The sequence below is a fragment of the Hyphomonadaceae bacterium BL14 genome, from assembly GCA_027627705.1.
Lineage (GTDB): Bacteria > Pseudomonadota > Alphaproteobacteria > Caulobacterales > Maricaulaceae > Oceanicaulis.
The window spans coordinates 510,860-623,595 of sequence record CP091242.1; the positions used below are offsets into that span (position 1 = coordinate 510,860).

Below are 112,736 nucleotides of genomic sequence, written 5' to 3' on the forward strand. Positions count from 1 at the left end.
CCGATCTTGATCAGTTTGCGGTCGAACCCGGCCAGGCGCTGCTGCCGGACTTTTTCGTGCCCGATCAACCGCCTGCGCCGCCGGGTGTAGAGATTATGGACGTGCAGCTAGGGCACTAAACCGGCCCACCCCAAAAACGCCGCTTGCATTTTCTGTAAAACGCGCATCATAGGCGTTGGAGCGTCGCACTCTGCGGCCCGGTCGCATGACCCGCCGCCACTCTGCCGGCACCCGTCGACGCGGGTCGCCTTCAGGCGTTCTCACATGTTGCTCATCGACACTTATGTCGGCCCGAGCGCGATCGAAGGAGTCGGCGTGTTCGCCGCTGAATTCGTGCGCGCCGGTCAGCCGATCTATCGCTTTGAACCCGGTTTCGACCGGCTCATCTCCCCGTCCGATCTCGCGGCCATGCCCGAGCCGATTCGCCGGTTCGTGGACCGCTATACCTATCCTCATCCTGCTGATGCGTCGCTGCTGGTGCTGGATGCCGATAACGGGCGGCACATGAATCACTCCAATGAGCCCAACACCAATTTTGCCGATGCGGTGTACGGCTACGCCATCCGCGATATCGCGGCGGGCGAGGAGATCACCTGCAACTACGCCGAATTTGAACCTGCCTTCGTGATCCTGCCCTCCATGGTGGCCGCCCATTCCGGCGCGCAGCACATGGCGGCAGCGGAGTAGACGGGCCTGACGCATGAGGCGGCGACCCGATGGATCGCCGCCTCACGCGACTTGGCTTTTGATCAAAGCCTCGAAGGCCTCAGGCCGGGTCTGCCGGGGGCGGGGGCGCGCCCGTGGCGTCCGCGGCCAGCCCGCTGAGATCGCCCGCTTTCAGGCCCAGCTCGGACATCAATGCGTCGACCAGCGGCGCCTGGCTGCGATAGCGCAGCGCGGCGTTCACCGCCTGATCGGCGATCCCCCCCGAGGACGCGGCCTCGGCGCGCGCTGCGCCGTTGCCGCCGCCAGCTCCGGACAACCCGTCCACATGCAGGATTTTGATGTCGGAGATGTGCTCCATCGGCTTGACCGACTGGGCGATGATCTCGGGCAGTTGGCGGATCAGCTCCAGGCGGACCTGCATGGCGATCTGTTCGGGCGCCAGGAGATTGGCCGCCTCGTTCATGGCCTTCTGGCCAGCGGCTTCGACCTTGTAGACGGCTTCGAGCGCCTCGGCGCGCAGGCGCTCGGCCTGCGCCTGGCCCTCGGCGGCGATACGCGCCTTTTGAGCCTCTGCTTCCGCGGCGATGCGGATCGCCTCGGCGCGGTCAGCGGCGGCGGATTTTTCCGCTTCGGCTGACACCATGATGGCGATGGCGTCTTTCTCGGCGGCCTTGCGCGCCTCAATCAGCTGGATCTGCTTTTCGCGTTCGGCGATCTCGGTTTCGCGCGCCGTGGTGACTTCCTCGAAGGCGCGCGCGGCGATGGCGCGCGCTTCGTCGGCGCGGGCGTCGGCTTCGGACTTCTCGCGGGACTTCTCGGCGACGGCGATATCGCGCAACTGTTCGGCCAGGGCGATCTGCTTGGCCTTCTCCACCTCGGCGGCTTCGACCGATTGCGCCTTGGCAATTTCGCGCTCCTGGACCTGACGAGCCTTTTCGATCTCGCGCTCAGCCACCGCCTGATCGGATCGGATGCCAGCCTCGCGCACCTGCTGGCTGGCGAGGATTTTGGCTTCCTCGGCTTCACGCTCGCGCTCGGCGCGCTGGCGTGCGACCTCGGCGGCCTGCTCGGCGGAGCGGATCTGCACCTCGCGCTCCTGCTCCAGGCGCGCATATTCCTCATCGCGGGAGATTTGCAGGCGCTGCTGGCGCGCATCGAGATTCTTGCGCGCGATCAGAACCTCGGTTTCCTGCTCGATATCGTTGCGCTTCTTGCGGCGCTCCTCGATTTCCTGGGTGAGCTTGGTCAGACCTTCGGCGTCGAACGCGTTGTCGGGATTGAAGAATTCGCGATTCGTCTGGTCGAGGCCAGTGAGCGACACCGATTCCAGCTCAAGACCGTTTTTAAGGATGTCTTCCGACACCGCCGCCTGCACCTTCTGAACGAAGTTCACGCGCTGCTCGTGCAACTCCTCCATGGCCATTTCGGCGGCCACGGCGCGCAGGGCGTCCACGAACTTGCCCTCGACCAGTTCTTTGAGATCGGTGGGCGCCATGGTGCGCTTGCCCAGCGTCTGGGCGGCGTTGGCGATGGATTCCACTGTCGGCTGGACGCGGACATAGAACTCGGCCTGAACATCCACGCGCATGCGATCGTGCGTGATCAGCGCCTGCTCGTTGGCGCGGCGCACTTCCAGGCGCAGCGTGTTCATGTTCACCGGAATGATCTCGTGCAGCACCGGGAAGACCAGTGCGCCACCGTTCATGATCACCTTCTGGCCGCCAAAGCCGGTGCGCACAAAGCTCACCTCCTTGGAGGACCGGCGGTAGAGGCGGGCGAAAATCAGGCCGATGGCGATCAGGGCGGCGAAAATCGCGCCCGCAGTGATGAGGATATCCAGAGAAGACAGGAACATGGCGGTCTCCGTGGCGGACGTGTTGAACGGGGCGCCGGCGGGCGCCGGGGCGTCGGTTGTGCGGAAGGGGGCCGGGTCAGGCAGGGTCATGGTCGGTCAGCATGGGGTTTGGATTGTCGATGGCGCGAAACCGGCTGCCGGCCTGGCGCACCAGCAGCACGGCGGACCCGGAGGCCAGCACCGCGCCAGGCTCGTCAGGTTCCACCAGCACGTAATGGGTCTGTCCGAAGCTGTCGGTCATCTTGGCTTCCGCCGCCAGGCCTTCGCGGGCATCACCGCGCGTGATGACGGCGATGCGCCCGACGAATGAGGCGCTGCTGACGGCTTCGGTCTGCTCCTTGGGCAGGATTCGCGACAGGACCAGTCCGCTGGCCCGGGTCGCCGGGATCGCGGCGGCCAGCGCGGGAACCGCCGCCAGAGCAGAGGGCAGAGCGAAGCCGAAGAGCGCGCCGGACAGACCCTGCACCGCGAAGCCCGTCAGGCCGAACACGGTCAGGAAGGCGATCAGCAAGACCAGGATCGGCACCTTGCCCACGCATAGCCAGCCCAGCACCGCTGACAACGGTCCGGCTCCGGGCGCGTCAGGCATGGACGGCGCGTCCGCGTCCAGCGGCGAGCCGGCGCCGCTGAGTCCTGCGTCCACCTCCAGGTCAGGCAGCATGCTGTCGAGCACGCCGGACGGTGCGACGCCAAACATCGCTCCCACGATCTCGGCCGCCGCGATCGCCAGCATGACGATCAGCGCGACCGCAAACGGGGCGGTGGCCGGATCAAAAAAGCTGGCGACCATCGCCCTATTCCGGCTTGGAGGCTTTGAGCGCAGCCAGGCGTTCGCGGATACGGTTGCTGCGGGAGATTTTTTCCAGCTCGGCGAGCTTGGCGGCGGTGTCGCGGTCGGCCTTTACCGAGCCGGAAATGCCGGTCTGTCCGTGCAGCACGCGATTGAAGGCGCTCTCGGCCTTGTCGGCGCGCGCGTCCGCGCCGCCGGAACGTCCCGCGCCTGCGCCGGCTGCGGCGCCCGGTGCGGCTGTGTCGGCGCGCGAGGACAGGAAGGCGTCGAGGTCAGCCATCATTTCGCGCCGCCGGCCCTGCAGGGCGGTGATATAGCCCTCCAGTTCGGCTTCGCGCTCGGAGGCCTCCTCCAGCGCGGTCTCCAGCACTGGGATCTGGGCTTCCAGGTCCAGCTGGCGGCCGATGGCGGCTTCGGCCAGATCATCGCGGCCCTCGGTCACGGCGGTTTCCAGCTGCTCGGCCAGCGCCTCGTGCTTGGAGGCGGTCTCCATCAGGCGCTTGTTGGCGTGATGGCGGTTGGCGGCGGCCAGACCCAGCTCGGCGCGCACATCGTCAATGGCGCGCTCGACCTCGCGGATCGCCTCGCGCATCACCGTTTCCGGCGCCGCGTTCTCGATGGTGTCGACGATGGAATTCACGCTGCCGGACACGAGGCGTGTGACGCGTGAAACAAGACCCTCAGACATGGCAATCTCCCTCAATTGAAGTTGTGCTTGATCTTCACCAGATCGGCAAGTTCCGCCACTGCGGCGAGGCGCAATTTCAGCGCGTTGGCGTCGTGGCAGCGCGGTTCGGACAACAGGCCGATGCGCACGAGATCTTCAAACAGCGAGAACGCATGCTCCAGCATGCGCGCCTCGAAATCCTCCAGCGCGGCGCCGCTCTCGCCCGCCTGGGGCCCGGCCAGGGCCAGCGCCGCCAGCTCGGGCAGGCGGTCATAGAGCTTTTCCAAAGCCTCTGAACGCACCGGCGACTCGCGCTCGGCGTCACGCAAGCGGCGGCGGGCCGGGCGCATCAGATCGCTGAGCATTTCCGACGCCTCGCCCGCATCGCGCGGACCGGCGCGCAAGCGGCGCTCGGACGCGAGCAGGGCGCGCATCTTTTCCGATGGCGTATGCGCCTCGCCGATATCAAGCCGGGCGAGAAATTCTGCATCTTCATCGCTGATGCGGACCGACAGGGGCACGGTTTTCGAGGCCATGACACGCTCCTTTCGCGATGATTATGCACAAATGTATGCGTTTGCATACAGAAATTTTCAAAGCCGTGCCGCTGGCATTCCCCGACCGTAGCGCGATAGGCTCACGCTCATGAAAACACACGTTCTGTATTGCCCCGCCAGCGATGACCACCACCCGCCTGCCGGTCATCCCGAACATGCCGGCCGGCTCGACGCTGTGCGCGCCGGCGCCGCGCAGACCGGCTTGCCAATAATCGAACATCACGCGTCAGCGCCGCGTGACGCGCTGGAGCGTGTGCATGTGCCCACCCTTATCGATCATGTCTTCGCTGCGTCTCCGGGCGAGGGCGAGACAGCGCTGGATGCCGATACCTGGATGAGTGCCGGCTCGCTCAACGCTGCGCTGGCGGCGGCGGGCGCAGGAATCGCCGGGGTGGATGCGGTGATGGCGGGTGCGGCCGAGGCCGTGTTTGTCGCGGCGCGTCCGCCCGGTCACCATGCCGAGCCGGACCGGGCCATGGGCTTCTGCCTGTTCAACACCATCGCCGTCGCCGCAGCCCACGCGCTGGCGCATCACGGGCTGTCGCGCGTCGCCGTGGTCGATATCGATGTGCACCACGGCAACGGCACGCAGGCCTGGGCTGAAACCGAGCCCGCCTGCCTGTTCGCCTCCATCCATCAGGGCTGGATCTATCCCGGTACCGGCGCGGCGCATGAGACCGGGCGTCACGGCAATATCATCAATGTGCCGATGACTGCCGGAACGCGGGGCCCCGCCTGGAGGGCGGCGGTGGAGACGGAAATCCTGCCCCGGATCGAAGCTTTCGCGCCGGACTTTCTGCTGGTTTCGGCAGGCTTTGATGCGCACCGCGATGATCCGCTGGCAGGGCTGGCGCTGGTGGAGGATGACTTTGCCTGGGCGGGTGCCGCGCTGGCGCAGGCGGCGCGGGCGCAGGCTCATTCGCGGCTTGTATGCGTGCTTGAGGGCGGATACGACTGCGCCGCGCTGGAGCGCTCCACCGGAGCCTTCCTGCGCGCGTTGCAGTCGGCGTGAGGCCCTGTGCAGCGTTCCGCCGCATCATCCAGCCGTGAATGAACATCATGACCTTACCCAGCGCCACGCCTGGCCAGATCATTATTGCCCGTCACGGCGAACCGGACCTGAACCGGTATGAGAGGGTCGACTGGCGCGGCTATGAGCGCTGGTGGGCGGCTTACGACCTGGCCGGGCTGAAGCCGGGCCAGACCCCGCCGGAGGCGCTGTGCGCCCAGGCGCGCGAGGCCCGCACCGTGTTCGCCTCCACCCTGCCGCGCGCCATAGAGACAGCGCGGGCCTGTGCGGGCGAGCGCGAGGTGGTGATCGATCCGGTGTTCGTCGAGGCGGCGCTGCCGCCGCCGCCCTGGCCGGGCCGGTTCAGGGCGCGCACCTGGGGTGTCTATGCGCGCTGCGCCTGGTGGCTGGGGTGCGCGCGCGGACGCGAGACGCGCCAGCAGGCCGAAAAGCGCGCCTGTCAGGCCGCGGCACAGCTTGTGGAGGCGGCGAATCACGGGCCCGTAGCGCTGTTCGCCCATGGCTGGTTCAATCGCATGCTGCGCCCGTCGCTGCACGCGCAAGGCTGGCACTGCGTGGTGGATGGCGGCGATGACTACTGGTCCTGGCGCCGGTATGAGCGCCGGTAAGCGTGGTGCTTGTGCGCCGGACTGCCGTGCCCTTGCGGGAATGAAGGGTTGATTGCGCGCACGGTTCCGTCTTCTCTGGAGCAGCCCGATCCCCTCACGGAGCCAGACATGAGTGCGCCTGCCGACATCTCCGCCATGAGCTTTGAAGCCGCCCTGGCCGAACTGGAGACGATTGTCCAAAAGCTCGAAGGCGGTGAGGTGGAGCTGGAGAAGTCCATCGCCCTCTATCAGCGCGGTGCGGCGCTCAAGGCCCATTGCGAGGCGCGCCTGAAAGACGCCCAGCTCAAAGTCGACAAGATCGTTATCGGCGCTGACGGCAAGCCGGACGCAGAGCCGGCGGGGCTGGACGGATGACGGTGCCGGACGCGCCGCCGCTGCCCGCGATTGCGCCGGAAGATTTTTTCCGCGCCGATGTGCGCCTGGGCGAGATTCTCACCGCTGACCCTTTCCCTGAAGCGCGCAAGCCCGCCTGGAAGCTGACCATTGATTTTGGTCCCGGCGTCGGGGTGAAGAAAAGCTCGGCCCAGATCACCGAGCATTATGCGCGCGAAGACCTGCCGGGGCGGCGCGTGCTGGCGGTGGTCAATTTCCCGCCGCGCCAGATCGGCCCGGTGCGCTCTGAAGTGCTGGTGCTGGGCGTGCACGATGCGCAGGGGCGCGTCTGCCTGCTCGGTGCCGATGGTGATGCGCCGCTGGGGGCGCGGGTGTCATGAAGGGGCGGGCGCTGTCAGAGTTTTCAACGGCGCTGGGTGAAGCCGCTGACCGCGTGACGGTGGCGCTTGACGCTTTGCTGCCGAGGCCCGACGGGCCGGAAAAGCGCCTGATCTCGGCCATGCGCTATTCGGCGCTGGGGCCGGGCAAGCGCATGCGGCCCTTCCTGCTGATCGAGTGCGGGCGCCTCGTCGGGGCCGACGAACGCGCGCTGCTGCGCGCGGCCTGTGCGGTGGAGTGCATCCATGCCTATTCGCTGGTGCATGACGACCTGCCGGCCATGGACAATGATGATCTGCGCCGCGGACGTCCAACCTTGCACATCGCCTATGACGATGCGACCGCGATCCTGGCGGGAGACGCGCTGCAAACCCAGGCATTCGCCATCCTGGCGGATCCGGAAACCCATCCCGATGCGGCGCTGCGCTGCGATCTGATCGCGCGCCTGGCCCAGGCGGCCGGTGCGCGCGGCATGGCGGGCGGGCAGATGATCGACATGGCCATCGAGGCGGGCGAGGAGGCCGAGATCGGCGTCATCACCCGCTGTCAGCGCATGAAGACCGGTGCCCTAATTGCGTTCTGCGCCGAAGCCGGACCGGTGCTGGCGCGCTCCGACCGTGAGACGCGTACAGCGCTGGAAGGTTACGCTCACGATCTGGGGCTCTGCTACCAGATCGTCGATGACTTGCTGGATGCAGAGGGCGATGAGTCCCTGACCGGCAAGCGCACGCGCAAGGATGAGGGTCAGGGCAAGGCCACCTTCGTGTCGATCCTGGGCGTGGACGGCGCGCGCGAGCGTGCGCGCCATCTGGCCGCGCAAGCCAAGGAGCATCTGGCCGATTATGGCGAAGATGCAAAATTACTGATACAAACCGTTGATTATGTGCTGGATCGCCAGTCCTGACAGTTGATGGCCGGTTCTGCCGGCTGCAGGAGACCGTATGCCCCACACGCCTCATCTCGACCAGATCCGCGTTCCCAGCGACCTCAAAAACCGTGATCTGACCTTCCTGACGGCTGTGGCGGAGGAGTTGCGCGCCGAGACCATTGACACGGTGTCTGTCACCGGTGGCCATCTGGGGGCCGGGCTGGGCGTGGTTGAGCTGACCCTGGCGCTGCACCATGTATTTGATACACCCGACGACATTCTGGTCTGGGATGTGGGCCACCAGTGCTACCCGCACAAAATCCTCACCGGCCGGCGCGACCGCATCCGCACGCTGCGCCAGGGCGGGGGGCTGTCAGGCTTCACCAAGCGCTCCGAAAGCGTCTACGACCCGTTCGGTGCGGCCCATGCCGCCACCTCCATTTCCGCAGCGCTTGGCTTTGCCGTCGCGCGCGACCTGAAAGGCGAGCATGACCGCAAGGTGGTCGCCGTGATCGGCGACGGCTCGATGTCCGCGGGCATGGCTTACGAGGCCATGAACAATGCCGGCGCGCTGAAGAAGAACATGATCGTCATCATCAATGACAACGACATGTCCATCGCCCCGCCCGTGGGTGCGATGAGCCATTATTTCGCCCGTCAGGTCTCGTCCAAGAGCTATCGCGACCTGCGCAAGATCGGCAAGGGAATCGCCAAGACGTTGGGCGTCGAGACCCAGGCGCGTAAGGCCGAGGAATATCTGCGCGGCATGGCCATGGGTGGAACGCTCTTTGAAGAGCTGGGCTTTCGCTATATCGGGCCCATTGACGGCCATGATCTCGAGCAGCTCATCGCGGTGCTGCGCAATGTGCGCGACGCCGACGAGGGGCCGGTGCTGATCCATGCCGTGACCCAGAAGGGCAAGGGCTACGCCCCCGCCGAACTGGCCGACGACAAGTATCACGGCGTGTCGCGCTTCAACGTGGTCACCGGAGAGCAGCAAAAGGCCAAGGCGGGACCGCCGGGCTTCACCGCCGTGTTTGCCGACGCGCTGATCGGCCTGGGCGAACAGGATGAACGCATCTGCGCCGTCACCGCCGCCATGCCGGCGGGAACCGGCGTCGACAAATTCGCCGCCCGCTTCCCGGATCGCGCGTTTGATGTGGGCATCGCTGAACAGCATGCGGTGACGTTTGCGGCGGGTCTGGCGGCGGAGGGGCTGAAGCCCTTTGCGGCGCTGTATTCCACCTTCCTGCAGCGTGGCTATGACCAGGTGGTCCATGACGTGGCCATCCAGTCCCTGCCGGTGCGCTTTGCCATCGACCGGGCGGGACTGGTGGGCGCGGACGGACAGACCCATGCCGGATCGTTCGATATCGGCTTCATGGGCTCGCTGCCCGGCATGGTGCTGATGGCCGCCGCGGACGAGGCGGAACTGGCGCGCATGGTCGCCACCTGCGCCGCGATTGATGATGGCCCCAGCGCGGTGCGTTATCCACGCGGCGAGGGCACAGGCGTCGAGATTCCATCCGTCCTGGAGCCGCTGGAAATCGGCAAGGGCCGCATTGTGCGCGAGGGCTCAAGCGTCGCTGTGCTGTCGCTGGGCACCCGGCTGGGCGAAGTGCTCAAAGCCGCCGATGAACTGGCCGCGCATGGCCTGTCGCCGACGGTGGCGGACGCCCGCTTCGCCAAGCCGCTGGACGAGGATATGATCCTGCGTCTGGCGCGCGAGCACGAAGTGCTGGTTACCATCGAGGAGGGCTCACGCGGCGGCTTCGGTGCCTTTGTGCTGCATATGCTGGCGGAAAAGGGCGCGCTGGATCGTGGGCTGAAAATCCGCACCATGACCCTGCCGGACGTGTTCCTGGATCACGACAGCCCGTACGCCATGTATGACGCGGCACGCCTGAATGCCCGCCACATCACCGCCACCGTGCTCGACGCGCTTGGCCGCGAGGAAGATGCTGCGCGCGCGCTGGCGTGAGGGGGTGTTACCCCTGACCCAGCGCCAGCAGCGTTCTGGCGAACGCTGTGATCGCGCGCGGCGTGGTGGATTCCTGATTGGAATGATAGTTGAACGTCGGGATCTGCAAGGTCGCGCCGGTGCAGCGCCCCGAAGACAGGGCGACGATACGCCCGAGCTCGGTCAGGCCCAGTGATTTGAGCGGCTGGCCCCGGCGCGCGCGGGCGTCGTTTTCGCGCTCGATAAAGCTGTCCTTGAAGATGATCGGTGCGCTCACCGTGTTGGCCGCGCGCTCCACACGCTGGACGGTGTCGGAGTGGAAGGCGGCGGTCGCGTCGCGCCGGCGCAGGATCACGGCACCGGCCAGCGCTGCCGCACTGTCGTCAAACGGCGTGGTGTCGAGCACCACAATGTCCTGGCGCTCCTGACCGGCATTGACCAGCCAGCTGAGAGCATGAGCCGCCGAGCGGCCGATCTCTTCCTCGGCGGTGAAGATGATGGTGCCGGCGAGCCCGAACTCGGCCGCCACGCGCAGGGCTGCCGCCGAGACCGGATTGTCCAGCTGACCTGAAATCAGCCCCGCTTCCAGCGGCCCGAGCGTGCGCGCAAACGCAATGGGTGTGCCCGGTGCCAGCGCAATCATCCCCTCCAGTGCCAGCACCAGCCGCCCGGCACCATCCACGCTGGCGGAGGTTATGCGTCCATAGGCGATGCGCCCGCCGGTCTTGCGGTCATAGGCGAACACGGTTTCCCCGGCATAGCGCTTGGAGACGGACTCGGCGAAGTTGGTGGTGACGGTGTTGGCTTCGCCGTATTTCTCGTTCTTCACCGCGTGGGCGGCGTAGACCGCCGCGCCGTCCTCGGCCGTGATCGCACCATGGCGGTCGATATGGGCGAGGTAGACCGGGCCGTCGCCCAGCTGCGCAATGCACAGATTGCGCGGCCGGCTGACCGCAGCGCCCAGCGCCGTGAAATCGCGCGCAAGATGGTCGAGGAAGGGCGTCTCGTGGCCGACCACGGACGGGAAATCGAGATACTCGCTGGTCTTGGCGAGGACGCGGGCGAAGACCTCGCTATCGGACGGCTGGGCGCGCATCTTACAGCTTCTCGACGAACACCGATCCGGCGGAATAGCCGGCACCGAACGAACAGATGACGCCTTTGTCGCCCGCGCTGAGATCGTCGCTGTTGAGGTGGAAGGCGATGATGGAGCCCGCCGAGGAGGTATTGGCATAGGTGTCCAGAATGGTCGGCGCATCCTCGCCGCCGGCCTCACGGCCGAACACCTTGCGCGCGATCATGAGATTCATGTTGATATTGGCCTGGTGCAGCCAGATCCGGCGCATCTGGTCAGGGGCGAGGCCCAGCTCTTCCATGTGCTCGCGGATCATGTCCGACACCATGGGCACGACTTCTTTGAACACCTTGCGGCCTTCCTGGACGAACAGCTTGTCGTCCTTGGGCGCGCCGTTGGTGCGCGCGCCATTATCGCCGTCGGCGCGCTCGGTCCGATTCAGGAAGCCGAAATTATTGCGGATATTGTTGGAGAATTTGGTGCGCAGGCGCGTGCCCAGAATGCGCCAGCCACCTTCGCCCAGATCTTCCCGCTCCAGAAGGATTGCCGTGGCCACATCCCCGAAAATGAAATGGCTGTCGCGGTCGCGCCAGTTGAGGTGGCCTGAACATATCTCCGGGTTGACCACCAGGATGGCGCGGGCATGGCCCTGCGCGATCATGTCGGCGGCGGCCTGCATGGCAAAGGTTGCCGAGGAGCAGGCCACGTTCATGTCGAACCCGAAGCCCTCCTCAATGCCCAGCGCGTCCTGGATCTCGATGGCCACGGCCGGATAGGCGCGCTGCAAGTTGGAGGCGCCGACAATCACCCCGTCTACATCGCCCGGGCTTCGCCTGGCTCGCTTCAGCGCGTCGCGGCAGGCGTTGAGGCCGATCTCGGCCAGGATGGCCAGCTGGTCATTGCCGCGCGCCGGGATGCGTGGTGCCATCCGCTTGATATCCAGCACGCCCGCCTTGTCCACGACATAGCGCGACTTGATGCCGGACGCCTTCTCGACGAATTCGGCAGAGGAGGGGCTCAGCGCCTCGATCTCCCCGCGGGCGATCTCGTCTGCGTGAGCGTCATTATAGGTGCTCACATAGGCGTTGAAGCTGGCCACCAGCTCATCATTGGAAATGGACTCCGCGGGCGTCCAGAGGCCCGTGGACCGGATAACAGCGGCGCTCATGAAAGGCTCCAGCTTGATGACTGAGTCTGTTTGATCACGCGCCAACTTAGCGACCATCGCCGCACGCGCCAACCATACGTACAGAGAGCGTTGATCAGGCCAGCAGCCGCGCCACTTCGGCATGGCGCGGACAGCTGACCAGATGGTCGTTGACCATGCCCACCGCCTGCATGAAGGCGTAGACGATGACCGGCCCGCAGAATTTGAACCCGGCCTGCTTCAGCGCCTTGGCCATGGCCTGGCTGGTCCCGGTCTGGGCGGGCACCTCGCTCATGGCGGTATGGCGGTTCTGGACGGGAACGCCGTCCACGAAATCCCACAGGAAGGTGGAGAAGCCGGGGCCTGCCTCCTGGATGGCGATCCAGGCCCGCGCATTGCCGATAGCCGCCTCGATCTTGGCGCGCGAGCGGATGATCCCGGCATCATCCAGCAGCCGGTTGATGTCTGCCTCGCCGTAGCGCGCGATGATGCAGGGATCGAACCCGTCGAAGGCCGCGCGCATGGTCTCGCGCTTGCGCAATATTGTGATCCAGGCGAGCCCGGCCTGGAATCCGTCCAGCACCAGCTTTTCGAACAAGGCGCGGTCATCGCGCTCGGGCACACCCCACTCGGTGTCGTGATAGGAGATGTAAAGCGGATCATGGCCCGGCCAGGGGCATCGCTCAGTCATGCTGGCCATCCTTCGTGCGCACAGGCCGCACGCTAGCGGCGCTTGGCCCGGGCCGCCACCTGATTCGTGCGCCGGGGCAGGGGGCTTGATTGACAGGCGCGCGCGCCTGGCCCATAAGCCCCGATCCCTCAGTGGCCGGCCCTGCCGGACCGCTCGGATCAACACGCACGGACGACGCGAGAACCGCCGTTTCCATTGCGCAGCAAAGAGGGAGCTGCGCCGGGCCGCGTCACAAAAAGAGAGACCTATGTCAAAGCGTCATTCGCAGAAATACAAGATCGACCGCCGTATGGGCGAAAACATCTGGGGCCGCGCCAAGTCCCCGGTGAACAACCGCGCCTACGGCCCCGGCCAGCACGGCCAGCGCCGCGCCGGCAAGCTGTCCGATTTCGGCCTTCAGCTGCGCGCCAAGCAGAAGCTGAAGGGCTATTACGGCAACATCACCGAAAAGCAGTTCGCCAAGATCTATACCGAGGCGATGCGCCGCAAGGGCAACACGGCAGAGAACCTGATCGGCCTGCTGGAAAGCCGTCTGGACGCGATCGTCTATCGCGCCAAGTTCGTGCCGACCGTGTTCGCCGCCCGCCAGTTCGTCAATCACGGCCACGTGAAGGTGAACGGTCAGCGCGTGAACATTGCCTCTTACCAGTGCAAGCCGGGCGACGTCATCGAAGTGCGCGAGAAGTCGCGCAACATGGCCCTGGTGCTCGAAGCGCTGGGCAGCGCCGAGCGCGACGTGCCCGAGTATATCGAGCTTGAAGGCAAGGGCATGAAGGCGACTTACGCCCGCATCCCCGATTTCAACGAGGTGCCGTACCCGGTGAAGATGGAGCCCAACCTCGTGGTCGAATTCTACTCCTCCTAACGTCTCCGGCGCGGCTTCACCCGCGCCTGCAAATTCGATCAGGACCCGCCGGCGCACGCCGGCGGGTCTTTTTCTTGCGCCCTTCGCGCTGTCGTCGGGCTTCACGGTCGGGTAAGCTGGACTTCCGCTGCCGACAGGAGACGCGCCATGATCCGCCTGAAGACCGCCTGCGCCGGTGCCTTCGTCCTGATCCTGACGGCATGCCAGACAGTGCCCCATGCCCCGCCCGGATACAGCGCCGAACCGGTCTATGACTGGCGGCTGGACCGGGGAGGCGATCTGGTTGTGCGCGTGGCGTCCAATGGCTGCACAACGCGCGACAGCTTTGCCGCTGATGTCTACGGCGCCGGGGGGCAGGGCTGGAATTTCGACGTCACGCTGACGCGCATCCATGCCGATAATTGCCGCGCGCTGCTGCCACAGGGCGTCGAGCTGGTCTGGACGCGTGACGATCTGGGGCTCCCGCAGGGTGCAGGCGTGCGCGTTACCAATCCGCGCTCGGCACCGCCGTCCAGCTAGCCTTGGCGGAGACTTTTCCTTAACGCGCCGCGCCGATAGTGCCCTGATGCATCCTGACGTCACGGACCTGTGCGCATGGCTGAAGACTTCCGAGCTGTTACTGAACCGGCCGCACCGCCGCCGCCCGCACCATCGGGCCGGGCGCGCACGCTGTTGACCCGGCGTCTGGCCGATATTGTCTGCCTGCCGTCCAGCCGCGTCCCGCCGCAGGAGCGCTGGATGGTGGCCGACGTGCTGGAAACCATGCTGGCGACCGCCGATACAGATTTGCGCGCCAAGGTGGCTGCGCGTCTGGCCGATCAGGCCGAGGCACCGGCCGGCCTCGTGCGCCGGCTGGCGCTGGATGAGTTCGAGATCGCCGAGCCCTTGCTGGCGCGCGCCCGGGCACTGACCGATTTCGACATGATGGAAATTGCCCGCAAGGCCGGGCGCCAGCACCGTCTGGCGCTGGCCCGGCGTGAGCGCGTGTCCGAAGTTGTTGCCGCGGCCCTGTGTGCGAGTGGTGACGTGGACGTCATCTCGGCAATCCTGCGCAATGCCGGTGCGCATCTGGCGCTGGAGACCGTGGAATTTCTGGTGCGCGAAGCGGCCGACAACGAGTCGCTGGCGCTTTTGCTCATCAAGCGTGCCGAGCTGCGCCCGGCGCAGGCGCTGACCCTGTTCTGGGCGTGTGGCCATGATCAGCGGCGCATGATTCTCGATCGCTTTGCGGCCTCGCGCGCCATTCTGCAAGAGGCCGCCAGCGACGTGTTCCCGCTGGCTGCGCGCCAGGAGGAGCGCGATCCGGCTGTGGACGCCGCGCTCGTTTACATTGACCGGCGCCAGCGTGACCGCCGCGCCGCCGAGCTGTCTCCCTGGCAGTCGCTGGAAGGCCTGATCGAGCATGCCGCGCGCGACGGGCTGAGGCTGGAAGCCCGCGCCGAGATCGCCGCCCTGTCGGCCATCGGCCAGCACCTGTCCAATCGCATGCTGGATGATTTCGGCGGAGAGCCGCTGGCGGTGCTGGCCAAGGCCACGGGCCTGTCACGCGAGCATCTGGTGATGTTGATCGAGCTGGGCGGGCGCACCGATGCGCCGCTGCGTATCCAGCAGGCTGTGCGCGTGTTCGACACGCTCTCGGTGGACAAGGCGCAGACAGTTTTGCGTTACTGGAACTGGGTGATCGGACGCACCGGCACCAGCTGACACGGGAATCGCTTGTCAGCGGCATATCGTCCGGTTAACGACGCGCCCCATGACCGATGCAATTGTCCTGGCCCTGGCCAATCTTAGTTCGCCCGCGGTGCTGTTCTTCGCACTGGGGATTTTCGCCGGCATTGCCCGGTCCGACCTCACCATCCCCCAGGCCATCGCCAAGGGGCTGGCGCTCTATCTGATGCTGGCCATCGGGTTCAAGGGCGGGGCTGCGGTGGCCGAAGTGGGCCTGTCTGTGGACCTCGCCCTCGCGGCCCTGGCCGGGGTGGTGCTGAGTTTCTCCCTGCCGCTGGTCGCGTTTGCGCTTTTGCGCGCCTTCACCAGGGTGGACCGGGCCACGGCTGCGGCCAGTGCGGCGCACTATGGCTCGATCTCGGTCGTGACCTTTGTGGCGGGCTCGGAGTTTCTCACCCTGTCGGGCCTGGTCTGGTCGGGCCACATGGTGGCAGTGCTGGCCATCATGGAGACACCGGCGATCCTGACGGGGCTGTGGCTGGCTGGGCGCGCCTCGCGCGGGCCGGATCCGGAAGCACGACCGGAATTGCTGAGAGAGGTGCTGCTGAATGGATCGGTGGTGCTGCTTATTGGTGCCTTTCTGATCGGATGGGTCTCGGGACCGGCAGGCATGGCGCGCCTCGACCTGTTCGTGAACGGGTTGTTCCAGGGGCTGCTGTGCCTGTTTCTGCTGGACATGGGCCTTGTTGCCTCGCGCCGACTGGGCGGTGCGAAAAAGCTTGGCGTGACCGGGATTGCCTTCGGAGTAGTCATGCCGCTCATCGGTGCCGCGGCGGCCCTTCCGGTGGCGTGGCTGATCGGCATGAGCCCGGGCGACGCCGCGGCGCTGATGATCCTGTCAGGCTCCGCCAGCTATATCGCCGTGCCCGCCGCCATGCGCATCGCCCTGCCGGAGGCGGACCCGTCCGTGTATCTCACCTTGTCGCTGGCGATCACCTTCCCGTTCAATCTGACCATCGGCATACCGCTCTATGCCAGTGTGGCGCGCGCAGTTCTGGGAGGCTGACATGGCCCGACCGATCCGAAAGAAAGTCATCGCCATCGTGGAGGCCGCGCATCTGCGCCGGCTGGTGGAGCTGATCCGCAGCTGCGGTGTGTCGGGCTTCACAATCATTGACGGGCGCGAAGGCTCGGGCATTGCGGGAGACTGGAGCCGCGACGGGGTCTTCGAAGCCGTTGAAATGAAGATCGTCCATGCGGTCACCACCGCAGAGATCGCCGAGCGCGTGTTCGACAAGGCAGCGGTGTTCTTCGAGCGCTATCCAGGGATCATTTACGGCTATGATGTGGAAGTGGTGCGCGGCGAGCGGTTCTGACCCCCGCCGTGGACCGGCGAAAACGCGCCATATGAAGAAACTCGCTGCAAGCGCACCGGTTTCGCTGGAAATCACCCTGCGCCTTGCCTAGAACCCGTGCCAATCCGTTCGCCGATCTCAGCTGTCACCTTTCCAGGGAGGACCGGGCTTTGACCCGCAAATGGCTCTATGGCGTGACCCTGACCATCGTGCTCGCCGCGATGTGGGCGCTGCTGTCCGGATACGGGCTGAAGCAGCCCATCCTGTCGCTGGCGGTCTTCTCCATTGCCGTGACGGTCTTCATGACCGTGCGCATGGGCCTGCTGGATGGTGAGTCCACGCCGTATCTGCGGGTGCGGTATTACAGCTATTGGGGCTGGCTGGCAGGCGAGATCGTATCTGCCAACATCGCTGTTTTGCGCATCGTCCTGTCGCCGGTGATCGACATCAAGCCTGTGGTGACGCGGACACCTGTGACGCTGCGTGATGATGTGGCGCGCGCGACGCTGGCCAACTCCTACACCCTGACCCCGGGCACGGTGACCATGGAGATCCAGGAGAACGGGTTCATCTTGCATGCGCTCGACGAATCGTTCGCCAGCCAGGAAGGCTTCCGCGCGTTCGAGCGCCGGGTGAAGGCCGCCACCGGGGAGACCGGCTGATGAACTTTACCGGCTTTGTCGACATTGTCGTTGCGCTGATGCTCGTCGCCGCTATGGCGCTCATGCTGGTGCGCCTGTTCATCGGTCCGACACTCTATGACCGCGTGCTGGCGGTGAATGCGTTCGGCACCAAGATCGTTCTGTTCCTGGCCGTGTTCTCGCTGGCGGTCGGGCAGGCTGACAGCATCGACATTGCGCTGCTCTATGCCCTGATCAATTTCGTGGCGACCATCGCGATCCTGAAATTCTTCAGCTACCGCTCGCTGGATGTGGCGCTGTTCGATTCAGAACCGCGTGCGGCGCGCAAGGACGGGGAGGGCGAGTGATGATGGACTGGATGTTCTGGCTTGGCGTCGCTCAGGCCCTGGCCTCAGCCGCTTTCATGCTGACCGGTGCCGGCCTTGTCCTGGCAGGTGCCATCGGCGTGATCCGCCTGCCTGATTTCTACACACGCATGCATGCTGCGGGCGTCACCGATACGCTGGGTGCGGAGCTGGTCATCATGGGGCTGATCATCCAGTCGGGCTTTACGCTGGTGAGCGTGAAGCTGGCGATCCTCGGGCTGATTGTCTTCCTGACCAGTCCGACATCGACCCATGCCGTGGCCAATGCTGCCTACCGCTCGGGCCTCAAGCCGCTGCTGCGCCGCTGGCGCTCTGATGAGACGCGGGAGGAGGCGCAATGAACGGCGCGGAGATCACCCAGCTCTTCGACTATCTGTTCATGGTCATGCTGCTGTTCATCGGCCTGGCCGTGATCCGTCTGCAGAACCTGTTCGCCGTCGTCATGCTGACCGGCGTGTACTCGCTGATCGCTGCCGCCTGGTTCGTGTCGCTCAGCGCGGCGGACGTGGCGATCACGGAAGCGGCGGTGGGCGCAGGCATTTCCACCGTATTGCTGCTGGCGGCCATGCTGCTCACTTCGGGCGAGGCCAAACCGACCACGGCCTTCCGCCACTGGGCCGCGCTGGTGGTGATGACGGCCGCGGGTGCGGCTGTGTTCTATGCACTGGGCGATCTGCCGGTCTATGGCGCAGCCGACAGCCCAGCCAATACCGGCGTGGGCATGGAGTACATCGCGCGCACACCCGAAGAGATCAATATTCCCAACGTGGTCACGGCCGTGCTGGCCAGCTATCGCGGCTTTGACACCATGGGCGAGGTGTTTGTGGTCTTCGCCGCTGGCGTGGGTGTGGCGCTTCTGCTGAACCTGTCCGGACGCGGCAAGCGCGGGGAGGACAATTGATGAACCCGTATGTCGTCCTCCGGGTTGTTTCCAAGCTGCTGATTCCGCTGATTTTTCTGTTCGGATTCTACGTCCATTTCCATGGCGAGTACTCGCCCGGCGGCGGGTTTTCGGCCGGCGTGGTGCTCGGCGTGGGCGTGATCCTGTATGCGCTGATCTTCGGCATGGACGCCGCGCGCAAGGCGGTGCCGCCCTGGTGGGCGCGGATCGGCATGGCGCTGGGCGCGCTGATTTTCGCCGGTGTGGGGTTTGTGTCGCTGTTTATGGGCGGCAATTTTCTCAATTACACCGTGCTTGACCCCAACCAGACCTATTTGGGCCAGCATATCGGCATCGTGGCGGTGGAGTTTGGCGTGCTGACCAGCGTCACCGCGGTGATCATCGCGATTTTCTACGCGTTCGCCGGGCGTGAACGCAGCGACGATACGGCGGAGGACTGACGCGATGCTCGAGATCCTAGGCGATCGCTTCACCTTTGCGGTGATCCTAGTGCTGATGATGGTCGGCCTGTACGCCGTCATCGCCACCGGCAATCTGGTCAAGCGCATGGTGGGCTTATCGATTTTCCAGACATCGGTGTTTCTGCTTTACATCGCTACCGCCAAGGTCACCGGCGGCGGCCCCGCGATATTCGACTATTCCGATCTGGCTGCGGGCACGATCCCGCCGGACGCGGTCTATGCCAACCCGCTGCCCCACGTGCTGATCCTGACCGCAATCGTGGTCGGTGTGGCGACACTGGCCATGGGGCTGGCGCTGGTGGTGCGCATCCGCGAGGTCTACGGCACCATCGAGGACGATGAATTGTCCGAGATTGACCACGATGACGAGCTGAAGAGAGGCGTGTAGGGGCGATGGAGCCGCAGTTTCTCCCGGCCGCAATCGCGGCCCATGCGCCAGCCTTGCTGGTCATGATCCCGCTGATCCTGTCGGCACCGGCCGCCATGATCACCAGCGGACGCGTTGCATGGGGCATGACGGTGCTGGGCATCGGATCGGCCCTGGTGCTGGCGCTGGAGATTTTCCTGGCGACGCGTGCCGAGGGAGCTGTCCTGTCCTACGCGATGGGTGGCTGGGAGCCACCTCTGGGCATTGAGTTCCGGATTGACGCGCTCAACGCCGCGCTTCTGCTGCTGCTGGGCTCGACCGGTCTGCTCACCGTGCTGTTTGCCGGTCCCAGCGTGGCCGATGAGATATCGCGCCAGAAGCGCTCGCTGTTCTATTCGGCCTTCCTGATCTGCTTTGCCGGCCTGTCCGGCGTGGCGAGCACGGGTGACGCATTCAACCTGTTCGTCTTCCTCGAAATCTCCTCCATCGCCACATACGCCATCATCGCCATGGGATGGAGCAAGGACCGCCAGGCGCTCACCGCCTCGTTCAACTATCTGGTGATGGGCACGATCGGCGCGACATTCTTCGTGATCGGTGTCGGCTTCATCTACATGACAACCGGCACGCTCAACATGGCCGATATGGGCCGGGCCATCGCCGACCTGAACGGCAATCGCGCGGTGGAGGTTGGCTTCGCCTTCATCCTGGTCGGGATCGGACTGAAAGCTGCGCTCTTCCCGCTGCACCAGTGGCTGCCGAACGCCTACGCCTATGCCCCCAATTTCGTGACCACATTCCTGGCCACCACCGCCACCAAAGTGGCGTTCTACGTCATCATCCGCTTCAGCTACGACGTGTTCTCAATCGGCACGGGTTTTGTCACCAACGCCATGATCTGGGTGATCACGCCGCTGGCCATTGCCGGCATGCTGGTGGCCTCTACTCAGGCTCTGTTCCAGAACAATGTCCGCCGGCTGTTTGCCTACTCATCCGTAGCGCAGGTGGGCTACATGATGCTGGGTCTGGGCATGGCGACCTCGCTGGGCCTGTCGGCGGGCATGCTCCATCTGATCAATCACGCCATGATGAAGGGCGCTCTGTTCATGGCGCTGGGCGCGTTCGCGCTGTCCTACGGCATCCGGCGGATCGAGGATTTCAAGGGGCTTGGCCAGGTGATGCCGGTGACGTCGGCGGCCTTTACCATCGGTGCCCTGTCGCTGGTGGGTGTGCCGTTTACCGTGGGCTTCATCTCCAAATTCTACCTGATCCAGGCCGCGCTGGACGCGGGCTGGTGGTGGGCGGTGGCCGCCATCCTGATCTCCTCGGTGATCGCGGTGTTCTACGTCTACCGGATCCTGGTGGCGATATGGGTGACGCCGCTCGACGAAGCGCGCAAGACCTCGCCCAAGCGGGTGCCGCTGGCCATCGCTGTCCCGCTGGCCGTGCTGGCCGGGGCCAATCTGGTGTTCGGCGTCTGGGCCGAGCCGATTGTGGACATGGCGCGCGCCGCCGCTGATGCAGCCATTGCAGCGGGGGTGAACCCGTGAGCTGGACCCCCGAACTTGCCCTGGCGCTGGCCCTGATCCTGCCGCTGGTGGGCGGCGCAGGCGTGCTGTTGCTGGGCCGCTGGCCGAACCTGCGCGAAGCCGCGACTCTGGTCACTGCCGTCGCGCTGGCGATTGTCGTGGCGTATCTGGTGGAGGCTGCGGGCGGGCGCCCGGAGCTGACCCTGTTTGAGATCGCGCCGGGCCTGTCCCTCAAATTCACGCTGGAGCCGCTGGGCGCGGTGTTCGCCATGGTGGCCAGCGGGCTGTGGATCGTGAACTCGCTTTACTCCATCGGCTATATGCGCGGGAACAAGGAGAAGGACCAGACGCGGTTTTATTTCTGCTTCACGATCTCCATCGCCGCGGCCATGGGCATTGCCCTGTCGGGCAATCTGATCACGATGTTCTTCTTTTACGAGGCGCTGAGCCTGGCGACCTATCCGCTGGTGGCGCACAAGGGCGACGCCAAGGCGCGCAAGGGTGCCTCGATCTATCTGGGCATCTTGCTGGCGACGTCCATCGGACTGTTCCTGCCGGCGATCTTCGCCACCTATGCCCTGACCGGCACGACCGATTTCACCGCTGGCGGGATCATGGGCGGTGTCGGGCCGGTGGCCGGTTCAATCATTCTGGTGCTGTTTGCCTTCGGGATCGGCAAGGCGGCCCTGATGCCGACCCATCCCTGGCTGCCCAATGCCATGGTGGCACCCACACCGGTGTCGGCGCTGCTGCATGCCGTGGCGGTGGTGAAGGCGGGCGTGTTCTCGATCCTGAAAGTGTCGATCTATATTCTCGGCCCGCAATACATCGAGACTTTACCCGCCGCGAACGTCCTGGCCTGGATCGCGGGCGCGTCCATCGTGATCGCGTCGGTGATGGCGATGACGAAGGATAATCTCAAAGCCCGGCTGGCCTATTCCACAGTCAGCCAGCTGTCCTACGTGACGCTCGGTGCGATGCTGGCCAGCCCGCTGGCTCTTCTGGGGGCGGCCCTCCAGATCATCATGCACGCCTATGGCAAGATCACGCTCTTCATGGCCGCCGGTGCGATCTATACCGGCACCAAGAAGACCGACATTTCCCAGCTCAACGGCCTGGGACGGCTGATGCCCGTGACGTTTGCGGTATTCCTGATCGGCGCGCTGTCGATCATCGGCATGCCGCCCTTTGGCGGGGTCTGGCCCAAAATCTTCCTGATGGAGGGCGCGGCGGGTGCCGGCCAGCCCTGGCTGATCGCCGTGCTGATCGCCTCGACCCTGCTCAATATCGGCTATCTCCTGCCCATCGCGATCCGCGGCTTCCTGAAGCCCGCGCCCGAGACCAGTCCGATGAAGCCCGGTCTGCCGCCCGCCCTGGTCTGGGTGGCGCCGCTGATCACCGCTATCGGAACCGTGGTTCTGTTCTTCGCCATCGGGCCGCTGATCGACTATCTGACGCCGGTCTTCATGACGGAGATGACGCCATGAACGCGCCGAAGACCAAAACCGCCAGCCGGCTGCCGCGCCTGTCGGGCGGCGTGGTTGGCCTGACCATCGTGCTGGCGCTCGGCGCGGCGAACCTGATCGGCTTCGGTCTTGAATTTCTCCTGACCGAGGACGGCTTTGCCAAATACCGCACCGTGACCGGGCCCTATGAGCTGGTGCTGATCCCGGCCACGCTGGCGGCAATCCTGGCCGGCTGGGGCATGCGCTGGCTGTTCGGGCACCGGGGCGACTATTACGAGCATGCTGCAGGTGATGTGAGCGGGGAGGGGCGTGATGATTGATCTGTTCGGCGCGCTCCACGGGGTAAACCCGGCCCTGTTCCTGATCCTGGGTGGTGTGCTGGCGCTGGCCCTGCCGTGGTCCCATGCGCGCAAGGTGGTGATGATCGCCGCGCCGCTGCTGGGCCTGGCGGCGTGGTTCGCCACGCGCGAGCCCGGCGTCTACGCGGTCATCGAGCTCGGGCCGATGACGCTGGAGACGTTCCGCTATGACGGGTTGTCGCGCATCTGGGCGCTGGTCTTCCTGTTGGCCGCCTTCCTCAACGGGATTTATGCCCTGCATGAGCGCAGCCGGATCTCTGACGGCTCGGCGCTGATCTATGCCGGCGCAGCGGTGGGCGCGGTGTTTGCCGGCGATCTCCTGACCCTGTTTGTATTCTGGGAGCTGACGGCGCTGTTCTCCGCGCCGCTGATATTCGCCGCCGGCACGCCGGAATCCCAGCGCGCGGGTCTGCGCTATCTGGCGATCCAGGTTCTGTCAGGCGTGCTCTTGCTGGGCGGTGCCGCGCTTTGGGCCAGCCAGACCGGATCCTGGACGTTTGATGCCATCGGCATGGAAGATCCGGCCGGGCTGGTCTTGCTGATCGCGTTCGGCATCAAGGCGGCCTTCCCGCTCATGCATATGTGGATGCAGGACGCGTACCCCAAGGCGACGGGCGTGGGCGCTGTGGTGCTGTCGGCCTTCACCACGAAGCTGGCGATCTATGCGTTGGCGCGTGGCTTTGCCGGAACCGAGATCCTCATCACGATCGGCGCCATCATGGCCGTCTTCCCGATCCTGTTCGTGATTGTGGAGAATGATCTGCGGCGCACGCTGGCCTATGCGCTCAACAACCAGCTGGGCTTCATGGTCGTGGGCGTGGGGGTGGGCACGCCGCTGGGCCTGAACGCCGCTGCGGCTAACGCATTTGTGGGCGTGTTCTACATGGCTTTGATGTTCATGGTGATCGGGGCCGTGATGCACCGCACCGGCACGGCCAAGGTCAGCGAGCTGGGCGGGCTGTTCCGATCGATGCCGGTCACCGGCGTGCTGTCCATCATCGGCGCGCTCGCTCTGGTCGGTGCGCCGCTCTTCTCGGGCTTCGTGACCAAGACGCTCGTCCTGTCAGCCGTGTCCTATCACGGCGATGTGCTGGTCTATGGACTGCTGGTTTTTGCAGCCGCCGGCGTGATGGAGCTCAGCGCGCTGAAAGTCCCGTTCTTTGCGTTCTTCGGTCAGGATCGTGGCTACCGCGTCAAGGAAGCGCCGCTCAACATGCTCCTGGCCATGGGACTGGCGGCGTTCCTGTGTGTTTATCTCGGTACGCACTGGCAGGCGCTTTACGGCCTGTTGCCCTTTGCCATCGATTACGAGCCCTACACCGCAGACAATGCCATCGGACAGGTGCAGATCCTGCTGGCGGGCGCATTCGCCTTTGCCGTGATGGTGTGGCTCAACCTGTTCCCGCTGCGCGGCGACCGCACCATTCTCGATGTGGACTGGTTTTATCGCCGGGTGGGCGACGGTGTCGTGCGCTGGGGCGGCGCGGTGGGCGTGCTGCTGGCGGGTGCCAGCGAGCGCGGGCTCGGCGGCGTGATCCGCCGGTGGACAAACCGGCTTTTCAACGTGTTCAGCCCGGCCGGTTCGCTGTCGCGGATATTCCCGTCCGGGCTGATGGCGATCTGGACAGGCGTGCTCCTTGCAGCTGTCCTAGTCGTCGCGTACTTCTCCCCGTTGTAGTCTCATATCTTCATGCGGGAAATATAAGCGATTCAAGAGAGTCGCCGCCCCGGCATAGGAAAGTTATCCGCGATTCTGTCCGCTCTCCGTATAGTGATCCGAAACCGGAACGCTTGAGGGCGGAGGAAACCATGCAGTCCCAAATCCGAGCGCTCGATCTCGCCCGGGCGCGCTTGGCCCAGCAGGCGGTGTCCTACACGTTCGACATCCCCGTCGAGGAGATCACAAGAGCGACGCGCGGCTCGGCCCGGGCTGCGCTCGGCCGCCAGATCGCCATCTATCTCACCCATGTCGCGTTTGAATTGAGCCTGGCACGCACCGCCGAGGCGTTCGCCCGCGACCGTTCCACAGCCGCCCATGCCTGCCACCGCATTGAGGACCGGCGCGATGATCCGGTGTTTGACCAGTGCCTCGATGAGCTTGAGGCCTGCCTGCGCAGCCTGCCCGGACCTGGACGTGCGACACACGAACTGGCTGCATGAGCGCGGCCAGCTGGCTCAGGCGCCTGGATGCGCCGGGCCGGGTGCTGGCCCCCTTGCCGGGGGGCAAGCGCGGCTATGGCGTGTTTTCAGGCGCAGACCGAAGACGCCGTCCTCTCGCGATCGCGGCACCGGGAGAGGTGCGCAACGCTGAGGCCGATGGCACGCTGGAGGCCGGAGCGCACGGGCTGGTGCTGAGCGCCGCCGGATTGGATCGTGTGAAGCGCGAATATGCCGACGGTGATTTCGCGGCCCAGCATCGGCGCATGGGCGTGCGCAGTGTGATGGGGCCTGAAGGCCGGATGCAGACCGTGCAGGCTGATCTCGACGCGTCCTCACCGCTGGCGCGCTATGTCCGTGCGCGTGGTGATCAGCCAGCGCTCATCGGGCCCCTGCATCTCGCCGCTGCCGCGATCCTGCGTCAGGATTATGAGCGCTCGGCCCTGATGACACGTGTAACCATGGACTGGAGCGGACAGCCCGGCTCCAAGGTCCGCCGCGCGCCGCGCGACCGGTGCGAGGCCCCGCCGGGGCGGCTGGCTGCCCAGGCGCGCGTGCTCGACGCCTTGGCCGCCGTTGGGCCGGGGTTGGACCGGTTGCTGGTAGCACTGGTTCTGAGAGAGATGCCCATGGGCGCGGCCGAGCGGGATCTCGGCTGGCCATTACGCAGCGGTGCGCCGGCCCTTCGGCTGGCGCTGGACCGGTTGGCCGTCCACTACCGCCTGACAGCGCCGGCAGCGCCCGCTAACCCTTTTTCGGCGGCTGGGGCCGGGTGAACAGCAAGGTGTCTGCCTTGGGGTCATGGCTCTGAAATCGGTAGCCGTCGACATTGAACGTCGTGAGGGCGTCCGGGTCCTCGATCCGGTTTTCGATGATCCAGCGCGCCATCATGCCTCGCGCTTTCTTGGCGAAGACCATCAGGGCGCGCAGCTGACCGTCCTGTTCCTCCTTGAAGTCGGCGCTGATCACCCGCGCACCCAGCGCCTTGAGCCGGGCGGCCTTGGCGTATTCCTGGGAGGCGAGATTGACGACCACGGGCGCAGGCGCGTCCTTGAGATCGCGTTTGAGCGATTTGGCGATGTCATCGCCCCAGAAATCATAAAGACTGGCCCCCGACCGCGTCTTCAACCGCGTCCCCATCTCCAGCCGGTACGGGTGAATGGCGTCCAGCGGGCGCAGCAACCCGTAAAGGCCCGACAGGATGCGCAACCGGTCCTGGGCCCAGTCGAGATCCTCCGCATCCAGAGAGCGCGCGTCGAGACCGCGATAGACCTCTCCAGCGAAGGCAAAGGCGGCAGGCTGACCGCCGGGTGCATCGGGATCAAACGCTTGAAAGCGCTCGCGATTGAGATGGGCGAGATCATCGGACAAATGCATCAGCGACTTCAGGTCGCTCTGGCTCAGCGCGCGTGTGGTGCGCGCGAGCACACGGGTGCGCCCGATCAGCTCAGGCTGCGTCACGCGGGGCGCAGCGGCGGGCGTGAAGTCGAGTTGCTTGGCGGGCGAAAGCAGAATCAGCATCAGGCGTCCTCGTCAGGCTTCGTCCCTGAAATAAGGTCTGGAGCGCCCGGGTCAAATAGCGCGGCGTTAGCCCAGCAGCACCCGCGGATTCATGATCGCGTGGGGGTCGAGCACGCCCTTGATGGCGCGCATCACGCTGGCCTCTGCCGGCTTTCGCTGCAGAAACTCGGCCTGTTTGATCGTACCGATGCCGTGTTCGGCCGAGATCGACCCGTGATGGTGGTCTACCAGATCATAAAGCCGGGCAGTCACGGGGGCTGCGCGGGTCAGGAATTCATCACCGCCGCCGGGGCTGCGGCGGGCGATATTGAAGTGCACATTGCCGTCACCGACATGGCCGAACGCAATTACCAGTACGTCCTCCAGCGCGGCTTCGGCCAGCGCCGTGGCCTCTTCCATGAACGCCGCCATGCGCGACACCGGCACAGAGACATCATGCTTGGCCGCCTTACCGTGGGCCTTCTCGCCCTCGGGAATGGATTCGCGCAGCCGCCAGAACTCCGCCGCCTGGGCTTCGGACTGGGCAATCACGGCGTCAGAGACCAGGCCGCGTTCAAACGCAGTCTCCAGCGCGTGCTCCATAAGGATGGCCGCCCGGTCCGGCTCGCCGCTGGTCACCTCGATGAGTACGCACCAGTCCGGCTCGCCAGTCAGCGGGTGGCGCGCGCCGGGCACGTGGGCGACCACCAGATCCAGCCCGATGCGCGGCATCAGCTCGAAGGCGCACACCGCGCCGCCCGTGGCGTCTTTTGCCAGCGAGAGCAGGTCTACCGCCCCGGCCGGGCCGGCCACGGCGGCGATGGCCACAGACGTGGAGGCCGGGCGGGCGAACAGCTTCAACGTCGCGGCGGTGACCACGCCGAGCGTGCCTTCGGCGCCAATGAACAACTGTTTGAGATCATAGCCGGTATTATCCTTGCGCAGACCCGCCAGGTCCGACAGGACCTGGCCGCCTGGCAGCACGGCTTCCAGGCCGAGCACCAGATCGCGCATCATGCCGTAGCGCAGCACATGCACCCCCCCGGCATTGGTGGAGATGAGCCCGCCAATCATGGCAGAGCCCTGTGCGCCCAGCGATAGCGGGAAGAGCCGCCCGGCCTCGCGCGCGGCACCCTGAACAGTTTCCAGATTGGCACCGGCCTCACAGGTTAGCGAGTCATTGGCCGGATCAACCGCGCGCACGGCGTTCATGCGCTTCATGGAGATCACCACCTCACCCTGAGGCGTGGAGCCACCGACCAGTCCGGTATTGCCACCCTGGGGGAGCACCGCGATCCGGCGCTCCTGGCAGATGTTCAGAATGCGCACTACTTCAGCTGTGCTGGAAGGCTTGAGAAGGAGCGGTGCCGAGCCCTGAAAGCGGCCGCGCCAATCGCGCGCGTGGGGCGCGATCTCGTCCGGATCACGGCTCCAGCTGGCTGGTGGCAGGGCGGATGTGAGGGCGTCGAGCGGGTCAGTGGTCATGGGCCGTATTCATGCAGATCGCGCGCGCGCTGAACAGGGTGTGCGTCAGGCCAGGGCGTATTGGCTGTCGAGCGCAGGCGCGCCGTCGCACCGCACAAGGCCTTGTTCGAACAGATGGATCAGATGTGCCAGCACCGAATGGGCCGCCGCCGGGTGGAGGCGCTTGTCCACATGGGCGTACATCGCTGCCACCAGCTCGCGGATATGGCGCGGCCCGCTGCTGAGATGCTCAAGTATCTGGCGCTCGCGCGCCCTGCGATGACCGATATAGGCCGACAGGAAGGATCGCGGCCTGTCGATCGCCGGCCCATGGGTCGGGCGGATCAGATCAAAGCCCGCGTCGCGCACCCGCTCCAGGGCCGCCAGATAGTCGCCCATATGGCCGTCAGGCGGGCTGATCACCGAGGTGGACCATCCCATGACATGGTCGCCGGAAAACAGCGTGTTCTCTTCAGCCAGCGCAAAACAGACATGATTGGATGTGTGTCCCGGCGTATGCAGCGCCGTGACAGTCCAGCCCGGTCCGGTGAAGACATCGCCGTCGGCGATCTCGTGGTCTGGGCGGAACCCGGAATCGTCACCGGCCTCCAGGCGCACTTCGGTCCCGGGAGTGTCCGCCTGCCGCGGGCTGATCGCATGGACGTGGCAGCGATGCTTGCGCGCCAGCGGGTGGGCGAGGGGAGAGTGGTCCATGTGATGGTGCGTGACCAGCACATGGGTAACGCGTTCACCGGCCAGCGCGGCGTCAAGGGCCGCTTCGTGCTCGGGCAGGCGTGGGCCGGGGTCGATCACTGCCACGTCACCGTGGCCGATGATGAAGACGCCGGTGCCGGTATAGGTGAAGGGGCCCGGATTGCGCGCCACAATCCGCCGCACGAGCGGGGAAAGCTTTTCTGCTGTGGCGTAGGCGGCGTCAGGCTGGTGAACAAAATCAATCATGCGGCTCGGCTCGCTTCGAGAAGGGTTTCGCAATGACGGCGCAAATGAACGGCGATATGCCGAGTCGCTGACAGCTTGGCGTCCAGTGTCAGTGATACGGGCGGCCCCATGTCGGTCTTGTTGGCATCCACGATCCAGATCTCGCCCGAGGTCCGGTCTCTGAGCACGTCCAGCCCACCCCAGTCGAGCCGCAAGGCGGTGCAGAACGCAGCGATCCGCGCCCGTTCATCGGCGCTGAATACCGCTTCAGGTGTGGTCAGGCGCACTTCGGCATTGTGGTTCTCGAACCGGCGCGCCGCGGGCCGGCGCTTCACGAACACTGCCGCGATCTGGCCGCCCACCGTCGCGCAGCGCAGGTCCTCAACCATGCCGTCCGGTGCCACGGTGTCGATCAGGCGCTGGTAGCATCGCCCGGGCATGCGCGCTGCGGGACCGGTTTTCACCTGGCCGTCATGGGCGGCGTTGGTTTCGGATTTGTCCACGTAAGACCCGGCATGAGTTTGCGGATCAATGGCCAGAGTGCGGCCAAACACAGACTCGAACATGCGCGCCACATGGGATTTCGAGATGTCCGTGCAATCGAGATTGATACCCGGTCCGGTCCACCCGTGAGGGCGCTCGCCGTGGGTCGCATCCTCGAAATGAAACAGAATGTCCGCCTCGTGCCGGCTGGGTGACGGGCGCAGCCCGGACAGGCGCACAGCCGGCCAGATCAGGAACCATGGCCGCGGCACATGCGGCGCAAAGGCAATGCGCGGTCCATCCCGCACCACTTGTTGCTCCAGGACTTTGAGGGCCAGAAAGTACGGGGTCCATTGGGCGAAATCGCCCAGCACAGCGTGGGAGAGCGGTACGCGCACGCCGGTGGCGCGCACCCGCAAGGCCGCGCCTTCAATCGCGAAGTCGTGCCACCAGGCGCGCGCGTGCATGGATGAGCCTCCCGGGTCCAGCTGCGCACCTTAGGTGCTGCGCAATCGCGCGCAACTCAAGTCGTTGTGAGCCGCCCGCTGGCCTGCCGCTTGCTTGCAGACGGGCTGGATGGCTGTCTCGGAGGCGAACATGGCCGAATGGATCAAGACGGGGGTGATCTGGTTAAGCGCCCGGCTGCGCATGGCATCGCTGGCTCTGCTGGCGGTGATCGCCCTGCGTGCCGTGGCGTCGGGCCTTGCGCCGGACGCAGCACCGCCGCCCGCTTCAGCGCCCATTCAGGCGCACAATGACAGCGCGTCCCAACTGCTGACTGCAGGCGATTCAAGCAGTTGAACCGAAAGTTGCTTGACTGCGCCGCACTGCGGGCTCCCCTTGATCAGGCAGGACGCAACGCTCACAAACTCATGGCCTTTCCACTCAACCATCGAATTTGCACCGCATGATCGGATACATCGCCCGCCGCCTGCTTGTCGCCGTGCCCACGGTGCTGGTCGTCATCACGGTGGCGTTCTTCATGATGCGTATTGCGCCGGGCGGTCCGTTCGATCTCGAACAGCCGATGCCCGAGCAGATCCGTCAGAACATCCTGGCGGCCTATGGCATGGATCAGCCGGTGTGGAAGCAGTACGTGGATTACCTGGCGGGCCTGGCGCGCGGTGATCTGGGCCCGTCCCTGAAATTCCGTGACAAGGACGTGGCCGACATCATCGCCGAGGGCTTTCCGGTTTCTGCCACGATCGGTCTGTTATCCATCGCGCTGGCCCTGATGGTGGGGTCGGTGCTCGGCTCCATCGCAGCTCTCAGGCAGAATTCGGTCGCCGATTTTGGCGTCGTGGGATTTGCGACCATCGGCATTGTGATCCCGCCCTTTGTCGTGGGCCCGGTGTTGTCCCTAGTGGTCGGAATCTATCTGGGCTGGCTACCATCGGGCGGGCTTGATCCACGCTTTGGCATGACCATTGACCGCCTCATACTCCCGGTGGCGACGCTCGCCCTGCCACAGATCGCCATTATTTCGCGCCTCATGCGCGCGTCGATGATCGAGGTGATCCGGTCCAACTATATCCGCACCGCCCGCGCCAAAGGCCTGTCAGGGCCCGCCGTGATCGTTCGCCACGCGATGCGCAGTGCGATTTTGCCGCTGGTCAGCTATATCGGCCCCGCGGCGGCGGCGCTTTTGACGGGCTCGATCGTTATCGAGCAGGTGTTTTCCCTGCCGGGGATCGGACGTCAGTTCGTTTTCGCCGCGCTGCAGCGTGACTACACCGTCGTGATGGGCGTTGTGATCCTTTATGCGAGCCTCATCATCATGCTGAATCTGGTCGCGGACCTGCTCTATGCAGCGCTCAATCCGAAAGTGAAGTACGACTGATGGTGTTCACCTCCACCCCATCGGAAAAGACCGAACTGCTTGAAAAAAGCGCCGTGCAGGGCCGCTCGCTCTGGGACGATGCCCTGGCGCGCCTGTTGCGCAACAAGGCCGCCGTGGCGAGCATGATCCTGCTGGCGGTGCTGGTGCTGCTGGCCTTTCTGGGTCCGTTCCTCTGGGTCCATGAGAGCGGCGAGATTTATCGCGACCGCGTCCAGATACCGCCCACCTGGGAGAACTGGCACATCTTCGGCACGGACGCCCAGGGGCGCGACATGTTCGCGCGCACGCTGGTGGGCTTGCGAATGTCCCTGCTGGTCGGTGTGGTGGCGACGGCGGTGTCACTGGTGATTGGCGTGATCTGGGGCGCAACGGCGGGCTTTCTGGGCGGGCGCGTGGACCAGATCATGATGCGCATCGTGGACGTGCTGTATGCGCTGCCCTTCATCTTCTTCGTGATCATTCTGATGGTGGTGTTCGGGCGGAACATCATCCTGATCTTCGTCGCCATCGGCGCGGTGGAGTGGCTGACCATGGCGCGTATTGTGCGCGGTCAGACCATATCGCTGCGTTCCATGGAGTTCGTGGAGGCCGCCCAGGCGGCGGGCGTCAGCCAGACCGCCATTATCCGCCGCCATATTGTCCCGAACGTGCTCGGGCCGGTCGTGGTCTATGTCACGCTGACCATTCCGGTGGTGATCCTGGCCGAGAGCTTCCTGAGCTTTCTGGGCCTGGGCGTGCAGGAGCCGCTGACCTCGCTGGGCAATCTGATCGCCAACGGCGCGCGCGACATGGAAATCGCCAACTGGACGCTGTTTTTCCCGGCCGCCACGATGATGCTGACGCTGTTCTGCTTCAACTTCATTGGGGACGGCCTGAGGGACGCCATCGATCCGAAGGACCGCTAGCGTCCGGCAGGGCGGATACGTCCGGTTGACCTTGTCGATCCGGCGGACGGGCCGTAGGGCTATTCCAGCCTGCGGACCCGCATGGCGCGGCCTTCGCCATTTATGCGCAGGAAGAAGCCACCCGCGCCAGCGCGCCGGATTTCAGCGTTCAGCACCTCGCCGCGGCGCACACGCGGAACATTGACACTCATCGTGTCGGTGACTTCCCATATCTGATCATTGGTCATGTGGAAGCGGGTGGTGTTGTAGCCATGGGTCGAAACGCGGTCGATGACCAGCTCGATCATCTGGATCTGCCCGTCTTCGCGCCGTTCTACGACCCGCGCGTCCGGGGACGTCTCAGCGCTGGCCAGAGCCCCCTCGCGCTCTCGCGCAGCGGGCTGTTCTGCGCTGTCTGACGGCGATCCGCGCCAGGCGAACACGGATGACAAGCGTGGCAGGCTGGGCAGGTTCAAGCCAAACCCGTCGCGCTCAACGGCTTCGATTTCAACGCCTTCGACAGCCACGACGACGCCAGTCTCCACGTCCTGTGACAGGGTCGCTGCCGCGGCGTCAAAACAGGCCAGACGCGCCTGCGCATCCTCGATCTGGCGGCATGACAGGATCGAATCGAGCGGCGCAGCATACGCGGCCGGTGCGGTGCCCAGCAGCAGACAGGCGAACGCCATGCGGCCGGACAGGCGGCTGAGGGGGAGCTTCAGGGCCATAAGCGATCCTTTCAAATTGTGTCGGTCAGTCGGTGCGCTGCACCCGGAAGCGGCGCGGGTGGTGGCTCAGCGTCATGAAGTTTGATCCCATGGCCCCGGGAAGCAGGTCGGCTGTCAGACCTTCGTCCAGCCGGGCCCGGGTCACGCGGCCGAACGATGTGGAGTCAGTCTGAACCCAGATCTGCCCGTTGGCGAGGGTCACGACCGCCTTGCCTGCCCGATCATAGCGCACGCCGGTCACGGGCAGGGCGCGCATCTCATCCACGCCGCCGTCGGCGCGGTACACGATCTGGCTGCCATCTTCGAGCGTTTCGGTTTCAGGTTCATTGCCCTGGGCACCGCTCCGGCGCAGCAGTCCAGTCAGGCGCTGAACACCCGACATGGTGATTCCATAGCTTTCGCGCTCCAGCGCCCGCACCGCCTCACGCTCAATCACGACGACACGTCCCGACTCGACCGCTTCGGCGAAGCGGGCGAGCTCCCGGTCCAGGCACGCCATGCGCTCGGCTTCTGATTCCACGCTCCGGCACGCGATCAGGGCCTCGTAGGCGGGGGCCGGCGGTTCAGTCTGGGCGGCCAGTGCGGCCGGGGTGGCGAGGGCTCCCAGCACAAAGGCTGCGGCAAAGCGGATCGCGGTCATGGTCATGTCACCGGTTTTGCTTGCGTTCAGGTACAGTTCTCTAGGACATTATCGCTACGTCAAGAGCTCTGCGCCAGGATGCGGCGTTGAGCTCATCGTGCTCCTTGTTCCGGATTCGTGTTCCGGGCAGGGGCGAGCTATGAGATTACAGTGCTTGGAGTATTCAGGCCACTCAGGCTTGGTTGCGACGCCCAAAGACACCCGCGCCCGGCGCGGACCCGGCGCCTCTCGCACCGGCATACCCATGAAGGAGACTGCCTCGATGACCCTGACCCGACGTTTGATGCTTATGACGGCCGCCGGTGCCGCGGCACTGACCCTCGCCGCCTGCGGAGACCGGCCTGGAGCCGATCCGGATTCGGTGGTGCTGCATCGCGGCAACAATGCCGAGCCGCTGTCGCTGGACCCGCACAAGGCCCAGGGCGTCTGGGAAAACAACATCATCGGGGACATGTTCATCGGCCTGTTTACAGAAGCAGCCGACGGCTCGCCCGTGCCGGGTATGGCTGACAGCTGGGAGACGTCCGAGGACGGGCTTAGCTGGACCTTCACCTTGCGCGAAGCCCAGTGGAGTGACGGCGAGCCGGTTACCGCTGAGGACTTTGTCTATGGCTTCCGCCGCATCCTCAATCCGCTGACCCTCTCGGAGTATTCCAAGGTCCTCTATCCGATCCGCAATGCGCGCGACGTGAATTTCGATCCGGAAAACAACCCGCCCGAGACGCTTGGCGTGACGGCGCTGGACGACCGTACACTGCGCATTGATCTGGAATTTCCCGCACCTTACCTGCCGGGCCTGTTGACCCACTACACCACCTTCCCGCTGCCCTCCCATGTGGTGGAGCGGTTCGGCGATGCCTGGATCCAGCCCCAGAATATCCAGACCAATGGCCCCTACATTCTGGAGCGTTGGCGCGCCAATGACTTCGTCCACCTGCGCCGGAACCCCAATTTCTGGGATAACGAGAATGTCTGCGTCGACGAGGTGTTCTTCTATCCCATGGTGGACAACGCTGCCGCCGAGCGCCGCGTGCGCAATGGCGAGATGGATGTCAACGCGGACTTCGCCGGCCAGAACCTGGAATTCCTGCGCCAGCAGATCCCCGATTATGTGCGCGTTCATCCCTATATGGGGCTGACCTATTTCTCCTTTAACACCTCGGTCGCGCCGTTCGACGACGCGCGCGTGCGCAACGCGCTGTCCATGGCAATCGACCGCGAGTTCATTGTTAATGAGATCCGCCGCTCGGGCGAGGACCCCGCATACAGCTTCGTGCCGCCGACGATTGCGGACTATCCCAGCACGGCCCGGATAAGCTGGGCGGACCTGTCCATGGACGAGCGCCGTGAACGCGCCCGGGAATTGTTGCAGGAGGCCGGGTTCGGCCCGGACAATCCGCTGCGCTTCACCTTCGGCTACCGCACGTCGGGCGATAACCCGCGTGTGGCACCTGTCGTCCAGCGAGACTGGGCGGAGATTGCGCCTTGGGTGCGGGCTGACATTGTCGGGGCCGAGGCCCAGATCCACTACGCCAACATGCGTGCCAATGACTTCCAGGTCGGCGATGGCGGCTGGATCGCGGACTATAACGACGTTTACAACTTCCTCTTCCTGGGGGAGAGCCGCTCGATCCCGATGAATTACTCGCGCTTCACCAATGAGGCGTTCGACACCATGGTGACGCAGGCCAATCAGCAGCTGGATCTGGAGACGCGCGGACGCATGATGGCCGAAGCCGAGCAGATCCTGCTCGACGAGCAACCCATCATGCCCATCCACTTCCTGGTCAATCGCGCCCTCGTCAGCCCGCGGGTCACGGGCTGGGTGGACAACGCCAACCATATCCATCGCACGCGCTATCTGTGCTTCGCTGATCAGGCACGTACAGAGCAGTAGGACCCGGCGGCGTCTGAGGCCGGGGAGGCGGCGTCACCATGTCGGAACCCGATCTGGAAGCCGCCGCCCTTACGGCGGCCGAGCACATTGCAGCTGCGGCGGCGGCAGACGGGACGCGCCCCAAGGTGCGCCCCTCGCGCCCCGTCGCCCTGCGTCCGGATACGCCCGACGGCGTTTGCGCCAATTGCGGCACCACGCTGATGGGCCCGGTCTGTCATGCCTGTGGCCAGCATGCCGATCTTTACAAGCGGCCGGTGTGGCGCCTGATCGTTGACAGCATGGGAGACCTGTTCGCGCTCGACGGCCGGGTCGTGCGCACGCTCGTCGCGCTCATGGCATTTCCCGGCCGGGTAACACGCGACTATCTCAAGGGCAGGCGCGGGCGGTATATCCCGCCCTTCCGGCTTTACCTGATTGCCTCGCTGGCCTTCTTCCTGATCCTGCCGCTGGCCGGACCATCAGACCGCATGGTCGGCAATGATCCAGGTGCTGCTGCCGCATCCCGCGACCGCCTGGATGAGGCCCTGGCAGCGGGTGAAATCACCGAAGACAATTACCGCGCTGCGATCCGGGCGATCGAGACCCTTGCCTTGTTTGATCCCGAGCCGGGCGCTGCTCCGGCCCCGGTACCAGCTCCGGACGGACAAACGGGTACTGATGGTGCGGACGTGCAGCCGAAATCCCCAAATCGTGCTCCGTCGGCACCTACTTTGAGCCGTGGGTTAAGCCCCGAGACCGTCGAAGGCATACGTCGTGGGCTTGTGCCGGAAGAGTTCGATGAGGATGTGGACTGGGTCACCGGCCCAAGGGCAGTACGCGCCTTCATTGCCGACCGGATCGAGCGTCTGGCGAGCCGTCCGGATCGCTGGGCGGCGGAAAGTTTCGCCTGGGCACCGCGCATCATGTTTGTGATGGTGCCGCTATTCGCAGGATTGCTCGGCCTCGCGTATGCATGGCGGCGCGGGTTCTTGTATTTCGACCATCTGGTCACCGCGCTGCAGTTTCATGCCGCCATTTTCATCGCCATGCTCGCCGCGATGGCTTTGAGCGTCGTGACAGGACCGGGCTGGGCGGTGCTGGCCTTTTTCATTTACGCCCACGTCTATATCTACCGCCTGCTCCGGGTGGTGTATTCCACGGGCCGGTTTCAGACCGTGATGCGTGTGGCGGCGCTGGATCTGACATACGGCTTCCTGATCTCGCTCGGTCTGACCGCCGTGGTGCTTCTGGGTGCCGTCAGCGTCTGACCGGCCTTGACGCGCGGGCAGGGCACCGGAATGCTCGCGCCGATATTCGACAGCGCACAGGCCGGGACCAATTCATGGACTCTCTCAAATCCGCCATCCGCACCATTGCCGACTATCCCAAGCCCGGCATCCAGTTTCGCGATGTCACCACCCTGCTGGGCGATGCGCGCGCGTTTCGCTGCGCGATCGATGCGATGGTCCAGCCCCATGCCGGTGCCAAGATCGACAAGGTGGCGGGCATCGAGGCGCGCGGTTTCATTCTAGGCGGCGCGGTCGCCCACCAGCTGTCGGTCGGCTTCGTGCCTGTGCGCAAGAAGGGCAAGCTGCCCCACCGCACGATCAGCCAGACCTATGAGCTTGAGTACGGCGTGGACGAGGTGGAGATTCATGCCGACGCCATCGCGCCGGGCGAGACGGTGCTGCTTATCGATGACCTGATCGCCACCGGCGGCACGGCCGAAGCGGCCATCACCCTGTTGCGCAAGGCCGGGGCCGAGGTGATCGGCGCGAGCTTCATTATCGACCTGCCGGACCTGGGCGGTGCCGCAAAAGTGTCTGCGATGGGTGTGCCGTGCGTGTCCCTGGTGGCCTTCGACGGCCACTAGGTCTCAACGGGTTCGGGCGGCGGTGCCGGGTCAAAGCGGTCAAGGCTGGCACTGATGATCAGGGCGCGGACCTGCGCCGCGTAGGCGTCGCCACTGGCCGCATACGGGCCGATATGAGCGACAAGCTCCAGACCGGTCACGGGCACCTCTTGGGCGCGCAATGCGGCGCGCGCGGCCCGCAAGGACGCGAAATCCGGGTGTGTATTGAGCAGATCGACATAGTCGCCCGCCGAGGCCAGCAGGCTCGGGAAGCCCTCTTGCCCAGCCGGCATGCGGCCGAACAGGGCGTTGCGGTTGCGCGCCGCGTCGCTGTCGCCCCAGCCGGTGGCGAGGATCGCCTGGGCTGCGCCCAGGGAGGGCGGAATGACATCCACGCGCTCAATCAGGCCGTCCAGATCTTCATAGCGCACGCCATAGCGCCTAGAGAGCGAATCCCGCCGCGCCTGCTTGGGCAGGGACAATGTATCGCCAGCCTCGATCTGGGCGCGCATCTCCAATAGCGCCATGCGGTCATACAGGATGCGCGTATTCTGTGCTGCAATCAGGCCTGAGGCGATCCGCGCAAAGGTTTCGCGGCGCTCGGCGGCCTCCAGATCGGTCCAGTCGGCCGGCAGCGCCTCAAGGCGCATGGTCCCCGTTGATGGGTCCAGCGGTGCCATGGCCTGGCGCAATTCCTCGATCGAGCCCGCCGCCACCAGGCGCTCCTGAGGCGCCTCGCGCGTGACTGACCACGAGACGGCCAGGCTCATGAAGGAAAATCCACTGATGACCACGGCGACCATGCCGGCATTCGCCCAACGCCCGCCGCGCGGCAATGGTGGTGCGACCCCGAACAGGCGCGCCGCCGGACCTGCGGTCCAGCCCTGGATGACCAGCGAGGCGATCACCACAGCAAATGCGGCGGAGAAATAGAGATTGGCGTTTTCCACGCCCGCAATCACCGGATAGGCGCCCAGGAAGATCGGCACGGCACCGCGCAGTCCCATCCAGGCGATAAAGGCGCGCTCATTGAGGCGATATCGCTCCGGGGCCAGGCAGATCAGCACCGCCAGCGGCCGGGCCAGCAGGATCAGCACCAGCGCCACGCCCAGCGCCGGCAGGGCAACCTCGGCGGCGTGGCTGGGCGTGATCAGAAGGCCCAGCATGAGGAACAGGCCGATCTGCGCCAGCCAGGCGAGCCCGTCGGAGAAGCGGTCGGTGGCTTCCGCCGCGCGGCGCGGTGAGGCGGCCAGCGCCACGCCGGCCAGATAGGCGGCCAGGAAGCCGGACGCGCCGATCACCTGGGCGAAGGCGAACAGGAAGACCGCTGCTGCCACGCCAAAGATCGGATACAGCCCAATGGGCAGGCGCACCTTGCGCTCCACCCAGCCGATCAGCCGCCCGCCAAACCACCCGATCAGCCCGCCTGCGGCCAGCGACCAGACGATGGACACGGCTGCACCTAACGGCTCGGGCGCGCCGCCCTGGGAGAGCCAGGTGACGGTGGTGACCACCAGAATCACCGCCATGGGGTCATTGAACCCGGATTCAGCCTCCAGGGTGGTGGCCACGCGTGGGCGCGCCTTGATGTCCCGGCCCGCGATAAGCATTAGCACCGCAGCGGCGTCCGTCGACGACACGATGGCACCCAGCAGGAAGGCCTCCACCCAGCCTAGATCAAACAGGTATTTGGCCGCTGCCGCCGTCACGCCCGCCGTGATCAGCACGCCCACCGTGGCCAGACTCAAAGCCGGCCGCAAAACCCCCTTGAGCCGCCTCAGCTTCGTGCCCAGCCCGCCATCGAACAGGATCAGCGCCAGCGCCAGCGAGCCCAGCAGATAGGCCGAGTTGTGATCGTGGAACTCGATCCCGCCCGGCCCTTCTTCGCCCGCCAGCATCCCGATCGCCAGGAAAATCATCAAAAGCGGCGCGCCCGCACGCCGCGTTGCAGCGGCACCGGCGATGGCCAGCAACACCAGCGCGGCTGCGGCCAGCAAAATGAAATCGGATGTCTGCATGATGCTGAAAGATATAGGGGCGGGCATCAGTCGGCGGAAGCGAAAAAATGGCCGCCGGCAGTCCATGTCCAACACATTCTCCCGCCGGTCTGACGCTGGATGTTTGGGCTGGGGCAGAATCCCGTCATGAAGAAAAATCCAACAGCCTGGGAGCTCCCCCCATGACGCCCGGTGAAGTGCTTGACATTGCGACCCAGGCGATCTGGACCCTGTTGGGCATGGCCGCCCCGATTATGCTGATCGGTCTGGCTGTGGGTCTGATGATCGCGCTTTTTCAGGCGCTGACCCAGGTTCAGGAGATGACGCTGGTCTTCGTACCCAAGATCGTGGCGATCTTTCTGGCGCTGATCGTGTTCCTGCCGCTCATGGGGGCGCTGCTCTCGGGCTATATGGACATGATAGTCGACCGGATCGTGGCGGGCTGAGGCGATGATCGCCGCGTTCGATCCGGGCGTGAGCCTGTTCGCTGCGGCTTTGGTGTTTGCCCGCATGGGCGCGATTTTGATGCTGCTGCCGGGTATTGGCGAGATGGCGATACCGGGCCGCATCCGGCTGGCTTTTGCATTGGCGTTCTCGCTGGCTGTCGGACCGATGATCGCGCCGCAACTGCCGCCTGCACCTGAAACCTTGGCGGGCCTGGCCGGCCTGATCACGGTGGAGATTGTGATCGGGCTGATGATCGGCGCGGGCGCGCGCTTCCTGATGTCCGCCGCGGCGACCGCCGGCCAGATCATCGCGTATCAGACGGGTCTGGCCATGGCGCAAGCCTTTGACCCGATTCAGGGCCAGTCCGGTGCGCTGCCGGCGCAGTTTTTCAATCTGCTGTTTCTGGTACTGATCTTCGCCACCAATCTTCACCACATGCTGCTGCAGGCGGCGGCCGGCTCCTATGCGCTGATGCCGGCGGGCGAGGCACCCATGTGGGGTGATGCGGCGCAATGGGCGCTGGGCCTGTTCGTCGACAGTTTCGTGATCGCCGTACGCATCGCCTCGCCGCTGATTGCCTTCGGCCTGATCTTCTATCTCGGGCTGGGCGTGCTCTCGCGCCTGATGCCCCAGGCGCAGATCTTCTTCATCGCAATGCCGCTCAACATCCTGATCGGGTTCGCCATTCTGGCGATCTCGCTGGGCGCCATGGCGATGATCTGGGTCGAGCGCCTGGAATCCTTCGCCGCGACGCTGGGATAGCGCCATGGCTGAAGGCGAAGACAAATCTGAAAAGACCGAAGAGCCCACCGAGCGCAAACTTCAAAAAGCGCGCGAGGAGGGCGATGTCGCCAAGTCCCAGGAGATTTCCGGCTGGTTCACGCTTGCCGCCGGGCTGGCCGTGATCGCCTTCATGGCACCGGGCTTCACCCGGGCGCTGAGCGAGGCGATGACCGTATTTCTCGAACAGCCCCACCAGCTCAGCCTCGATCCCGGCGCAGCCATGGCTTTGCTGGCGCGCTCCCTGGTGGATATGGCCCTGATCCTCGGCCTCGCCTACGCGCTTTTGATGGTCGCCGCCGCGTCGGGCAACCTGGTCCAGCACGGCCTGTTGTGGACGCCCAAGAAGATCGCCCCCAAGCTCAACAAGCTGAACCCGGTCGAAGGGCTCAAGCGCATGTTCGGCCCGCAGGGCTGGGTGAATTTCCTCAAAGGCGTGGGCAAGATCATTCTGGTGTGCGTCGCCATTGCGCTGGTTCTCTGGCCGCGCCGCCATGATCTGGCAAGCTTCCCCATGGTCAGCGTCGAGCGCATGCTGTCCGAAGTCCACGGCGCAGCCGTGCTGCTTCTGATCGCAGCGCTGATCGCGTATGCCGTCATCGCGGCGCTGGACCTCGTGTTTCAGCGCCGCGAGTTCATCCAGCGCAACAAGATGAGCCGCAAGGAGCTGCGTGACGAGTACAAGGAAACCGAAGGCGATCCCATGGTGCGTGCCAAGCTGCGCCAGATCCGTCAGGAGCGCGCCCAGAAGCGCATGATGAGCCGGGTGCCCGACGCGGCCGTGGTCATCACCAACCCGACCCACTACGCCATCGCGCTGGAATACGAGCAGGGCCGCACGCCTGCGCCCATCTGCATCGCCAAGGGTGTTGACGCCGTCGCGCTGCGCATCCGCGAGCGGGCAGAAGAGTTCGATATTCCCATTGTGGAGGACCCTCCGCTGGCGCGCGCGCTGTTTGCCACCTCCGATCTCGATGAACCGATTGATCCCGAGCACTATGCCGCCGTGGCCAAAGTCATCGGCTATGTGATGAGCCTGTCCGACAAGCGGCGGCGCTAGGGCGGGCAGGCGAAGCGATCATTTGATTTCGCCCGGTTGCAAACACGGTTAACCTTCATCCCTGATGTTGAAGGGCCGAATCGCTTCCTGCCGCCACGGAGCCCGCCATGACTGACGCCCCTGCCGCCCAACCTGTGCGCTCCGGCGCTGCGAAACCGGCTCTCTCAGAGGCTCCGGTTCAGGTATCGGCTGCTGTGCCTCTGACGATTGGCCGGTCCGGCCCACTCGTGCGTCCCCTGATCAGGCTGGTATTGTGGACGGCGGGACTGGGCGCACTCAGCGCGGCGGGTGTGGCGATCATCGCGGGTGCTGCTGCCGGGTGGCACGGGGTTGTGCTGCTGGGCGGTCTGGCCGCCGCGGCCATGCTGGTGCTCTACGCGCTGGCCGCAGGCGAGGCCGCAGGGCGCGCATTGCGTAGCGGAGAGGGGGCACGATCGAGCCTGGCCGAAGCCGCGCTGGAAGCGTCCCCCGATCCATTGCTGATCACCGGAGCCGCCGGGCGCACCGTGTGGGCCAATGCCGCCTACAAGGCGTTGGCGCGCGAGGCCGGGGTTTCGGACATGTTTGGCGCGCCGGGACCCGAACGCCTGTTCGCGGGCGAGAGCGCGGCGGCCTTGTACCGGCTGGCGCGGGCCGGCGCGCGCGGAGAGGCGGCGCGCGAAACCCTGTCGATGCCTGCGCCGGGTCTAGATGGCGATGCGGTCTACCAGGCCGATGTCAGCCCGATGAGCACAGGCGCATCGCTGTGGCGGTTTGCGCCCCTGCACTCATCCGAGCCGCTGGATGCGCCGGGCGCGCCCGACTGGGCCGAGCATGCGCCGGTAGGGCTGTTTCTGGCGGACGGGGAAGGGCGTGTCCTGGGGGCGAACGCCACCTTGCGCGAGTGGCTGGGCGTCGAGGCCGGAAAGGCCCTCAAGGTCAAAGATTTTCTGTCCTCCGAAAGCGCCAGCGCTATCGCCCGGACCCGCGGCGCAAATGCCGTGACGCGCCTTGAAACCACGCTCAAGGCGCGCGGCGGGGTGCAAACCCCTGTCGTGCTGGCGCTGGACTGGAGCGAAGCAACGCCGGCGTGCGCGCGCGTTGTTGTCTATGGCCTGTCGCCTGCCGGGGCACCGCCGGGCATAGCCCAGCTGGCGCAAGCGGGCGGGGCGGCCAGGGACGGACGCCCGATTGACGACATGTTCACCACCGCCCCGTTCGGCGTGGCGCGGCTCGACGGCCTGGCGTTGGAAGATGCGGTGATCGAGGACGCCAATCCCACCCTGGTCGAGTTGTCGGGCGGCGTCGCGATACCGGGCAAGCGCTTCCTGGACCTGTTCCAGATCGCCAGCGGTGAGACACCGGATATGGTGTTTGCCAATGCGCTGGCCGCGCGCGGCGAGCCCAGCGAGGCCTCTTTGGTATGCGGTGACGGCGTGCGGGCGGTGCATGTATTCCTGGCACCCGTGCATGCGGGCAAGCGCGCGGCTTACTTCATGGACGTCACCAGCTGGAAAGAGCTTGAACAGAAGGTCGATCAGGCCGGCAAGATGCAGGCGGTCGGCCAGCTGGCCAGCGGCGTCGCCCATGATTTCAACAATATGCTGACCGTTGTGAAGTTCCACCTGGGCGAATTGCTGGCCCGCCATCCGGTGGGTGATCCCAGCTATCAGGATCTGCAGCAATTGCGGTCGGTCAGCGCGCGTCAGGCCGGTCTGGTGCGCCAGCTTCTGGCGTTCTCGCGCAAGCAGACGTTCCGGATGACCGTGTTTGATCTGTCCGAGGTGTTGTCCGATTGCAGCCACATGCTCAACCAGGTGCTGGAAGAGACTGTGCGCCTGGATATCCGTCACGGCCGCGACCTGCCGCTGGTGCGCGCTGACCGTGTCCAGATCGACAATATCCTGGTCAATCTGGCCACCAATGCCCGCGACGCCATGAAGGCTCAGGGCGGCGGCGTGCTGACCATCACGACCGAGGCGGTGGATGCCGCCCATGTCCGGCGCGCCGGCGCCCCTGAACCGGCCGAGGGTCCCTGGGCTGCGATTCATGTGGCCGATACCGGCACCGGTATGGATGAAGCGACGCGGGCAAAGATTTTCGAGCCCTTCTTCACCACCAAGGCGCATCAGGGCGGAACGGGTCTCGGCCTGTCCACAGTTTACGGGATCATCAAGCAGTCCGGAGGGTTCCTGTTTGTTGAGTCCAAGCCGGGCAAGGGCACGGTGTTCCACATCTATCTGCCCGGCTATGAACCCAGTGAGCAGGAGGCCGAGGCGCTGGTCGTCGAAGCCGTCGCTGCAGAGGCGAAACCTGAGCCGCGCGACCAGGCCGGTCATGGCCGCATCCTGTTTGTTGAAGATGAGCAGATGCTGCGCTCTGTCGCTGCCAACACGCTGCGCCGCAAGGGCTATGAGGTCGTCGAAGCCTGCGATGGCGAGGAAGCCCTGGAGATTCTCGAGGCCGAGCCGGACAGCTTTGATCTTCTGCTGTCTGATGTGGTGATGCCCGGCATGTCAGGTCCCAAGCTGCTCTCGAACGCGCGCCACCTGCTTGGATCGGCGCGCATCGTGTTTATCTCCGGCTATGCCGAGGAAGACTTCTCCGACACGATCTCGGCGGACCTGGCCATCTCGTTTCTGCCCAAGCCCTTCGAGATCCAGGATCTGGCCGAACGGGTCAAGCACGAGCTCGCCGAGGCCGGACGCTAGCACTGGACGGCCTCGGGCCACGCAATTTGTTCTACTTGCGTTCCCGGAACAAAATATGTACTTTCTGGTCATGAGCCCTGCATTGCCCGACTCGGGCGGGCATGCCAGAAGGAGACATCATCATGGCCGAGGCCAAGCTGCGCGTTGTGAAGGCAGAGAATATGGACAAGCAAAAAGCGCTGGATGCCGCCCTTTCCCAGATCGACCGCGCCTTCGGCAAGGGCTCGGTGATGAAGCTCGGGTCGCGGCCGATCCAGAATATCGAATCCATCTCCACCGGCTCGCTGGGTCTAGATATTGCGCTGGGTGTGGGCGGACTGCCCAAGGGCCGTATTGTCGAAATCTACGGCCCAGAAAGCTCGGGCAAGACCACGCTCGCGCTCCACACCGTGGCCGAGACACAAAAGGCGGGCGGTGTGGCCGCCTTTATCGACGCCGAACACGCGCTGGACCCGATCTATGCGCGCAAGCTGGGTGTGGATGTGAGCGAGCTTCTGATCTCCCAGCCTGATACCGGCGAGCAGGCGCTGGAGATTGCCGATACGCTGGTGCGCTCGGGTGCCGTGGACGTGCTGGTGATCGACTCGGTGGCCGCGCTGACTCCGCGCGCCGAGCTGGAAGGCGAAATGGGCGATTCGCTGCCCGGCCTGCAGGCGCGCCTGATGAGCCAGGCGCTGCGCAAGCTAACCGGCTCGATCTCCAAATCCAATTGCCTGGTCATCTTCATCAACCAGATCCGCATGAAGATCGGGGTGATGTTTGGCAGCCCGGAAACCACGACGGGCGGCAATGCGCTGAAATTCTACGCCTCTGTGCGTCTGGATATCCGCCGCATCGGTTCGATCAAGGATCGCGACGAGGTGATCGGCAACCAGACCCGCGTCAAAGTGGTCAAGAACAAGGTTGCGCCGCCCTTCCGCGAAGTGGAGTTCGATATTCTCTTCGGTGAGGGCATTTCCAAGACCGGTGAGCTGATCGATCTGGGTGTGAAGGGCAATATCATCGAGAAATCAGGCTCCTGGTATTCCTATGAGTCCGAGCGCATCGGGCAGGGCCGGGAGAATGCGCGTAAGTTCATGCTCGACAATCCCGACATGGCGGCGCGGATCGAGGCCAAGGTGCGCGCCAATGCTGGCCTCATTGCCGAGGAATTGCTCGTCGGACCGGGCGCGGATGACGATGACGGCGATGAGGAAGCTGTCGGCTAGGGGCCGCACGCGCCGCGCATCACTCTAGGCTGGCTGCAGAATCTACAGCGGGCGCTTGGCGAAGCCGGGCGCCCGCACGTATATGGGCGCTGAACTGGCTGGCGCATGCGGTGCCGGCCGCCCTCATGCGCTATGGCGCGCCGCGCGTCCGGAGTGATCGATGACAGCCTTGGCCGATATTCGCAGCCAGTTTCTGGGCTTCTTTGCTTCCCGGGATCATGAAGTGGTTGCCTCCGCACCGCTGGTGCCGCAGGACGATCCCACCTTGCTGTTCGTCAATGCCGGCATGGTGCCGTTCAAGAACGCGTTCACCGGCACAGAGACCCGGGCGCGGCCGCGTGCTGTCTCGTCGCAGAAATGCGTGCGCGCTGGCGGCAAGCACAATGATCTCGACAATGTAGGCTATACCGCGCGCCACCACACTTTCTTTGAAATGCTCGGGAATTTCTCCTTCGGCGATTATTTCAAGGAAGAGGCGATCGATTTTGCCTGGACCATGGTGACGCGCGAGTTCGGCCTCGATGCCGACCGCTTGCTGGTCACGGTCTATGCCGAGGATGAAGATGCGGCCGCGATCTGGCGCAAAGTTGCCGGCCTGCCCGATTCGAAAATCCTGCGTATCGCCACCTCTGACAATTTCTGGTCCATGGGCGATACCGGTCCGTGCGGGCCGTGTTCGGAAATCTTCTACGACCACGGCGCTGATGTTCCCGGCGGTCCTCCGGGAAGTCCGGACGAGGATGGCGACCGCTTTATCGAGATCTGGAATCTCGTCTTCATGCAGTACGAGCAGATGGCCGGCGGCGAGCGGCGCAATCTGCCCAAGCCCTCCATCGATACCGGCATGGGTCTGGAGCGCATTACCACGGTGCTGCAGGGCGTGCACAATAATTACGATATCGATTTGTTCCGTAACCTGATCACGGCGCAGGAGGATGCGCTCAAAGTGAAGGCACAGGGCGACGCGCTGGCCAGCCACCGGGTGATTGCGGACCATATGCGCGCCACCAGCTTCCTGATCGCCGATGGCGTGACGCCGTCCAATGAGGGACGCGGCTATGTGCTGCGCCGGATCATGCGCCGCGCCATGCGCCACGCCCATATGCTCGGTGCGCAAGAACCGGTGCTGTTCACCCTGGCGCGCACGCTGGCCGACGAGATGGGGGCCGCCTATCCTGACCTGACGCGCGCCCTTCCGGCCATAGAGGAAACCCTGCGCGGTGAGGAAGAGCGCTTCCAGCGCACGCTGGGCCGCGGACTGGGCCTGCTGGAGGAAGCCACGGCGGCTCTGAAGCCGGGCGAGGCTCTGGCCGGTGAGGTGGCGTTCAAGCTCTATGACACTTACGGTTTCCCGCTGGACCTCACCCAGGATGCCCTGCGTGCGCGCGGGCTCACCGTGGACGAGGCCGGGTTCGAGACCGCCATGGAGCGCCAGCGGGCCCAGGCCCGCGCCCACTGGGCCGGGTCGGGAGACGCTGCGACGGACGGGCTCTGGTTCACCCTGCGTGACCGCGTGGGCGACACCCGGTTCACCGGACACGGCGGCTATGACGGGGCCGGAACCCTGCAGGCGATTATCGCAAATGGCGCTGAAGCCGGCGCGCTCATGGCCGGCGACTCCGCCGAACTGGTGTTTGACCAGACGCCCTTCTACGCCGAAGGCGGCGGCCAGATTGGCGATAGCGGCGAGATCGTCTTCAGCGACGGCGCGCGCTTTGCGGTGCGTGACGTGCAAAAGCGCGCCGGATCGCTCTATGCCCATATCGGCACGCTGACTGAAGGCGAGGTCAAGCCGGGTGCCCAGGCGTCCCTGTGCGCCGATGATGCGCGCCGGCGCCAGACCCGCTCCAACCATTCGGCGACCCATCTGATGCATGCCGCGCTGCGCTCGGTGCTGGGCCTGCACGTGACCCAGAAAGGCTCCTATGTGGGCCCGGACCGCCTGCGCTTTGACTTCTCTCATGGCCGCGCCGTCACCGCCGAGGAAATCGCCGCCATCGAGGCGCAGGTGAATGCGGTCATTCGCCAGAACGCGCCCGCGCAAATCGCCGAAATGACTCCGGCTGAGGCAATCGAAAAGGGCGCGCTGGCGCTGTTCGGCGAGAAGTATGGCGAGCGGGTCCGCGTGCTGGCCATGGGCGATGCGCTGGACGGGGAGGGCAGGAGCTATTCGGTGGAGCTGTGCGGCGGCCTGCATGTGGCGCGCACCGGCGATATCGCCCTGTTCAAGATTGTCGGCGAAGGCGCGGTCAGCGCTGGCGTGCGCCGGATCGAGGCGCTGACGGGTGAAGCCGCGCGCCAATGGCTGGAGACCGAAGCGGGCATCGCGCGCGCGGCGGCCCATCAGCTTAAAATTCCGACCCAGGACCTGGTGGCGCGCATCGCGGCCCTGCAGGATGAGCGCAAGGGCCTGGACCGCCAGCTGGCCGAAGCCAAGAAGCAGCTTGCCATGGGCGGCGCCTCCGGCGGTGCCGGCTCGGCACCCGAGACCATGGGTTCACTCCAGTTCATAGGCCGCATTCTCGAAGGCGTCGGCGGCAAGGATGTGCGCGACATGGTCCACGAGGCGCGCCAGCATTTGACCAGCGGCGTTGCAGCCTTTGTGGGTGTGGATGACGGCAAGGCCGCCGTGGCGGTCGCCGTCACGCCAGATCTCGCCGGCCGGATCGACGCTGTGGCGCTGGTACGCGCAGGAGCCGGGCATGTGGGTGGCAAGGGCGGGGGCGGCAAGCCGGATCTCGCGCAAGCCGGTGGCCCGGATGGTGCCGGTGCTGAGGCTGCGCTGGCCGCGATCCGCGAAGCGGTAAGCGCGGCCGCGTCCGCCTGATTATCTCCTCAGCGGCCCGATGATCTGTCCCGAATGCCTCCCGCTTGTCATGCGGGCAGTGTAAGCTGCCCGGACGCAGAGGGGGCGGGTGATGATCTCAACAGCAATGCCGGCATGGGTGCGCGGTCTGGCGGCGGCAAGTCTGGCCTGCCTGGCCTCGGCGTGTGTGACAACGCAGCAGACATTGTCCCCGTCCGGGTTTTCGGCCAGTCCGGTTGCGCCTGCTACGTTTATCCCGGCACCGCGCGACGCTGACACCGCCGGATTCGAGATCGAAGGCGCGGAGTTTCACGCTGTCATCACCTTCCGCGAGATCAATGGCCGCGCAGTCGCTCTGTTCAGCGGCAATGGCTTCGCAACAGGCCGGGTTGAAACGGAATTCGATCTGACCCAGCCTTGGGTGAGTGATGGCGAGCGCGTTTACACCGAAGGCTCCAGCGTGGAGCCGGTGAGCGTGTCCATGCGCACACATCCTTGCCCGGCGTCCGATGGCGTCTGGGCGCGCGAGGCGTCTGTGGCGGTGGGGCGTCTGGTCTATCTTGGCTGTGCACGGGAAACCGGACCCTATCCAAGCTGGACTGAAAACCTGCCCGCTTTGATGGCCGATATCGGCCAGTGTGTCAGCGCGGCGCGCAATTCGTCCATGGCGTTCGTGCGCGGCAGCGGCCAGGCCCATGTGCTTTATGCAGGACAGGAGCGGGCCGGGACGCGGGTGCGCATGCGCTTTGGTGAGTCCGGGCGGTGGGACTGCCTGATCGGGGACCGCGGACCCGAATTCTCGGTTGTCAGTGACCGTGCCGAGCCCGCGCCCGGCGAGGCTGACCCGGTCTTTATCCCCGGCACCATGCCCGATGATGGCGAGGGCTGTTATCTGTATGAGGCGGTCTATGACGCCAGCGGCCGCCCGGCAGGCGCGCTCGCCTATGATGTGTGCGGCACGGGCGCGATCTCGATCAGCCAGCTGGACCGCGCCCTCTTAAACCGTGTTAACTGACCAGCAGCTGGCGTGAACCCGGTTCCAGCTGGTTCAGCGCCTCCACCAATGCGGCTGAATGCACAGCCAGCCCGGTGCGGTCGACACGGGCACTGACCCGGTCAGCGGCAGCGTCCATCACTGCCTCCCATTCAGCCTGTAGCGCGTCATTGTCGGGCTGCCCTGTCCGGGCAAATTCGCGCCATTCGAAGTAGGACCCGACCACCCCGCCAGCATTGGCCAGGATGTCAGGCAGGCTCTGAATGCTGCGCTGGTCCAGAACGTCATACCCGTCGCAGGTCACCGGCGCGTTGGCGATCTCCACCAGGCGGCCAGCCTTGATCTCCCGCGCGGTCCTGGCCGTCACGGAATCCCCTTTGGCGGCCAGCACCAGCACGTCGCAATCGATGGCGAAGATGGACTCCGGGTCGCCGAACTCGCCGACCTTGCCCGTATCCGATTTGCGCGCATCCAGCGCGTCGAGGTCCAGACCGTCTCGGTCACGGGCCAGCGAGCGGGAATCGGACGCCGCCACAATCACCGCGCCATTCGCGCAGGCAGCGCGCGCGAAAGCGGTCCCGGCATTGCCAAAGCCCTGCACGGCGATACGCGGCCGGGCCACGCACAGGCCCTCCCTGCACAGGCGCTGATAGACCCGCCAGGCCCCCAGACCGGTGGCACCCTTGCGCAGCTCCAGCCCGCCACGCTCGGGCGGCAGGCCGGTGATGGGCGCGCGGCTGTCGCCCTTGCCATAGCCGAGCTCCCGGCGGATGGCGTCCATCTCGGCGGCGCCGGTCGCGATGTCCGGCGCGGGCACGTCGGTATCCGGTCCGATGATGTCGCTGAAGGCCCGGGCATAGGCGCGGGCGACCCTGTCGCGCTGGCTGGTGTCCAGCTTGCGCGCGTCGACCCGCACCGCGCCCTTGGCACCGCCATAGGGCAGGCCGACCAGCGCGCATTTCAGAGCCATCAGCAGCGCCAGGCGTTCAGCCTCGTGCGCGTCGGCACCAGAATCAAACCGGATACCGCCCTTGGTCGGCTCGCCGCCTTGGGCAAAGCGCACCCGGAACGCCTCCAGCTTGCCCACGCCCTCGACATCCAGTGTGCGCTCCAGGCACTGGCTCGGCTTGGCCAGGCTGTCCGCGGCGGCGATCAGCCTGGCCGTGCCGTCGGCACGGGCGAGCTGCTCCATGCGCTTGCGCACCTGGTCTGCGGGGGAGGGGGCGAGTGAATCGAACATGGGCACTCCGGGCTGGCTCACTATGCCATGACACTTGGGGCCGCCCGGCGTGATGTCAAACCGGCCTCAGCCCGGCGGGGCGGGTGCCAGATGCGTGACGCGGGTCTGAAAGGCGTCGTCGCCGCCCGCCGTCAGCAACAAGGGCGTGCTGCGCGCAATGGCGTCCAGGAGCGCCCCGAACCACTCCTGATCGGCTTTGGGCACGTCGGACAAGACCCAGGCGGTGACGCGGTTCCTGTCGCCGGGATGGCCGATCCCGATCCGCCCGCGCCGGAAGTCTCCGGGCACGTGGGCCATGATGGAGCGCAGTCCATTATTGCCGGCATGGCCGCCGCCGTGTTTCAGGCGGAACTTGCCCGGTGCCAGGTCCAGCTCATCGTGAAACACGGTCAGGCCGGATGCGTCCAGCCGATAGAAGTTCATCGCCTCGGCGACCGCGCGGCCGGCTTCATTGTAGAAGGTTTGGGGTTTCAGTAGCAGCACGCGCGCAGGGCCGTCCGGGGTTCCTATCGTCCCTTCGCACACCTCGCCCTGAAAGCGTTTGCGCCAGGGACCCAGCGACCATTGCGCGGCGATGGCGTCCACGGTCATGAAACCGGCATTATGGCGGTTGGCGGCGTATTTCGCGCCGGGATTGCCGAGCCCCGTGATCAGGTGCATGGCGTACTCCGCACATGGAAAGGGCGGCGGCAGGAGCCAGGCTCCGGCGCGCCGCCCTTGATACGGTTCAGGACCGGGTTACCGGCCAGCTGGACTAGTCCTCGCTGGCGTCGTCCCCGGCCTCGGCCTCTTCGGCAGACTCAGCTTCGTCCGCGTCGCCGTCTTCGCCTTCGATCACGGCGCGCGAGCCTTGCATGGTCGCGATGGTGAAGTCGCGGTCAGTGATGGTCGGCTTGACGCCGTCAGGCAACTTGACCTCGGAGATGTGCAGCGAGTCACCGATATTCATATGCGCGATATCGATCTCGATCGCTTCGGGGATCTGGCCGGCCGGGCAGTAAACTTCGATGGTGTGGCGCACAACGTTCACCACGCCGCCGCGCTTGATGCCCTGGGCCTTTTCTTCGTTAAGGAAGCGCACAGGCACTTCCACGGAGATGACCGAGTCTTCGTCCACGCGCTGGAAATCGACATGAAGCGGGAAATCGCGCACAGGATCGAACTGCACATCGCGCGTCAGTACGGTTTGCGTTTCGCCCTTGTGATCAATGGTGATCATCTGGGACAGAAACTTGCCCGAGTTGATAGCCTTGATCAGCTCGTTGTTTTTCAGGGTGATAGCCACCGGGCCGCGATCACCGCCATACAGCACGCCCGGCACAAGACCGCCGCGGCGCGCTTCGCGGGCGCCGCCCTTGCCGGTGCGCTCGCGCACTTCGACGGAAAGAACAATATCGCTCATCAGACCGGTTCCTCAGGGTTCAAATGCATGCGCCGCCCAAACCGGCGGCGCACGGCGCGCGGCGACGCGCCTTGAGCGCAGCACCGCAATTCGAGCGGCGGGCTATAGCCGATCCGCCAAACCCGCGCAAGGCGCGCGGTGCGCGTCAAGCTGCGGCTCAGACAATTCCCGCGGACCAGGCAATCACGCCGGCACCGCAGGCCAGGAACAGGGCGCCGCAGATAACAGACGCGCTTTTCTCGAATGCTCCTGACAGCTCAAGACGCCGGTGAGCGGATGCCAGCGCGCCCTGGCGCGGCAGCAGAGGTGCAGTGATGAATACAAGACCGGCAAGGGTCAGGAATAGGCCTGAAAAGGCGACCAGAGCGATCATACCCGTTTCCCGCATCAAAACCTTGGAGGTAGCAAGCTACCGGATCGGTCTGGCTGTTGTCGAGATGGTTCAGGCGACCACGCTGGCGCCCACCCCGCCGCCTTGCGACGGCGGCTGCAGCACGGTCTCCATGATGTCTTCGATCAGGCTGAACTCTTCATGCAGCTTGGCGATGCGCCTGCGGTCATCCAGAGGCGTGAACAGCGAGCCGGGCTCGAACTTGTTGCCGGTCTCGGCTGCGATCAGGAGCTCGCCGCGCCCGCTTTCGGGGACGAGGTCCTCGTCGAACACACAGCGCACATTCTTGCCCGCGAGCACCTCCTCCAGCCTGAGCAGGCGCTCCATGAAAGAGGGGGTGAGCAGATAGCGCGCCATCACCTGATCGGTGCCGTACACCTCGAACAGACGGTCGAACCGGAGATCGACCAGACCGATGCGCTCCAGCTTGCGCCCCGAGAGATGGCGCCGCGAGAACGCTTCCAGGCCGTTGAACAGGCCCTTGTCGCGCGTCACCAGCGTCACGCCCTCAATGGTGCGCGGGAAGGTGATGCGGATCAAAACACCGTGAAACACCGTGACGTAATAGGTGCGGTCCTTGCTGCGCCGTCGCTGCTGGAGATGGGCTTCATACAGTTCGAAGTCCGCGCCATGCGTCTCACCGGCGAAATGGTCCTCGAACGATTGCCGGTCAGAGCTGGTGATCAGGCCATGAGAGAGGAAGGCGTCAAAGCGGGCGGGGCTGGGCGGCTTGGGGCTGTAGGTCAGGCCGAATGCCTGCGCCATGCGGGTGTTGAGGCCGTGTTTGACTTCCATGCGCAGCTGCTGAAGCGGATAGCCCGCCCACGCCATGACGCCCATGGCAGCGACCACGCCTGCAAAAATCACGAAGGGCGTGGGCACGCCCGCAAAGCCCAGACCGGCGCCGATGACGATCGCCGCGGCTACAGCAGCGGCTATGCCCACCAACAGCCGGGACACGGCCGCCTTGCGGCGCGATTCATGCTGCGACAGCCATGGGCCGAGCTCAGCCATGGCCTGATCAAGATCCTTCATGCGCGTCCCCGGTCCGTTTAGCGGATCAGACCCTGCCGCGATGCGCAGGCGGCGTCCAGACCCACAGCCCGGCCTGCATGACGCCGCCTTTTTCTTTGACGCGGCAGGCTGAGGCGCCGCACACTCAGATACTTGTTTCATTTTGGCGGCAGGCCGGGTGCGCGCTCGCACCGGGCATGGCGCTGTTTTGCCAAGGGGCGCACAGCCATGGAAGACGTGATCACCCACTCGATCTTCTACGAGATCGCAGTGCTGCTCACGGTCGCTGCAGCCATCGGACTGGTCGGCCATATCCTGCGCCAACCCCTGATCGTCAGCTTCATCGTGGTGGGCATCATCGCCGGCCCCTCCGTGCTGGACCTGATCCGGTCTGATGACAGCGTCGGCGTGCTCGCCGAACTGGGCATCGCGCTGCTTCTGTTCCTGGTGGGCATCAAGCTGGACATCAAGCTGATCCAGTCGCTGGGCCCTGTGTCCCTGCTGACCGGTCTGGGCCAAGTGGCCTTCACGTCGGTCTTCGGCTTCCTGATCGCCCTGGGCCTGGGCTTCGATCCCATCACCAGCATCTATATCGCGGTGGCGCTGACCTTCTCGTCCACAATTATCATCGTGAAGCTGCTCAGCGACAAACGCGAGATCGACTCCCTGCACGGCCGCATCGCGCTGGGCTTCCTGATCGTTCAGGACATCGTGGTGGTGTTTGCCATGATCGCGCTGAGCGCGCTGGGCGTGGGCGGTCAGGAAGGTGCCGGGGTTCAGGACGTTTTGATGGTGCTCGGCGCTGGCGTCGTCATGGTCATTTTGGTGATGCTGTTCATCCGCTTTGCCGCCACGCCGCTGACCTCCATGCTGGCAGGATCTCCGGAGCTCCTGATCACCTTCTCTATCGCCATGGCGGCGGCGTTCGCCGCGATTGGCGACATTTTCGGGGTGGGCAAGGAGCTGGGCGGCCTGCTGGCGGGTGTAGCGCTGGCATCAACGCCCTATCGTGACGCGATTTCGGCGCGGTTGGCCTCCTTGCGCGATTTCCTCCTGCTATTCTTCTTCGTGGCGCTGGGCTCCCAGCTCGACCTGTCGCTGATCGGCGAAAACATCCCGGCCGCAGTGGTGTTCTCGCTCTTCGTGCTGGTCGGCAACCCGCTCATTGTCATGGTGATCATGGGGGTGATGGGCTATCGCAAACGCACCGGCTTCCTCGCCGGCCTGACGGTGGCGCAGATATCCGAGTTTTCACTGATCTTCATGGCGATGGCGCTGGCGATCGGCCATGTCGACGAAGAGGTGATGGGGCTCGTCACCCTGGTGGGGCTGATCACCATCGGCGCGTCGACCTACATGATCACCTACTCCCACCGCATCTACCCGCTGCTGGAGCCTATCCTGGGCGTGTTCGAGCGCAAGACGCTCCAGCCGGCCGAGAACGGAGAAGGCGACGCTGCCAAGCGGCGCCATGATGTGATCCTGCTGGGGCTGGGCCGGTATGGCGGTGCCATTGCGCAGCGCCTGATCAAGAACGAGATTTCAGCGCTTGGCGCAGACTTCAATCCGGCGGCCGTCCGGACCTGGCGCGATCGCGGGCTGGATACGATTTATGGCGACCTGTCCGACCAGGAATTCATCTCCCACCTGCCGCTGAAAGGCGTGCAGTGGGTGATTTCCACAGCCAATGACCGCGAAACCGGCATCGCTCACGAGGACAGCCGCATCGCCATGATCAAGACGCTGCGTCAGTTGGGCTTCAAGGGCAAGATCGCCGTGACCAGCCAGCATGGAACGCGCATTGACGAATTGACGGAGGCGGGCGCCGATCTGGTGCTGCAGCCCTTCCAGGACGCCGCGGACCGGGCGGTGGACCTGATCAGCGGCCGGTCTGATCTCAATATCGAACGCCTGGATCCCATCGAGGACGCCGAAAACCAAAAAGACATTCCGGAGTAGACCGGATACGGGCAAGCCGGACCCGGGCCATCAAGGCCCAAGCAGACCGGGGCGGATGCCTAGTCGAACAGCTTGGAGACCGACTCGTCATTGGCGATGCGCCGGATGGCTTCGCCCAGCAGCGGGGCGACCGATAGCGCGCGCACCTTGGACGATGCCGCCGACTTGGCAGAGACGTCGATGGAATCGGTCACCACCAGCTCACTGAGCACCGAGGCGTCGATGCGCTCGATGGCTTTGCCAGACAAAACACCATGGGTGATATAGGCCGACACCTCGGCAGCGCCGGCTTCCTTGATCGCCGCGGCCGCGTTGCACAGCGTGCCGCCTGAATCGATGATATCGTCAAAGATGATGCAGCGTCGGCCTTCCACATCGCCGATAATGTTCATCACCTCGCTGACGCCCGCGCGCGGCCGGCGCTTGTCCACGATGGCGATGTCGGCGCCCAGGCGGCTGGCCAGGGCGCGCGCGCGCACCACCCCGCCCACGTCCGGCGATACGATCATCAGATCCTTCACGTCATAGACCCTGCGGATATCGCGCTCGAACACCGGGGTGGCGAACAGATTGTCAGTGGGGATGTCGAAAAAGCCCTGGATCTGGCCGGCATGCAGGTCCAGCGTCAGCACCCTGTGCGCGCCCGAGCCGGCGATCAGGTTGGCCACCAGCTTGGCGGTGATGGGCGTACGGCCGCCGGTCTTGCGGTCCTGACGGGCATAGCCGAAATAGGGGATGACAGCGGTGATCCGGCGCGCACTCGCCCGGGTGAGCGCGTCCATGCAGATCAGCAATTCCATCAGATTGTCGTTGGCGGGCTTGGATGTGGACTGGATCATGAAGACGTCCTGTCCGCGCATGTTCTCGTCGATGCGCACGAACAGCTCGTCATCGGCGAAGCGTTCGATCTCCACGTTCGACAAGGGCGCGTCCAGATAGTCCGCGATGGCTTTCGCCAACGGCCGGTTGGCGTTGCCACAGATCAGCTTCATGACGCATCACCCTCGAGACCCAATCCCCGCGCGCCTGATAGCAGAGCCTGCCCGGCGCGCAAAGGCCGGTGCGCGCGATTGTCAGCGGGCGGAGGGGTTATGGACTCTCAAACCGCTTCCACAAACCCCGCCACCACCTTTTTCGTGCCGGCCTTCTCGAACGCCACAGTGAGCTTGTCGCCATCGGCTTCGATGATCTGGCCATAGCCGAATTTCTGGTGGAAGACTCTCTGGCCGCGGGCGAATTTGCTCGGCTTGCCGCTGGTGATGAGCGTGGCCTGGCCCTCGATCACGCCGGGATTGGCGCGCCGGCCTGAGGCTTGGCTTTCCTGATAGCGCCGCCAGCCGGGGCTTTCATAGGAGGATCGGAAGGCGTCCGACGGCCCGGCCGATTCCTGGAAGCCCGGCCCGGCGTCATAATAGCCGGTTTCCGACTGGGCCTCGCAATGGGCGGGCGGCAACTCATCAATGAAGCGCGAGGGCAGGACGGACTGCCAGCGCCCGTAGATCATGCGGTTGGCGGTGAAGCTGATGATTGCGCGCTCGCGCGCCCGGGTGATGCCGACATAGGCCAGGCGGCGCTCTTCTTCCAGCGCGGCCGCGCCGCTTTCGTCCAGCGCGCGCTGGGAGGGGAAGACCGTCTCTTCCCAGCCGGGCAGAAAGACGAGGGGAAACTCCAGCCCCTTGGCGGCGTGCAGCGTCATCAGCGAGACCTCTTCACCATCCTCGGCGCGGTCCACGTCGGAGACCAAAGCGATATGTTCGAGAAAGGCGTCCAGCGTATCGAACTCGCCCATGGAGCGGACCAGCTCCTTGAGGTTATCGAGCCGGCCGGCGGCCTGCGGGCTCTTATCCTCGCGCCACATGGCTGTGTAGCCGCTTTCATCGAGTACGATCTCGGCCAGCTCGTCGTGGCGCATCGTCTCGGCCTGACCCGCCCAGCGGTCGATATCGCGCAGGAAACCCTGCAGGGCCGTGCGGGCCTTGCCCCGAATTTCGTCGGTCCGCACGATCAGGCGCGCGGCCTCGGCGATGGAGGTGCGTGCGCTGCGCGCCGCCGCGGCGAGGCGCTGCACGGTGGTGTCGCCAATGCCGCGCTTGGGTGTGTTGACCACGCGCTCGAAAGCCAGATCGTCATCAATGGAGCGCACCAGGCGCATATAGGCGAGCGCATCGCGGATCTCGGCGCGCTCGAAGAAGCGCGGTCCGCCCACCACCTTATAGGGCAGGCCCAGCATGATGAACCGCTCTTCAAACGCGCGCATCTGCCAGGAGGCGCGGACCAGAACCGCGATATCGCTGTGCTTGCCGCCGCCCCGCACATGGGCTTCCACGGTGTCGGCGACGAAGCGCGCTTCGGCCTCGCCATCCCACAAACCACTGACCTGCACCGGCTGGCCGGGGTCGTCCTCGGTCCAGAGCGTCTTGCCCAGACGCGCCTTGTTGGCGGCGATCAGGCCGGCGGCAGCGCCCAGAATATGCCCGGTCGAGCGGTAATTGCGCTCCAGCCGGATGACTTTCGCGCCAGGAAAATCGGTCTCGAAGCGCAGGATGTTGTCCACCTCCGCGCCGCGCCAGCCATAGATGGACTGGTCGTCATCGCCCACGCAGCACAGATTGCCCGACCCGCGCGCCAGCAGGCGCAGCCACAGATACTGGGCGACGTTGGTGTCCTGATACTCGTCCACCAGCACATAGCGGAAGCGGCGGTGGAACTCGGCCAGCACGTCCGGATGGGCCTGGAAAATATTGATCACGTGCAACAGCAGATCGCCGAAGTCGCAAGCGTTCAGCACCGACAGGCGTTCCTGATAGAGCCGGTAGAGCGATCCGGCCTGTCCGTCAGCGAAGCTCCACTTGTCCTCCTCCGGGATGCGTTCGGGCGTCAGCGCACGGTTCTTCCACCCGTCCACAAGGCTGGCGAAATAGCGCGGCGTCCACCGCTTGATGTCGATGCCCTCGGCTTCGAGGATCTGCTTGATCAGGCGCAGCTGATCGTCGGTGTCCAGAATGGTGAAGCTGGATTTCAGGCCTGCGAGCTCGGCATGGCGGCGCAGAATCTGGGCGGCCACAGAGTGAAAGGTGCCCAGCCAGGGCAGGCCCTCCACATGTTCGCCCATGATGGCGCCCACGCGGTGCTTCATCTCGCGCGCGGCCTTGTTGGTGAAGGTCACCGCCAGTATCTGGGAAGGCCAAGCCTTGCCCGTGGCCAGAATGTGCGCCAGCCGCGTGGTCAGCACCCGCGTCTTGCCGGTCCCTGCGCCCGCCAGCACCAGAACCGGACCTTCGGTGGCCTCCACCGCGGCGCGCTGGTCAGCGTTCAGCCCGTCAAGATAGGCGGCCTGCGCGCGCGGCGGGCGCGCAGCGGCCTGCTGGGACAGCGGAAGGGTGGACATGGACGCACCTGCGGCAAGTGGCGATTCGAACAGGAGAACGAAACTAGCACGCGGTCGCGGTGAAGGCAGGGGGCGGAGTGTGCGCGGTGAGGGCGAGAGGCGGCGATGAAGTCATGATTTCTGGACATCATGCCATCACCTTCCTCTCTCCCGCCTGACCCTCACTCCCTCTGCCCCGGCGCCGCCTCTGCCCCCGCCAAAATCCCTCCGTCGAGATCGAGGCCGGTTCCGGTCATGTAGCTGGAGGCGTCGCCCGCCAGGAATACCGCGGCTTCGGCGACTTCCTGCGGCGTGCCGAACCGGCCCATGGGCACGCCCTCGGCGATGCCGTTCATGATCGCCTCGCGCTCAGGCCCGTCGCCCAGCATGGCGTCCCACATCGGGGTGAGGATGGCGGCGGGCAGGAGCGCATTGCAGCGGATGGCGTAACCCTGCTGCGCGCAGTACAGCGCCACGGTGCGGGTATGGTTGCGCACCGCCGCCTTGGATGAGGCGTAGGCCGCCGCGCCCGGTATCCCCACCACGCCGGAGCGCGAGGAGAGGTTGATGATCGACCCGGCGCGCCAGCCTTTCATCAGGGCGATGGCCGTGCGGCAGCCCAGCGCCAGCCCGTCCAGATTGACCCGGTGCACCGCCCGCCAGCTGGCCAGCTGAAAGTGCTCAGGATCATGGGGACCTTCGGTTTCCAGAAATCCGGTGATGCCAGCATTGTTGACCAGAATGTCCAGCCCGCCATGGCGGGTGCGGACATGCGCCTCGGCCGCGCGCCAGTCCTCTTCCTCGCCCACATCGAGGCGCAGGCTCTCGGCTCGTTCGCCCAGCTCGGAGGCGAGCGCGCTGGCGCTGCGGGTGTTGATGTCGGTGATGAGGACATGGGCACCTTCGCGATGGAAAGCGCGCGCGATGGCTTCGCCGATGCCCCGGCCTGCGCCGGTCACCAGCGCGACGCGATGGTTGAGTGATATCATGATGAAACGTCCGCAAGAGGCGCGACGGAAATTCCGGCGCTACAGGGCTGCGCTTTGAAGCGCGGCACGAATTCAGCTCTGGCGGGTCGTGTTCATCGTCAGGGTCCTCCTCCACGCGAAGCGGGAGCGTGCGAGGTGTTAGTTGCGGGCGCGGGACGCGTCAAGCCGGCGGGTTGGCAATCGAGGCTGACCGGCGCACTTTGACCGCCGGAAGATTTGCAACATCCAATGGAGCTCCCCCATGTCCCTCGAAAACCAGCGCCGCGTCGACAGTCCGTTCGGTGCGCGCGCCACCGCTGCGCAGGTGATCGCCGGTCATGATCTGTCTGGCCGTACGGCGCTGGTCACCGGCGGCTATTCCGGGATCGGCCTGGAGACGGTGCGCGCCTTGACCGGGGCCGGAGCGCGCGTGTTGGTTCCGGCGCGCGATGCGGCGCGGGCCGAGATGGCGCTGGCCGGCCTTGACCGCGTGGAGGTGCTGGCGCTGGATCTGGCCGACCCGGCCAGCGCTGCGGCCTGTGCAGATGTCGTGCGCGAGCGTGTCGAGGCGCTGGACCTTTTGATCTGCAATGCCGGCATCATGGCGTGCCCTGAGCAGCGCACGCCTGCGGGGCGCGAGCTGCAGTTCGCCACCAACCATCTGGGCCATTTTGTGCTGGCCAACGCTCTGGCCAGCCTCATGACGGGGCGTCCGGGCGCGCGCCTGGTCATGCTGTCATCGGTGGCCCACATGGTATCGCCGGTGGATTTCGATGATCCCGATTTCACCAAGCGCGAGTATGAGAAATGGACCGCCTACGGCCAGTCCAAGACCGCCAACGCCCTGTTCGCGCTGGGCTTCAATGCCCGCCATGCGGAAGAGGGCGTGGAGGCGTTCTCCGTCCATCCCGGCGGCATCATGACCGGTCTCCAGCGCGACATGGACGAGGCGGAGATGCGCGCGCTGGGCTGGATCGAGGCCGACGGCTCGGTCAATGCTCGCTTCAAGTCGGTGGAGGCGGGGGCGGCCACCACGGTGTGGGCGGCGGTCTCGCCGCTGCTGACCGGTCGTGGCGGCGCGTATTGCGAGGACTGCAACATCGCCGAGCCCGCACAGGAGCGTGGCTGGTCAGGGGTGCGGCCCTACGCCGTCGACTCCGGCGGTGCAGACCGGCTTTGGGCCCTGAGCGAGCGGCTGCTGGCGCACGGCTGACGCCCTACGGCACGCCCAGATGCGGGATTCGGGGGCTGGCTCAGCCAGTGGTCCCCGCCGTTTACCGGACGCATCACGATGACGGCGTCATGCCACCGCTTGGATGCGAGCGGCTGTGGCGAGCGTTTTGCGTCAGCCTGCCCTGGGGCGGTAACGGTCTGATTTTGGACGCTGTACTGTCGGGCAAGCGTCCGGCCGGCTGTGCGCCAGCCGCTAGGTGATCCGCCCGCCTCAGGCGTGCGTATGCAATGAAAAGAGCAATTTACGGCGTAACCCATGACGATGCTGGACGAAGGTTGGATACTCGATTGCGCCTCTGGCGCGGCCCCCGAAGCGGTGCGCGTGCTGGCGGCCTGTCAGGGTGTGATGCGCCCGGACGCTGCACGCCGGGCTGCGCCGGTAGAAATGGTGTTTGGCGCACTCCTGGAAGCGTTGCCGGAAGCGCCGCTGGGATCGGAGGCTCTGGCACGCACGCTGGAGCGGCTGCCTGCCGATACGGGCGCAAGGGCGCATCCCGATGGCCCGCAGGCCGGCCTGTTGCCGCTTCCGCTGGCGCTGGCGCTGGAAGGCCAGACGAATCGCGGCTGGCGCCGGCGCCTCGGCGGCTACAGCGAAATTCCCGTCGCGAGCCTCAGCGGGGAGGGCGTGCAGGCGCGTATCCTCTCCATCCCGCCCGGCAAGGGCGCGCCCCGGCATGACCATTCCGGCGAGGAACTAACGCTGGTGCTCACGGGTTCCTTTCATGACGGGCGCGCCGCGTTCGGCCGCGGAGATGTATGTGCGGTGTCGCCCGGCGATGTGCACCATCCGCGGGTGGACAGCGCCGAGACCTGTATTTGCTTTGTCGTCGAGCTGGGCGGCGTGCGCCTGACCAATCCCGTTTATGCCGGGATTGACCGGCTCAACCGCCTGGCCAAGCGCCTTTGAACCTGAAACAGGAGACATGTTGATGCTTCGCCTCACCGCCGCCCTTGCGGCCCTTCTGGCCGCGCCTGTCCCGTCCGCCCTCGCGGCGGCCGACCTCGCCGCCGGCCCGGGCGAGACGATCATTTTCGACGTGTTCCGCGGCCGCAACACGCCCTTTGGCACCCATGAAGTACGCTTCACCGAAGATGGCGCTGCCCTGATCGCGGAGGTGACGGTGCGTCTGCGCGCCGGGCTCGGGCCGGTGACAGTGTTTCGTTACGAGCACGACTCCACCGAGCGCTGGGAAGACGGCCGCCTGGTCGCCTTCGACGGGCGCACGCTGAAGGATGGGGACACATTCGAGGTGGCTGCGCGCGCCAATGGCTCCGGGCTGGAGGTCACAGGGCGCGATCCTGAAGGCGCGCCGGTCGAGGCGGCGATGGACGCCGACATCCTGCCGTCTTCCCACTGGCATCGCTATCCGCCGGGTGAGGATCAGGTGCTGAACACCGAACACGGCACGCTGATGGAGACCAATGTCGAGTTCCTGGGCGAAGAAGAGATCGAGGCCGATGGCGGGACCATCCAGGCGCGCCGTTACCGGCTCGTCGCCTCGCTCACCCTGGACCTGTGGTATGACGAGAACGGGCGCTGGGCCCGCAGCGAATTCGAGGCCCGTGGCCAGCGCGTGACCTATGTGCGGCGCGCCAATCCCGTGACCGGCTGATGACTGCGCTACGGCTGGTTCTGGGCGACCAGCTCACGCGGTCGCTGGCGTCGTTGCGCGACTATGCGAGCGGCGACACCGTGCTGATGGCCGAGGTGGCCGAAGAAGCCGGCTACGTGCCGCATCACAAGAAGAAGATCGCCTTCCTGTTCTCCGCCATGCGCCATTTCGCAAGCGTGCTGGAGGCCGATGGTCTCGACGTGCGCTACACGCGCCTTGATGACACGGGCAATGCCGGGTCTCTCGAAGGCGAGGTGCGGCGGGCATTGGCAGAAGGCCGCCATGATCGTGTGATCGTGGTGGAGCCGGGCGAATACCGGCTCATGGAGGCGATGAAGGACTGGCCGCAACGCCTTGGCGTGCCGGTCGAGATCCGCCGCGACGACCGCTTCATCTGCTCAAGGGACCGGTTCGATGCCTGGGCTCAGGACCGCAAGCGCCTGACCATGGAATTCTTCTATCGCGACATGCGCCGGGAGACCGGTCTTCTGATGGAGGGCGGCGAACCGGCTGGCGGCCAGTGGAATTTCGACCACGATAACCGCAAGCGTCTGCCAGACAGTGTCACCATCCCGCAGCGCCTGCGCATCGAACCCGATGACGTCACGCGCGAGGTGCATGACCTGGTTGCCGCGCGCTTCGGTCACCATTTCGGTGATCTGGACGATTTCTGGTATGCGGTGACAGCTGAAGATGCGGCCCGCCAGCTCGACTGGTTCATCGAGCACGCCCTGGCTGATTTCGGCGATTATCAGGACGCCCTGAAGACCGGCGAGGCCTTTCTGTTTCACTCGGTCATCTCGCTCTATCTCAATTGCGGTCTGCTTGATCCCATGACCGCCTGCCGCAAGGCTGAAAACGCCTGGCGCGCGGGCACCGCGCCGCTCAATGCCGTGGAAGGTTTCATCCGCCAGATCCTGGGCTGGCGCGAATATGTGCGCGGCGTGTATTGGCGCTTCATGCCCGAATACCTCACCCGCAATGCGCTCGACGCCCGCCGCCCGCTGCCCGAATTCTACTGGACCGGCGAGACGGAGATGGCCTGCGTGCGTGACGCGGTGCTGACCACCAAACGTCATGCCTACGCCCACCATATCCAGCGCCTGATGATCACCGGCAATTTCGCGCTGATCGCCGGGATCGATCCCCGGCCGGTCAATGACTGGTATCTGGCGGTCTATGCCGATGCGTATGAATGGGTAGAGGCGCCCAACACCCACGGCATGGCGCTGTACGCCGACGGCGGGCTGATGGCCACCAAACCCTATGCCGCGTCAGGTGCTTACATCAACAAGATGAGCGACCACTGCAAGACCTGCCACTATAAGGTCAGCCTGAAGAACGGACCGCAGGCCTGCCCGTTCAATTATCTCTACTGGAATTTCCTGATGGAGAATGAGGGCCGGCTGAAGGGCAATCAGCGTCTGGCCATGATCTACAAGACGCTGGAGCGCATGGACGATGACAAGCGCGCGGCAGTGCGGGCCGACAGCACGCGCTTCCTGGCGCGTATCGGCATTGAGCAGGAGAGGAAGAGCGCATGACCCGGCCCGTGACCAAAGCAGACGGCCTCGTCTGGATTACCGGCGCCAGCTCCGGCATCGGCGCGGCGCTGGCGCGGCGCCTGGCGCGTCAGGGCTGGACCGTCGCCGTGTCGGCGCGCGGCGAAGACGCGCTGAACGCTCTGGCCGCCGAGCATGAGGGGCGCATCATTCCGGTGCCGCTGGACATCACCGATGCGGACGCCGTCGTAGAGACGGTTGACCGTGTCGAGCGCGATCACGGTCCTATCGCCTGCGCCGTGCTCAATGCGGGAATCTACATCCCGGTGCACGCCGAAAATCCCGACTATCAGGCCTACGCCAAGACCTTCGCAGTCAATCTCAACGGCACGGCGGCCTGTGTCAGCGCGCTGACCGGGCGGATGGCCAAACGCCGCAAGGGCCAGATCGCCATCGTCTCCTCCGCCACCGGGTTTGGCGGCATGCCCACGGCGTCGGCCTATGGTGCCTCCAAAGCCGCACTGATCAACATGGCCGAGTGCCTGGCGATCGAGCTGCACCGCTTTGGCGTCCATATCCAGGTGATTACGCCGGGCTTTGTCGAGACCCCGGCTCAGGACGACAATGAATTCCCCAAGCCGTTCATGATCAGCGCGGACGCAGCTGCCAGGCGCATTGCTGCGGGGCTGAAGTCGAACCGGTTCGAAATCACGTTCCCGCGCCGCTTCACCCTCATCCTCAAGGCGATCTACGCCCTGCCGCGCGCCTGGCATATCGCCCTTGTCCGCCGCCAGACCGGCTGGAACAAACCGCCGAAGGGGTAGGGGGTGTTCCAGCTTGCTTCGGTAAATCCGACGGGGTGACTTCAGGTGTTGTCCGGGCCGGCCGCAGGGAGCGCCGGGACCCATCCACCAAATTTTCGTGCCCGCGCGGGGGGCATGATGACCGGGGTGGATCCCGGATCGGCTATGCCGTCCGGGAAGGCGATTTTACCTGCTCAACGCACACCAGGCCCAACGCCTGCAATCCATTCGGCAACCTGCTGGGGTGCCTCCATCGGGGCGAGATGGCTGACGCCTTCCATGACGGTGATCTGCGCCCCGCGCCGCTGTAGGCCGCGCGCATTGATGACCGTGGAGCCATGCTGCGCCTTGAGAACGTGCATACGCGTGCCCGCGCGCGCCGCGGCCTTCATGACATCATGGCGGCAGGCTTCGAAATTGGCACCTTCCCAGGCCGGGTCACAGGCGAGGTGCCAGCCGTCTGGCCCGTCAATCAGTCCGTCCTCTAGATATGCGTCCAGCACGCCGGGTGCCCACGCGGCCATGGCGGGCTTGCTGGCATAGCGCGCCAGAACCTCGTCGCGCGCCGCCCAGTGATTGGCGCGGCGTCGCGCGCGCTCGCCCAGGCCGATGCGCGCGCGAAACAGCGGCCAGAATGGCGTGTGTGCGGCGAGATAAACGGTGGAGGGCAGTATCACCGGCTCGATCAGGGCCAGAGGCGGCGGGGCGTCCATACGGCCGGCCGCCAGCAACAGGCTGACCGCGCCCATGGAATGGCCGGCGAGCAGGTCGGCCGGGCGGTCCAGCGCGGCCAGAACATGCAGAAGGTCATCGGCGTATATGTCCCAGCCATCATGGGTTTTCGCATCCGCAGGCAGGGTTGTGCGGCCATGGCCGCGCAAATCCACCGCAATGATGTCGAACCGGCCCGCCAGGGAGGCGAGCAGGGGCTTCAGGCTCATGGCATTAAAGCCATTGCCGTGGGCGGCCACGAGGCGGGGGCACCCGGGTGCCGGCCAGGCCAGCGCCGCGATCGCGCCGTCCGGCACGGGGATGGTCAGGCGGTCGGGGTCGGTTGTCACAGGGTCATGGCTCCGGCTGACGCGGGCGTGAGTGCGTTGCACAAACTGGCGAGTTCGCGCCGTGGGGCAAGGTCTGGCGGTGCCGATGCGCTAGTTTATGTCACACACCGTTGAACAGGAGCCCGACCATGGCCGCCCGCACCCTTGCCCTGATACTGATCGCGCTGGCGGCCATGGTCGCCCCTTCCGCCCATGCCACGGACGATCTGCATGATGCCTGGGACCAGCTTCTAGGCAGGTATGTCATTGAAGGATCAGACGGTGTGGACCGGGTCGATTATGACCGCCTGCGTGGGCAGGCCGATGACCGCGCCGCGCTGGATGATTACATCGCCGCGCTGGAGGCGCAGCCGGTCAGCACGCTGGCGCGGGGTGAGCAGTTCGTGCTGTGGGCCAATCTATACAACGCGGTGACCGTACGTCTGATCGTGGAGGAGAACCCGTCTCGCTCCATCATGCAGATCCGCCCCGGCCTGTTTTCCATCGGCCCGTGGAGCGAGGCGCGGGTGAGGGTGGAGGGACGCGACCTTTCCCTGGACGATATCGAGCACGGAGTGATGCGCCCCCAGTTTGAAGCGGCACTGGTGCACTACGCGGTCAATTGCGCGTCTATCGGCTGCCCGGATATCGGCACCCGCGCGTGGCGGGCGGATACTCTGGATGACGACCTGGACGCTGCGGCGCGCGCCTATGTGAACCATCCACGCGGCGTCACGGTTACGGACCGCGGCCTCGTGATCTCGCGGATCTACAAATGGTATGAGGAGGACTTCGGAGGTGATGATGCCGGGGTTATCGCCCACCTTCTCGCTTACGCGCAGCCGGAGCTGGCGCAGGCGATCAGGGCCAATCCGCGCATTGCGCGTCATGCCTATGACTGGGCGCTCAACCGTCCCGAATAAGCGCCCGGGCCGCTGCTAGAACGGTCCGAGATCCCAGACGAAGGCGAAACTGGTCAGCGCCGCCCCGGCGAGACCCATCAGCGTGATGCCGGTCAGCGTGCCGAACCGCACTCGCTCGCCCGACGCCAGCGTGCGCGCCAGCAGGACAAGGGTGAGCAGACCCAGAACGCCTGTAACCAGCATGAGCCAGGTGCCGGCACCGGCAGGCGCCGCCAGTCCGGCGATGATGGCTGCATCCGCGTCCTCCATCAGGCGCGCGGCACCGGCACCGATCAGGGACAGACCCGCCAGCCCGCTGACGCCCGCCAGCCAGGCGGTCAGGCGGGCACCGCCGGTGAGGGCGGCCAGTTCGGCCGCGGGGCGCCGGTCGATCATACGGGCAAGGACCGACAGCGGCAGAATGAACACGCCGAGGAAAAGGATCAGCACGCATATGCCCGCCCACACCATCGGGACAATGAAGGATTGCGGGGCATTAGGGGTGAGGGCCAGGGCGCGGTAGACGCTGGTGGTCCATACCAGGTCCTCGTATTGTGGCACGCTGGCACCTTCTGAAAGGCAGCTGACGTCAAGACCGTCGAGATCAAGGGTGTCAAAGAAGTCGCTCATCACCTGGCCGCCGCATTCGGGCATGGAGCGGGTGGGGCCGTGGCCCGCGTAGGGGACCTCCACATAGCGCGTGCCGGGCATGGCCTCATGGATGTAGACCGCGAGCGAGGGTGGGGTGATCGGGTCCCAGGCGCCATTCACGATCAGGGTGGGAACATCGCTTTGCACCAGTGCATACTCGGCCCGGTCGCGCATGAAGAGGCCAGCCTGTTCGCAAACCTCAACGGCACGCTGCGCACCTGGCAGAGACACCACCAGACTATGCCAGCGGCTGCCGGTGCTGGCTTGTGTGGCCGCCAGCTCGCCCTGGACATAGCCATCATTGCACTGCACCGCCGCCGACATGCCTTGCGACATGGTCATGCCGCCGCCCGGTCCCATGCCGCCGGACAGCGCCACGGCCAGACCGTCCAGCACGACCGGATCGCGGCGTTCAAGCGCGTCGGCGAGGTTGGACATGACCGATGGAATGAAGGCGTAGCTGTCCTGTTCGTAGGCGAGTGAGAAGGGCAGGTAGGCCAGCAGGGCTGGCGGCAGCCAGACCTCGCCCCCGGGCGTGGCTTCGGAATCGGTCGCGGGCAGGATCACCGGATCGTCGCGCAGCGATTCCATGGCATCGAACAGGCGCGCTTCAAGGTCCTCGCAGGCGCGCGCGCCGTTGCAGTCCCCGGCAAAGTTGGCGACCAGAAGGTCGAAAATGCGGGCCCAATTGAACAGGTCGAACAGATCATTGGGCACGATGGCGTCGAGCACCAGGGCGCGTACGCCCTCCGGGTCCTGGCGCAGCAGCATCTGGCCGAGATGTGAACCGTAGGAAATGCCCCAGACATTCCAGTCCTCGTAACCCAGCGCCTCGCGCAGGGCGCGCACGTCGCGGGCATTCTCCACCGTGTTGTAGCCGGTGAGGTCTATCCCCTGTTCGGCGGCCTCGCGGAAGCACAACGCGTTGCGCTCGGCTGTGGCGATCATCATCTCGTCGAGATCGCGCGCCGCATTAAGGCCCGGGTCTATGGCACTGAATTGCGGGCAGAAAGACGTGCTGGCACCGATTCCGCGCTGTTCGAGAATGTACAGGGCGCGCGTCTCGGCGATGGGGTGATCTTTGAGCCGACCCACATAAGCATCCACGCCCACGCCGGGTCCGCCGGTCAGATAGATGACCGGGTCCTCGCGATGCTCGGCCTCATCCTCGCCGGTGGGGGCGATGCGCACATAGTGCAGCTGGATCAGGCGTGATCCGTCCCGCTCTCGGTTTTCCGGCACCGTGATCATGCCGCAGGAGACCTCGCCCGGCTCGTAGTCGATCTCGCCCTTGAAAGGACAGACCAGCGGTGTCAGGCGGGGATTGAGGCTGGAATCCGGTGTCGTAAACACCGCGTCACGGGTCGAAGCCGGGTCCTCATATGTCGAAGCCGGGTCCTCATATGTCAAAGCCGGGGTGTTTTGTGCCGATGCGTCCGGCTCGGGCGCGTCTTGCGCCGCCAGCATCAACGACATGGTGGCGCCGGCCAGAGCGATGAGATGAATCACGATTGAGCCCCTCCCCGAGACATGAGGGTGCAAGTTGGCCGTCCGGGGGTGCTTGCGTCAAGCTGCGCCAGACCGAGGGCAAGAAATAAAGTGGCTAGAATGAAGAGCCGGGCGCACCTTCGTGCGCCCGGCTTCCAGAGTCATCAGATCCGGACCCCGGGTGATAAACCCGTGAGCGGCCGGCAGCGGCACCTAGTCGAGTTCGGAAATCTCGATCCGGCCCGGACGTCCCGTCTGGCTCGATGAGTAGGCGCCGAACCAGATATCGTACCGCCCGGATGCAGGCCGCTCGAACACCAGCTGGGCCTGGACGCTTTGGCCGCTATCGTCGTCACAATGCCAGCCGCCGTTGGGGTCATTGACCACCAGCGTGGTGTCGTAATCGGCCAGCGCGCGCACAACGAGCGGGAAGACGCTTCCGGCTTGATACTGCACAGACACGTCCGGTGCGGTGCCGGTGTGGCCACGGCAGCGGCCATCGCCTGCCGAGGTGCCGCTGGAAAGATTGCTCGGGACCGAAACGTTAGTGCGCGCAGAGACATTGACCGTACGCGGGTCGGGCGTGAAGCCGGCGGACAGCGAGATCACGCCGTTCAGGGGCGGCATGCTGAAGTTCAAGCCGCTGGCCGATCCGCCGCCGCCGAATGAACCGCCACCACTGAGCAGCTCTGAAATCTCCAGTACCGCGGTTTCGTAATTATTGGTGGAAGAATAAGCCCCGACCCAGATATCATACTGGCCGGATTGCGGATTGTCCCACTGCAGCTCGGCCTGCCGACCTTCGCCGCTATCGTCGTCGCAATACCACACACCGTCCGGACCATTCACCACCAGCGTGCTGTCAAAACCGGCCACGGCCCGGAAAATCAGGGGCAGAGAGCTGCCCGCCTGGTACTGCACGCGGAAGTCCGGCGCTTCGGCGATATTGCCCCGGCAGCGTCCATCGCCCCCGCGGCCGATATTGTAGCCGGACATGGCCCGGCTGGCCGAGATCTCACCGCCGACGATGATTTCGACCGAATACGGATCCGGGGTGAAGCCGGCGCGCAGTGATACCGAGCCGAAAGCCGGCGGCAAGGAAAAATCAGGCTGGCTCTGTACAGCCGCCAGGCTCTTTGTTGCCCCGGTCCGCAGGACTTCGAGTGCAGAGAGCGGGCCTGAAGAATGACCAGCCGTGTGCTCACGGTCATTCAAAGCGAAAGATACGCCCGGAGCCACTGCGATGACTGAGGCGGCGATGGCAGATCGAATGAACAGCATTGAACGTCCCCCTGTGTTGAGTCGCGCCATGTTGCCAAAAGCGGACTGCAATCACAACAACTTGAGTGGAAATATTCAGCTGTGCAGCCGGTATCGCGCCTGCCGGTGGCCAAACCGCGCGCGCCCGGCTATCTGATGGCCCCGGCCTCAATCACCAGGACATCACGGGTCATGAGCCTCCGTCTCGCCTTTATGGGAACGCCCGCCTTCGCCGCCGCCTCACTGGCCGAGATCGCCGGGGCCGGCCACGAGATCGTCGCGGTCTATACCCAGCCCGAGCGTCCGCGCGGGCGCGGGCAGGCGAGCGCGAAGACACCGGTTCATGAACTGGCTGAACAACTGGGCCTGCCGGTTTTTACGCCGGAGAGCTTTCGTGAGTCCGATGTGCTCGCGGCGTTCGAGGCGCTCGATCTGGATGCCGCCTGCGTCGTGGCCTATGGCCAGATATTGCCGCAGCGCGCGCTGGATGCGCCGCGTCTGGGCTGTCTCAATCTGCACGCATCGCTGCTGCCGCGATGGCGCGGGGCCGCGCCGATCCAGCGCGCCATCATGGCCGGTGACGAAATGACCGGGGTGCAGATCATGCAGATGGAAGCCGGGCTGGATACCGGCCCTGTCCTGATGAGCGAGAGCGTGCCCATCCACGAAACCGACACCGCTGGCTCGTTGCATGACCGGCTGATGCAGGTCGGCGCGCTGCTCTGGCCGCGCACGCTGGCGGCGCTGGAACGGGGCAGTCTGAGCGCCACGCCGCAGGCTGAGGGCGGTGTCACCTATGCGCGCAAGATCACGCGCGACGAGGCCCATATCGACTGGACGCGGCCGGCGGGCGAGGTGGCCGATACGATCCGCGGCCTGTCACCCTTTCCCGGGGCCTGGTTCGCGCTGGCCGGGGCCAAGGGTGAGGTGCGCGTGAAAGTCCATTTCGCGGTTCCCGAACGTGGCGCGGGCGAGCCTGGCGAGGTGCTGGATGATGCGCTGCTGATCGCCTGCGGACGCGGCGCGGTGCGCCTGTCCCGCCTGCAGCGCGAGGGGCGCGGCGTGATGGAGGCGGACGAGTTCCTGCGCGGCACGCCTGTGCAGGCGGGTGCGCGGCTGCGCTGACATGCCCCGCTATCACCTCACCATCGAATATGACGGGCGGCCTTTTGTGGGCTGGCAGCGCCAGGACAACGGGCCGTCGGTCCAGTCAGCGCTGGAACGGGCCGTGGCGGCGCTCGACGGAGGCATGCGCGAGGTTTATGGCGCAGGGCGCACCGATTCCGGGGTCCATGCGCTGGCCCAGAGCGCCCATGTGGATCTGGAAAAGGACCTTGCCCCGGGCAAGGTGCGCGATGCGCTCAATCACCATCTGGGACGCGACCCGATTGCCGTGCTCTCGGCGCGCCGGGTCGATGACCGGTTTCACGCGCGCTTCTCGGCGGTGAAGCGCGGCTATGTCTACCGCATCATCCCGCGGCGGGCGCGTCTGGCGCTGGAGGCGGGCCGCGCCTGGCGCACACCGCGCGCGCTGCACGTTGCCGCCATGCACGAGGCGGCGCAGACGCTGGTGGGCATGCACGACTTCACCACCTTCCGCGATGCGCGCTGCCAGGCGGAGACGCCGGTCAAATCCATTGATGCCATTGCGGTGCAAGAGGTGGATGGCGAGGTGCGCATTCGCGTCGAAGCGATCAGCTTCCTGCACCGTCAGGTGCGCTCCATCACCGGCTCGCTGGTGGAGGTGGGCAATGGCAAATGGTCAGTGCGCGATTTCGCCGACGCGCTGGCTGCCGCTGACCGCACGCGTTGCGGGCCTGTGGCACCGCCCGACGGGCTGTACCTGGCGTTCGTGCGCTACGCCTGAGCCAGCAGCGCGATCGCCAGCGCCTCGATGACCAGCGGGATGGCTGCTGCGGCACCCGCCAGTACCGGCGGCAGGCCCAGCGCGCCGTGGGCCACGCGCCAATGCACATAATAGCGCGTCAGCGTATATATCCCGAGCAGGCCTTGAACCGCAGCGGCATTGGCCAGCCCGCCCAGATACAACGCCCAGATCAGGGCCTGCACATGCAGCAGCACGAACACCGCCCAGTTATGCACCGCCAGCCAGGCCCCCAGGCGCTCGCGTATCCCCAGAATGGCGACGGTCAGCAGAGCCGTGAGCGGGAACAGGCCCCAGATGCGCAGCCAGGCCCCTGCGGCGTCGCCAAAACCGGTGGCGGCGTCAGGCGCGTAAAGGGCCGGGTTCTGGGCCACCATGGCATTCACGCCCGCCACCATCAGGTAGAAGGCGGGCAGGGCCAGAATGACGCCGTTGAAGGATCGGCCCACACCCAGTGGCGTCACGTCGAAATGCCCGCGCCAGCCGGGCCGGAACGCCAGCATGGCGAACACGCCGCGTACGCGCCGGTTGGCGTCGGCCAGCATGCGGCGCATCAGGCGAAGGCCTCGAAATAGCGCTCCAGGATGCGGGTATAGATCGCGGTGAGCTGGGTGATGTCGGCCACCGGCACGCGCTCGTCGATCTGGTGCATGGTCGCGCCGACCAGGCCGAACTCGGCCACCGGGCAATAATCCTTGATGAAGCGCGCATCCGACGTGCCGCCGCCCGTGGTGAGGGCCGGGGCCTTGCCGGTCACCTCGATCACGGCGTTCCTGAGCAGATCGGTGAAGGCGGGATTGTCGGTCAGGAAGGCTTCGCCGGTGACGGTCAGGTCCAGCTTGATCTGACCATCGAAGCCGGCACCCACGCCCGCAGCCTCATCCTCGATCCAGCGTTTGAGGTCATCGCCGGTGTGGGCGATGTTGAAGCGGATGTTGAATTTGGCCTGTGCGGCAGCAGGGATCACATTGTGGGGCGCATTGCCCACATCGATGCTGGTCACCTCCAGATTGGACGGCTGGAAATGCGGTGCACCGTCATCCAGGTGCCGGGCCGTGAGTTTGTTGAGAAGCGCCAGCAGAGGCGGGATCGGGTTTTCCGCCTTGTCGGGATAGGCCACATGGCCCTGGCGCCCGGTCACGGTGATGACGCCGTTGAGCGAGCCGCGCCGGCCCACCTTGATGGTGTCGCCGATATGGGCAGGATTGGTCGGCTCGCCCACCAGGCAATGGTCAAACCGCTCGCCGCGCGCGTGCACGGCCTCGAGCAGTTTTTTCGTTCCATTGACGGCCGGGCCTTCCTCGTCACCCGTGATCAGGAAGGCAATGGAGCCCCGGGGGGCACCGTGATGGGCGATATGGGCGCCCACCGCCGCCACCATGGCCGCGATCGAGCCCTTCATATCGGCCGCGCCGCGGCCCCAGATCTGGTCTTCAGCAATCTCGGCGGCGAAAGGCGGGTGGGACCAGGCGCTTTCAGGTCCGGGCGGCACCACGTCCGTGTGTCCGGCAAAGCAGAATACCGGCGCGGCTGTCCCCAGCCGGGCATAGAGATTGTCGACCTCGCCAAACGGGTGGCGCGTGCAGGTAAAGCCCAGCTCGCTCAGCGCCGCCTCGAGCACATCCAGCGCGCCGGCGTCAGCGGGCGTGACCGACGGTGCCTGGATCAGGCGGCGGGCGAGGGCGATGGGGTCGGGTGTTGCGGGATTATCCATGGCGCTGATTTAGGGTGAAACGCCCTGTGGCGCCATGGGGTTCAGGTGTCTGATTCACCCAGGAAATGCGCCCGCCAGGCCATATGGGTCTGGAAAGCCATGATCATGGCGTCCGACAACCGCCCGATCACTGGAGTTGTCTTGCCTGCAGCGGTTAGCGGGACGAACCAATCGCGCGTGTAGGGGAGGGGGAGGAGGGCGTCGAGATCGAACCGCGTCGCGTAGGCCAGCCCGCAGGCCTGCATCTCGGCGTAATTGGTGATCCGGAAATCCAGTGGGCGCCGGTCTTGTTTCAGACGCGTCGTGCCCGGCGCGACGAGCAGGAGGGCTCCGCCAGACTCTTCCTCGTACACGCCCAGAATGAGCGAGGGCCGGGGTTTGGGCCCCGGCTGTTCGGGCGGTGTTGTCTCGGGAAAGCGCGTCCAGACAAGATCATAGGCTTTGGGCCAGACCGGCTTCGGCCAGGCCTCGTCTGTCACCAGCTGGCCTCGGACTTGGGCTTGGCGGCTTTCAGGCGTTCGCCAAAGCGCTCGCGCAGAGACTGGACGACGGGCTCGCTGACCTCATCGTCATAAGCCTCGACATCCGCCGATTTCGGCGGCTGACGATTGGAGGCTTTTGAGCCGAGCGATTTGCGGGGGGTCATGGACCAATCCTGTTTCGCGTTTCGAGACGCTCACGCAGTGCCGTGCATAGAATGCACGCTTGTGGGGCAAGAGCAAGGCGGATCGCGCCTGACGCCTTGGCGCGCTTTGGCGGCGAGGGGCGAAATCTCGCATATAATAAGCAGGTTGTGCGGTTCCGGGACAAGCCGGAGCGAGGCTTCGCTCCAGGCCCGCCTGCCAGTTCCCGCCTCAATCCCTGAGCAGGGCGTTGATGGAGGTCTTTGACCGGGTCTGGGCGTCAACGCGCTTGACGATCACGGCGCAATAGAGCGACGGGCCGCCCTTGGGGTCAGGCAAGGCGCCGGGCACCACCACGGCGTAGGCCGGGACCTCGCCGCGCATCACCTCGCCGGTGGCGCGGTCCACGATCTTGGTGGAGGCGCCGATATAGACGCCCATGGACAAGACCGCGCCTTCGCGCACGATCACGCCTTCGGCCACTTCGGCGCGGGCGCCGATGAAGCAGTTGTCCTCGATGATCACCGGGCTTGCCTGCAGCGGCTCAAGCACGCCGCCAATCCCGGCACCGCCGGAGATGTGCACGTTCTTGCCGATCTGCGCGCATGAGCCGACCGTGGCCCAGGTGTCGATCATCGCGCCTTCGTCCACATAGGCCCCGATATTGACGAAGGAGGGCATCAGCACGGCGTTGCGGGCGATGTGGGCACCCCGGCGCACGGCGGCAGGGGGCACGGCGCGGAAGCCCGCCGCGGTGAACTCTGCCTCGCCCCAGCCTTCAAATTTCGATGCGACCTTGTCCCACCATGGACCCTCGCCGGGCCCGCCGGCGATGAGCGTGTTGGGGTTCAGACGGAAGGACAGGAGCACCGCTTTCTTCAGCCATTCATGCACCGTCCACCCACCCTTGCCGTCAGGCGAGGCCACGCGCGCGGCGCCGCTGTCGAGCAGGGCGAGCGCGGTTTCCACCGCCTCGCGGACGGGTCCTCGGCTCTGGGGGGTCAGCTCGGCGCGCGCCTCCCAGGCGGCGTCGATGGTGTCTTTGAGGGCGGCGTGTGTCATGGATCAGGCCTTGGATCTGGCGGCGCGCATCTCGCCCAGGAAACCGGTCAGGCAGTCTGCGGCGTAATGAACATGGGGCGGGTGGGCACCTGGTCCGGCGGTATGGCCGTCCGGGTCCTCGGTGCCCGCGCGGATCAGCACGGTGGTGAAGCCCATATCGGCCGCCGTTTCAAGATTGGCCGGTGAATCTTCAAACATAACCGCGCGGCGTGGCGTGATGTCGAAATGGCGCGTGAAGCGCTCGAAACTCGCCCGGTGGGGTTTGGGCAGGTATTGCGCCGCCTCGATGTCATACAGGTCATCGAACAGGCCGTTCAGACCCAGCCGGTCGATGACTTTTTCGGCGTGTTTGCGCGAGCCATTGGTGAACACCACCCGCTTGCCCTCCAGCGCCGCGACGTGACCGGCCAGTTCGGGGTTGGGTGTGATGACCGAGTGGTCGACATCGTGAACGAAATCGAGGAAATCGCCCATATTGACGTCGTGATTGCTCATCAGGCCGTTGAGCGTCGTGCCGTATTCGCGCCAGTAGGTTTTCTGCACCCGGCGCGCGTTCTCGCGGTCGAGGTCCAGCAGGCGCATCACGTACAGCGTCATGCGCTGCTCAACCTGGCTCATCACGGCCGTGTCGGCCGGGTAGAGGGTGTTGTCCAGATCAAACACCCATGAGTCCGTGGCGTGGAAGCGGGCAACGCTGCTCACTGGTCGATCTCCTCGAAATCCGGTGCGGCCAGCCGCAGGATCACGCCGGCGGTCTCCGCATCGGGTGCGGGCGCAGCGCGGAAATTGGCGCGCACAAAGCCGTGGCGCTCGCAGCCGTCAGGATTGTCATTCATGAAACGGCCCGGCGCGATGCAGAAGGAGGCGTCCGCGCCGGCGAGATGGCGTTCGCCCTGATCCGTCAGCAGGCGCACATGCACATGCGCTTCGCCCGGCACCAGACGGTCGGAGGCGAGCCGCATGCATGCGCCCGGCTCGATCCGCCACCAGCCGCGCACCCGGGTTTCGCCGTCGCGCACGCGCGCCAGTGCCGCAGCCATGGGCATTTCCGCGTCATTGCATACCCGCAGGCCCGTGCGTGCGTTGCGCTCGACCGCACGGGCGTGCAGCGCTTCGATCAGCGCGGCCCGGTCCGTGCCGAATTCCTGTCCGATCTCCGCCTCGAACGCCGCGATCTGGCGGCGGGTGCGCCGGCCCGCAAAACCGTCAATCAGGCGAATGTCCTGGCCATTGGCCTGTAGCAGGCGCTGCAGCCCGGCCTCCTCGGCACGGTCACCGAACTCGTCGAGCTCGACCAGCACGGCGCGGGTGCGTTCGGCCTCATTGAGGCGGCGGAACTGGCGGGTCTGAAGGCCCAGGGCAGGGCAATTGGCGACGCCCTCAAACGCGAAATCAGTCTCGTCGACGCAGACGTCAAGCGCGCCGCGCCATTCGCGCACGCCGCCGGGATAGGCGCTGGTGGAGCGGGCATAGAGATACTGGTCGGTATCGGCACCCGGCCCGACGCGCGCACAGGCACCCGGGGCCAGGCGCGTCCAGCCCTCCACCGCCAGGCCGGTCGTGGTGCGCCAGGCCTTGGCCACGTCCAGCATGAAGCTTGTCTCGTTGCAGACCTCGCCCGCCAGGGCCGGGCCGGTCAGGGCCGCGGCGCCGAGGACAGCGGCCAGCAGCGCGCGCACGCTCATGCCGGCGCCGCCAGGGCCAGGTCGGCCAGCTCCGCACGCAGCTCGGGAATGCCGTCCTGCTTGGCGCTGGAGGTGAGCGCGATGCGCGGATGGGCGGCGGGACGGCGCTCGATCTGTTTCAGGGTCTCGGCCAGACGCGCCTGAGCCTCGGCGGGCTTGAGCTTGTCCGCCTTGGTGAGCACCACCTGATAGATGACCGCTGCCTTGTCGAACGCTTTCATCACGCCCTCATCCACCGGCTTGATGCCGTGCCGCGCGTCGATGAGCAAGAGCACGCGTTTGAGATTCACCCGGCCGCGCAGATAGTCCTGCGTCAGGGCGGTCCAGCGCTCCACCACATCCTTGGGTGCCTTGGCAAAGCCATAGCCGGGCAGGTCGACAATGCGCAGGCGCCCGGCAAGATCGAAGAAGTTCAGCTCGCGCGTGCGGCCCGGCTCATTGGAGGCGCGGGCCAGCGCCTTGCGGCCGGTCAGCGCATTGATCAGCGAGGACTTGCCGACATTCGAGCGCCCGGCGAACGCCACTTCGGGCGTGTGCGGGGGGGGCAGGAATTCCAGCGCGGTCACCCCGAGCATGAAATCGCAATTGCCGGCGAACAGCTTGCGGGCTGCCTCGATGCGCTCGGCCGCTTCGGAGCCTGCGTCTGGCGCGTCAGGATGGGTCAGCGCTTGGCTCCCGGTTTGCGCCGGGCCGGGCCCGAGCGCTTCTTCTTGGCTGCCGGGTTGGAGCGCGTGCGCGTCCCGGCCGGTTTCGGCGCGGCAGTCTCGGGCGCGTCATCGCCGCCGGCAGGCCCAGCCTCGACCCCGTCGCCGTCAACGCCCGGCGTGTTGGCCGGTTTGGTGTTCTTGAGCGCGGACTGTGTGGCGGCTGCAGCCTTTTCGTCGAGCGTGGCCCCGGCCTTGTCAGGTTCGGAAAAGTCCGGCGCCGGCTCGCCCTTCAGCCTGGCGCGCAGTTTGGCGATGCCCTTGTCCAGCTCGGTCTGAACGCCCTGGCGGCGCATGATGATGTATTGCTGGATCACGGTCAGCGTGTTGTTCCAGGCCCAGTAGATCACCAGCGCGGCGGCGAACGGTGCCAGTACGAAGGTGAACACGACGGGAAGGAAGGCGAAGATCTGACGCTGGATCTTGTCGGGCGGCGGTGGGTTCAGGCTCATCTGCGCCCACATGGTGATGCCCATGATGATCGGCCAGACACCGACGGCGAGGTAGGGGTTGGAGATCAGCGGGATGCCCGACGGGTCGTAGGGCAGCAGGCCGAACAGGTTCCAGATGGTGGTGGGATCGGGCGCGGACATGTCCTGGATCCAGCCGAAAAACGGCGCATGGCGCGCATCCAGCGAGATGAACACGGTCTTGTACACCGCAAAGAAGATCGGGATTTGCGGCAGGATCGGCAGACACCCGGCCAGCGGATTGATCTTCTCGCGCTTGTACAGGGCCAGCATGGCCTGCTGCTGGGCCTGGGGGTTGTCTTTGTTGCGCTCGCGGATCTCGGTCATCTTCGGTGCCACGGCGCGCATCTTGGCCATGGAGGCGAAGGCGCGGTTATTGAGCGGGAAGAGCGGGATCTTGATCAGCAGCACGAACAGCATCAGCGCCAGGCCGTAATTACCGATCACGCCGTACAGATAGTGGATGATGGCGAAGAAGGGCCGGGTCAGGAACCAGAACATGCCCCAGTCAATCGCCTGGGACAGGCGTGGAATGCCGGCCTCATCCTCGTATTGCGACAACAGCGAGGAGGACTTGGCACCCGCATACATCATGCTGGTGTCGCTGACCGTCTCGCCCGGCGCAACGGCGACCGTCGCGGCCAGATAATTGGCTTCGAACACCGGCGCGCCGGGCCGGTCGAGCACGCGGAACTGGCCGCGCATGTCCGGCATGCCCTGCGGCGTGACCGCAGCGAGCCAGTATTTGGACGTGAAGCCCATCCAGCCGCCCGCGCCATTGCGCTCGACCGAGCGCTCCTCGGTCATTTTATCAAAGCTGCGGTCGATCAGCCGGTCGCCGACCACGCCGACACCGCCTTCGTGCAGGATGAAGAAATTGAGCAGGTCTGGCGGAATGCCTTCCTGGCGCACCACGGCGAACCGGCGCAGAGACACCGGCGCCGCACCGGTATTGGTCACCGCATCCGTGACCGTGAACAGGTAATTGTCATCCACCGATATGGTGCGGCGGAACACCAGCGGCCCGGCGTCATGCTCCAGCACCACCGGCGTCTCCGGCGTGAGGCGGTTGCCCTCGACGAGGCGCCAGCGCGTGCTGAGATCGGGCAGGCCGGACGGCGCGTCCGACCCGCCAAGCCAGCCTGAGAACATGTAGTGGCCGTTGCCGGCCCCTTCGGGGTTCAGCAGGGTGACCGGCACGCCGCTGTCGACTTCGGTATCGTAGCGCAACAGCTGCAGGTCATCGAGGCGCGCACCGGTCAGGGCCAGCGTGCCCGACAGGGCCGGGGTGGCGATCTCGATGCGCTCAAAGCGCGCCAGCGCGTTTTCACGGGTCAGCCCGACTGCCGGACGATCCACGTCAAAGTCCACGCCCGCCGCGTCTGGCGCCGCATCTGCGGACGCTGCATCAGGAGCCTGCTGGGCAATCTGGGCCGCTTCGCGGGCGGCGCGCTGTTCGCGCCCCTGCGGCTGCAGCACGAACAGATCGTACAGAAGCAGCACGCCCATGACGCACACGAAAAACAGAATCAGGTTGCGCGTATTGCTCGGGTCACCCATGGGTGCGGACATCCTTCACCAGGCCAATATGACGCCTCAGGCCGGATCGGAACTCCGGCCGGCCCGCACGCGCGGGGCGAGGCTTATCAACGCGCTTTCTACATCGTCAAGCAAAGCCGTCCATGCCCGGGCAGGCGTGTCGGCGCGCGCGATGAAGACATAGTCGGTTCCCGGCGCGCCGTGGAGGGGCAGAAGCAGCCGCGCCGCCTCACGCAATCGGCGCTTGGCGCGGTTGCGCACAACAGCTCCGCCAATCTTCTTCGTGGCGGTAAATCCGGCCCGGGCAGGGCCGTTCGGATCATCCGGCCGGCTCAGCGCCTGGATCACCACGCCGGGACGTGCTGCGCGCAAGCCGTCGCGGGCGCGCAAAAAATCGCGCCGCACGGTGATCCGCGCGGCGCGATCAGGATAGGCTGCAACTGGTTTCAGCGCGCTCAGGCGGACAGCCGCTTGCGCCCCTTGGTACGGCGGCGCGCAATGACCAGACGGCCCGACTTGGTGGCCATGCGGGCGCGGAAGCCGTGACGGCGCGCGCGCACCAGTTTGGAAGGCTGGAAAGTACGTTTCACGGGATCTGCTCCGTTCAGGGATGCCGCCAGCGCGCTGGCGGCTGTCCGAATTCGAGCCGCGGTTGATACGGGCGGGCGCGCGCCAAGTCAAGCCGCTGGCGTGTATCACGCCGTGGTGATGATCGCGCCGCGAGCCGTGACTCTCTTGTGTCAGAAAATGGCTCTATAAGCGAGCCTATAGCCACCTGCTGCTTGAGGAAACCGCACCGCCATGGCCGACATCGAACCTGCTGACCCCGTCCAGCCAAGGCGTACGCCGCTGTGGCGCCGCCTGATCCCGTTGGCGGTGCTTCTGGCGGGCCTGGCGGCGTTCCTGCTGGCGGGGGGCGGGCGCTATCTGAGCCCGGAAGCCGCCCAGTCGCTGCTGCGTGAGCTGGATGTCTGGGTCAGCGACAACTTCCTGATTGCCATTCTGATTTACGGAATCTTCTACGCGCTGGCGGTGTCGATTTCGGTGCCCGGCGCGGTTTGGTTCACCATCGGGGCAGGTTTTCTGTTGGGGCCCTATGCCGGGACGGCGGTGGCGGTGGTGGGCTCCACCATCGGCGCGACGATTATCTTCCTGGCGGCGCGCTATGCCTTCGCAGACTGGGTGCGCGAGCGCTTTCCCTCCTATGTGGCCCGGCTGCAGAAGGGGTTCTCGCGCGACGCCTTCACCTATGTGCTGATCCTGCGCCTGATACCGGTGCTGCCCTTTTTCGGGGTCAATCTGGCGACCGCGCTGCTGAACGTGCCGCTGCGCGCCTATGTGCTGGGCACGCTGATCGGGGTGATTCCCCTGGGTTATGTCTATGCCACGCTGGGCTCGACCCTTGGGCAGGTCGCGGGCGGGGTGCCCAGCCTGCTGGACCTGGTGACGCCCGAGCTGATCGCGGCCATGGCCGTGTTTGCGGTCGTTGGCTTCATGCCCTTCATCTACAAACGCCTGACTGGCCAGAAGCCGCCCGCAGCCAACGGGGACGTGTCATGAGCCGCAAAGCCATGAAAGCTGATATTGCCATCATCGGTGCGGGCGCGGCCGGCCTGGTCACGGCTGCAGGTGCCGCGTCCCTGGGGCGCAAGGTGGTATTGTTCGAAGCTGGCGAGATGGGCGGGGACTGCCTCAATTTTGGCTGCGTGCCGTCCAAGGCCATCCTCACCGCCGCCCACAAGGCGCACGGTGTGCGTGAAGCTGACCGCTGGGGCATCGAGGCCGAACTCAAAAGCGTGGATTTTGCCCGCGTGCGCCAGACCATTGCCGAGGCAATCCAGACGATCGAGCCCAATGACAGCCAGGCGCGGTTTGAAGGCCTGGGCGTGACAGTGGTGCGCGAGCGCGCCCGGTTCGCCGGGCCGCGGACGCTGGAATCCGAGACCGTGTCGGTCACCGCCAAGCGCATCGTGATCGCAAGCGGCACGCGGGCGCGCATGCCCGATATCGAGGGCCTCAAAGACGTGCCCTGCCTGACCAATGAAACCATCTGGTCGCTGGAAACGCTGCCCGACCATCTGATCATTCTGGGTGCCGGCCCCATCGGAACCGAGCTGGGCCAGGCCTTTGTCCGGCTGGGCTCGAAAGTCACCGTGATCGAAGCGGGCGCACCGCTGTCGCGGTTCGAGCCCGAGCACGCGGCGCTGGCTCTGGAAGCGCTGAAGGAAGACGGGGTCAGCCTGCTGATCGGTCAGGCCGCCGTGCGCGCGTCGGGCGGGCCGGGCGCGATTACGCTCACGCTGGCGGACGGACACAGTGTCAGTGGCAGCCATCTCCTGGTGGCCGCAGGCCGCGAACCGGTGCTGGACGGCCTCAATCTGGAAGCGGCGGGCATCGACACCGATGAACGCGGACTGGTCGTGGATGACCGCCTGCGCACATCGAACAAGCGGGTACTGGCGGCAGGCGATATTGCGGGCAAGGGCGGGCTCACGCACCTGGCCGGATGGCATGGGTCGGTCATCATCCGCAATCTCTATTTCGGCCTGCCGACGGCTCAGTCCTCCCAGCCCATCCCGCAGGCGGTCTACACCGATCCCCCGTTGGCGGGCGTTGGCCTGACGGAGAGCGAAGCGCGCGCCGCCCATGGCGACGCCGTGACGGTGTCGCGCTGGCCGTTTTCTGAGAATGACCGCGCGATCGCCGAGGGTGATACACGCGGCGGGGTCAAGCTGATCATCGGCAAGGGTGCCAAGCTTCTGGGCGCCCATGCGGCGGGCGCGCGGGCCGATGATCTGATCCAGATTGCGGGCGCCGTGATGGCGCGCGGCGGCACGGTGCGCGACCTGACCAGCGCCGTGGCACCGTATCCGACGCGTGGAGAGGTCTTCAAACGCGCCGCAAGCAAGTATTATGAACCGACGGTGTTCGGTCCGCTGGCGCGGATGCTGGCGAGACTTCTGACCGCCTTTCACTGAGGCGAGGTGCGGGGGACGAGATTGGGCAGTAACGGCCAGCGCCGCGGGACCAGCCCGGCCGCCTGGGTTCAGGCGGGCGGATCGCGTGTCGTGGGTGCCGCCCGGTCCCTCCCCGGCAAGCTGCTGATCTTCTCAGTCCTGTTCGTGCTGGTCGCCGAGGTCATGATCTTCTTTCCCTCTGCGTCCAATTTCCGCACGGAGTGGCTGACCTCGCGCGCGGAATCCGCCCACCTGGCCGCGCTGGCCGCCGAAACCGCCGATGCGGGCGGACTCAACGAAGACCAGGTGCGCGAACTGCTGGCCGGGGCCGACGCCATTGCCGTGGCGCGCGTCTATGGCGGGTTCAACGAGCTGGTGCTGGGCGGCGATGTTGGTAACAGCGCGATCGTCGATGCCAATCTGACCAGCGAGACCCTGATCCAGCGCCACCTGGCGCTATGGGGCACGGTGTTCGCGCCCGACGGCCGGTATCTCAGGATCGTCGCCGCGCCGCGTACAAGGCCGGAGGAACAGATCAGTGTCATCGTGCCCGAGGCCGGGCTGCGCGATGATTTGCTGGCGTTCTCCGTGCGCATCGCCGGATTGTCACTGTTCATCGCCGGTGTGACCGGGGCGCTGCTCTATCTGGTGCTGATGTTCATGTTTGTGCGCCCCATGCGCCGTCTGGCGCTGGCAATCACCGCCTTCCAGCAGGACCCAGGCAATCCCGCCCTGGGCTTTACGCCGTCCGGGCGGCGCGACGAGATCGGCGAGGCCGAGACCGCGCTGGCCGCGATGCAGGATGAGGTGCGTGCGGCCTTCCGCCAGCGCGATCGTCTCGCAGCGCTGGGCGGGGCGGTGGCGCGCATCAATCATGACTTGAGGAACGTACTGGCCAGCGCCCAGCTGATCTCCGACCGCCTGGCCATGAGCGCGGACGAGCGCGTGGCCAATATGGGTGCGCGCCTGGTGCGCGCCGTCGATCGCGGGGTAAGGCTCTGTGAAGACACGCTGAAATTCGGCCGGTCGCAAGAGCGTGCGCCGGTGCTTGGCCCGGTCAATCTGAAACAGGCCCTCGACGAGGCTTCAAGCGATGCCATGGCGGTGTCGGGCGGGGCCGAATGGGACAATCAGGTGGCTGATGCGGTCACAGTGATGGCCGATGCTGATCACGCCCACCGCATATTCCTGAACCTCTTTCGCAACGCCATCCAGGCCATGGGCCCGCACGGCGCGCTCAGCGCGTCGCTGGCGCGCGAGGGTGGGGGCCAGGTGGTGATCGCCGTGCGCGATTCCGGTCCCGGCGTGCCGGGCCATGTGCGCGAAACCCTGTTTGAGCCCTTCGGGCGCACCGGCACCAAGGGCGGGTCGGGTCTCGGCCTGTCCATCGCGCGCGAGCTGGCCCGCGCCATGGGCGGAGAGGTGATGCTGGCCGAGACCGGCAGCGCAGGTGCCGTGTTCGAGGTCAGCTTGCGCGCCGCGCAAGAGGCTCCACAAGGCCGCACGGAAACGCTAAACCGCCCGGCATGAATTATCGCCACGCCTTTCATGCCGGCAATTTCGCGGATGTGCTCAAGCATGCCGTTCTGGCCCTGTGCCTGACGCATTTGACCCGCAAGGACAAGGCGCTGCGCTACATTGATACCCATGCCGGGATCGGGCGCTATGACCTGACCAGTGACGCCGCGCAGCGCAGTCCCGAATGGCAGGGTGGCGTGGCGCGCGTTCTGGCGGCGCAGCGCCCTGCGCCTGTGGAGGCCGCTTTGGCGCCCTGGCTTGCCGCCGTCAGTGCGGCCAACCCGGACGGCGCGCTCACCGCCTATCCCGGCTCTCCGGACATCGCCGCGAGCGTGCTGCGCCCCCATGACCGCATGCATCTGTGTGAACTGCATGAGGCTGACTGCCGCACGCTGGATCAGCGCTATGTGCGTGACGGGCGGGTGAAGGCCGAGCGCCGCGACGGCTACAAGGCGCTCTCTGCCCTCCTGCCGCCACGCGAACGGCGGGGCCTGGTCATGATCGACCCGCCATTTGAACAGCGCGACGAGATGGTGGCGATGGCGCGCGCGGCGCGCGGCGCGCTGGAGCGCTGGCCCACCGGGGCCTATATTTTCTGGCGTCCGCTCAAGGATTTGTGGGCCAGCGAGCGGTTTGATTCCGGCCTTGCCCAATGGCTCTTGTTTGAGCAGGACTTCGACCCGGACAAAATCCTGCGCGCCGATCTGTGGGTGCGCGATCTGGAAAGCGAGGGCAAGCTGGCGGGCGCGGGCGTGGTAGTGGTCAACCCGCCCCATACGCTGGAGGGTGATCTGCTGGCGCTGCTGCCCTGGCTCAGCGAGACACTGGCACAGGGCGAGGGGGCGGGCTGGCGTCTCGATGGCGCCGTGACCGAAGACACGCTGGAACTGGACGAAGACGCGGGGTGAGGGCGGCGGTGCCCGCCTTATCCATCGCCCAGCTCATCACCGGTGCCGAACATCCTGCCGCGTTCGGTCCAGGCCACAAGCGCCAGCGCGCCCGTGCCCATCACCACAAATCCCAGCAGAAGCGGGACAATGGTCCCGTCATACAACCGGCCGATGACCGTGCCCAGCACAGCGCCGGAGATGGAGGTGACGGCGCCATAAAGAGCGGCGACCGTGCCGGCGCGTTCGCCGGCGGGTTCCATGACCAGGGCCGAGAAATTCGCGCCCATCATGGCAAACAGCATCAGCCCGCCGCCCAACAGCGTGTAGTAGAGCCAGAACGGAGGCTGGCCGGCCAGGGCGATCAGGAGATGGACCAAATTGATGACGATGAACGTCGCCAGCGCGGTGTGGGAGATGCGCCGCATGCCCAGCCGGCGCACGATACGCGCATTGATGATGTTCGCGCCCGCCAGCCCCAGCGCCACTGCCCCGAACGCCACCGGGAACCAGGCACCCAGGCCATACAGCTCGGCCATGACCTGTTCGGATGTGGCGATGAAGGCGAACAGGGCTCCGAAAATCAGGGCTGCGGCCAGCATATAGCCCAGCGTGACGCGGTGGCGGGCCGCCAGGCCATAATTGCGCGCCGCCGACGCCCAGCTCAGCGTGATGCGGTTCTCGGCCCGCAAGGTTTCGGGCAGACGCAGCGCCATCCACACCATCAGTCCGCCGCCCAGCACGAACAGGGCGGCGAAGATCGCCTGCCACGGCGCCACGAACAGGATGAGCTGGCCCAGGCCGGGTGCCAGAATGGGCGCGATCATGAACACGGTCATGGCAAACGACATGATCTCGGCCATGCGCCGGCCGGCCACCAGATCGCGCACCACCGCGACCGCCACCACACGCGTCGCGGCCGCCGCCACGCCTTGCAGGAAGCGCGCCCCGACCATCAGCGCCATGTCCGGCGCGCCGATGCACAGGGCGGTCGCGGCGAGATACGCAACCAGGGCACCCAAGAGCACGCGCCGTCGCCCCAGCGAATCGGCCAGCGGTCCGAACACCAGCTGCGCCGCGCCAAAGCCGAGCATGTAGGCAGTGATGATCAGCTGGCGCTCATTGCCCGGCGCGCCCAGCGCGGCACCCACCTCGCCCATGGCGGGCAGGATGATGTCGATGGACAGGGCGTTGAGCGCCATCAGACCGCCCACCATGGCGATCAGCTCCACCGTCGTCAGAGACGGGCGCTTGGGATCAGGTGATGTCAGGCGCAATGAATGGCGGACTCCGGCCAGACGCTTTGAGATGGACGGCGAGGTTGTATAGGAGGCGTGCCCGCAGGCAAGCGATTTGACGCTGGCTCGCTGCGCGCCGTCAGTAATCCGGATCGGCGTCCCAGGGCCAGCCGGGCGGGTAGCCTTCCGGGATCTCGCCGGGGAAGGCGGCAGCGCGCTTTTCCAGAAAGCTCATCACGCCTTCCATGGCGTCCGGGCTCATGCCCCGGTGCAGGATGGCGCGGCTTTCCAGCCGGTGCGCCTCCATGGGATGGGACGCGCCCAGCATGCGCCACAGCAGCCGCCGGTTCATCGCCACCGACACCGGCGCCGCGCCGTTCACAAAGCGCAGGGCGCGTTCGCGCGCCAGTTCCATGACGCCGTCCGGCGTATCGGCCAGCGCGCTGACAAGGCCTGCTTCAAGGGCTTCTTCGGCCAGGAATGTCCGGCCCGACAGGCCCCAGTCCAGCGCCGTCTCCACCCCCACAATGCGCGGCAGGAACCAGCTGGCGCAGCCGTCCCAGGCGATGCCGCGCTTTGTGAACGGGTAGGCGAATTTCGCGCCCTTCAGGCCGATGCGCGCATCCATGGGCAGGATCATGGTGGCGCCGATGCCCACTGACGCGCCGTTGATGGCGGCCACCACCGGCTTCTGGCTGTCAAAGATGCGCAGGTTCAGCATGCCGCCGGAATCACGCCATTGCGGATCGCGGTCGTCCAGTGTCCCGCTGGCATTGGCCTGGGACACGGCATTGAAGGTTTCGGCCCCGGTCGACAAATCGGCTCCGGCGCAGAACGCCTTGCCCGAGCCGGTGACGATGACCGCGCGCACGGCTGGATCCGCATCGGTTTCGTCAAACGCGGCGCGCAGCTCCTCGCCCATCATCAGCGTGAAGGCGTTCATCGCCTCTGGCCGGTTCAGCGTGATGACCGCCAGCGGCCCGTCGCGGTTCAACGTAATGGTCGTACGGCCCATGCGCCCCCCCAAATGGTGTCATGTCGAGGTCTGGTTGGGACGACAACCTAAAGCGACCGCGCGCCCGCGCAAACCCGTCTGGCGCCGTGGTGGGGGCGGGGACAGGCGCGCCGGGGCGCTGGGCCCTATCCGGGGGATAGAGGGGTCTGCGCCGTTGGTGAAACCGGGCACGCACGTGATGCAGGCCGGTGCCTGCGGGATCAAAGCGTCCGGTTCGATGTTTCGGGCTGGCCTTGAGGGGCCGGGTTGGCTCAATTCCGGTCTTGCCTCCCAACCCGCCGCCCGTTCGCCTTGCGCGTCCGCACGCGCATTGCTACTCGACGGATCGAGCGTTTCACTTTCGCCGCCTTTGTTTTTTCCGGAGACCCGCCCATGCCGGTGACCCCTGACGACGTGCGCCGCATCGCCAAGCTGGCGCGCATCGCCGAACCTGCTGACCGCATCGACGCCCTGACCGGCGAGCTCAACGGCATTCTCAAATGGGTGGAGCTGCTCGATGAGGTCGATGTCAGTGGTGTGGAGCCCATGACCACGGCGGTCCAGACGCCGCTGCCCTTGCGCGATGACGCGGTGACCGATGGCGGCGTGCGCGATGCAATCCTGAAAAACGCGCCAAAAGCCGAAGAAGGCTTTTTCGTTGTGCCCAAGAGCGTGGAGTAAGCGCGCATGACCGAATTTTCCGCGCTGACCCTGCACGAGGCCGTTGAAGGCCTGCGCGCCAAATCCTTCTCCGCCGTGGAGCTGGCGCAGGCGACGGTGGCGGCGGCCGAGGCCGCGCAAGGCCCGCTCAACTGCTTCACCTCCATCGACGGTGACCGGGCGCTGGAGATGGCGCGCGCGAGCGATGCGCGCTTGGCCAAGGGTGAGGGCGGGGCGCTGGAAGGCGTGCCGGTGGCGATCAAGGATCTGTTCGCGGTGCGGGGCGTGGAGACCACGGCCTCGTCCAATATCCTGAAGGGCTTCAGGCCGGAGTACGAATCCACCGTCACGCAGAACCTCTGGGACGCGGGCGCGGTATATTTTGCCAAGACCGCCATGGACGAGTTTGCCATGGGTTCGTCCAACGAGACTGCGGCCACCGGGCCGGTGGTCAATCCGTGGCGGGCGAAGGGCTCTGACGCGAAGCTGACGCCGGGCGGGTCCTCGGGCGGGTCGGCCGCGGCGCTGGCCGCCGGGATCAGCTATGGTGCCACGGGCACCGATACCGGCGGCTCAATCCGCCAGCCGGCCGCGTTTGCCGGTCTGGTGGGGGTGAAGCCGACCTATGGACGCTGCTCGCGCTGGGGCGTGGTGGCGTTCGCCAGCTCGCTGGACCACCCCGGTCCCTTCGCCAAGACGGTGAGGGATGCGGCCCTGCTGACACAAATCATGTCGAGCCACGACCCGAAGGATTCCACCTCGCTGGCCGGCCCGGTGCCCGACTTTGCCGCTGCCACCGGCCGTCCGGTCAAGGGCCTGCGCATCGGCATCCCCAAGGAATACCGCGTCGACGGCATGCCCGGCGAGATCGAGACGCTGTGGCGCGAGGGCGCGAAGTGGCTGGAAGAACAGGGCGCGGAGATCGTCGATATCTCCCTGCCCATGACGCAATACGCCCTGCCGGCCTATTACATCATCGCGCCGGCGGAAGCCTCGTCGAATCTCGCGCGCTATGACGGCATGCGGTTTGGTGCTCGGGTGGAGGGCGCAGACCTCACCGAGACATACGAGAAGACGCGCGCGGCCGGCTTCGGCAAGGAAGTGCAGCGCCGCATCCTCATTGGCACCTATGTGCTCTCGGCGGGCTATTATGACGCATATTATCTCAAGGCCCTGAAAGTGCGCCGGCGCATCTATGAGGACTTCACGGCCGCGTTCGGGAAAGTGGACGCCATCCTCACCCCCGCCACGCCCAGCGCCGCGTTCGAGATCGGGTCCAAGGCGAAGGCCGACCCCATCGAGATGTATCTCAACGACATTTTCACCGTCACCGCCAACATTGCCGGCATCCCGGCCATGAGCGTGCCCGCGGGCCTCGACAAGGACGGCCTGCCGCTGGGCCTGCAGGTGATCGCCCCGGCGCTGGACGAGGAAACCATGTTCGCCGTCGCCGGCGCGCTGGAACGGGCCGCGGGGTTCACCGCCAAAGCGGACAAGTGGTGGTGAGGGCCTGAGCGCCCGTCTGGGCGTGCGCTGGCTTCTCGCGAGGCGGGTATTGGGCTAGAGTGCGCATATGATCTGGCGCATCCTCATTCCCATGGTTCTGACCGCAGTCTTCGGCCTGCTGCTGATCGCCGGTGCCGTCTGGCTGCCGGACGACTGGGATGAGTTCGGCCTGCGGTTCGTGATGGGGTTTGCCGGGATGTGGCTGCTCGGCCTTGCGTGGGTGACGCGCCGGCTTCTGCTGGGCTCCCCGCAGGCCTGGCGCTCGCGCTTTGAGCACAGCCGCGAGCGCGCACGCCGGTCACGCACGCAGCGCCGCATGCCCTGATGGCGCCCCAAGCCCAGCTCATCCGCGACGCCTTCCACGCCCTGTCGCTGGGGTGTTTCGGTTTCGCGATGTTCGGCCAGCCTGACGATTGAGTTGCCTTGGGCTATATTGCCCTTGGCGTCGCGCTTCATGGCGGAGCGCACGCTGTCATCAGGCTCAACGCGATGGTCGAGCGCAAACGGGCTGAGGCTGGAGTGGCTAGTGGACAATCTGGTTGAATGGATCGTGCTTGCAGTGCTGCTCAGCGGCACTGTAGCGGTGGTGTCGGGCTATGCTTGGCGCCTCTATCGGTTGAAAACCGAGCTGCGCCGCCGGCGCGAACTGGACGAGCGCCAAACCTCATGACCCTCGTCCGCTTTCTCATCCCCGCCTTCGGGCTTCTGGCGATTCTCGGCGCGCTGATGGCCAGCGGGCGTCTGGGCGAGTCGGGCTGGCTGACCGCGATCGGGATCACCCTGGTCGTGACGGGCGCGGTGGGTGTGCTGAACGTCATCTTCTTCCGGCGCCTCAAGGCGGCGGTGGACCGCATGGCGCAGGAGCAGCACGAGGAGCGCTGACGCACGCTGCGCATGCCTTGTTCTTGCAGGCCGGGCGGGCTAAGGGTCGAGGCTGATCACGCCCCCCATACGGACACGCCGCCGCCATGCGCCTCAGCCGATTTCTGCTTCCCGTCCTGAAAGAAACACCTGCCGACGCACAGATCGTCTCGCACCGGCTGATGCTGCGTTCGGGCATGATCCGTCAGGAGGCGGCGGGGATCTATTCCTGGCTGGCGCTGGGCCTGCGCGTGCTGACGAAAATCGAGCAGATCGTGCGCGAGGAGCAGAACCGCGCCGGTGCCATCGAGATTTTGATGCCGACCCTGCAGCCGGCTGATCTGTGGCGCGAGAGCGGGCGCTATGAGGCCTATGGCAAGGAGATGCTGCGCATCGTCGACCGCCACAAGCGCGACCTGCTGTACGGACCCACGAATGAGGAAATGGTGACCGCCATATTCCGCACATTCTGCCGTTCGTACAAGGACTTGCCGAAAAACCTCTACCACATCCAGTGGAAGTTCCGCGACGAGATCCGGCCCCGCTTCGGCGTCATGCGCGGGCGCGAGTTCCTGATGAAGGATGCCTATTCGTTCGATCTGGACGAGGCGTCGGCGCGCGCGGCCTATAACCGCATGTTCGTGGCCTATCTCAACACGTTCGCGCGCATGGGGCTGAAAGCCGTTCCGATGCGCGCGGACACCGGGCCCATTGGCGGCGATCTCAGCCATGAATTCATCATTCTGGCCGAGACCGGCGAGAGCGAAGTGTTCTGCGACAGCGCGCTGGTGGAGATGGGCGCGCCGGGTCCGGCTGTCGATTTTGACGGCGATCTGCAAGGCCTGGTGGACCAGCGCACCGCGCTCTACGCCGCCACCGAGGACATGCACGATGCGGCCCGGTTCGAGTCCGAGACGCCGCAAGAGCGGCGCCTGTCGGCGCGCGGGATCGAGGTCGGGCATATCTTCTATTTCGGGACCAAGTATTCGGAGCCGATGAAAGCCTTCGTCACCCATCCCGATGGTCAGGAACGCCCGGTGCACATGGGCTCCTACGGGGTGGGCGTGTCGCGCCTGATCGGCGCGATCATCGAGGCCCATCACGACGAGGCGGGGATCATCTGGCCCGACGCCGTGGCGCCGTTCGGGGCCGGGATCATCAATCTGAAAGCCGGCGATCCCGACACGGACGCCGCGTGTACGCAGGCCTATGACGCGCTGTCGCTGGCCGGGCTGGAACCGCTCCTGGATGACACGGCCGAGCGGCCGGGCGCGAAATTCGCCTCCATGGACCTGATCGGCCTGCCCTGGCAGCTGGTGATCGGCCCGCGCGGGGTGAAAGAGGGCAAGGTGGAGCTGAAACGCCGCGCCACCGGCGAGCGCGTGGAGCTGAGCCTGGCGGATGCCGTCGCGCGGATCGTGGAGGCCAGCACCGCATGAGCGCTGCGCCGGACACAGAGCGGGTGCCAGGCGGGCCGGGCACTGGCGGTCCGGGTGCAGCCGGGGCCGGGCCGTTCAGCGGTTTCGAATTCATGCTCGCCTTCCGGTATCTGCGCGCCCGGCGCCAGCAGGCCGGCGTGACGCTGGTGGCGACCATTTCCTTTGTCGGGATCATGCTGGCGGTCACGGCGCTGATCGCGGTGATGTCGATCATGAACGGCTTCCGCCACGAGCTGCTGACCCGGCTTCTGGGCGTGCAGCCCCATGTCTATGTCCAGCTGGCCTCTGACATGAACGGCCAGACCAGTGATCTGGCCGACGCCATCGCGCAGCTGCCCGGCGTGCGCCAGGCGGGACCGGTGACGCTGGGCCAGGCGCTGGTGACGTCGGCGCGCGGGCAGGCGGCGTTTGCGCAGGTCAATGGCGTACGCGCTGCGGATTTCGCCAATTTCGACATTGTCACCGGCGCAGGCGGCGTGGCGGAGGCGGGCGGCGGGCTGGTGTCCGGCTCGGCGCAGGGGTTTGGCGAGGGCCGCAATGGCGGCGACATCATTGTCATCGGATCGGCCATGGCCGCGCGCCTGGGCGTGTCGGCGGGTGATGATGTGACGCTGGTGACCCCGCGCGGCGCCCAGACGGCGCTGGGTGTGGCACCGCGATCCAAGACCTATCTGGTGGGCGGCGTCATCACGGTGGGCGTGCAGGACCTGGATTCCATCCTCGTCTACATGCCGATCGAGCAGGCGGCCCTGTTCTTCAACCGGACGGCCGCAGGCGACTATATCGATGTGCGGCTGACCAATCCCGACGCGCCCGAAGCCGCCATTGCGCGCATCAGCGCCATCGCGCCGCCGGGCACGCTGGTCTTTGACTGGCGCGCCGAGAACGCCGCCTTCTGGAACGCGCTGCAGGTGGAGCGCATCGCCATGCGGCTCATCCTGTCCATCATCGTGGCCATTGCGGCGCTGAACATCATCTCCGGCGTGGTCATGCTGGTGAAGAACAAGACGCGCGACATCGCCATTCTGCGCACCATGGGGGCCACGCGCGGCGCGGTGATGCGCATTTTCCTGATCGCAGGTGCCACGATCGGCTCGTTCGGGACGTTGTGCGGCATCGTTCTGGGCCTCGTTTTCGTGGCGTTCATCGGCCCGATCCAGGACGGCATCGCGCTGATGACGGGCGTGAACATCTTCGATCCCACCGTCTACAAGCTCTACCGCCTGCCTGCGCGGGTGGACTGGACCGAAGTGGTGTTCGTGTCGGTGTGGGGCTTCGCCATGGCGCTGCTGGCCACGCTCTTCCCCAGCTGGCGCGCCGGGCGCATCGATCCGGTGGAGGCGCTGCGCAATGAGTAAGCCGGTATTGTCCATCCGCGCCCTGACGCGCGTTTACGAGACCGGGGCCGAGCGCCTGGAGGTGCTCACCGGTGCCGATCTCGACCTCTATCCCGGCGAGCTGGTCGGGCTGGTCGGGCCGTCCGGCTCGGGCAAGTCCTCGCTTCTGCATGCTGCAGCCCTGCTGGAGACGCCCACGTCGGGCCAGGTCATCATCGCCGGGCAGGACGGGCTGGCCTTGCCCGAACGCGCGCGCACGGCGCTGCGGCGGCGCGAGATCGGTTTTGTGTACCAGTTCCATCACCTCCTGCCCGAGCTCAACGCGTTGGAGAATGTCGCCCTGCCGCTGCGTATTGCCGGGCGCGGCGTGCGCGAGGCCCATGAGGCGGCGCGCGTGCGCCTGGACTCGCTGGGCCTTGGCGGGCGGCTGACCCACCGGCCGGGCCAGCTGTCGGGCGGCGAGCAGCAGCGCGTGGCGATCGCGCGCGCCCTTGTCAACGCCCCGCGCATCGTGCTGGCCGATGAACCCACCGGCAATCTCGACCCCGCCCATTCCGACCAGGTGTTCGACGCGCTGGCCACGGCCTGCCGCGATGCGGGTGCCGCGGCGCTGATCGCGACCCACAACCTGGCGCTGGCCGCGCGCATGGACCGGGTGGTGACGGTGGAGACCGGCCGGCTCAGGCCGTGGGTGGCCGAGGCCTGAGCCTTACGGGCGCATCACGGCACCTCCGGCACCGGCCCGGTCAAGGCGCGGACGCGTCCCAAGCCCCCGATTTTCCACAGATTTGCAATTCATTTTGGCGCTGACACGATTCGCGCTTGACGGGGAGAACAAAAAGCGAAAATATGCGTTGGAACAAAACAGGAATAGCCGCGGAATGCGGCGCGTCACCAGAAGGATGCCTGCCATGCGCCACGCCCTTGAAGACATCGCCTCGGCCGCCGTCATCGCCGGCTTCGTCACCCTCGCACTGGCCGTCTCGGCCGCCATGGCGGGGTGAGGGCTGAGCGCGCCGGGCTGACCGCAGCGCCTGGCCTCGTCTAGAGTTGGCGGTGTTGCGAATCCCGCCGCGCGGAGACGGATCCATGAGCCAGCGCCCCTTTGTCCACCTGCGTGTGCGCTCGCCCTATTCGCTGCTGGAAGGGGCGCTGCGCATCGGCGAGATCGCCGAATTATGCCGCACCCACGCCATGCCCGCCGCGGCCCTGACCGACACCAATAATCTGTTCGGCGCGCTGGAATATTCCGAATACCTGTCTGATGCCGGAATCCAGCCGATCATCGGGTGCACGCTGTCGGTCCAGCTGGCCGAGCCGCGGCCGGGGGACCGGGGCGGCCCGGACGGGACGCTGGTCCTTCTGGCCCAGAGCGAGGCGGGCTACGCCAATCTGATGGCGCTGTCCTCGTCAGCGTTTCTCGACATCCAGCCGGCTGACCCGCCCCATGTGCGCCTGGACGCGGTGCTGGCGCGCTCTGGCGGGCTGATCTGCCTGACCGGCGGGCATGACGGGCTGATCAACCGTCTGGTCTGCGCCGGGCGCACGGGACCGGCGGACGCGCTGCTGGACCAGCTCGTGCAGGCGTTCGGCGACCGGCTCTATCTGGAGCTTCAGCGCCATGGCCGGCCCGATGATCTGACGGCGGAGGATTATCTGGTCGAGCGCGCCTATGGGCGCGATCTGCCGCTGGTCGCCACCAATGAGCCGTTCTTTGCCCGGCCCGAGCAGCACAGCGCCCATGACGCGCTCCTGTGCATCGCCGGCGGTGCCTATGTCAGCCAGACCGACCGGCGCACGGTCACGGCCGAGCATTATTTCAAGTCCGGCGATGACATGGCCGCGCGGTTTGCCGATCTGCCCGAAGCGCTGGATGCAACGCTGGAGATCGCCAGGCGCTGCGCCGTGCGCGTGCGCACCGCGTCACCGATCCTGCCGCGCTTTCCCACCGAGGGCGGGCGCGACGAGGCTGAGGAGCTGGGCGCGCGCGCCCGTGCCGGACTTGAGGCGCGCCTGGCGCGCAATGCGCCCGCTGCGCCGCGCGACACCTATGATGCGCGGCTGGCCTTCGAGCTCGACGTCATCGCGGCCATGGGTTTTCCCGGCTATTTCCTGATCGTGTCGGACTTCATCCAGTGGGCCAAGGCCGAAGGCATTCCTGTAGGGCCAGGGCGGGGTTCGGGCGCGGGATCGCTGGTGGCCTGGGCGCTGACCATCACCGATCTCGATCCCTTGCGGTTCGGCTTGCTGTTCGAGCGTTTCCTCAATCCCGAACGCGTGTCGATGCCCGACTTCGATATCGATTTCTGCCAGGACCGCCGGGGCGAGGTGATCCGCTATGTGCAAAAGCGCTATGGTGCCGACCGGGTGGCGCAGATCATCACCTTCGGCACGCTGCAGGCGCGCGCCGTGGTGCGCGATGTGGGGCGGGTGCTGCAATTGCCCTTCGGCCTGGTGGACCGCATCGCCAAGCTGGTGCCGGCCAATCCGGCGGCACCGGTCACGCTGGCCCAGGCCATGGACACCGAGCCCAAGCTCCAGGCCCTGCGCGATGAAGACCCCATGGTGGCCCGCCTGATTGAAGTGGCGCTGCAGCTTGAAGGGCTGAACCGGAACGCCTCCACCCACGCCGCCGGGGTGGTGATCGGGGACCGGCCGCTCACCGAGCTGGTGCCGCTCTATCTCGATCCGCGCGCCGATCTGCCCGCCACCCAGTTCAACATGAAATGGGTCGAGCCGGCGGGCCTGGTGAAGTTCGACTTTCTGGGGCTGAAAACCCTCACCGTCATCCAGCGCGCGCTCGATTATATCGAGGCCGCCGGCGCGCCACGGCCGGATCTGGAAGCCTTGAGCTTTGACGATCCGGCGACGTTTGAACTGCTGGCGGCCGGCGCGTCCATCGGGGTGTTCCAGCTGGAAAGCTCCGGCATGCGCGACACGCTGCGCAAGGTGAAGCCCGACACGATCGAGGACATTATCGCGCTGATCTCGCTCTACCGTCCCGGCCCGATGAAGAATATCGACAGCTTCGTGGACCGCAAATTCGGGCGCGCCGAGCTTGACTATCTGCACCCCGATCTCGAACCGGTGCTGAAGGAGACCTACGGCATCATCGTCTATCAGGAACAGGTGATGCAGATCGCCCAGATCCTGTCGGGCTATTCGCTGGGCGAGGCCGATCTGTTGCGCCGGGCCATGGGCAAGAAGAAAAAAGAGGAGATGGACCAGCAGCGCATCCGCTTCCTGGAAGGCGCGAAAGAGCGCGGCGTGCCGCCGGTGCGCGCGGCCACGATCTTCGATCTGGTCAATGAATTCGCCGGCTACGGCTTCAACAAATCCCATGCCGCCGCCTATGCCGTGATCGCGTACCGCACCGGCTGGCTCAAAGCCAATCACCCGGTCGCCTTCATGGCGGCCCTGATGAGCCTTGACCGCACCAATACCGACAAGCTGGCCGTCTTCTTCCAGGAGACCCGGCGCATGGGGATCGAGGTGCGCCCGCCTGACGTCAACCGTTCCGAAGCTGATTTCTCGGTGGAGGGTGAGGCGGTGCGCTATGGCCTCGGCGCTGTGCGAAATGTCGGGTTCGCGGCCATGGAACATGTATGCGCCGTACGCGCCGAGGGCGGGCCGTTCCGCGATCTGTTTGATTTTGCCGGGCGGGTTGATCCGCGGCTGGTGAACAAGCGCGCCTTTGAGAATCTGGCCCGCGCCGGCGCGTTTGACAGTCTGGAGCCCGACCGGGCCCAGGCGCTGGCGGGCGCTGAAACCCTGCTGGCCTACGCCCAGACCGCTCATGCCGACCGCGAAAGCGATCAGGCCTCGCTGTTCGGCGGCCCGGCTTCGGGTCCAGCGCAGGGGCTGGAGCGGCCGCGCCTGCCGGCGGGTGAACACTGGGACCCGGTGCGCCGGCTGGATGAGGAATTGTCCGCTGTCGGCTTCTATCTGTCTGGCCATCCGCTGGACGATCTGCGTGACGGGCTGGCGCGGCGCGGCGTGGTGCTGTTTGCCGATCTGCCTGCGCGCGCCGCCGAAGGCGTGAAGGCGGCCCGCATGGCCGCCATCGTGCGCCGCCGTCAGGAGAAAGTGTCGCGCCGCTCGGGCGAGAAATTCGCCTTCCTGACCCTGTCTGACCCATCGGGCGAGTTCGACGTGCTGGTGCCGCCCAAAATCCTGTTCTCGGTGCGCGACCTGATCGAGCCGGGCTGTGCGGTGATCTCGGCCATGAAGATCGAGGACAATGAGGACGGGCTGCGCCTGATCATGGAGACCGCCGAAGCCATCAATACGGCCGCTGTCGAGGCGGACGGGCGGGGTCTGCGCATCCATCTGGACGGCCCGGCGGCGCTGGCGGGTCTGCCCGCGCGGCTGGAGCATTCGCTGGCGCGGCCCGGCCCGCGCGGGAGTGTGCATCTCATCGTGCCGCTGGCCGACGGACGGCGTGCCGAGCTGCGCCTGCCCGGTGAACATGGCGTGGACCCGGTGGCGCGCGCCGCCTTCAAGGCGCTCGACGGCGTGGCGGAGGTGGAGCTGATCTGATGCGGAGCCGGTGCCATCCTGGCTCGCGATAGGCCCGCGCGCGCCTGCAGCGCGGGGGCGCCGCAGGCACCCGGGTCATGGTATTCCTCACCACTCATGCCCAGTGCCGCGCCGTGTGCGTGCGCGGGGCCGACACGCCTGGAGAGATCGCCCATGCCTGAAGACCGGCCCGCTTCCACTGCTCCTGCCGCCGCGGTCCGGCCCAAGGCCGCGCCGTCCGTGCTGGCGGCCCCGCGCCCGCGCACATTCGGCGCCGTCAACTGGCTGGGGCTGTGGACGCTCTACAAGAAAGAGGTGCGCCGCTTCCTCAAGGTGCATTTCCAGACCGTGCTGGCGCCGGTGGTCACCTCGCTCCTGTTCATGATCGTGTTCTCGCTGGCCATCGGGGCGCAGCGCGGCGAGATACTGGGCGTGGCCTATGCCAGCTTCCTGGCACCGGGCCTGGTCATGCTGGGCGTGCTCAACAATGCCTTTGCCAATTCCTCCTCCTCGCTCATCGGCGCGAAGATGATGAACAACACCACCGATTTTCTCATGCCGCCTCTGTCACCCTCGGAGCTCGCCGCCGCGTTCATCGGCGGGGCGGTGACTCGCGGCGTACTGGTGGGTGTGGCCACGGCGGTGTGCATCGCGCCGTTTGTCGACATGAGCGTGGCGCATCCCTGGGCGGTGGCGTATTTCGGCCTGTCGGCGGCGCTGATGATGGGCGTGATCGGGGTCATGGCCGGTCTGTGGGCGGAGAAGTTTGATCATCTCGCCGTGGTGACCAATTTCGTGATCCTGCCGCTCGCCTTCCTGTCGGGCACATTCTACTCGGTGGAAATCCTGCCCGAGCCCTTTTACACGATCAGCCATATCAATCCGGTCTTCTTCCTGATCGACGGGTTCCGCTACGGCTTTATCGGGGCGGGCGACAGCCATCTGGGCCTCGGCATCGCGGTCACGGCGGGGCTCAATCTGGTGCTGATCACAGGGTGCTATCTGCTATTGCGCTCGGGCTGGCGCTTGAAGAGCTGAGGCGAAGGGGCCTAGATCAGGGAAGTACGATTGAACCTGGGGGCTTTTGCGCATGGCCAGACCGTTGATGGATACCTATTCACCGCCCGATATTGATTTCGAGCGGGGCGAGGGGGTTTATCTGCATGCGCGCGGCGGCGCGCGCTATCTCGACTTTATCTCCGGCATCGCCGTGAACGGGCTGGGCCATTGCCACCCGGCGGCGGTGGCGGCGCTGAAGGACCAGGCTGACACGCTGTGGCACACGTCGAACATGTTCCGCGTGCCCGGCCAGATCGCGCTGGCCGAAAAATATTGCCGCGACAGCTTTGCTGACCGCGTATTCTTCACCAATTCGGGCACCGAGGCGATGGAGTGCGCGCTGAAAACCGCGCGCCATTATCACTTCGCCCATGGCCGCCCGGACCGGTACCGCATCATCACCTTCACCGGCGCCTTCCATGGCCGCACTTTCGGCGCGATCAATGCGGGCGGCAATCCGGCCTATCTCGAAGGCTTCGGCCCGCGCATGGAGGGGTTTGACCAGGTTCCCTTCGGCGATCACGAGGCGCTCAGATCCGCCATCACCGAGGAGACCGCCGCGATCCTGGTCGAGCCGGTGCAGGGCGAGGGCGGCGTGCGCGCCGTGCCCGATGTCTGTCTGCGCGGCTTGCGCGAGCTGTGCGACGAGCACGGTCTTCTGCTGATCTATGACGAAGTCCAGTGCGGCGCCGGGCGCACCGGCAAGCTGTGGGCTCACGAATGGGCCGGTTCGGCCGCGCCCGACATCATGGCCGTGGCCAAGGGCGTGGGCGGGGGCTTCCCCATGGGCGCGTGCCTGACCACAGATGCGGCCGGGGCCCACATGGTGGTGGGCACGCACGGGTCCACATTTGGCGGCAATCCGCTGGCCATGGCGGTGGGGAATGCCGTCTATGACGCGCTGACCGCGCCCGGTTTCCTTGACCATGTCAATGCCATCTCCAACTCCCTGCGCCAGCAGCTGTCGGGTCTGGTGGATGCGCATTCGGACAAGGTGGCCGAGCTGCGCGGGCGCGGCCTGCTGATCGGGCTGAAGCTCAAGGACGGCTATCTCAACAAGCAGCTGGCCGCCCATGCGCGCGGCCATCACCTGCTGATGGGCGCGGCCGGTGACAATGTGGCCCGCCTGGCGCCGCCGCTGATCATTGACGAGACCCATGTGCGCGAGGCCGTGACAGCGCTGGATGCGGCGCTCACCGCGCTGGAGCCGCAATGATGCGCCCCGTCGCGCCGGGCGAGGCTGGCGCGGGTGATGACCGCGTCACCGGCTTCCAGCTGGAAGGCCGGCCCGTACGCGGGCGCATGGTGCGGCTGGGGGCCGCCGCCGACGCGATTCTGTCCGCTCACGCCTATCCTGACAGCGTCGCGCGCCTGGTGGGCGAGGCGGCGCTGCTGGTGGTGCTGATCGGGGATTCGCTCAAGTTTGACGGCAAGCTGATCATCCAGGCCAGCGGGCCGAGCTCGGGCGGGCGCCAGATCGAGGGCGAGGGCGCGGTATCCTTCGTGGTGGCCGATTTTGTGCCGGGTGAGGGCGTGCGCGCCTACGCCAAATACGATGCCGAACGCGTGGCCGCGCTGGAAGCCGAGGGCCGCGCAGGCGCGCGCGAGCTGCTGGGCGGCGAGGGCCATTTTGCCATGACTCTGGATCCCGGTCCGGGCATGGAACGCTATCAGGGCCTGACCCTGATCACCGGCGACACGCTGGCCGACAGCGCAGAACATTATTTTGACCAGTCCGAACAGGTGCCCTCGCGCCTGCGCCTGGCCGTGGGCCGCGAAGTGCTCGATGGCGGGCGCACGGTGTGGCGCGCGGGCGGGGCGCTGATCCAGCGCATCGCAGGCGATGCGGCGCGCGGCGACAGCCAGGAGGCGTTCGACCACGCGCGTGCCCTGTTCGAGACGCTGGGCGATGACGAATTGCTCGACCCCAAGCTCAGCGCCGGCGAGGTGCTGTACCGCCTGTTTCACGAGGACGGCGTGCGCGTGGAGCCCGGCCGTCCCGCACCGCGCCGATGCAGCTGTGAACGCGCGGCGCTGGCCCGCCTGCTGGCACGCTTTCCCAGCGATGACCGCGAACATATGAGCGCGGCGGACGGCTCGGTGGCGATGACGTGCGAATACTGCAATCGCGAATGGTCCTTCACGGCGACCGAGATCGATTCTGCGGCCAGCGCGAACGATTGAGGCGGGCGGTGCCTGCGGCGCGGCGCTGACAGGCGGCGCTGTGCGGTCCTGCCCCTGTGCGCCGGGCGTGCATCCAGCCGGCGGTGCGGGGGCACGCCGTCGCGCCCCCGCATGCCGTGCCTATTCCAGATACAGCGCTCTGAGCCGTTCCAGGTCCGCGCCCAGAACCCCTGTCAGATAAGCCTCCACGCTGCCGTGGTCGGCCTCGATCTGGTCCAGGGCGGCGGCCAGATAGGCGGGGTCCGAGCGCATGAAGGGCGCGAGGACCTCATCAGGCAGATTGACCCAGAAGGCGGCCGGATCGTCCGCGTCCACCGAGGCGCGGCTGGCTTCAATATCGGCCATGTAATCGACGAATGTGTCGGACAGGGCATAGTCAGCCAGCACCACCTCGCGCGGCACGCCCAGCGCCTTCAGGATCAGGGCCGCGGCCACGCCGGTGCGGTCCTTGCCCGCCGAGCAATGGAAGGTCGTCGCCTGCGGACCGGTTTCCAGCGAGCGGAACAGGGCCGCGAACCGGCCGGCGAACTCGGTGGGCATCACGCGGTAGAAACCGGCGAATGCAGCAGCCGAATTGGCCTCCGACATGCCGCCGGCGAAGGCTTCTGCGAACACGGCGGTGTCGATCTCGTAGTCCCAGTCCAGTGTCTCCACCGTGCCGGCGCGCCAGTCGGTCGGCTCGGCGCCGCGTTCGCTGGAGGCACGGAAATCACAGACCACACCGATCCCGAGCCCGCTCAGATAGCGGTAGTCATTGTCGGTCAGGCCGGTCATCACGCCCGAGCGGTACAGGCGGCCCCAGCGCACGCGGCGGCCATCGGCGGTTTCATACCCGCCCAGATCCCGGAAATTCTTCCCGCCTTCCAGCGGCAGCAGGCGTTCAGCCACGGTGTACTCGCTCCCTGACGGCGTGCGCACGCGCACATAAGGCCGCCCGGCGATCGCATCGGCCGGGATGGCAACAGACTGACCCTGCACGGCCACCGGCATGAAGGATGCGGCGTCAAAATCAGACGGATCGCTGCTGACGGCAATGGCGCTGGGCGCCGGAACGTTGGTCCAGGACAGGGTCAGCTGCCCCGCATCGGACCGCGACAGGGCATATTGGGCCTCCACCGCCGGGGCGGCGATGACCAGGCAAAGGCAGGCGAGCCATAGGCGCATGATGTCCTCCTGACGGCCAGTGGGCCGGCGGGCGTGCGCCCCCCGGCCCTGGCGGTGTGTCTAGTAGCTGACGCGGATGCCGGCCATGAAGCGGCGGCCGAACCCTTCGACCTCGGTGGGCAGGCTGCGGTCGCGGTTCTGGTAGCGCACGCCCAGCTCGTCGGTCAGGTTGTTGGCGTCGAAATACAAGGTCGCAAAGTCAGCGACCTGGTAGCGGGCCGAGAAATCGAGACGCTCGTAGGCACCCCAGTAATTGTCGGCGTCGATATCAGTCTCGATCGAGGACAGCCAGTCATCGCGCCAGGAATAGTTCAGACGCAGCGACAGGCCGTAATTCTCGTAATAGAGCGAGGCGTTGTAGATCAGGTCCGACGTGCCCGGCAGGGGCAGGGCGCGGCCGTCGGGCGCTGTGAACTCGCTGTCGATGAGTGTGATATTGCCCTGGAAGCCGAAGCCATCCAGCGGGCCGGGCAGGAAGGTCCATTGCTGCTGATAGTTCAGCTCCACACCCGTCAGGCGGCCATCGGACCCGTTGTCCACGGTGACGTAGTCAAAGCCGGCCGTGCCCGGGCCGAAGCGGTCGTCAGCCAGGGTTGTGGAGGCATCAAAGATGACATTGTCCACCCAGCGCGAGAAGGCGCTGACCGCCAGGATGCCGCCGGCATTGGGGTACCACTCGACCGCTGCGTCCACGCCCCAGGCCTCTTCGGCCTGCAGGCGCGGATTGCCGCCAATCACCACATTGTTGGAGGCGTCCACAACGGCGCTGGCGCGCAGCTCGCGGTAGTCCGGGCGGCTGATGCCGGTGGTCAGGCCAGCGCGCAGCTTGACCGTTTCGCTGGCGTCGAAGCTGTAGTTCACGCTGGGGAAGAGGCGCGTATCGCTCTGTGAGATCGAGAGCGGCTGGGGACCGGCCGCAGTCACCGCGAACCCGGCCGTGGTGTAGTCGCTGTGCTCTACGCGCGCGCCGGTGACCAGGGTGGACCGCCCCCAGTTCACGGTTGCCTGAGCGTAGGCAGCGAGGATGTCTTCCTCGATGCTGATGGCCTGATCGGGAGCGATCGACAGATTGAAGCCGCCCACCGCTTCGGCCCAGGCTTTTCGAATGCCCTCATTGTCATACAGGAAGACGTCGAAACCGCGCGGGAAGTCCGACGTCCACGGACGGTCTGTCTGGAAAGCGTCAATGTTCACCGAGGCCGGGAAGGGGCGCAGGAGGGCACCCAGATTGCTGCCCGGATTGCCGCCGGTGGCCGAGCGTGTGTCGTACTGGACGCCGAACTCGATCGTGGTGTCATGACCGCCCAGCTCGATGTCCCGGCTGGCATCGGCCTGGAGCTTCCAGGCGTCGGTTTCGAGCACATCGCCAAACAGGATCGACAGATTGGCTGCCAGCGGACCCGATTGCGGGATGGCGGGCAGAGGGCCGCCCACCGACGGAGCGGGGGTGAAGCGGGTCTGGAGCAGATTGACCGTCACAAAGCGCGGGTCGGTGCGGTCGTAGACCACGGTGGGCAGACTGACATTGGGTACAGCGAGAACGGACAGCGGGATGGGCAGGATCGTGGAGCTTTCCGTCTCGGTATAGTTCAGGCGGGCTTCCACGCGCCATCCGGCAGCGTCAAAGTCAGACCCCGCAGTCGTCGTCCAGGTATTGTTGTTGTAGCGCCCGTCCTGAAGCAGGCGCTGGATCGGTACCGCCACCACGGTGCCGGTCTGCACGCCGCGGCCTGGGCGCCCGCCCAGATCGAACACGAACTGGTCGCGCGTCTCGCGGTCGATGAACTCGCTGTACAGGGTCGACACAAACACGCGCGTTGCGTCATCGGGCCGGAATTCCACATGGAGGTTGGCCGCATTGGTCTCGCGTTCCAGCGAGTACGTGCGGAAATCGAGGTCTTCAGGCAGCATGACGCCGCCAACCTCTTCATAGGAATACTCGCGATTGTCCGTAATCTGATTATTGCGGTAGTGGGACAGCGCCGCCAGAACGCCGAAACGGTCGTTCGACCATGAGGCCCGGCCGGCCAGCTGGCGCTGGGGCCCGTCGCCCAGATCATTGCTGCCATAGCCCGCTTCCCCATTGAAGCCGAAGCCTTCAATCGAGAACGGGTTGAAGGTGTTGATGTTGATCGTGCCGGCCACAGCCTCGGCCGAAAGAGACGGGGTCAGGGTCTTGATCGCCTCGATCGAACCCACGATCACGGTGGGAATGGAGTCGAACCGGGGCACGCGCCCGCCTTCTGCACCGAGCACTTCGATCCCGTCAAACGCCACGGTCGTCCAGCGCTCCGGCATGCCGCGGAAGTTGATGTAGCGCGCCTGGCCCTGGTCGCGCTGGATGGCCAGGCCGGGCAGGCGGCCCAGCGCGTCAGCCGCGTTCTGGTCAGGGAAGCGTCCGATCGTATCGGCCGCGATCACATCGATGAAATTGTCCGCATCGCGCTTCTGGGCGATCGAGGCTGCCTGGGAGTCGCGGATCGGCGATGCCGTGACGCGCACGACGTCCATGCTGGCATCTTCCTGGGTCGCGGGCGCGGCGCTTTGGGCGCTGGCGGCTCCGGTCATCAGGGCTGCGGTGGATATGCTCAAGAACAAGGCAGTGCGTTTCATGGGGGCCCCTCCGGCGCAAATGGAGCCCTCGATATCGCGCCATTGAACAAACGTACCGAGTCAATTTTTCTCGACAATTTCGCGTTTTCTCGACAATTTCGCGATAGTTTTACGAATAAATGTCCTGATCCTGACAGTTTAGCCGCGACAAAAAGCTTTCCAAACCGGTGCTTGGGTCGCGCCCGCGCATTGTGAAGCGGCGGCGTCACGCTGTAATAAAATGGGCAAATTCGAACGAATGTACCGAAGGGCGCGCGTGCTGGCGCGGGTCGGTGAATGGCGTTAGCGTGCGCGCATGCTGTGTGACCCTGCGTCTTCAGTCCGTGCACGCCTTGTGTCGTCCGCCCGCATGCTGATGAGCCGGCACGGGCTGCGCGAGGCCACTGCGCGGCGCGTCGCCGAGGCGGCGCAGGTCAGCGTGTCGCTGGTCAATTACCATTTCAAGGACCGCAACGGGCTCATCGGCGCGGTCTATGAAGACGAGCTGGTCCGGCACCAGGCCTGGCTGGCGGATGCGGCCGGGGCGCTCGCCGAGTCGGTGACCGGCCCGGAGCATCTGGCTGACTGGCTGTCTGCCTTTGTCATGCGCCGCGCGCTGAACAGCGATACGGTCGCGCTGGAGCGCATCCTCTGGATCAATGCCGGGCGTGTCCCCGGGCTGGCCGGCCTGGCACAGGACTGGATGGCCGCGGTGGAGGCCTTTGCCGGCCAGATCGCGGCGCAGTTCCAGCTGGGTGTCGAGGCGCAAGACCATCTGGCGGAGTTCTATCTGTCGTGTGATCTGCTGGTCTCGCCCGCCATGTCCGACCAGGCGGGCCTGACCCTGGCCAATCTGGCTGCCCGGCGGTTTGCCGCGCGCCTGTCGGGGGTGGGCACCGGAGACGATGCGGCCCCGGACCTGTTTGATGCCCTGCATGGCGTTCTGGTGCGCAGCCATGAGCGCCCGCCCGCTGCGCCCGGTCACAGCGCCAGCCAGCGCATCATCCAGGCGGCACTGGACATCGTCGCGCGCGACGGCGCGGACGCGGTGAACCATCGCGTGCTGGCGCGCGAGGCAGGCGTGCCCCTGGGGGCCACCACACGGCATTTCACCTCGCGCCCGGACATTTTGCGCTGCGCCTTCGAACACGCCCACGCCGCCCTGTCCGAAGGCGCGCGCGCCCAGTCGGGCGGCACATGGCGGATGACGCGCAGCCAGCTGGCCGAGGGCAGCGCGTCCAGCCTGCTGACGGCAAACGGGGATATCGCCGTATCCATGCTGATCATGGAGGAGCTGGTCATTTTCGCCCAGACCGACGCGGCTCTGTCGGGACTCGCCCGGTCTCTGGTGGCCATGCGCGGCGAGACGTCCCTGGCCGTATTGCGCGCCGTGGCCGAGCCGCCCGCGGCGGTCACGCGCACCGATGCCTTCGTCTGGTCGCTGTGTACGTTCGGGATGCTGGCCCGCCTGCGCCTGACGCCGCCCGGGGAGCGCGCCGCGTTTGTCCGTGGCAGGACGCTCGGCCGGCTTAACCTGCTGGGGCCGGGCTAGACCTGCCCGCTTGGCCTTGCCCGGCAGGCCTCGCGCCACGCGGCCAGCGCCTCCAGCTCCGGTGCAGGCTCCATCTTCACCCACCCTGCAAAATCCACGAAGACCAGGGCGGAGATGTCGGCGAAGCTGAAGGCGTCCCCCGCGAGCCAGGGGGTGTCGCGCAGGCGTTCGTCAAGAACCGTGAAAAACCGCTGGCCGCGGGCGCGGCCGCGGTCGGCAAGCTCGGGGATTTGCGCAACCGGGTCCGGGCCCGGCAGAGCGCGGTCTTTGAGGGCCTTGGAGGTGTTGCGCAACACCTCCATGATCGCCATCAGGCCTTCGCTCTCCACCCGCCAGACCCATTCCGCCGTGCGCGCCTGCTCCAGGGGCGACCGGCCCAGCAAAGGCGGGTCGGGATAGAGCGCTTCGAGATAGCGCACGATGGCCGCGTTATCGCACAGCGCCTCGCCCTCTTCGGTCACCAGGACCGGCACGGTGCAACGCGGATTGATGGTCTGGAATTCCGGGGCGAAGTGCGCGCCGGAGCGCAGATCAATCTCCACCCGCGCCACATCCACGCGCTTTTCCGCGATCACCATGCGCGCGCGCCGGGGCGAGGGGGCGGTGGCGCAGTCATAGAAAGTCATCATCGGGATCAGGCTCCGCGTGTCAGGAAAATTGCGCCGGGCGCTCGTCCGCGACGCCCAGGCGTGCCTCGATGGCGGTGCCCAGCGCGAGGATCACGCCCTCTTCATGGAGCGGCGCCCACAGGCTGGTGGCGTAAGGCACGCGGTGCAAGATGCCGCTTTCATCGGCCGGCTGGCCGAAAATCGTGCGCGTGGGCGCCTCGGTGAAGCCCGATCGGAAGGCCAGCTGGGGGTGGCCGGTATAATTGGTGATCAGCAGCATCGCCCCGGCGAAGTTCGGCCCGATCACGGCGTCGAGGTCTGCAAACCGGGCATCCATCATCTCCATGGCCTCGCGGCGCAGCCGGTCGGCATTGATGAGATCCACCGCAGACAGAAAGCGCGTGCGCCGCCAGGTATTGGGCCAGGCCGCATCATCCTGCCAGCGCAGGCGGTCATCCAGGTCCTGCAGCGTCAGATGCTCGAAGGCTGCGGCCGCCTCGGCCTCAAGCTGCATCAGCATGGCGTCCCAGGGCCGGTCATCGACCTCGAACGGGACCAGCGTCACGCCCAGGCTGCGCGCCGCCTCCAGCGCGGCCCGGTCGGGATCGGCGGCACCTTCAAACCAGCTTGCGTTATAGCCGACGCGCAAGCCGGAAAGGTCGCGGGCGAAATCGGCTTCAAAGCCGGTATCGCGGCTGGCCGGATCGCCGTCATCGCCGCCATTGATCGCGGCCAGCACCAGCGCCGCGTCGGGCACCGAGCGCACGATGGGGCCGATCTTGTCGAGCGACCAGCACAGCGCCATGGCACCGGTGCGCGCCACCCGCCCGAACGTGGGCCGCAGGCCGGTCGATCCGCAGCGGTGCGAGGGCGAAACGATGGAGCCCAGCGTCTCGGTCCCGATGGCAAAGGCGCACAGGGCCGCCGCCGTGGCCGAGGCCGGACCGGCCGAGGAGCCGGAGCTGCCTTCCGCCGGATTGAACGGATTGCGCGTCACCCCGTCATACCAGATATCGCCATACGCGATCGCCCCGCTGGTCGCCTTGCCCAGCAGCACCGCGCCTGCAGCGTCCAGACGCCGGGCGATCACCGCTGTTTCGCCGCCGATGCGGTCCGCATACACGCTGGCGCCCCAGGTGGCGGGCAGGCCTTCGACGTCGATAATGTCCTTGAGCGCATAGGGCACGCCATGCAGGGGTCCGCGCACCTGGCCCGCCGCGCGTTCGCTGTCGCGGGCGGCGGCTTCGGCACGGGCGCGGTCCGCGCTGACATGGACGAAGCATTCCAGCTGCCCGGCGTGGGCCTCGATGCGGGCCAGATAAATCTCGGTCAGCTGCACGCTGGTGATGGCGCCGGACGCCATCCAGCCGGCGAGGCGCCAGACCGGCGCATAGGCGATGCCGGCCGGATCGGACGGCAGGGGACCGGGATCAGCCGGCAGGCCGCTGACGGCATTGGCCTGTTCGCGAAACGTGCGTCCGGGCAGGCGCGGATCAAAGATCAGGCCCGGATGCAGGCCATTGGGTTTTTCCAGGGCGCGCAGGCGTTCGGCGCGCGCCTGCCACGCCTCCAGCCCGGTCAGCATCTGCGCGCGCTCGGCCGGTGTGTAGGCCACGCCCGACAGCGTTTCGGCGCAGGCCAGCGTCTGTGCGCTCAGACCTTCGGGGCGCCCAGGGGCGGGCTGGGAACAGGCGGCGAGCGCACCGCCTGCGCCGGCGCCGGCCATCAGGGCGAGCACGCCGCGGCGTGTCGCGCGTGGATCAGGCATGTGTTTGGTCATGGCGGCGTCCCCTGTGTGTCCCTGTTCACCGGGCATTCACCCGGCGCGGCGTTAAGGTTCATGAACGGCTGCATTGCGGCGGGCGTCAAGTCATCGGGCTCAAAACCCAATTGTGGCGGGAATGGCGCAAAATTCTTCAAAGACTGCCTTCGTTCTGGACGATTCTGCTGTTTGGTTAATGCACGGGCGCTGGGTGTCTTCCGACTGTCAAAGGGGCTGAATATGCGTGATGGAATCAATAGCCGGCAAGGCCAGAGGCCGCGTTATCTGGCACCGGGCCAGACCGCGGATACGCAAGGACCGGACGGGCTGACGCTGGATGCGCGCCCCGGGGTCGACAACCGGCTGGACGCGGCGTGGAAGAATGCGGCAGCCGCGTTTTCCGCCTACACCGACTTTCGCGCCCGCCACAAGGTGACGCGCGCGGCGTCCTATCCGGACAGCCACATCATGCATTTCTCGATTCTGGCCGCCCTGGTGCTGTTCGAGGGGCTGGCCAATGCGTATTTCTTCTCCAAGGGCTCGGATCTGGGCCTGCTGGGCGGGTGGATCCAGGCGATCACCGTGGCCTTCACCAATGTCATCGCGGCCTTCTTCCTGATCGGTTTTCTGGGCCTGCGCCTGTTGCAGAACCCGGTCAGCCGGCCCTTCTCCTTCTGGGTGGCGGTGGTGGGCGTGCCGCTGGCGGTGGCCTTCATCGTGTTCCTGAACTTCTCGGCCGCGCACTACCGCGACCTCTTGGAGCTGCAGGCTGCGGCGATGGTGATGACCGGCGAGTTTGCGCCCAATGGCGAGATTCTCACCCCGGTGACCCGCGCGCTGACCTTCCAGCCGTTCGAGACGCTCGAAGCCCTGTTGCTGTTTATCCTGGGCATCACGTTTGCCGCCATTGCCGCGTTCAAGGGTGCCACGTTTGACGATTCCCTGATCGGCTATGGCGCGGTACAGCGCCGGGCGGTGGCGGCCTCGGCCCATCTGTCTGAAGTGATGAAGCGTCAATACCGCAAGGAAGACGCGGACCTGCGCACGCTGGAGCTGGCCGAGGGCCTCAAGATCGACATGGACGAGTTCTTCGCCCGCGACTATGCCGGCTCTGCGGCGCGCTATGAGCGCATGGCGCAGGGCAAGGCCGGGCCCGCGAACGGGCCGGACACGGCCTATGACTCCGAGCCGCCGCCTTACGTGCGCCGCTAGGCCGAATGTGACGGGCCGGGGCTGGCGCTGAGCGCCCCGGTGCCCCATGCTCACAGTTAACGCCAGCGGACGACGGGGGAGTACGCCATGCGCTCGAAAGACCTGATAGGCTTTTTCAACATAGCCGTGGTGATCGGGATGCTGGGCGCGATCAGCTATGCGGCGATCAGCCTGCAGCCTGCGGAATACGATCCCGAGACGCTGTGCCTGGCCGGCGAGACCCCGCCCCATGTGGTGGTCATGATCGACCGCACCGAAGTGATCTACACCCCCGCCCAGGCCGACCAGATCCGCCAGACCATTGTGAACGCGCGCAATGGCCTGGCCATTGGCGAGCGCCTGTCGGTGTATGAGCTCAATCATCGCGGCGAGATCCGCAACACCAACCGGTTCTCGGTGTGCAATCCGGGCCGCGGCGACCAGATCAACCCGCTCTACCGCAACCCCCAGCGCGTGCAGGCGCGCTACGAGGCTCTGTTCGACCGGCCGCTGGACGCGGCGCTGGAAGGCCTGTTCGACCTGATTGAGTCGCCCATCACCCCGCTGCTGGAATCGCTGGCCGAGCTGACCACCCGGCCTGAGTTCGACCCCACCGTTCCGCGCCGGCGCATCGTGCTGATCTCCGACATGTTCCAGAACACGCGGCTCTACACCGTCTACAGCCCGACGCGCCAGGATTTGCGCAACCGCCTGCCCGCCCCCGATCAGGTGGCGCAGGCCATCCGCAATGAATACGGCGACGGGCTGCGCGGGCTGGAGCTGGACGTCTATTACGTGGACCAGCCCGGCTGGAACGCCGAGGAACGCACCCTCATCCGCGCCCACTGGCAGGCGGTGTTCGTCGAGCTGGGCGTGCGGGATCGCTGGACGGAGTTTTGAGGGGGCACGGAAGAACGCACATCCTCAAGCTTTGCTGAGGCACCCAGCCTCACCCCCGCCCCAGCGCCTCCAGCACATCCCCGATCAGATCGTCGGCCGCTTCGATGCCGCAGGACAGGCGCACCAGATCGTCCGGGGTGGGGCTCAACGGGCCTTCGATGGGTTTGCGGTGTTCGATCAGGCTTTCCACCCCGCCAATCGACGTGGCCTGGATGAAGACATGGGTGCTGGCGCACAGGCGCGCAGCGGCTTGCGCGCCGCCTTTCAGGCGGATCGATAAAAGTCCGCCAAACCCGCCGGTCATCTGGCGTGCGGCGATGGCGTGTCCGGGATGGCCGGGCAGGCCGGGATAGAGCACGTGGGAGACGGCCGCATGGCCGGTCAGCGCCTGCGCCAGCTGCAGGGCATTAGCGCTCTGGCGGTCAAACCGCACGAACAGGGTGCGCAGGCCCCGGATCAGCAGCCAGGATTCAAACGCGCCGGGCACGGCGCCGGTGAGGCTGTGATGATCACACAGCGCCTGCCAGCGTTCGTCCTGCGCGCGGGTGACTACCGCGCCCGCCAGCACATCGCTGTGGCCGTTGAGATATTTGGTGGCTGAATGCATCACCAGATCGGCGCCCAGATCCAGCGCGCGCGTGGTGCAGGGCGGGGCGCAGGTGCCGTCGACGGCCAGTACCGCGCCGGCGCCATGGGCGATGTCAGCGGCGCGCGCGATATCCACCAGCGACCAGAGCGGGTTGGCCGGCGTCTCGATCCACACCAGCTCCGTCGTGCCCGGGCGCACGGCGTCGGCCAGCGCATCGGGATCGTCCGGATCGAACAGGGTAAGGGTGAGGGCGCCTTTGGCTTCCAGATGCTGGAGGAGCTTCTTCGCCCCGTAATACATCTTGGTCTGCGCCACCACATGGGCACCAGGTTTCAATGTGGCGAACACCGCCATGGCGGCCGCCAGCCCCGAGGCGAACAGGCGCGCGCCCGCGCCGCCTTCCAGCGCGGCGAGGATGTCCGCGGCATGGGCCTGGGTCGGGCCTTCCGGGCGCAGATAATCATGGGCGCCGATCAGGGCGTTGCCGGTGCCCCGCGCATAGGTGGTCGCGGTGTGGATGGGCGGGATCACCGCGCCGGTTTCGGCATCGATCCGGTGCAGCGCCTGCGCGGCGAGGGTTTCGGGGCGTTTAGCCATTGAGGATTTTCGCCGCCCTCGGCGCGAAATACGTCAGCACGCCGTCTGCGCCGGCCCGTTTGAACGCCAGCAGGCTTTCCAGCATCGCCCGCTCGCCATCGATCCAGCCATTGGCGGCGGCGGCCTGGATCATGGCGTACTCACCAGAGACCTGGAACACATAGGTGGGCAGGGCGAAGGCGCTCTTCACCCGCGCCACGATGTCGAGATAGGGCATGCCCGGCTTGACCATCACCATGTCGGCGCCCTCGGCGATGTCGAGCTCCACCTCGCGCAGGGCCTCGTCGGTATTGGCCGGGTCCATCTGATAGGTCTTCTTGTCGCCTTTCAGCGCCACCGAGCTGCCGATGGCGTCGCGATAGGGGCCGTAGAAGGCCGAGGCGTATTTGGCCGCGTAGGACAGGATCATCACATGCTGGAAGCCTTCGGCGTCCAGCGCTGCACGGATGGCGCCCACGCGCCCGTCCATCATGTCGGACGGGGCGATCACGTCGCAGCCGGCCCGCGCCTGGGTCAGGGCCTGCGCGCACAGGCGCTCCACCGTGGCGTCGTTCACGATCACCCCGTTCTCAAGCAGCCCGTCATGGCCGTGATCGGTGAAGGGATCGAGCGCCACATCGCAGATGATACCCACCTCGGGCGCGGCGTCCTTCATCGCCTTGATCGCGTGAGCCACCAGACCGTCGGGATTGTCTGCCTCGCTGCCGTGCGCATTCTTTCTGGCGGCGTCCACATTGGGAAACACGGCGATGGCCGGAATGCCCAGGGCGCGCGCCTCCACAGCGGCTTTGGCCGCATCGGCCACGGTGAGCCGCGTGACACCGGGCATGGAGGCCACCGGTTCGCTGTGCGCCTTGTCGGTGACCACCAGCGTCCAGATCAGATCGTCCGGGGTCAGATTGTTCTCGCGCATCAGCCGGCGCGACCAGTCATGCTGGCGCATGCGGCGCAGACGGGTGGTGGGAAACTGGGCCATGTCGGTGTATCTCGCGTTGCGAAGCTTTGGTTGGCGCAGAACACCCGGCGGCGCGCCCCTTGTCTAGGAGGTTTTCCCATGCGGTTCGAACTCACAGAAGATCAGGCGATGATCCAGGACGCCGCGCGCAAGTTCGCCGACGACCGGCTCAAACCCCATGCCGCCAGCTGGGACGAGGAAAAGCA

Annotated in this window: 111 protein-coding genes (2 of these 111 running past the window's edge); 67 read left to right on the forward strand and 44 right to left on the reverse strand. The window is 66.1% G+C overall.

Annotated features, from left to right (window positions below):
* Both L2D00_02370 and L2D00_02375 read left to right on the forward strand, forming a co-directional pair.
* A protein-coding gene (locus tag L2D00_02370; protein WBQ13541.1) for an NAD(P)-dependent oxidoreductase crosses the window boundary here: on the forward strand, positions 1-119 show its end. 754 nt of this gene lie to the left of the window's left edge; 119 of the gene's 873 nt are visible here — the last part of the coding sequence; the start codon falls outside the window, past its left edge; it ends in the stop codon at positions 117-119.
* Positions 120-264: 145 nt separating this feature from the next.
* Positions 265-687, forward strand: coding sequence for an SET domain-containing protein-lysine N-methyltransferase (locus L2D00_02375; GenBank protein ID WBQ13542.1), 423 nt, complete (start codon positions 265-267; stop codon positions 685-687).
* Between the two features lie 79 nt (positions 688-766).
* Here the strand turns inward: L2D00_02375 and L2D00_02380 are convergent, their stop codons facing one another.
* The 4 genes from L2D00_02380 to L2D00_02395 all read right to left on the reverse strand — a co-directional run bounded on the left by L2D00_02380 (position 767) and on the right by L2D00_02395 (position 4,514).
* A complete protein-coding gene (locus tag L2D00_02380; GenBank protein ID WBQ13543.1) occupies positions 767-2,521 on the reverse strand; it encodes a flotillin family protein in 1,755 nt (584 codons plus the stop codon).
* A gap of 76 nt (positions 2,522-2,597) precedes the next feature.
* Positions 2,598-3,311, reverse strand: coding sequence for a YqiJ family protein (locus tag L2D00_02385; GenBank protein ID WBQ13544.1), 714 nt, complete (start codon positions 3,309-3,311; stop codon positions 2,598-2,600).
* A gap of 4 nt (positions 3,312-3,315) precedes the next feature.
* Positions 3,316-3,999: a PspA/IM30 family protein gene (locus L2D00_02390; protein WBQ13545.1), complete on the reverse strand. Its 684-nt coding sequence runs from the start codon at positions 3,997-3,999 to the stop codon at positions 3,316-3,318.
* Positions 4,000-4,010: 11 nt separating this feature from the next.
* Positions 4,011-4,514 (reverse strand): hypothetical protein, encoded by a 504-nt coding sequence (locus L2D00_02395; protein WBQ13546.1) that lies wholly within the window; start codon positions 4,512-4,514, stop codon positions 4,011-4,013.
* A 109-nt stretch (positions 4,515-4,623) separates the two neighbouring features.
* Here L2D00_02395 and L2D00_02400 point away from each other — a divergent pair, with 109 nt between their 5' ends.
* The 6 genes from L2D00_02400 (at position 4,624) to dxs (ending at position 9,733) form a co-directional block, all read left to right on the forward strand.
* Positions 4,624-5,547, forward strand: a complete 924-nt coding sequence (locus L2D00_02400) for a hypothetical protein (GenBank protein WBQ13547.1) — start codon at positions 4,624-4,626, stop codon at positions 5,545-5,547.
* Between the two features lie 47 nt (positions 5,548-5,594).
* Positions 5,595-6,173, forward strand: a complete 579-nt coding sequence (locus tag L2D00_02405; protein WBQ13548.1) for a phosphoglycerate mutase family protein — start codon at positions 5,595-5,597, stop codon at positions 6,171-6,173.
* 108 nt (positions 6,174-6,281) lie between these two features.
* On the forward strand, positions 6,282-6,527 hold the full coding sequence (locus L2D00_02410) for an exodeoxyribonuclease VII small subunit (GenBank protein ID WBQ13549.1): 246 nt from the start codon (positions 6,282-6,284) through the stop codon (positions 6,525-6,527).
* Entirely contained in the window at positions 6,524-6,886 is a 363-nt protein-coding gene (locus L2D00_02415; protein WBQ13550.1) for a tRNA-binding protein, read from the forward strand. Before L2D00_02410 ends, L2D00_02415 begins: the two co-directional genes overlap by 4 nt.
* The gene (locus tag L2D00_02420) at positions 6,883-7,788 is read left to right on the forward strand and encodes a polyprenyl synthetase family protein (GenBank protein ID WBQ13551.1); all 906 of its coding nucleotides are present in this window, start codon (positions 6,883-6,885) and stop codon (positions 7,786-7,788) included. Before L2D00_02415 ends, L2D00_02420 begins: the two co-directional genes overlap by 4 nt.
* Before the next feature lie 37 nt (positions 7,789-7,825).
* Positions 7,826-9,733 carry a 1-deoxy-D-xylulose-5-phosphate synthase gene (gene dxs, locus L2D00_02425; protein WBQ13552.1) on the forward strand — a complete coding sequence of 636 codons (1,908 nt, stop codon included), beginning with the start codon at positions 7,826-7,828 and terminating at the stop codon, positions 9,731-9,733.
* Between the two features lie 7 nt (positions 9,734-9,740).
* Here the strand turns inward: dxs and L2D00_02430 are convergent, their stop codons facing one another.
* From L2D00_02430 to L2D00_02440, 3 genes are all read right to left on the reverse strand, one after another.
* Complete coding sequence (locus L2D00_02430) at positions 9,741-10,808, reverse strand: hypothetical protein (GenBank protein ID WBQ13553.1); 1,068 nt, start codon at positions 10,806-10,808, stop codon at positions 9,741-9,743.
* 1 nt (position 10,809) lies between these two features.
* Positions 10,810-11,955 (reverse strand): beta-ketoacyl-ACP synthase III, encoded by a 1,146-nt coding sequence (locus L2D00_02435; protein WBQ13554.1) that lies wholly within the window; start codon positions 11,953-11,955, stop codon positions 10,810-10,812.
* A 94-nt stretch (positions 11,956-12,049) separates the two neighbouring features.
* Positions 12,050-12,625, reverse strand: a complete 576-nt coding sequence (locus tag L2D00_02440; GenBank protein WBQ13555.1) for a DNA-3-methyladenine glycosylase I — start codon at positions 12,623-12,625, stop codon at positions 12,050-12,052.
* A 247-nt stretch (positions 12,626-12,872) separates the two neighbouring features.
* Here L2D00_02440 and rpsD point away from each other — a divergent pair, with 247 nt between their 5' ends.
* The 17 genes from rpsD to L2D00_02525 all read left to right on the forward strand — a co-directional run bounded on the left by rpsD (position 12,873) and on the right by L2D00_02525 (position 25,535).
* Positions 12,873-13,490, forward strand: a complete 618-nt coding sequence (rpsD, locus tag L2D00_02445; protein ID WBQ13556.1) for a 30S ribosomal protein S4 — start codon at positions 12,873-12,875, stop codon at positions 13,488-13,490.
* A 147-nt stretch (positions 13,491-13,637) separates the two neighbouring features.
* Positions 13,638-14,009, forward strand: a complete 372-nt coding sequence (locus tag L2D00_02450) for a hypothetical protein (protein ID WBQ13557.1) — start codon at positions 13,638-13,640, stop codon at positions 14,007-14,009.
* Between the two features lie 75 nt (positions 14,010-14,084).
* A complete protein-coding gene (locus L2D00_02455; GenBank protein ID WBQ13558.1) occupies positions 14,085-15,194 on the forward strand; it encodes a DUF2336 domain-containing protein in 1,110 nt (369 codons plus the stop codon).
* A 49-nt stretch (positions 15,195-15,243) separates the two neighbouring features.
* Entirely contained in the window at positions 15,244-16,224 is a 981-nt protein-coding gene (locus L2D00_02460) for a sodium-dependent bicarbonate transport family permease (GenBank protein ID WBQ13559.1), read from the forward strand.
* A gap of 1 nt (position 16,225) precedes the next feature.
* On the forward strand, positions 16,226-16,534 hold the full coding sequence (locus L2D00_02465) for a hypothetical protein (GenBank protein ID WBQ13560.1): 309 nt from the start codon (positions 16,226-16,228) through the stop codon (positions 16,532-16,534).
* A gap of 149 nt (positions 16,535-16,683) precedes the next feature.
* Entirely contained in the window at positions 16,684-17,175 is a 492-nt protein-coding gene (locus L2D00_02470) for a Na+/H+ antiporter subunit E (GenBank protein WBQ13561.1), read from the forward strand.
* Complete coding sequence (locus L2D00_02475) at positions 17,175-17,501, forward strand: monovalent cation/H+ antiporter complex subunit F (protein ID WBQ13562.1); 327 nt, start codon at positions 17,175-17,177, stop codon at positions 17,499-17,501. The genes L2D00_02470 and L2D00_02475 overlap by 1 nt, the downstream gene beginning before the upstream one ends.
* On the forward strand, positions 17,501-17,860 hold the full coding sequence (gene mnhG / locus L2D00_02480; GenBank protein ID WBQ13563.1) for a monovalent cation/H(+) antiporter subunit G: 360 nt from the start codon (positions 17,501-17,503) through the stop codon (positions 17,858-17,860). The genes L2D00_02475 and mnhG overlap by 1 nt, the downstream gene beginning before the upstream one ends.
* Entirely contained in the window at positions 17,857-18,420 is a 564-nt protein-coding gene (locus tag L2D00_02485; GenBank protein WBQ13564.1) for a DUF4040 domain-containing protein, read from the forward strand. Before mnhG ends, L2D00_02485 begins: the two co-directional genes overlap by 4 nt.
* A complete protein-coding gene (locus L2D00_02490; GenBank protein WBQ13565.1) occupies positions 18,420-18,860 on the forward strand; it encodes a Na(+)/H(+) antiporter subunit B in 441 nt (146 codons plus the stop codon). The genes L2D00_02485 and L2D00_02490 overlap by 1 nt, the downstream gene beginning before the upstream one ends.
* A 4-nt stretch (positions 18,861-18,864) precedes the next feature.
* A complete protein-coding gene (locus tag L2D00_02495) occupies positions 18,865-19,269 on the forward strand; it encodes a cation:proton antiporter subunit C (protein ID WBQ13566.1) in 405 nt (134 codons plus the stop codon).
* A 5-nt stretch (positions 19,270-19,274) separates the two neighbouring features.
* Positions 19,275-20,798 carry a monovalent cation/H+ antiporter subunit D family protein gene (locus L2D00_02500; protein WBQ13567.1) on the forward strand — a complete coding sequence of 508 codons (1,524 nt, stop codon included), beginning with the start codon at positions 19,275-19,277 and terminating at the stop codon, positions 20,796-20,798.
* Positions 20,795-22,264, forward strand: a complete 1,470-nt coding sequence (locus L2D00_02505) for a monovalent cation/H+ antiporter subunit D family protein (GenBank protein ID WBQ13568.1) — start codon at positions 20,795-20,797, stop codon at positions 22,262-22,264. The genes L2D00_02500 and L2D00_02505 overlap by 4 nt, the downstream gene beginning before the upstream one ends.
* Positions 22,261-22,563 carry a hypothetical protein gene (locus L2D00_02510; protein ID WBQ13569.1) on the forward strand — a complete coding sequence of 101 codons (303 nt, stop codon included), beginning with the start codon at positions 22,261-22,263 and terminating at the stop codon, positions 22,561-22,563. The genes L2D00_02505 and L2D00_02510 overlap by 4 nt, the downstream gene beginning before the upstream one ends.
* A complete protein-coding gene (locus tag L2D00_02515) occupies positions 22,556-24,280 on the forward strand; it encodes a Na(+)/H(+) antiporter subunit D (GenBank protein ID WBQ13570.1) in 1,725 nt (574 codons plus the stop codon). Before L2D00_02510 ends, L2D00_02515 begins: the two co-directional genes overlap by 8 nt.
* A 131-nt stretch (positions 24,281-24,411) precedes the next feature.
* Positions 24,412-24,762 (forward strand): chromosomal replication initiator DnaA, encoded by a 351-nt coding sequence (locus L2D00_02520; GenBank protein WBQ13571.1) that lies wholly within the window; start codon positions 24,412-24,414, stop codon positions 24,760-24,762.
* Complete coding sequence (locus L2D00_02525) at positions 24,759-25,535, forward strand: DUF6456 domain-containing protein (protein ID WBQ13572.1); 777 nt, start codon at positions 24,759-24,761, stop codon at positions 25,533-25,535. The genes L2D00_02520 and L2D00_02525 overlap by 4 nt, the downstream gene beginning before the upstream one ends.
* Here the strand turns inward: L2D00_02525 and yaaA are convergent.
* The 4 genes from yaaA to L2D00_02545 form a co-directional block, all read right to left on the reverse strand.
* Positions 25,504-26,280, reverse strand: a complete 777-nt coding sequence (gene yaaA / locus L2D00_02530; GenBank protein ID WBQ13573.1) for a peroxide stress protein YaaA — start codon at positions 26,278-26,280, stop codon at positions 25,504-25,506. The genes L2D00_02525 and yaaA overlap by 32 nt on opposite strands.
* A gap of 66 nt (positions 26,281-26,346) precedes the next feature.
* Complete coding sequence (locus L2D00_02535) at positions 26,347-27,744, reverse strand: FAD-binding oxidoreductase (protein ID WBQ13574.1); 1,398 nt, start codon at positions 27,742-27,744, stop codon at positions 26,347-26,349.
* 45 nt (positions 27,745-27,789) lie between these two features.
* Positions 27,790-28,683, reverse strand: a complete 894-nt coding sequence (locus tag L2D00_02540; protein ID WBQ13575.1) for an MBL fold metallo-hydrolase — start codon at positions 28,681-28,683, stop codon at positions 27,790-27,792.
* Positions 28,680-29,612: a hypothetical protein gene (locus tag L2D00_02545; protein WBQ13576.1), complete on the reverse strand. Its 933-nt coding sequence runs from the start codon at positions 29,610-29,612 to the stop codon at positions 28,680-28,682. The genes L2D00_02540 and L2D00_02545 overlap by 4 nt, the downstream gene beginning before the upstream one ends.
* Before the next feature lie 130 nt (positions 29,613-29,742).
* Between L2D00_02545 and L2D00_02550 the strand changes: the two genes are divergently transcribed.
* From L2D00_02550 to L2D00_02560, 3 genes are all read left to right on the forward strand, one after another.
* Positions 29,743-29,946, forward strand: a complete 204-nt coding sequence (locus L2D00_02550; protein WBQ13577.1) for a hypothetical protein — start codon at positions 29,743-29,745, stop codon at positions 29,944-29,946.
* 106 nt (positions 29,947-30,052) lie between these two features.
* A complete protein-coding gene (locus L2D00_02555; protein ID WBQ13578.1) occupies positions 30,053-30,985 on the forward strand; it encodes an ABC transporter permease subunit in 933 nt (310 codons plus the stop codon).
* Entirely contained in the window at positions 30,985-31,890 is a 906-nt protein-coding gene (locus L2D00_02560; GenBank protein WBQ13579.1) for an ABC transporter permease subunit, read from the forward strand. The genes L2D00_02555 and L2D00_02560 overlap by 1 nt, the downstream gene beginning before the upstream one ends.
* 59 nt (positions 31,891-31,949) lie before the next feature.
* Here L2D00_02560 and L2D00_02565 read toward each other — a convergent pair whose 3' ends face one another.
* Positions 31,950-32,597 (reverse strand): hypothetical protein, encoded by a 648-nt coding sequence (locus L2D00_02565; GenBank protein WBQ13580.1) that lies wholly within the window; start codon positions 32,595-32,597, stop codon positions 31,950-31,952.
* Positions 32,598-32,622: 25 nt separating this feature from the next.
* Positions 32,623-33,237, reverse strand: coding sequence for a hypothetical protein (locus L2D00_02570; GenBank protein ID WBQ13581.1), 615 nt, complete (start codon positions 33,235-33,237; stop codon positions 32,623-32,625).
* Positions 33,238-33,499: 262 nt separating this feature from the next.
* On the opposite strand from L2D00_02570, the gene L2D00_02575 reads away from it, so the two are divergent.
* From L2D00_02575 to L2D00_02585, 3 genes are all read left to right on the forward strand, one after another.
* A complete protein-coding gene (locus L2D00_02575) occupies positions 33,500-35,134 on the forward strand; it encodes a peptide ABC transporter substrate-binding protein (GenBank protein ID WBQ13582.1) in 1,635 nt (544 codons plus the stop codon).
* A gap of 38 nt (positions 35,135-35,172) precedes the next feature.
* Positions 35,173-36,381 (forward strand): DUF3667 domain-containing protein, encoded by a 1,209-nt coding sequence (locus L2D00_02580; protein ID WBQ13583.1) that lies wholly within the window; start codon positions 35,173-35,175, stop codon positions 36,379-36,381.
* Between the two features lie 74 nt (positions 36,382-36,455).
* Positions 36,456-36,986, forward strand: coding sequence for an adenine phosphoribosyltransferase (locus L2D00_02585; GenBank protein WBQ13584.1), 531 nt, complete (start codon positions 36,456-36,458; stop codon positions 36,984-36,986).
* Here the strand turns inward: L2D00_02585 and L2D00_02590 are convergent.
* Entirely contained in the window at positions 36,983-38,983 is a 2,001-nt protein-coding gene (locus L2D00_02590) for a potassium/proton antiporter (protein WBQ13585.1), read from the reverse strand. The genes L2D00_02585 and L2D00_02590 overlap by 4 nt on opposite strands.
* A 161-nt stretch (positions 38,984-39,144) precedes the next feature.
* On the opposite strand from L2D00_02590, the gene fliQ reads away from it, so the two are divergent.
* The 7 genes from fliQ to L2D00_02625 all read left to right on the forward strand — a co-directional run bounded on the left by fliQ (position 39,145) and on the right by L2D00_02625 (position 48,968).
* Positions 39,145-39,408, forward strand: a complete 264-nt coding sequence (gene fliQ / locus L2D00_02595; protein WBQ13586.1) for a flagellar biosynthesis protein FliQ — start codon at positions 39,145-39,147, stop codon at positions 39,406-39,408.
* A 4-nt stretch (positions 39,409-39,412) separates the two neighbouring features.
* On the forward strand, positions 39,413-40,171 hold the full coding sequence (gene fliR, locus L2D00_02600) for a flagellar type III secretion system protein FliR (GenBank protein ID WBQ13587.1): 759 nt from the start codon (positions 39,413-39,415) through the stop codon (positions 40,169-40,171).
* A 4-nt stretch (positions 40,172-40,175) separates the two neighbouring features.
* Positions 40,176-41,249 (forward strand): flagellar biosynthesis protein FlhB, encoded by a 1,074-nt coding sequence (flhB, locus tag L2D00_02605; GenBank protein WBQ13588.1) that lies wholly within the window; start codon positions 40,176-40,178, stop codon positions 41,247-41,249.
* 107 nt (positions 41,250-41,356) lie between these two features.
* A complete protein-coding gene (locus L2D00_02610) occupies positions 41,357-43,939 on the forward strand; it encodes a response regulator (protein WBQ13589.1) in 2,583 nt (860 codons plus the stop codon).
* Between the two features lie 161 nt (positions 43,940-44,100).
* Positions 44,101-45,147: a recombinase RecA gene (gene recA / locus L2D00_02615; protein ID WBQ14482.1), complete on the forward strand. Its 1,047-nt coding sequence runs from the start codon at positions 44,101-44,103 to the stop codon at positions 45,145-45,147.
* 160 nt (positions 45,148-45,307) lie between these two features.
* Positions 45,308-47,974, forward strand: coding sequence for an alanine--tRNA ligase (gene alaS, locus L2D00_02620; GenBank protein WBQ13590.1), 2,667 nt, complete (start codon positions 45,308-45,310; stop codon positions 47,972-47,974).
* 91 nt (positions 47,975-48,065) lie between these two features.
* Positions 48,066-48,968 carry a hypothetical protein gene (locus L2D00_02625; protein WBQ13591.1) on the forward strand — a complete coding sequence of 301 codons (903 nt, stop codon included), beginning with the start codon at positions 48,066-48,068 and terminating at the stop codon, positions 48,966-48,968.
* On the opposite strand, the gene L2D00_02630 is transcribed toward L2D00_02625, so the two are convergent.
* The 5 genes from L2D00_02630 to L2D00_02650 form a co-directional block, all read right to left on the reverse strand.
* Positions 48,961-50,187, reverse strand: a complete 1,227-nt coding sequence (locus tag L2D00_02630) for a hypothetical protein (GenBank protein WBQ13592.1) — start codon at positions 50,185-50,187, stop codon at positions 48,961-48,963. The two genes, L2D00_02625 and L2D00_02630, sit on opposite strands and share 8 nt — an antisense overlap.
* A 66-nt stretch (positions 50,188-50,253) precedes the next feature.
* The gene (pth, locus tag L2D00_02635; protein ID WBQ13593.1) at positions 50,254-50,847 is read right to left on the reverse strand and encodes an aminoacyl-tRNA hydrolase; all 594 of its coding nucleotides are present in this window, start codon (positions 50,845-50,847) and stop codon (positions 50,254-50,256) included.
* Positions 50,848-50,941: 94 nt separating this feature from the next.
* Positions 50,942-51,589 carry a 50S ribosomal protein L25/general stress protein Ctc gene (locus L2D00_02640; protein WBQ13594.1) on the reverse strand — a complete coding sequence of 216 codons (648 nt, stop codon included), beginning with the start codon at positions 51,587-51,589 and terminating at the stop codon, positions 50,942-50,944.
* A 157-nt stretch (positions 51,590-51,746) separates the two neighbouring features.
* Entirely contained in the window at positions 51,747-51,962 is a 216-nt protein-coding gene (locus L2D00_02645) for a hypothetical protein (GenBank protein ID WBQ13595.1), read from the reverse strand.
* 69 nt (positions 51,963-52,031) lie between these two features.
* Positions 52,032-53,015, reverse strand: coding sequence for a DUF3137 domain-containing protein (locus L2D00_02650; GenBank protein ID WBQ13596.1), 984 nt, complete (start codon positions 53,013-53,015; stop codon positions 52,032-52,034).
* 207 nt (positions 53,016-53,222) lie between these two features.
* Here L2D00_02650 and L2D00_02655 point away from each other — a divergent pair, with 207 nt between their 5' ends.
* The gene (locus tag L2D00_02655; GenBank protein ID WBQ13597.1) at positions 53,223-54,953 is read left to right on the forward strand and encodes a cation:proton antiporter; all 1,731 of its coding nucleotides are present in this window, start codon (positions 53,223-53,225) and stop codon (positions 54,951-54,953) included.
* Positions 54,954-55,012: 59 nt separating this feature from the next.
* On the opposite strand, the gene L2D00_02660 is transcribed toward L2D00_02655, so the two are convergent.
* The 3 genes from L2D00_02660 to L2D00_02670 form a co-directional block, all read right to left on the reverse strand.
* Positions 55,013-55,945 carry a ribose-phosphate pyrophosphokinase gene (locus L2D00_02660; GenBank protein ID WBQ13598.1) on the reverse strand — a complete coding sequence of 311 codons (933 nt, stop codon included), beginning with the start codon at positions 55,943-55,945 and terminating at the stop codon, positions 55,013-55,015.
* Positions 55,946-56,052: 107 nt separating this feature from the next.
* Positions 56,053-58,341 carry a UvrD-helicase domain-containing protein gene (locus L2D00_02665; protein ID WBQ13599.1) on the reverse strand — a complete coding sequence of 763 codons (2,289 nt, stop codon included), beginning with the start codon at positions 58,339-58,341 and terminating at the stop codon, positions 56,053-56,055.
* Between the two features lie 161 nt (positions 58,342-58,502).
* Entirely contained in the window at positions 58,503-59,309 is an 807-nt protein-coding gene (locus tag L2D00_02670; GenBank protein WBQ13600.1) for an SDR family oxidoreductase, read from the reverse strand.
* Positions 59,310-59,550: 241 nt separating this feature from the next.
* Here L2D00_02670 and L2D00_02675 point away from each other — a divergent pair, with 241 nt between their 5' ends.
* The 5 genes from L2D00_02675 to L2D00_02695 all read left to right on the forward strand — a co-directional run bounded on the left by L2D00_02675 (position 59,551) and on the right by L2D00_02695 (position 64,460).
* On the forward strand, positions 59,551-60,501 hold the full coding sequence (locus L2D00_02675; protein ID WBQ13601.1) for an oxidoreductase: 951 nt from the start codon (positions 59,551-59,553) through the stop codon (positions 60,499-60,501).
* A gap of 276 nt (positions 60,502-60,777) precedes the next feature.
* Complete coding sequence (locus tag L2D00_02680; protein WBQ13602.1) at positions 60,778-61,428, forward strand: cupin domain-containing protein; 651 nt, start codon at positions 60,778-60,780, stop codon at positions 61,426-61,428.
* Positions 61,429-61,450: 22 nt separating this feature from the next.
* Positions 61,451-62,134, forward strand: coding sequence for a DUF6134 family protein (locus L2D00_02685; GenBank protein WBQ13603.1), 684 nt, complete (start codon positions 61,451-61,453; stop codon positions 62,132-62,134).
* Positions 62,134-63,678: a cryptochrome/photolyase family protein gene (locus L2D00_02690; GenBank protein WBQ13604.1), complete on the forward strand. Its 1,545-nt coding sequence runs from the start codon at positions 62,134-62,136 to the stop codon at positions 63,676-63,678. The genes L2D00_02685 and L2D00_02690 overlap by 1 nt, the downstream gene beginning before the upstream one ends.
* Positions 63,675-64,460 carry an SDR family NAD(P)-dependent oxidoreductase gene (locus L2D00_02695; protein ID WBQ13605.1) on the forward strand — a complete coding sequence of 262 codons (786 nt, stop codon included), beginning with the start codon at positions 63,675-63,677 and terminating at the stop codon, positions 64,458-64,460. Before L2D00_02690 ends, L2D00_02695 begins: the two co-directional genes overlap by 4 nt.
* A 173-nt stretch (positions 64,461-64,633) precedes the next feature.
* Here the strand turns inward: L2D00_02695 and L2D00_02700 are convergent, their stop codons facing one another.
* On the reverse strand, positions 64,634-65,500 hold the full coding sequence (locus L2D00_02700) for an alpha/beta hydrolase (GenBank protein WBQ13606.1): 867 nt from the start codon (positions 65,498-65,500) through the stop codon (positions 64,634-64,636).
* Between the two features lie 128 nt (positions 65,501-65,628).
* Between L2D00_02700 and L2D00_02705 the strand changes: the two genes are divergently transcribed.
* Positions 65,629-66,402 carry a DUF547 domain-containing protein gene (locus L2D00_02705; protein WBQ13607.1) on the forward strand — a complete coding sequence of 258 codons (774 nt, stop codon included), beginning with the start codon at positions 65,629-65,631 and terminating at the stop codon, positions 66,400-66,402.
* A 15-nt stretch (positions 66,403-66,417) separates the two neighbouring features.
* Here L2D00_02705 and L2D00_02710 read toward each other — a convergent pair whose 3' ends face one another.
* Positions 66,418-68,541, reverse strand: coding sequence for an alpha/beta hydrolase (locus L2D00_02710; protein ID WBQ13608.1), 2,124 nt, complete (start codon positions 68,539-68,541; stop codon positions 66,418-66,420).
* A gap of 192 nt (positions 68,542-68,733) precedes the next feature.
* The gene (locus tag L2D00_02715) at positions 68,734-69,618 is read right to left on the reverse strand and encodes a hypothetical protein (protein ID WBQ13609.1); all 885 of its coding nucleotides are present in this window, start codon (positions 69,616-69,618) and stop codon (positions 68,734-68,736) included.
* Positions 69,619-69,972: 354 nt separating this feature from the next.
* On the opposite strand from L2D00_02715, the gene fmt reads away from it, so the two are divergent.
* Complete coding sequence (gene fmt / locus L2D00_02720) at positions 69,973-70,905, forward strand: methionyl-tRNA formyltransferase (protein ID WBQ13610.1); 933 nt, start codon at positions 69,973-69,975, stop codon at positions 70,903-70,905.
* A 1-nt stretch (position 70,906) separates the two neighbouring features.
* Positions 70,907-71,647 (forward strand): tRNA pseudouridine(38-40) synthase TruA, encoded by a 741-nt coding sequence (gene truA / locus L2D00_02725; protein WBQ13611.1) that lies wholly within the window; start codon positions 70,907-70,909, stop codon positions 71,645-71,647.
* Here the strand turns inward: truA and L2D00_02730 are convergent.
* From L2D00_02730 to rpmH, 11 genes are all read right to left on the reverse strand, one after another.
* Positions 71,638-72,219 carry a hypothetical protein gene (locus L2D00_02730; protein WBQ13612.1) on the reverse strand — a complete coding sequence of 194 codons (582 nt, stop codon included), beginning with the start codon at positions 72,217-72,219 and terminating at the stop codon, positions 71,638-71,640. The genes truA and L2D00_02730 overlap by 10 nt on opposite strands.
* Complete coding sequence (dapE, locus tag L2D00_02735) at positions 72,219-73,379, reverse strand: succinyl-diaminopimelate desuccinylase (protein WBQ13613.1); 1,161 nt, start codon at positions 73,377-73,379, stop codon at positions 72,219-72,221. The genes L2D00_02730 and dapE overlap by 1 nt, the downstream gene beginning before the upstream one ends.
* 41 nt (positions 73,380-73,420) lie before the next feature.
* A complete protein-coding gene (locus L2D00_02740) occupies positions 73,421-73,858 on the reverse strand; it encodes a type II toxin-antitoxin system PemK/MazF family toxin (protein ID WBQ13614.1) in 438 nt (145 codons plus the stop codon).
* Positions 73,855-74,025, reverse strand: a complete 171-nt coding sequence (locus L2D00_02745; GenBank protein WBQ13615.1) for a hypothetical protein — start codon at positions 74,023-74,025, stop codon at positions 73,855-73,857. Before L2D00_02745 ends, L2D00_02740 begins: the two co-directional genes overlap by 4 nt.
* A gap of 208 nt (positions 74,026-74,233) precedes the next feature.
* Entirely contained in the window at positions 74,234-75,064 is an 831-nt protein-coding gene (dapD, locus tag L2D00_02750; GenBank protein ID WBQ13616.1) for a 2,3,4,5-tetrahydropyridine-2,6-dicarboxylate N-succinyltransferase, read from the reverse strand.
* Between the two features lie 3 nt (positions 75,065-75,067).
* A complete protein-coding gene (locus L2D00_02755) occupies positions 75,068-75,766 on the reverse strand; it encodes a pyrimidine 5'-nucleotidase (protein WBQ13617.1) in 699 nt (232 codons plus the stop codon).
* A complete protein-coding gene (locus L2D00_02760) occupies positions 75,763-76,749 on the reverse strand; it encodes a DUF1036 domain-containing protein (protein ID WBQ13618.1) in 987 nt (328 codons plus the stop codon). The genes L2D00_02755 and L2D00_02760 overlap by 4 nt, the downstream gene beginning before the upstream one ends.
* Positions 76,746-77,324 (reverse strand): ribosome biogenesis GTP-binding protein YihA/YsxC, encoded by a 579-nt coding sequence (gene yihA, locus L2D00_02765; GenBank protein WBQ13619.1) that lies wholly within the window; start codon positions 77,322-77,324, stop codon positions 76,746-76,748. The genes L2D00_02760 and yihA overlap by 4 nt, the downstream gene beginning before the upstream one ends.
* Before the next feature lie 86 nt (positions 77,325-77,410).
* The gene (gene yidC, locus L2D00_02770) at positions 77,411-79,483 is read right to left on the reverse strand and encodes a membrane protein insertase YidC (protein ID WBQ13620.1); all 2,073 of its coding nucleotides are present in this window, start codon (positions 79,481-79,483) and stop codon (positions 77,411-77,413) included.
* Positions 79,484-79,519: 36 nt separating this feature from the next.
* Positions 79,520-79,852: a ribonuclease P protein component gene (rnpA, locus tag L2D00_02775; protein WBQ13621.1), complete on the reverse strand. Its 333-nt coding sequence runs from the start codon at positions 79,850-79,852 to the stop codon at positions 79,520-79,522.
* Positions 79,853-79,917: 65 nt separating this feature from the next.
* The gene (gene rpmH, locus L2D00_02780; GenBank protein ID WBQ13622.1) at positions 79,918-80,052 is read right to left on the reverse strand and encodes a 50S ribosomal protein L34; all 135 of its coding nucleotides are present in this window, start codon (positions 80,050-80,052) and stop codon (positions 79,918-79,920) included.
* A 211-nt stretch (positions 80,053-80,263) separates the two neighbouring features.
* Between rpmH and L2D00_02785 the strand changes: the two genes are divergently transcribed.
* From L2D00_02785 to rlmJ, 4 genes are read left to right on the forward strand one after another with little or no spacing between them, the layout of a single operon-like run.
* The gene (locus L2D00_02785) at positions 80,264-81,022 is read left to right on the forward strand and encodes a VTT domain-containing protein (protein WBQ13623.1); all 759 of its coding nucleotides are present in this window, start codon (positions 80,264-80,266) and stop codon (positions 81,020-81,022) included.
* Positions 81,019-82,440 carry an FAD-dependent oxidoreductase gene (locus L2D00_02790; GenBank protein WBQ13624.1) on the forward strand — a complete coding sequence of 474 codons (1,422 nt, stop codon included), beginning with the start codon at positions 81,019-81,021 and terminating at the stop codon, positions 82,438-82,440. The genes L2D00_02785 and L2D00_02790 overlap by 4 nt, the downstream gene beginning before the upstream one ends.
* A gap of 21 nt (positions 82,441-82,461) precedes the next feature.
* Positions 82,462-83,949 (forward strand): HAMP domain-containing histidine kinase, encoded by a 1,488-nt coding sequence (locus L2D00_02795; GenBank protein WBQ13625.1) that lies wholly within the window; start codon positions 82,462-82,464, stop codon positions 83,947-83,949.
* Positions 83,946-84,845, forward strand: coding sequence for a 23S rRNA (adenine(2030)-N(6))-methyltransferase RlmJ (gene rlmJ / locus L2D00_02800; GenBank protein ID WBQ13626.1), 900 nt, complete (start codon positions 83,946-83,948; stop codon positions 84,843-84,845). Before L2D00_02795 ends, rlmJ begins: the two co-directional genes overlap by 4 nt.
* Before the next feature lie 17 nt (positions 84,846-84,862).
* Here rlmJ and L2D00_02805 read toward each other — a convergent pair whose 3' ends face one another.
* Positions 84,863-86,101, reverse strand: a complete 1,239-nt coding sequence (locus L2D00_02805; GenBank protein ID WBQ13627.1) for a multidrug effflux MFS transporter — start codon at positions 86,099-86,101, stop codon at positions 84,863-84,865.
* Positions 86,102-86,201: 100 nt separating this feature from the next.
* Complete coding sequence (locus tag L2D00_02810) at positions 86,202-87,077, reverse strand: enoyl-CoA hydratase-related protein (protein ID WBQ13628.1); 876 nt, start codon at positions 87,075-87,077, stop codon at positions 86,202-86,204.
* A gap of 372 nt (positions 87,078-87,449) precedes the next feature.
* Here L2D00_02810 and gatC point away from each other — a divergent pair, with 372 nt between their 5' ends.
* From gatC to L2D00_02870, 12 genes are all read left to right on the forward strand, one after another.
* Positions 87,450-87,737: an Asp-tRNA(Asn)/Glu-tRNA(Gln) amidotransferase subunit GatC gene (gatC, locus tag L2D00_02815; protein WBQ13629.1), complete on the forward strand. Its 288-nt coding sequence runs from the start codon at positions 87,450-87,452 to the stop codon at positions 87,735-87,737.
* Positions 87,738-87,743: 6 nt separating this feature from the next.
* Positions 87,744-89,222 (forward strand): Asp-tRNA(Asn)/Glu-tRNA(Gln) amidotransferase subunit GatA, encoded by a 1,479-nt coding sequence (gene gatA / locus L2D00_02820; protein WBQ13630.1) that lies wholly within the window; start codon positions 87,744-87,746, stop codon positions 89,220-89,222.
* A 67-nt stretch (positions 89,223-89,289) separates the two neighbouring features.
* Positions 89,290-89,547 (forward strand): hypothetical protein, encoded by a 258-nt coding sequence (locus tag L2D00_02825; GenBank protein WBQ13631.1) that lies wholly within the window; start codon positions 89,290-89,292, stop codon positions 89,545-89,547.
* A gap of 201 nt (positions 89,548-89,748) precedes the next feature.
* Positions 89,749-89,892 (forward strand): hypothetical protein, encoded by a 144-nt coding sequence (locus L2D00_02830; protein WBQ13632.1) that lies wholly within the window; start codon positions 89,749-89,751, stop codon positions 89,890-89,892.
* The gene (locus tag L2D00_02835; protein ID WBQ13633.1) at positions 89,889-90,104 is read left to right on the forward strand and encodes a hypothetical protein; all 216 of its coding nucleotides are present in this window, start codon (positions 89,889-89,891) and stop codon (positions 90,102-90,104) included. Before L2D00_02830 ends, L2D00_02835 begins: the two co-directional genes overlap by 4 nt.
* Positions 90,105-90,190: 86 nt before the next feature.
* Positions 90,191-91,522, forward strand: a complete 1,332-nt coding sequence (locus L2D00_02840) for a proline--tRNA ligase (GenBank protein ID WBQ13634.1) — start codon at positions 90,191-90,193, stop codon at positions 91,520-91,522.
* Entirely contained in the window at positions 91,519-92,880 is a 1,362-nt protein-coding gene (locus tag L2D00_02845; GenBank protein ID WBQ13635.1) for a lipoprotein-releasing ABC transporter permease subunit, read from the forward strand. The genes L2D00_02840 and L2D00_02845 overlap by 4 nt, the downstream gene beginning before the upstream one ends.
* Entirely contained in the window at positions 92,873-93,565 is a 693-nt protein-coding gene (locus L2D00_02850) for an ABC transporter ATP-binding protein (GenBank protein WBQ13636.1), read from the forward strand. The genes L2D00_02845 and L2D00_02850 overlap by 8 nt, the downstream gene beginning before the upstream one ends.
* A gap of 383 nt (positions 93,566-93,948) precedes the next feature.
* Positions 93,949-97,398 (forward strand): DNA polymerase III subunit alpha, encoded by a 3,450-nt coding sequence (gene dnaE, locus L2D00_02855; GenBank protein ID WBQ13637.1) that lies wholly within the window; start codon positions 93,949-93,951, stop codon positions 97,396-97,398.
* Between the two features lie 153 nt (positions 97,399-97,551).
* Entirely contained in the window at positions 97,552-98,415 is an 864-nt protein-coding gene (locus tag L2D00_02860) for an ABC transporter permease (GenBank protein WBQ13638.1), read from the forward strand.
* 52 nt (positions 98,416-98,467) lie between these two features.
* Positions 98,468-99,652, forward strand: a complete 1,185-nt coding sequence (locus tag L2D00_02865; GenBank protein ID WBQ13639.1) for an aspartate aminotransferase family protein — start codon at positions 98,468-98,470, stop codon at positions 99,650-99,652.
* The gene (locus tag L2D00_02870; GenBank protein WBQ13640.1) at positions 99,649-100,620 is read left to right on the forward strand and encodes an Hsp33 family molecular chaperone HslO; all 972 of its coding nucleotides are present in this window, start codon (positions 99,649-99,651) and stop codon (positions 100,618-100,620) included. The genes L2D00_02865 and L2D00_02870 overlap by 4 nt, the downstream gene beginning before the upstream one ends.
* Before the next feature lie 120 nt (positions 100,621-100,740).
* Here the strand turns inward: L2D00_02870 and L2D00_02875 are convergent, their stop codons facing one another.
* The gene (locus tag L2D00_02875) at positions 100,741-101,784 is read right to left on the reverse strand and encodes a tyrosine-protein phosphatase (protein WBQ13641.1); all 1,044 of its coding nucleotides are present in this window, start codon (positions 101,782-101,784) and stop codon (positions 100,741-100,743) included.
* A 60-nt stretch (positions 101,785-101,844) separates the two neighbouring features.
* The gene (locus L2D00_02880; protein ID WBQ13642.1) at positions 101,845-104,397 is read right to left on the reverse strand and encodes a TonB-dependent receptor; all 2,553 of its coding nucleotides are present in this window, start codon (positions 104,395-104,397) and stop codon (positions 101,845-101,847) included.
* Between the two features lie 355 nt (positions 104,398-104,752).
* Here L2D00_02880 and L2D00_02885 point away from each other — a divergent pair, with 355 nt between their 5' ends.
* The gene (locus L2D00_02885) at positions 104,753-105,928 is read left to right on the forward strand and encodes a TetR family transcriptional regulator (GenBank protein ID WBQ13643.1); all 1,176 of its coding nucleotides are present in this window, start codon (positions 104,753-104,755) and stop codon (positions 105,926-105,928) included.
* Here the strand turns inward: L2D00_02885 and L2D00_02890 are convergent.
* A complete protein-coding gene (locus L2D00_02890) occupies positions 105,925-106,557 on the reverse strand; it encodes a glutathione S-transferase family protein (protein ID WBQ13644.1) in 633 nt (210 codons plus the stop codon). The genes L2D00_02885 and L2D00_02890 overlap by 4 nt on opposite strands.
* A 19-nt stretch (positions 106,558-106,576) precedes the next feature.
* A complete protein-coding gene (locus tag L2D00_02895) occupies positions 106,577-108,316 on the reverse strand; it encodes an amidase (GenBank protein ID WBQ13645.1) in 1,740 nt (579 codons plus the stop codon).
* Positions 108,317-108,538: 222 nt separating this feature from the next.
* Between L2D00_02895 and L2D00_02900 the strand changes: the two genes are divergently transcribed.
* Entirely contained in the window at positions 108,539-109,510 is a 972-nt protein-coding gene (locus L2D00_02900; protein WBQ13646.1) for a hypothetical protein, read from the forward strand.
* Between the two features lie 87 nt (positions 109,511-109,597).
* Positions 109,598-110,389, forward strand: a complete 792-nt coding sequence (locus L2D00_02905) for a hypothetical protein (protein ID WBQ13647.1) — start codon at positions 109,598-109,600, stop codon at positions 110,387-110,389.
* Between the two features lie 49 nt (positions 110,390-110,438).
* Here the strand turns inward: L2D00_02905 and L2D00_02910 are convergent, their stop codons facing one another.
* Together L2D00_02910 and hemB are read right to left on the reverse strand one after the other, a co-directional pair.
* Positions 110,439-111,575: a PLP-dependent transferase gene (locus L2D00_02910; GenBank protein ID WBQ13648.1), complete on the reverse strand. Its 1,137-nt coding sequence runs from the start codon at positions 111,573-111,575 to the stop codon at positions 110,439-110,441.
* Positions 111,568-112,551 carry a porphobilinogen synthase gene (hemB, locus tag L2D00_02915; GenBank protein WBQ13649.1) on the reverse strand — a complete coding sequence of 328 codons (984 nt, stop codon included), beginning with the start codon at positions 112,549-112,551 and terminating at the stop codon, positions 111,568-111,570. Before hemB ends, L2D00_02910 begins: the two co-directional genes overlap by 8 nt.
* Positions 112,552-112,629: 78 nt before the next feature.
* On the opposite strand from hemB, the gene L2D00_02920 reads away from it, so the two are divergent.
* On the forward strand, positions 112,630-112,736 hold the start of the coding sequence (locus L2D00_02920; GenBank protein WBQ13650.1) for an isobutyryl-CoA dehydrogenase. 1,030 nt of this gene lie beyond the right edge of the window; 107 of the gene's 1,137 nt are visible here — the first part of the coding sequence; it begins with the start codon at positions 112,630-112,632; the stop codon falls past the right edge of the window.

Coding starts and splice junctions, on each gene's coding strand:
- L2D00_02375 (WBQ13542.1), top strand. CDS start 265: ATGTTGCTCATCGACACTTATGTCGGCCCGAGCGCGATCGAAGGAGTC.
- L2D00_02380 (WBQ13543.1), bottom strand. CDS start 2,521: ATGTTCCTGTCTTCTCTGGATATCCTCATCACTGCGGGCGCGATTTTC.
- L2D00_02385 (WBQ13544.1), bottom strand. CDS start 3,311: ATGGTCGCCAGCTTTTTTGATCCGGCCACCGCCCCGTTTGCGGTCGCG.
- L2D00_02390 (WBQ13545.1), bottom strand. CDS start 3,999: ATGTCTGAGGGTCTTGTTTCACGCGTCACACGCCTCGTGTCCGGCAGC.
- L2D00_02395 (WBQ13546.1), bottom strand. CDS start 4,514: ATGGCCTCGAAAACCGTGCCCCTGTCGGTCCGCATCAGCGATGAAGAT.
- L2D00_02400 (WBQ13547.1), top strand. CDS start 4,624: ATGAAAACACACGTTCTGTATTGCCCCGCCAGCGATGACCACCACCCG.
- L2D00_02405 (WBQ13548.1), top strand. CDS start 5,595: ATGACCTTACCCAGCGCCACGCCTGGCCAGATCATTATTGCCCGTCAC.
- L2D00_02410 (WBQ13549.1), top strand. CDS start 6,282: ATGAGTGCGCCTGCCGACATCTCCGCCATGAGCTTTGAAGCCGCCCTG.
- L2D00_02415 (WBQ13550.1), top strand. CDS start 6,524: ATGACGGTGCCGGACGCGCCGCCGCTGCCCGCGATTGCGCCGGAAGAT.
- L2D00_02420 (WBQ13551.1), top strand. CDS start 6,883: ATGAAGGGGCGGGCGCTGTCAGAGTTTTCAACGGCGCTGGGTGAAGCC.
- dxs (WBQ13552.1), top strand. CDS start 7,826: ATGCCCCACACGCCTCATCTCGACCAGATCCGCGTTCCCAGCGACCTC.
- L2D00_02430 (WBQ13553.1), bottom strand. CDS start 10,808: ATGCGCGCCCAGCCGTCCGATAGCGAGGTCTTCGCCCGCGTCCTCGCC.
- L2D00_02435 (WBQ13554.1), bottom strand. CDS start 11,955: ATGAGCGCCGCTGTTATCCGGTCCACGGGCCTCTGGACGCCCGCGGAG.
- L2D00_02440 (WBQ13555.1), bottom strand. CDS start 12,625: ATGACTGAGCGATGCCCCTGGCCGGGCCATGATCCGCTTTACATCTCC.
- rpsD (WBQ13556.1), top strand. CDS start 12,873: ATGTCAAAGCGTCATTCGCAGAAATACAAGATCGACCGCCGTATGGGC.
- L2D00_02450 (WBQ13557.1), top strand. CDS start 13,638: ATGATCCGCCTGAAGACCGCCTGCGCCGGTGCCTTCGTCCTGATCCTG.
- L2D00_02455 (WBQ13558.1), top strand. CDS start 14,085: ATGGCTGAAGACTTCCGAGCTGTTACTGAACCGGCCGCACCGCCGCCG.
- L2D00_02460 (WBQ13559.1), top strand. CDS start 15,244: ATGACCGATGCAATTGTCCTGGCCCTGGCCAATCTTAGTTCGCCCGCG.
- L2D00_02465 (WBQ13560.1), top strand. CDS start 16,226: ATGGCCCGACCGATCCGAAAGAAAGTCATCGCCATCGTGGAGGCCGCG.
- L2D00_02475 (WBQ13562.1), top strand. CDS start 17,175: ATGAACTTTACCGGCTTTGTCGACATTGTCGTTGCGCTGATGCTCGTC.
- mnhG (WBQ13563.1), top strand. CDS start 17,501: ATGATGGACTGGATGTTCTGGCTTGGCGTCGCTCAGGCCCTGGCCTCA.
- L2D00_02485 (WBQ13564.1), top strand. CDS start 17,857: ATGAACGGCGCGGAGATCACCCAGCTCTTCGACTATCTGTTCATGGTC.
- L2D00_02490 (WBQ13565.1), top strand. CDS start 18,420: ATGAACCCGTATGTCGTCCTCCGGGTTGTTTCCAAGCTGCTGATTCCG.
- L2D00_02495 (WBQ13566.1), top strand. CDS start 18,865: ATGCTCGAGATCCTAGGCGATCGCTTCACCTTTGCGGTGATCCTAGTG.
- L2D00_02500 (WBQ13567.1), top strand. CDS start 19,275: ATGGAGCCGCAGTTTCTCCCGGCCGCAATCGCGGCCCATGCGCCAGCC.
- L2D00_02510 (WBQ13569.1), top strand. CDS start 22,261: ATGAACGCGCCGAAGACCAAAACCGCCAGCCGGCTGCCGCGCCTGTCG.
- L2D00_02515 (WBQ13570.1), top strand. CDS start 22,556: ATGATTGATCTGTTCGGCGCGCTCCACGGGGTAAACCCGGCCCTGTTC.
- L2D00_02520 (WBQ13571.1), top strand. CDS start 24,412: ATGCAGTCCCAAATCCGAGCGCTCGATCTCGCCCGGGCGCGCTTGGCC.
- L2D00_02525 (WBQ13572.1), top strand. CDS start 24,759: ATGAGCGCGGCCAGCTGGCTCAGGCGCCTGGATGCGCCGGGCCGGGTG.
- yaaA (WBQ13573.1), bottom strand. CDS start 26,280: ATGCTGATTCTGCTTTCGCCCGCCAAGCAACTCGACTTCACGCCCGCC.
- L2D00_02535 (WBQ13574.1), bottom strand. CDS start 27,744: ATGACCACTGACCCGCTCGACGCCCTCACATCCGCCCTGCCACCAGCC.
- L2D00_02540 (WBQ13575.1), bottom strand. CDS start 28,683: ATGATTGATTTTGTTCACCAGCCTGACGCCGCCTACGCCACAGCAGAA.
- L2D00_02545 (WBQ13576.1), bottom strand. CDS start 29,612: ATGCACGCGCGCGCCTGGTGGCACGACTTCGCGATTGAAGGCGCGGCC.
- L2D00_02550 (WBQ13577.1), top strand. CDS start 29,743: ATGGCCGAATGGATCAAGACGGGGGTGATCTGGTTAAGCGCCCGGCTG.
- L2D00_02555 (WBQ13578.1), top strand. CDS start 30,053: ATGATCGGATACATCGCCCGCCGCCTGCTTGTCGCCGTGCCCACGGTG.
- L2D00_02560 (WBQ13579.1), top strand. CDS start 30,985: ATGGTGTTCACCTCCACCCCATCGGAAAAGACCGAACTGCTTGAAAAA.
- L2D00_02565 (WBQ13580.1), bottom strand. CDS start 32,597: ATGGCCCTGAAGCTCCCCCTCAGCCGCCTGTCCGGCCGCATGGCGTTC.
- L2D00_02570 (WBQ13581.1), bottom strand. CDS start 33,237: ATGACCGCGATCCGCTTTGCCGCAGCCTTTGTGCTGGGAGCCCTCGCC.
- L2D00_02575 (WBQ13582.1), top strand. CDS start 33,500: ATGACCCTGACCCGACGTTTGATGCTTATGACGGCCGCCGGTGCCGCG.
- L2D00_02580 (WBQ13583.1), top strand. CDS start 35,173: ATGTCGGAACCCGATCTGGAAGCCGCCGCCCTTACGGCGGCCGAGCAC.
- L2D00_02585 (WBQ13584.1), top strand. CDS start 36,456: ATGGACTCTCTCAAATCCGCCATCCGCACCATTGCCGACTATCCCAAG.
- L2D00_02590 (WBQ13585.1), bottom strand. CDS start 38,983: ATGCAGACATCCGATTTCATTTTGCTGGCCGCAGCCGCGCTGGTGTTG.
- fliQ (WBQ13586.1), top strand. CDS start 39,145: ATGACGCCCGGTGAAGTGCTTGACATTGCGACCCAGGCGATCTGGACC.
- fliR (WBQ13587.1), top strand. CDS start 39,413: ATGATCGCCGCGTTCGATCCGGGCGTGAGCCTGTTCGCTGCGGCTTTG.
- flhB (WBQ13588.1), top strand. CDS start 40,176: ATGGCTGAAGGCGAAGACAAATCTGAAAAGACCGAAGAGCCCACCGAG.
- L2D00_02610 (WBQ13589.1), top strand. CDS start 41,357: ATGACTGACGCCCCTGCCGCCCAACCTGTGCGCTCCGGCGCTGCGAAA.
- recA (WBQ14482.1), top strand. CDS start 44,101: ATGGACAAGCAAAAAGCGCTGGATGCCGCCCTTTCCCAGATCGACCGC.
- alaS (WBQ13590.1), top strand. CDS start 45,308: ATGACAGCCTTGGCCGATATTCGCAGCCAGTTTCTGGGCTTCTTTGCT.
- L2D00_02625 (WBQ13591.1), top strand. CDS start 48,066: ATGATCTCAACAGCAATGCCGGCATGGGTGCGCGGTCTGGCGGCGGCA.
- L2D00_02630 (WBQ13592.1), bottom strand. CDS start 50,187: ATGTTCGATTCACTCGCCCCCTCCCCCGCAGACCAGGTGCGCAAGCGC.
- pth (WBQ13593.1), bottom strand. CDS start 50,847: ATGCACCTGATCACGGGGCTCGGCAATCCCGGCGCGAAATACGCCGCC.
- L2D00_02640 (WBQ13594.1), bottom strand. CDS start 51,589: ATGAGCGATATTGTTCTTTCCGTCGAAGTGCGCGAGCGCACCGGCAAG.
- L2D00_02645 (WBQ13595.1), bottom strand. CDS start 51,962: ATGATCGCTCTGGTCGCCTTTTCAGGCCTATTCCTGACCCTTGCCGGT.
- L2D00_02650 (WBQ13596.1), bottom strand. CDS start 53,015: ATGAAGGATCTTGATCAGGCCATGGCTGAGCTCGGCCCATGGCTGTCG.
- L2D00_02655 (WBQ13597.1), top strand. CDS start 53,223: ATGGAAGACGTGATCACCCACTCGATCTTCTACGAGATCGCAGTGCTG.
- L2D00_02660 (WBQ13598.1), bottom strand. CDS start 55,945: ATGAAGCTGATCTGTGGCAACGCCAACCGGCCGTTGGCGAAAGCCATC.
- L2D00_02665 (WBQ13599.1), bottom strand. CDS start 58,341: ATGTCCACCCTTCCGCTGTCCCAGCAGGCCGCTGCGCGCCCGCCGCGC.
- L2D00_02670 (WBQ13600.1), bottom strand. CDS start 59,309: ATGATATCACTCAACCATCGCGTCGCGCTGGTGACCGGCGCAGGCCGG.
- L2D00_02675 (WBQ13601.1), top strand. CDS start 59,551: ATGTCCCTCGAAAACCAGCGCCGCGTCGACAGTCCGTTCGGTGCGCGC.
- L2D00_02680 (WBQ13602.1), top strand. CDS start 60,778: ATGACGATGCTGGACGAAGGTTGGATACTCGATTGCGCCTCTGGCGCG.
- L2D00_02685 (WBQ13603.1), top strand. CDS start 61,451: ATGCTTCGCCTCACCGCCGCCCTTGCGGCCCTTCTGGCCGCGCCTGTC.
- L2D00_02690 (WBQ13604.1), top strand. CDS start 62,134: ATGACTGCGCTACGGCTGGTTCTGGGCGACCAGCTCACGCGGTCGCTG.
- L2D00_02695 (WBQ13605.1), top strand. CDS start 63,675: ATGACCCGGCCCGTGACCAAAGCAGACGGCCTCGTCTGGATTACCGGC.
- L2D00_02705 (WBQ13607.1), top strand. CDS start 65,629: ATGGCCGCCCGCACCCTTGCCCTGATACTGATCGCGCTGGCGGCCATG.
- fmt (WBQ13610.1), top strand. CDS start 69,973: ATGAGCCTCCGTCTCGCCTTTATGGGAACGCCCGCCTTCGCCGCCGCC.
- truA (WBQ13611.1), top strand. CDS start 70,907: ATGCCCCGCTATCACCTCACCATCGAATATGACGGGCGGCCTTTTGTG.
- L2D00_02730 (WBQ13612.1), bottom strand. CDS start 72,219: ATGCGCCGCATGCTGGCCGACGCCAACCGGCGCGTACGCGGCGTGTTC.
- dapE (WBQ13613.1), bottom strand. CDS start 73,379: ATGGATAATCCCGCAACACCCGACCCCATCGCCCTCGCCCGCCGCCTG.
- L2D00_02745 (WBQ13615.1), bottom strand. CDS start 74,025: ATGACCCCCCGCAAATCGCTCGGCTCAAAAGCCTCCAATCGTCAGCCG.
- dapD (WBQ13616.1), bottom strand. CDS start 75,064: ATGACACACGCCGCCCTCAAAGACACCATCGACGCCGCCTGGGAGGCG.
- L2D00_02760 (WBQ13618.1), bottom strand. CDS start 76,749: ATGAGCGTGCGCGCGCTGCTGGCCGCTGTCCTCGGCGCCGCGGCCCTG.
- yihA (WBQ13619.1), bottom strand. CDS start 77,324: ATGCTCGGGGTGACCGCGCTGGAATTCCTGCCCCCCCCGCACACGCCC.
- yidC (WBQ13620.1), bottom strand. CDS start 79,483: ATGGGTGACCCGAGCAATACGCGCAACCTGATTCTGTTTTTCGTGTGC.
- L2D00_02785 (WBQ13623.1), top strand. CDS start 80,264: ATGGCCGACATCGAACCTGCTGACCCCGTCCAGCCAAGGCGTACGCCG.
- L2D00_02790 (WBQ13624.1), top strand. CDS start 81,019: ATGAGCCGCAAAGCCATGAAAGCTGATATTGCCATCATCGGTGCGGGC.
- rlmJ (WBQ13626.1), top strand. CDS start 83,946: ATGAATTATCGCCACGCCTTTCATGCCGGCAATTTCGCGGATGTGCTC.
- L2D00_02810 (WBQ13628.1), bottom strand. CDS start 87,077: ATGGGCCGTACGACCATTACGTTGAACCGCGACGGGCCGCTGGCGGTC.
- gatC (WBQ13629.1), top strand. CDS start 87,450: ATGCCGGTGACCCCTGACGACGTGCGCCGCATCGCCAAGCTGGCGCGC.
- gatA (WBQ13630.1), top strand. CDS start 87,744: ATGACCGAATTTTCCGCGCTGACCCTGCACGAGGCCGTTGAAGGCCTG.
- L2D00_02825 (WBQ13631.1), top strand. CDS start 89,290: ATGATCTGGCGCATCCTCATTCCCATGGTTCTGACCGCAGTCTTCGGC.
- L2D00_02835 (WBQ13633.1), top strand. CDS start 89,889: ATGACCCTCGTCCGCTTTCTCATCCCCGCCTTCGGGCTTCTGGCGATT.
- L2D00_02840 (WBQ13634.1), top strand. CDS start 90,191: ATGCGCCTCAGCCGATTTCTGCTTCCCGTCCTGAAAGAAACACCTGCC.
- L2D00_02845 (WBQ13635.1), top strand. CDS start 91,519: ATGAGCGCTGCGCCGGACACAGAGCGGGTGCCAGGCGGGCCGGGCACT.
- L2D00_02850 (WBQ13636.1), top strand. CDS start 92,873: ATGAGTAAGCCGGTATTGTCCATCCGCGCCCTGACGCGCGTTTACGAG.
- dnaE (WBQ13637.1), top strand. CDS start 93,949: ATGAGCCAGCGCCCCTTTGTCCACCTGCGTGTGCGCTCGCCCTATTCG.
- L2D00_02860 (WBQ13638.1), top strand. CDS start 97,552: ATGCCTGAAGACCGGCCCGCTTCCACTGCTCCTGCCGCCGCGGTCCGG.
- L2D00_02865 (WBQ13639.1), top strand. CDS start 98,468: ATGGCCAGACCGTTGATGGATACCTATTCACCGCCCGATATTGATTTC.
- L2D00_02870 (WBQ13640.1), top strand. CDS start 99,649: ATGATGCGCCCCGTCGCGCCGGGCGAGGCTGGCGCGGGTGATGACCGC.
- L2D00_02875 (WBQ13641.1), bottom strand. CDS start 101,784: ATGCGCCTATGGCTCGCCTGCCTTTGCCTGGTCATCGCCGCCCCGGCG.
- L2D00_02880 (WBQ13642.1), bottom strand. CDS start 104,397: ATGAAACGCACTGCCTTGTTCTTGAGCATATCCACCGCAGCCCTGATG.
- L2D00_02885 (WBQ13643.1), top strand. CDS start 104,753: ATGAGCCGGCACGGGCTGCGCGAGGCCACTGCGCGGCGCGTCGCCGAG.
- L2D00_02890 (WBQ13644.1), bottom strand. CDS start 106,557: ATGATGACTTTCTATGACTGCGCCACCGCCCCCTCGCCCCGGCGCGCG.
- L2D00_02895 (WBQ13645.1), bottom strand. CDS start 108,316: ATGACCAAACACATGCCTGATCCACGCGCGACACGCCGCGGCGTGCTC.
- L2D00_02900 (WBQ13646.1), top strand. CDS start 108,539: ATGCGTGATGGAATCAATAGCCGGCAAGGCCAGAGGCCGCGTTATCTG.
- L2D00_02905 (WBQ13647.1), top strand. CDS start 109,598: ATGCGCTCGAAAGACCTGATAGGCTTTTTCAACATAGCCGTGGTGATC.
- L2D00_02910 (WBQ13648.1), bottom strand. CDS start 111,575: ATGGCTAAACGCCCCGAAACCCTCGCCGCGCAGGCGCTGCACCGGATC.
- hemB (WBQ13649.1), bottom strand. CDS start 112,551: ATGGCCCAGTTTCCCACCACCCGTCTGCGCCGCATGCGCCAGCATGAC.